Below are 100,800 nucleotides of genomic sequence, written 5' to 3'. Positions count from 1 at the left end.
GTCGAGACCGCCTTCATGCACGTCTGGGATGCCGTCCGCGGGCGGGCCGCCTCCGCCGCTGCCGCGCGCGCTGCCGCGCCCGAAGCGGGGCCGGCCGCGGCTGGAGCCGCTGCGCGACCGCGACCCGATCGGGGTGGCGGTCGTCGGCATCGTGATCCTGCTCGTCCTCGGCACGCTCGCCTACCGCGCCGACCGGCTGCCGCTCGTCGGCGGCGGGACGACCTACAGCGCGTACTTCTCCGAGGCCGCCGGGCTGAACCCCGGCCAGGAGGTCCGCGTCGCCGGGGTGAAGGTCGGCAAGGTCACCGGCGTCTCGCTCAAGGGGAACAAGGTCAAGGTCACGTTCCGGGTGAAGGACACCTGGGTCGGGAACGCGACCCGCGCCACCATCATGATCAAGACGCTGCTGGGGTCGAAGTACCTCCAGCTGGACCCGCTCGGCTACCGCAGGCAGAACCCGAAGGAGCCGATCCCGCTCGACCGGACCGTGGCCCCCTACGACGTCACGACGGCGTTCCAGGACCTCGGCCGGACGTTCGAGCAGCTCGACACGACCAGGCTCGCGCAGAGCCTGGAGACGATCTCCACGACGTTCGAGGACACCCCGGCCGACGTCCGGGTCGCGTTGCACGGCCTGTCGGCGCTGTCCTCCACGATCGCGTCGCGGGATGCCGAGCTGTCCCGCCTGCTCGCCGGGACCAAGCAGCTGTCCGGCACGATCGCCGCGCAGAACTCCCAGTTCGAGACGCTCTTCAAGGACGGCAACCTGCTGCTCGGCGAGCTGCGCCGGCGGCGCGACGCCATCCACGCGCTGCTCGTCGGCACACAGCGGCTCGGCACGGAGCTGGTCAGCCTCGTCGACGACAACCGCCGCACGCTGGGCCCGACGCTCGCGTCCCTGGAGCGGGTCGTCGGCGTCCTCCAACGCAACCAGAAGAACCTGGAGCGCGTGCTGACGACGGCCACGCCCTACATCCGCGTCCTCGGCAACGCGACGGGCAACGGCCGCTGGGTGGACGGCTACCTGTGCGGGACCGTCCCCGAGGAGTACCTGGTGAACGGCAGGTGGCAACCGGAGGACCCGGACCGCTGCAAGCCGCCGCACCTGACGGGAGGACGGTGACATGGCGTCCCCCTCGACGCGCCCGGTGAGGCTGCCGAAACTCGGCTCGCCGATCCGCGACCACCGGACGCGGGTGGTGCAAGCGCTCATCACGGTCTTCGTCCTGCTGGTCGCGATCGCGCTGGTCCCCTTCCTGGGCGGCGGGCCGACGCACCGGATCACCGCGTACTTCGCCACCGCGATCGGCGTCTACCCCGGCTCCGACATCCGCGTCCTCGGCGTGAAGGTCGGCTCGATCGACTCCGTCGAACCACTCGGCGACAAGGTCAGGGTCGAGATGCGGGTGGACGACGACGTCGCCGTCCCCGCCGGCGCCCGCGCCATCGTCATCGCGCCGAACCTGGTGTCGGACCGGTACATCCAGCTCGACCCCGCCTACGACGGCGGCCCGAAGATGGCCGACGGCGCGTCCATCGATGTGAGCAACACCGCGACCCCGCTGGAACTCGACCAGCTCTACGCCGCGGTCCGGAAGATCTCGGGCGACCTCGGCCCGCGGGGGCTGAACGCGCAGGGCGCCCTGTCGGACGTCATCCGGGTCGGCGCCGCCAACCTCGGCGGCAACGGGCAGGCGCTCAACACCATGATCTCCGACCTCGGCAAGGCGTCGCAGACGCTCGCCGACAACAGCGGCGACCTGTACGCGACGGTCGCCAACCTCAACAAGTTCAGCGAGATGCTCCGCGCCAACGACGGGCGGATCCGCCTCGCCGAGAACCAGCTCGCCGAGGTGAGCGGGTTCCTCGCCGCCGACCGCGACGAGCTCGGCGCGGCCCTGCGCAACCTCGCGCTGGCGCTCGCCGAGGTGAAGGGGTTCATCCAGGACAACCGCGCGGCGCTGGCACGGAACGTCGGCAAGCTCTCGGACGTCACCCAGGTCCTGGTCGACCAGCGGGCGTCCCTCGCCGAGCTCATCGACACCGCGCCGCTCGTGACGCAGAACGCCCTGAGCGCCTACGACCCGAAGACCCGGACGCTGATGGCGCGCGGCGACCTCCTGGAGATCACCAAGGCGTTCGGCAGCCTGGACCAGCCGGGCGTCGACCCGATCGCCGCCGACCAGCGGCCGGTGTGCGCCGCGGCGGCGTCCGCCACGCGGACGCTCCGCGAGCAGTGCGACCGGCTGAAGAGGGGCGGGCTGGTCGCGGTGGCGCCGACCCGGGAGACCGGCCTGCCGGCGCTGCCGCTGCCGCCCGCGGGCAAGATCTACGCCGGCACCGGCGGGAAGGCGGACCGCTGATGCGCACGCACAAGCTCGTCGCGGCCCTCGCCGCCGGCGTCGTCCTCACGGCGGGCTGCTCGGTGCGGCTGGAGGACGTCCCGCTGCCCGGCGGCGCCGACCTCGGCGACCACCCCTACACGGTGAAGGTGCGGTTCGAGGACGTGCTGAACCTGGTCCCGCAGGCCGCCGTCCGTGTCAACGACGTCCCGGTCGGGCGGGTGAAGAAGGTGTCGCTGCCGAAGGGGGCGTGGCAGGCGGAGGTGACGCTCGCCGTGAACGGTGACGTGCACCTGCCCGCGAACGCGACCGCCAACCTGGAGCAGTCGAGCCTGCTGGGGGAGAAGTACGTCAGGCTCGCCGCGCCGACGACGGCGCCGTCCCCGCAGCGGCTCGCCGACGGCGCCGTGATCCCGGCGTCCCGGACGACGCGCAACGCCGACACCGAGGAGGTGTTCGGCGCGCTGTCACTGCTGCTGTCGGGCGGCGGGCTCCCGCAGATCCGGACCATCAACCGGGAACTGAACCAGGCGCTCAACGGGCGCGAGGACAAGGTCCGGTCCGCGCTGCGGAACCTCGCCACCTTCACCGGCACGCTCAACCGGAACCGGCAGTCGATCGTGAACGCGCTCGACGGGCTGAACCGGTTGTCGTCCACGGTCAGGGCCCGCAACGGGCAGGTCGGGACCGTCCTGGACGACCTGTCGCCCGGCCTGAAGGTGCTGGAAGAGCAGCGCGGTCTGCTCGTCGAGATGCTGCGCCGGCTGGAGAGGCTCTCGGACGTCGCCGTCAAGACGATCAACGCCAGCAAGGAGGACACGGCCGCGAACCTGCGCTCTCTGGCGGTCGTCCTGCGCAAGCTCGCCGACTCCGGCCGCGACCTGCCGAAGTCCCTGGAGATCCTGCTGACCTACCCGTTCACCGACGAGGCGCTCAAGGCGATCAAGGGCGACTACCTCAACGCCTACGTCACCGTCATCGCCGCCGACGGCTTCGACTGCGTCATGGCGCCGGTGAAGGAGGAGGGGCCGTTCGACGGCCTTGACGACGAGGAGGGGGCGCGCGCCCTCGCCGCGACGCCCACGGTCCCCGGCCCGCAGCCGGCGCCCTGCCCGGACACGGCGGCGGGTCGCGGCTCCGGAGCCGCGGTGTCCGGTGCCGGGACCCCCACCACGGGGACTCCGCCCACCGGGGCCCCCACCCGGGGGACGCCGCAACCGGTGACGCCGAGCCAGGCACCCCGGACCGAGAGCCCGAGCAGCGAGCCGGCCCTTCCGCTGCCGACGCTGGGGGAGGGGAACTGACGTGCTGACCCTGGTCACCCGCATCAAGATCGCCGTGTTCGCCGTCATCGCGATCGTCGTGGTCGCCTACATCGGCGTCAACTACGCCGACGTCGGCCGCTACGTCGGGCTGCGCGGGTACTACACCGTCCGGCTCGACCTGCCCAGCACCGGCGGCCTCTTCGAAGGGTCCGCGGTGTCCTACCGGGGCGTCACCGTCGGCAAGGTCGGCAGGCTCGACCTGACGCGGGACGGCGTCATCGCCGAACTCCGGATCGACGACTCGGCGCCGGACATCCCGCGCGACCTCCAGGCGATCGTCGCGAACCGCTCCGCGGTCGGCGAGCAGTACGTCGACCTGCGGCCCCGCGCCGACACCGGGCCCTATCTGGCCCAGGGCACCACGATCCCGCGCAGCGTCACCACCACCCCGGCGCCGGTCGACGAGACGCTCAAGAGCGTCAACGACTTCACCGCCTCGCTCCCGCTGAACGACACCAGGATCCTCATCGACGAGCTGGGGCTGGCGTTCGCCGGGCAGGGCCCGCACCTCCAGCAGCTCCTCGACACGAGCTCCCGGTTCATCTCGGCGTCCGACGCGGCCTTCCCCGAAACGCGCGCTCTGATCCACAACGGGGAGGCGGTGCTGCGGACGCAGAACGAGATGTCGGGGGCGTTCAAGGCGTTCGCGACCGACTCCAGCCTGCTCGCGCGGCGGCTCCGCGACTCCGACGCCGATCTGCGCGAGCTGATCACGGCCGGGCCCGGCGCGGCGGCGGAACTGTCCGGCCTGCTCCACGACCTGGACCCGAGCCTCGGCGTGCTGCTGGCGAACCTTCTCACGACCGCCCGCGTGGCCGAGCCTCGCCAGGCCGCCATCGAGGAGATGCTGGCCAATCTCCCGCGGGTCGCGGCGATCGGCCCCAGCATCGTGGACGGGGGCAAGCTCCGGATGGGTCTGGTCACCACGTTCTTCAACCCGCAGCCCTGCACCCGCGGTTACGGCAAGACCAGGTACCGCGACGGCCTCACCCTGTCGCCCGCGCCGTTCAACACCGACGCGCACTGCGCGGAGAGCCCGAGCAGCGGCATCAACGTGCGCGGCACCGCCAACGCGCCGCGCAAGGGCGTCCCGGCGCCGGCCAGGCCGGGCGCGCTGGGCGGCCCGGAGGCGACGGGCCTGCTCGCCTCGCTGGGCTTGGCGGGACTGGCGCGGCAGCAGGCGCCGTCCGGCGACCTCGCCGCCCTCCTCGGGCTCGGGGGCGCGCCGTGACCGTCGTGGCGGCCGCGCTGCGCAAGCCGACCTGGATGATCCGCTGGATCCGTCCGGCCGGCTACGCCCTCACGGCCGCCGCCACCGTCCTCCTGCTGCTGTCGTTCTGGTCGCTGTTCCAGTCCGGACGGGGCGCGGACCACGACCTCGCCACCGCGCGGGACGACGTGAGCCGGACCGCCGTCCGCGATCTGGCGCTGATCAACAGCATCGACCCCAAGGTGGCGGAGCTGGACATGACGCACTGGCTGGACGTCGCCACCGGCCCGTTCGCCGACGCACTGAAACGCGACATCCCGGGCGCACGCGCGAGGTTCGCCGGGCAGAAGGCCCCCTCGCACGGACGGGTCACCGCACTCGCCGTCACCGCGCTCGACCGGTCGGCGGGCGAGGCGACCGTCCTCGCCTCCGTCCGGATCTTCACCGAGCCCGCCGGTGGCGCCGCCCAGGGCACCGAGCAGCGCAAACGCTACGAGGTCGGGATGCAGAGGGTCGGTGGCGTGTGGAAGATCAGCTCGCTGAGAGCGCCGGCGCCCGGGGGGAGCGGCCCGTGAGCATCACCGAGGAGCGCCCCGCGCGCCGCGACCCGGCCCCGCGGAAGAGGAAGACCGCCCGGCGCACGCTCGTCTCCGGACTCAGGCGGGCGGCCGGGCTCGGGTGGCCCGTGGCCCTCGCGCTGGCGCTGTGCCTGTCCGCCCTCGCCGTCGACGCCTGGGCCGCCAGGCGGAGCGAGCGGTCACCGGCCGCCAACCGCGCACTCGTCGACAAGGCCCGGACCGGTGCGGTCGTCGCCGACGTCTCGGCGAAGGTCGCGCGGATCTTCACCTACTCCTACACCGACCCGGCGGCCACCGAACGCGCCGCGAACGAGGCCCTCACCGGCCGCGCCGTCGGCGACTACCGCGAACTGTTCGGCCTCGTGAAGCAGAACGCGCCGGTCATGAAGCTCGCCCTCACCACGAAGGTCGCGAAGGCCGGTCTGATCAGACTCTCCCGTGACGGGACGGCGGTCCTGCTGGTCCTGCTCGACCAGCAGGCCACCCGCGGCGGCAGGGCGACCGGTCCGCCGGTCGCGGCCCAGCTCATCGTCACGGCCCGCGACGACCACGGCTGGCGCATCAGCGACCTCCGGGCCGCCTGAAAAGAAGGGGTGGACTCAGGTGTCCGAGACCAGGACCAAGACCGCCGATCCGGCGGCCGACGAGCGCGAGGCGCTGGCGGACGAGCCCGAGACCTCCGCCGGCGAACCGCGCGAACCGGAACCGTCCGCGGACCACGCGGCCGAGACTCCAGAGCCCGCGGGGGAGGGTGCCGCCGAGGACCCGGAGCTGGACCCGGACCCGGAGCCGTCGCCGTCCGAGAAGGAGACCGGTGAGGCGCCGGCCGCGAGGCCGCCGGCGAAGGACGCGGCCGAGCGGCCCCGGCACCGCCTCTCCAAGGATCCGCTGATCCGGATCGCGTCGCTCGTGACGCTGGTCGCGGCCGGTGCCGCCGCGTGGTTCGGCTGGTCGTACCACACGGCGTCCGGCGACGACTCGATGGCCTACGCCGCCGAACGGGATCGGGTGCTCGCCGTGGCCGGCCAGGAGATCGTCAATCTCAACACCCTCGACCACCGGCAGGTCGACGCGGGCCTCAAGGTGTGGCAGGACTCGGCGACCGCGCAACTCTACGACCAGATCGTCCAGGGGCAGGCCCGGCTGAGGACCGAGGTGCAGAAGGCGAAGACGACCAGCACCGCGAAGATCCTCGAATCCGGGCTGACCGAACTCGACTCCCGCGCGGGCAAGGCGGCCGTCATCGCCGCCGTCCGCATCACCATCACCGGTGCCGACGGCAGGCCGGTCGACAACACCCGCCGGTTCGCCGGCCAGCTCACCCGGACCTCGGACGGCTGGAAACTGTCGGCGCTCGGCCAGGCCCCGACCGGTACGCCCTGAGCGGGGAGGAGAAAGCGAAATGGCAGCGATCACTTCGGCCGGACGGTTCGTCCCCGGCACCGCGCGCACCCGCCTGGTCATCCTCCTTGGGGCGCTGACAGTAGCGCTCGGTGGAGTGGCCGCCTGGTCGAACGCCCAGGAGCGCGACCTCACGGGTGCGGCCTCCGCGCAGAACGACGCCCTCAGCGACAATGGCCGCACCGCCGAGGTCAAGGGCCAGGTGACCACGGCCGTCAACACGGTGTTCTCCTACAACTACGCCGACGTGGCCAAGACGGAGAAGGCGGCGCAGGAACTGCTCACCGGAAAGGCCGTCCAGCAGTACAACCAGCTTTTCGCCCTGGTGCGCAAGCAGGCTCCGCAGCAGAAGCAGGTGCTCACCACGGCGGTCACCGACTCGGCGGTGAAATCCCTGGCCGGCGACCGCGCCCGTCTCCTCGTCTTCGCCGACCAGCGCAACACCCGCACCGACACGAACAAGACGAGCTACTCCGCGGCCGTCTTCGCCGTCGACGCCCTGTACGCCGACGGCAAATGGAAGATCTCCGCCATCGACACCCTCGGCGCATGACCCCCGAATCGTCACGAGATTCGAATCCTGTGATAAATCCGGCTTGATCGAAAACTAATCTGATGACAAAACTCGTATGGGTCGGCGGGGTGCTTTAAGGGGAAGTCGAACAGCCTCTTGAGAAGTTCACTACTGGCGGGTATATTCCGATATTAGTACGGCAGGACTGGGTGGTCTTGTGGTGAAGTCGACGAAGTTCGACTTTCGGGGTTCTGCGCTCGTCAACCCGGAGGAGTTGGACCTGTAGAACGCGGTCAGTGTCCCTACGAGAAGAAGAAACCACCCCCCGTGAAGGGAAAGCGGACTGACATGCGAAAGATCTCGAAAATGGCTCTGACCGTCACCGCGGTCACGGCCACCGCCGCCGCTCTCACCGCGACCCCCGCCTGGGCGGCCGGTATCAACGTCACCATGCCCGGCGTGCCCTCGCCCTCCACCCAGGCCGTCACCGGAGAGAACAGCGGCTCCGTCGCGGCCGCCAGCAGTAGTGGCGGGGTCCTGACCTGCGTCGACACCGGCGCTGCGAAGGCCCTGACGGCCACCGGAACGGTGAAGGTCGGCACCGGCGTCGTGGACCCCGTCGGCTCGGTGACCGGTCTGACGTTCAGCAACTGCACGGTCTCCAGCCAGGTCGCCACGGTGACGCCCCAGAACCTGCCGTGGTCCCTCTCCACCACGGGCCTGACCTCTTCGGGCGCCACCCCCGGCCGGCTGAGCGGCGTCAGGATCGTGGTGAACATCCCCAGCATCCCGTGCTCCGCGACGTTCCAGGGATCGACCAGCACCAACGGGTTCATCAACGGTACGCACACCAACCCGACGAGCGCCGGGGCCGCCAGTACCCTCTCGCTGCCGTTCGGGTCCACCAACAACCTCGTCGCGACCAGCGTCTCCGCGACGTGCCCCACCAACATCGTGAAGAACGGCGACACGGCCACGCTCGCCGGCGTGATCAAACTGAGGGGTGTCAACTCCACGGCCAAGGAGGGCCCGACCGTCGTTCGCACGTGACGTGAGAGCACGCCTCTGACCGAAGCCGCACCCGGGCGCTCGCCGCCCGGGTGCGGTTCCCCGTCGATCAAGGATGTGAAATGCATCGGACGTTCCGAGGTGTCGCGCGGATCGCGGCGGTCGCGGGCCTCGCCGTGAGTGGCGGCGCACTGGTGGCGGTCCCGGCGGCGATCGCGGACATCGGCGTCGACATGGGGCTTGTCTGCTCCGGCGAGTCCGGAACGCACGATGTGGCGCTGCGGATCGAAACGACCGTCCCGTCGACAGGGACCGTCGGCCAGCCGGTCCAGCTGGGCACCATCAAGATCGACGTCGGTCTCCCGCCCGAGGTGGTGAAAAGGATGTCGGCGGCTTCCCCCGCCGGGGCGTCGACACCACCGGCGACGAGCGTCGCCCCGTCGCCCACGCCTTCCCCCGCGCTCGGAGGGGTCGCGGAGATCCAGGTCGCGGTCCACGGGCCGGGCGGCGACGGGCGCGCCGGGTGGCCGGCCTTCGCCCTGGCGGCCGCACCGCCACGGGGTGACGGGGCCGTGCACCTGACCGGGAGCGGGGTGGCGCCCCCGGTGGTCCCCGAAGCGCCGGGCGAGCTCTCATGGTCTGCCGGGGCAGTGGGCCTGTCGCTGGTGCCGGGCGACGCGGCGACGGGGAAGGACGCGGCCGAACTGAAGCTGCGCTGTGCGGCGGAGAAGGCGCCGGTACTCGGACGCCTGCGGGTGGGGCGGGGGAACGAGCCGGCGATCCCCGGCGCGTCGAGCGCGGCGCCCCGTCAGCCCACCGCCTCTCCGGAGAAGTTGTGCAAGCTGATCCCTGCCCGGGGGCAGGATCCGCGGTACGCCATCAGCGACGATCCCGAACTGGCGAAGATCTTCGAGTCCCCGGAAAATCCGGACGGCCTGAACGCCGACACCGGTGATGGACTGATGTACTGCCTCAAGGCGACGGGGTTCTTCAACATCAAAAAGGTCGGGAACGCCGCTCCCGTTGCTTTCGAGAACAATGTTCGGGCGCTGACTGAAAGCTATATGGGGAATATTTTCTTCGGGCCGAACTGGACGGATTTCCGCGGATACTTCGTCAACCGCACCTATCCAACCCCCGCCACGATGCTGGGTTTCGGCTTCATGCCGACACGCGCGGTGGCGGAAGCCGTTCAGGTCGGTTCCCCGCGGGCCGGCGGGTCCGGCCCGATCACAGGAAACATGCGGATTCTCCAGCAGCTGTCGACCGAACTCGATATTTCGGGTCCGACCGTCGACCAGCAACAACTCAAAGCCAGTGCATACGTGCGCATCAAAGCGGGCAAGGCCGAGGTCAACGGAGTTCCCCTCGATCTCGGCAACAAATGCATGACAAGCCCCACCGCGCTTTCCGCGACTGGATTCATGGGGACGCTGAGAACGGGGACGACTCAGTACGAAAGCGGGCAGCCGCTGATCGCCCAGAACGTCACGATCCCCTCCTTCTCCGGTTGCGGAGTGACCGAAGATCTCAGCCCGATCCTTACCGCGAGTGTCTCCGGGGCGGGAAACTACGCGGGACTCGAATCGGGACTCTGGTGCGAGGTCACCACTGGTAACCGCTGCGTGGACGGCGCGGGCGCGCTTCCGCAGACCTTTACCGTGGATCCCGGCGGGGTCGTCACCGCGGTCGCGAAACCGTTCACCCTGGGGTACGCCGGGGACAACGCGGAGTTCAGGTGCGAGTCGGCGACCATGCGGCTCGACCTCGAACAGGGGCACTGGCAGTCGCGCTTCAGGCTGGGCAAGGGCGACATGTCCCTCGACGGCTGCGAGGTGGAAGCGTCGGACGGCACCGTCTACCAGGTGGAGGACAAGGTCACGCAGGACGGCTCGCTGTGGCTGAACATGACCATCGACGCGGCGACCGGCCGGCCGGCGATGAAGATCAACGGTGTGCTGCTCGACGCGACCGTGGACACCGGCGGAGGGAGGCGTTGTACGCTGCGGATCTCCCACAACCTGGGGAGAATCTTCCTCCCGGGGCAGCGTGAGGCTCCTGGGCTTCTCGAAGGCTCCTATGACAACGGGACCTTCTCCATGAATTCACATACGTTGATGCCGTCGGGGGACTCGACGTGCGAGATCCCCGGGTTCACGGACTTCCTCAGCGTCTTCAATTCATACAAGGGCGATTTCGTCTTCCGTCCCACTCAGCGGATCACCTCCCCCTGACCGAACCTCCCATCGCCATGGGCCTCTCGTTCCGGCGCGATCTGAATCGCGCCGGAAGTCCCCGGGCCCTCCAGGACTGGCCGCATCGTTGCCTGCACCACCCCGGGCGACGGCAGGGCCAGACCGGCTCGCTGCAGGCCGTCGCCGGCCTGCGGCGAGTACGGTGACTCCTCTGGCTCTCCGCCATATGAAGCAGACGGGACGAACGAGTCCGGGTGAAGGGCCGACGCTCCCGGCGATCTGCGGTCGATGACAATACCGGCCACTCCCGGGCCGCCGTCATTGCTATTCGCTTACAAGGCGAGAAAATCTCCATGCTCGTGCGTCGCGGTGTATTGAACCGGCATTGTTTCAGTATTACTCTCCCATTGGGAATCGAGGATCTTTCTCATCGAGGATCCGCTTCACGGTTCCGCGTCGGCTGGGATCACACTGTGGCTGCCCGGCGCTCTGTGCCCGTTTCTCCCGGCAAGAAGAAAGGACGAACCGGTGAAGTCGATTCGTTTCCGGAGAAGCAGTTCCCGGCTGGCGCTTCCCGCCGTGCTCGGTGCTGCGCTGCTCAGCTTCGGCCTGGCTTCCCCCGCTTCGGCGGCCAACCCGGACCCGATCCCGTCGAGCTTCAGCTTCTCCGACTGCCCGCCCCTCCCGGACGGTGCGTCGCCGGACTACTCGCAGTGCTGGGTGGGTGTGGTCACCAGCGGCACGTTCAAGGTCGGCAACTTCGACCAGAAGATCGAGCAGCCGATCAGGATCACGTGGGCGAACACCTTCAACCCCAGCACCTTCGAGACCAAGACGGTCTTCGGCGCGATCAACGCCCCGAAGATGCTCGTCCAGCCCGGCCTGTTCGGTGACCCGCTCCTGTCGGCCGTGTACGCCAAGGTCGAGTACGCCGGCGTCTTCGAGATGCCGGTCAGCAGCAGCTTCGAGATCAACATCGGGCTGAAGGTCCGGCTCATCAACCCGTTCCTCGGAAGCAACTGCACGGTCGGCACCAACAGCAACCCGATCAGGGTGAGCCTCACCACGGGGACCACCAGCCCTCCGGCCCCCAACACGCCCATCACCGGCGAGGGTCTCTCGATCGCGCGGCCGGACTCGACGCCGCCGGTGCTGCAGGCCAAGCACGTCGGCAACTCGTTCGCGGTGCCCGGCGCCAAGGGGTGCGTGTTCGGCGGCGGCATCGCCGACTGGCTGGTCAACCAGGTGGGTGGATTCCCCTCGGCGGCCGGCAAGAACACGATGATCCAGAACGAGTACCTCGTGTCGAAGAACTACAGCCAGCTCTGAAGCCGAGCCCGTTCGACCGTGCCGTGTCCGCGGCGATCCCGCGGGCACGGCACCGCCGTGACTGCGGTGAGGGACAGTCGTTGCGTCGCGTAATGACGGAATTGTGCCGACAGTTTCGGATGGCGTGCGGATGTGATCGGCGGCCCGGGGGCGGCCGGGCGTCAACGGCCGGGGGTCACTGCCTCTCCGGATTGTCTCCCATTGATCATTCAATCCGGCCATTTTTGTCGGCCAGTGAGTGCCGCGGCCATTCGGACGCGCGATCTCCTCCGTAATGATGTGCGGCGGCCGTGATGTGGGTTACATTTTGTCGAGGCTTTTCTTGAACGGTGCGAGCGGAGGAGCGAATGACGAGGGCCCTCGTTGGGGGAGGGGGGCGTCCCGGAGCTCTCCCGCCACAGGTCATCGCCATTCTGAGTGCCGAGCTGCCCTCGCTGGCCGAGGAGATCCTCGAGGAGGTCCAGCGGTCGGTTCCCGAGTACGCCCGGCAGGGGATGTCGGAACCGTCCGCGTACCGGATCACCGTCGAGCAGGCCATGGCGGCCTTCGTCGACCAGGTCTCAGGCGGCGTCGACGGCTACGAGCGGCGCGACGAGCTGTGCCGGGAACTCGGTCGCAGCGAGGCCTACCAGGGGCGCACGCTGGACGCGCTGCAGGCGGCCTACAGGGTCGGGGTGCAGGTCGCGTGGCGGCGGGTGGCGGCCGTGGCTCGGGCGCGGCGGCTGCCCGCGGAGGTGACGACGCGGCTGGCCGAGGCGCTGTTCGCCTACATCGACGAGCTGGCCTCCCTGTCGGTCGAGGGCTACCTGGAGGTCCGGTCGTCCGCCGACGAGCTGCCCGGCGACCACCGGCGCCTGCTGCGCATGGTGCTCGGGCCCGGCGCGGCGAGCGGCGCGCTCGCCGAGGCCGCCGAGGCCGCCGGCTGGGCGGTGCCCCCCACGGTGACGATGGTCGCGATGCCGGCGCGCGCACGGTGCGTCCGGGAGGCGATGGACCGCGACGTGCTCGTCGACCTCGCGGACGCCGAGCCCCATCTGCTGATCCCCGGCGGATACGGCCCGGAGCGCGCGGCGATGCTGAGCCGCGCCCTGCCCGAGCGCCGCTCCGCGGTGGGGCTGACCGTCCCGCTGGGGGAGGCGGCCGACTCGCTGCGCTGGGCGCGGCGGGCGCTGGCGCTGGTGGAGGCGGGCTGCCTGGAGGACGGCGGCCCCACGCTGTGCGAGCGGCACCTGCTGGAGCTGTGGCTTCTTTCGGACGGGCCGCTGCTCGACCAGCTCGCCCGCCGGGAACTGGGCGCGTTGGCGGAAATGCCGCGCACCCGGCGTATGCGCGTGACCGAAACCCTGTGCGCGTGGCTGGACGCGCAAGGAAACGCGGTGGAGGCGGCGCAGAGGCTCCGGCTGCACCCGCAGACCGTCCGGTACCGGATGCGGCAGATCAGCGCGGAATTCGACCGGCAGCTCGCCGACCCGGCGGCGCGTTTCGCGCTGGACGCGGTGCTGCGCGCGTACCGGTTGCGGGAGCGCGGCTCCGCGCTGAAATGAGACCGGCCCCTATTGGGCGCTGAATGTGACTGCGGTGCCACTGCCTGCTGAATTTACCTTCCCTTTACCTTGCCGGATTTCGTATGATCTAAGTTCGACGTGTTTCAGCTCACAGAATGCAGAGGGTGCGCAGGGTCCCCGCTCGGCCGCCCTCGGTGTTGACGCCATATGGCCGATCATCCGGACGACCGGGTGCCCCGCCCGGAACACCCCTCGTCCGCGATGGCGGTGTCTGGAGGTGTGCCGACCCCATGGCACAGCAGACGTTGACACGGGAGTCGGCGAGTCGCCCGAGCCGGCTGCCGCGCCGGCTCGCCGTGCTGATGCGCCCGGAACTGCCCAGCCTCGCCGGGGAGATCATCGACGAGGTGCGCCGTTCGATCCCCGAGTACGGGCGTCCCCTCAAGGGGCCCTACGTCGAGGCACTGCGCATCGGAGTCGACCGTGCCCTGACGGACTTCGTCGACCGGGTCGCCAACCCGCTGGAACCGAGCGTGCGCCATCAGGAGACCTACCGCAGGCTCGGCCGCTTCGAGGCCCAGGAGGGCCGGACGCTCGACACCCTCCAGGCCGCGCTGCGCATCGGCGTCCAGGTCGCGTGGCGGCGCATCATGAAGGTCGGGCCGCGCCGGCGACTGTCGCCCGAGGTGATGGCCCAGCTCGCCGACGCGCTGTTCGCCTACATCGACGAACTGGCCGCGCTCGCGCTGGAGGGTTACCTGGACGCCCGCCCGGACGGCGAGGCGGAGGCGCACCGCCGCCGCCTGCTGGAGCTCCTGCTCCGCCGCGACGTGTCGTCCCGCGTCCTGGCCGAGGCCGCCGAACGGGCCGGATGGACGCTGCCGGACGAGGCGACCGCCGTCGTGGCCCCGCCCGGCGCCCGGTACGTCCGGGCCCTCCTGGACAAGGACGTCCTCGCCGACCTCACCGCCACCCAGCCGTTCCTGGTCGTTCCCGGAAGGCCGACCCCGGAGCGCCGGCGATCCCTGCTCCGCGTCCTGCCCGACAGGCAGCTCGTCATCGGCCTCACCGTGCCGATCGCGGGCGTCGCCGACTCGCTGCGCTGGGCGCGGTGCGCCCTCGGCCTGGTCGAGACCGGTGTGCTGGAGGACGCCCCGGTGATCGACTGCGAGGAGCACCTCATCACCCTCTGGCTGCTCTCCGACCAGGCCCTCGTCGACCAGCTCGCGCACCGCCACCTCGGTGGGATGGACGGCTTCAGCCCCCGGCAGCGCGACCGCCTGCTGGAGACCCTGCACGCCTGGCTGGTGACCCGCGGCACCGCCAACGACATCGCCAGGGAGCTCGGCATCCACCCGCAGACCGTCCGCTACCGGATGCGGCAGGTCGAAGGAGTCCTGGGCGACCGGCTGACCGACCGCGAGGCGCGCTTCGCGATCGAGGCCGTGCTGCGTGCGACGCGGTTGCGCGCACGCGCCGCCCGGCCGCCCGGCACGAGCGCCGCGTGGGATGGCGTCGCCGCGCGGGAACGAGCACCGGTTGACAATCGCCCAATAGCCGCTCGGCGCGAATTGAGCACCTGAAACGAACCTTGACCTGCGGGGTTGATTCCCCGAATCGCCGCATGCTTCCATCCAATCCAATGCAATTCGGCGGAATAACCGTAATGCGGTGGAGGTGCGTTCGGGGTGCGTTCACGATCGGCTTCGCTCCTGGCCGGATTCGGAGCGGTGACGCTCATCGGCATGGTGGGCGTCCATCCGGTTCTCGCGGACGAGCCGACCCCCACGCCGACCACCACCGTCACCGAAACGCCGAGCGACCCGCCGACGGATCCGCCGACCGACCCGCCGACCGACCCGCCGACGGATCCGCCGACCGACCCGCCCACTGATCCGCCGACGGATCCGCCCACTGATCCGCCGACCGACCCGCCGACGGATCCGCCGACCGACCCGCCGACGAAGCCGCCGACCAATCCCCCCACGAAGCCGCCCACTCATCCGCCGACGAAGCCGCCGACCGGCCCGGGCAAGCCCAAGACGCCGGTGCTGTCCCTGGGGCTGACGGTGTCGGCGGCGACGATGCGGCCCGGCGGCTCGATCACCGCGACCGTGCGGGTGGCGTCGGCGAACGCCACCGCGAACGGGATCGTCCTGCGGATGTCGGCCTCGGGCGCCACGGTCGGTCCCGGGACGCAGTCCCTCGGCAGTGTCGGATCCGGCGGCGCCTCCGCGATCGCGACCGTGCGGGCCCCGTCCGGTGCGAAGCCCGGCGTGATCACCCTGCGTGCGGCCGTCTCGGCGGCCCGTGCCAGGAGCGTGTCCCGCAGCTACAAGCTGATCATCACCTCCGGGTCCGGGGCGCTGCCGCCGGGGATCAGCCCGACGACGCCCGGCGTCCCGCCGCTGACCCCGCCCGACTCCGACCCCCTGGCCGGGATGACCGGACCGCAGGTGGCGCTGCCGCCGATCGTGTCCGCCGAGTCCCCGCAGATCGCGCCCGACTCCGGGCCGCTCGTCCCGGTGTCGAACCTGCACAGGCTGCCCCCGGAGCCGTTCACCATCGAGGAGTTGACCGCGCTCCAGGCGGGGTTCCTCGCCGCGTTGGCGGCCGGGGTGGTGCTCCTGCTGCTCCGGATGCGGCTGATCCGGCGCTCCGACGGCCGTGTCCCGCTCGCCGCGCGCCGCCGCCTGCGCGCCGCCGGGTCGCGGGTCGCGGACAAGCGCCCCACCGCGGCCCGGCTCCGCACGCTCCCGCCGCAGCCCGCCCGCGCCCGGCACCCGCGCCCGCTCCAGCCGGTCCCCCCGATCCGGCTCTCCGTCCGCCGGGTCCACACCGCCCGCCCCTGACCACCGCGTCCGCCGGGACACGGCTTCCGGAGTCCGCCATGGCGCCGGCGGGGGCCCTGCGCCAGGAGGTCAGCGGGCCAGGAGGTCAGCGGGCCAGGCGGATCAGGATCCGGCAGACCTCGTCGATGATCTCGGCCGCCTCCGCCTCGTTCTCCGCGGTGGCGATCTCCCGCCCGGCCTCGCCGATCACCGTCGTGAGCACCAGGCTCAGCACCTGCTCGGGACGTCCGGCGGGCGCGTCGCCGGAGGGGCCGCGCAGCAGCTTGGTGTTCTGCGCGATCCAGTGCTGGGCGCGGCTGCGGCGCATCAGCGACGACCCGGACGGGCCCTCCCCGGCGAGGAACAGCCGGGCGGCCTCGCGCCGCTCCCAGCACACCCGCAGGTAGGCGCGGGCGCCCGCGATGAACAGCGCGATCGGGTCGGACTCGCCGTCCTTGCGGGCGGCGGACACCGCCTGCGCGGCGCTCGCCTCCTGCTCCTCGGTGAGGTCCTCCCACAGCGCCACGTAGAGGCCGGCCTTGCCGCCGTAGTGGTGGTAGAGGCTGCCGACGCTGATGCCGGACCGCTCCACGATCTCGGCGATGCCCGCGTCGGCGTAGCCGCGGTCGGCGAAGACCCGCAGCGCCGCGGTCAGCAGCGCCTGGCGGGTCGCGTCGGCGCGGGCCCACTGGCGGCTCCCGCCGCCCTCGGCCCCGGCGCCCTCACCCGTGCCGTTCGCCCGCTCGTCGCCGGCGCGGCGCGCCCTGCTCGTCCGCATCCCCCCATGGTGCCAGGCCGGGCCGCCCCGGTGGGCTCAGTACCAGTTGTGCGCCTGCCACCAGTCCCAGGCGAGGCACGGGTCCTTGTAGCGCGCCTTGATGTAGCCGAGCCCCCATGCGATCTGGGTGGGGGAGCTCGTGCGCCAGTCGGCGCCCGCGCTGGCCAGCTTGGAGCCGGGCAGGGCCTGGGGGATGCCGTAGGCGCCGCTGGAGGGGTTCTCGGCCCGCTCGTTCCAGCCGCTCTCGTGGTTCCACAGCGTCAGCAGGGACGGCCAGCATCGGCCCCATCCCTTGAGCTCGTTCATCTTCTTGCCGTACGCCTTGTTCTGCCCGGCGCTCGGGTTCGACTTGGCGAGCCGCTCGCGCTCCTGCTCCGCCTTGAGCTTCGCCCGCGCCGCCGCGTCCCGCTTGGCCTTCTCCTTGAGCCGCTTCAGCTCGCGCTGGTGCTCCTTGTAGGCGCGCTCCTTGGCGACGGCGACCGCGTCGGCCGCGACCTTGTCCATGTCGGACGCCGAGGTCAGCTTCGCGAGCATGTCGTTGGTGGACAGCCCCGCGCCCGCGGCCTTGGGCGGCTCGCTGGCGTCGTCGACGAAGCTGCCGAGGTCGACGACCGTCAGCGCACCGCCGATCGCGCCGATCGCCACGATCGTGATGGTGACGTTGCTGGTGAGCACCCGCCGGACGCGGCGCCCGCCCTCGCGCGGCTCCCGGAAGGTCTCCGGCTCCTCGTACGGGCCGCGGGGATCGTCCGGCTCCGACGGATCCGGTCCGTGGGGTCCTCCCGTGCCGCGGGCGTCAGCGGACGCGCGCGGCTCCGGAACGCGCGTGGCGCGCCTCGTACCGGCCCTCCTGGAGCCGCGACGACTCCCCGCGCCCCCCTGAGCGCCTCCGGTTTCCTCGGCGGGACGTCTGCGTGTGCCGTGACTCTGTGGCATAGGAGAAGACTGCCTTATCGCCCGGGTGTGGTGCTCTCGAAGAGCAAGTACGCAGGCCGGACGATACCCGGTTCACCCGGCCCGACGTCCACGGCCGCGTTCCCCGGCGGGGTTCAGCAGTTCCACGTCGCCGGCGGCCAGGCGCGCGGGCTGCAGCGCCTCGAACAGCTCGCGGTGCATCCCGTCGAACGCCGCGAGCGCGCCTCCGGGCGCCTCCAGCGCCATGCTCACCTCGTTGGCCCGCTCCCGTCCCGCCGCGGTGATCTCGACGAGCGTGGCGCGCCGGTCGCGGGGATGCGGGGTCCGGCCGACGAGCCCGGCCGCCTCCAGCTGGTCGACGGTGAGCTTCACCGTCGTCGGGTGCATCATCAGGATCCGGCCGAGCGCGCTCAGCCGGGCCCGCCCGTGGACGGTGAGCGCGAGCGTGGTCAGCAGGAAGTAGCCGGTCCGGGTGAGGTCCAGCCGCTTCAGCTCCACGTCCAGGGCCTTCTTGAGCAGCTGGTTGAGCCGCCCGACCGAACAGATCGCCAGGAACGGCCACGGATCGCCGAGCAGCCCCTGGCCTTCCCAGCGGTCGCGCACGCCCATGACCAGCGGGTCCACGCCGTCGTCCATCTCGTCTTCTACGCCTCGTCGCGCCTCGGTCTGCACCGGCTGATCGTAGCTTCGGACAAAACCAGATGTAAGTACTCGCTTCTTAGACCTTCTTCCAATAGAGTGCCTCAAATCACAGGCGGAGCCCGTGTGCTCTGGAGGGTGCGCGGAGTCGCCTGTGGTACCGGTCTCGGCCGAGACCGCTGTGGCGCGCGAACGAGCATGACGAGGGCGCCCCCGCGGTACCGGCAGGATCCGGTGTTTCGGATGGGCGCCGACGTCCGAGCACGAAGGAGGCTGGAGTGACCCTTCTCAACCCCGCCCCGGGGGAGGGCACCGGCTGATGGCCCTGAGCCTGACCAAGGCCCCGGACCTGGCACGCAGACGCGTCGGGAGAGCACTCGACGAGACCGGACTGCTGTGCGTGACCCTCCTGGAGGGGCTGCGCCGCACCTGGGACCTGCGCCAGTGGTGGGGCGAATTCGTCGAACAGTGCTGGTTCCTCGCACGCGTCACGAGCGTGCCGGTCATGCTCATCGCCGTGCCGCTCGGCGCGACCATCTCGCTCCAGGTGGGCGACATCGCCCGGCAGCTCGGCGCGCAGTCGGGCACCGGCGCGCTGCTCACCGCGGCGATGATCCAGCAGGTGGCGCCGCTGGCCGCGGCCCTGCTGGTCTCCGGCGTGGGCGGATCGGCCATCACCTCCGACATGGGGGCCCGCAACATCCGCGACGAACTCGCGGCGATGGAGGTCATGGGCATCAACCCGATCCACCGCCTGGTCACCCCCAGGCTGTGGGCGGCGAGCACGGTGTCCGGACTGCTCTGCTCGGTGGTGATCCTCGCGGGCGTCATCGGCGGGTACTACTTCAACGTCATCCAGCAGGGCGTCAGCCCCGGCGCGTTCTTCGACGGCGCCACCACCCTGCTGCAGTTCTCGGACCTGATGATCACGCTGTTCAAGGCGTGGGTGTTCGGATTCATCGCCGCCGCGGTCGCCTGCTACATGGGCATGAACTGCGACTACGGCCCCGTCGGCGTCGGCCGCGCGGTGAACCGGGCCGTGGTCGTCACCTCGATCGTGGTGTTCGCGACGAACTACATCCTCACCATGATCTACCAGGTCCTCTTCCCCCCGAGGTTCTGATGGTCGCCATATCCCCCGTCCGCAAGCTGGGCCGCGCCGTCAGGGGCCGCACCGCGGGCCTCGCCGCGTCGGCCGACCTGCCGGTGTTCCTCGGCCGGGTCCTGTACCACCTGCTGTTCGACATCATCATCCGGCGCAAGTACGGCAAGACCCTCGCCAAGCAGGTCAGCGACATCACCGTCGGCGTGGGCGCGCTCGTCATCGGCGGCGGCATGATCTTCGTGATCGCGACGATGTCGCTCGCCACCGGCGCCATGGTCGGCCTCCAGGGCTACCCCGGGCTGGAGCGCATCGGCGCCGAGGCGTTCACCGGCCTGGTCGCGAGCTACTCCAACGTCCGCGAGGTCACCCCGATCATCGCGGGCGTCGCGCTGGTCGCCCAGGTCGGCACCGGGTTCACCGCCGAGATCGGCGCGATGCGGATCTCGGAGGAGATCGACGCGCTGGAGGTCATGGGCATCAACTCGCTGGCCTACCTGGTGTGCACCAGGGTCGCCGCGGGCGTCATCGCGCTGGTGCCGCTGTACCTGGTCTCGCTGTTCATGGCGTTCTTCGCCACGAGGTTCATCACGATCCAGTACTTCGGCCTGTCGCCCGGCATCTACGACTACTACTTCCACCTCTACCTTCCGCCGATCGACGTGTTCTACAGCGTCATCAAGGTCGCGGTGTTCGCCTTCATCATCATGTTCATCCACTGCTACCGCGGCTACTACGCGGCGGGCGGCCCGGTCGGCGTCGGCGTCGCCGCCGGCCGCGCCATCCGGGAGTCGACCATCCTGATGATCCTGATGAACCTGGTCCTGTCGTACATCTTCTGGGGCCACGGCAGCACGGTGAGGCTGACCGGATGAGCGACGAATCAATGTCGAGCCGCTCCCGGACGGTCTTCGGGCTGGTCGGGGCGGGCGTCATCGCGGCGGCCGCGGCGTTCGTCGCGGTCGGCTCCACGCCGTCCCACGCGGGCTCCACCTACTACGACGCGACGTTCGGCCGCGCCGGGCAGGGGCTCGACCCCGGCAAGTCCGACGTGAAGGTCCGCGGGATCGCCGTCGGGGCCGTCGAGGCCGTCAAGCTCGACCGCAACGGCAGGGTCACCGTCCGGCTCCGGGTCGACAAGGGCGTCAAGGTGGCCGACACGGCGGTCGCGACGGTCGAGCCGGTCTCGGTGTTCGGCCCGAAGGACCTCGCCCTCGACCTCGGCGCGCACGAGCTCACCGGCCCCTACCTCAGGGACGGCGGGCGCATCGCGAAGACCAACGACCCGCAGGAGCTGTCGGACACGGCCTGGCCCACCTACCGGCTCACCCGGGCGATCAACCCCGACGACGTGGCGACGATCCTGCAGACGTTCGGCGCCGGGCTCGCCGGACAGGGTCCGGCGCTGCGCCGCACGATCGACAACGGCGCGATCGTCGTCGACGCGACCTACAAGGACCGGGCCGCCATCCAGTCGCTGCTGAGCGACATCAACGGCCTGTCCGGGACGTTCGAGTCGCGCGGCGACACCCTGACCCGGTTCGCCGGGGACTTCAACCGGCTCTCCCAGGTCGTCAACGAGCGGCCCGACAAGGTCACCCAGCTGCTGGACGAGTCGGCGCGGCTCGGCCAGACGGTCGGCACGAACCTGGAGCAGCACGGCCGCAACATCGGCAAGATCATCGACTCGGGCGGGGAGGTCGTGCGCGTGTTCAACGGGCAGCGCCGCAACGTCCCGGTCCTGCTCGACAGCCTGACCGGGTTCTTCGGCCTGCTGGCGCAGATCATCCGCATCCCCGGCCCGGAGGGCACCCTGATCGCCCAGGCGCGCGACGACCTCCCGCTGGACATCTGCCAGATCCTCATCGACGTCTGCCCGGTCAAGCCCAAGACGACCGCGTTCGACGTGCCGCTCCCCGGCGCGGGCGGCAACCAGGGCGGGCAGCGCCGCACGGCGACGGGGACGCGGCCGTGAGCCCGCGGCTGCGCGGCAAGACCGCGCGCGGGCCGGAGTACACCACGATCCTGAAGTTCACGGTGTTCGTGGCGCTGACCGGGCTGCTCACGTTCTACATCGGCCAGCAGATCCTCGGCACGAGCTTCACGTCCCGCTACCGCCTGTCCGCCACGTTCGACGACGTCACCGGCCTGCTGGAGGGCGACGCCGTGAAGGTGGCCGGCACGCCCGTCGGCCAGGTCGAGAGCATCAAGGTGGTGCGCGGCAAGGCCGTGGTGAAGATGGCCGTCGACAAGGAGGTCCGGCTGCCCTCCGACTCCACCGCCGCGATCCGCTGGCGGAACGTGATGGGGCAGCGGGTCGTCTACCTGGAGCCCGGGAAGGAGCGGGGCAGGCTGGGCGACGGCGACCGCGTCCCGCACACCAGGTCGGTGGTGGACCTCGGCGCCATCGTCAACAGCCTCGGCCCGCTCACCCGCAACCTGGACCCGAACCAGCTCAACAAGATCCTGTTCGCCTTCTCCCAGGCGCTGGACGGCAACGAGCAGAACATCTCGCTGCTGACCGACAACCTGGACCTGCTGCTGCAGACGTTCGCGGCCCGGAAGAAGACGATCAAGGGGATGATCGACGACTACGAGACGGTGAGCGACGCCATCGCCACCCGGGACCGGCAGATCGCCGCCAGCGCCGACAACCTGGAGTCGCTGACCCGGGTCTTCGCGAACAACCGCAAGCTGCTGGAGAGCGCGGTCGTGGAGGTCGCGGGCGTCACCACCAACCTCAACCAGGTGCTCGGCGGCAACGACGCGCAGCTCGCCCGCATCATCGCCAACCTCGGCAGGTTCAGCGAGACGTTCCGGCTGAACGTCGACCAGCTGGAGAAGATGGTGCAGCAGCTCCCGCTGACCCTCCGGCAGCTGTTCGCGTCGGCGAACGGCGGCCACTACCTGCGCACCAACGCGCTCTGCCTGAACGTCGTGCAGGGCCCCTGCCCGTTCCCGATGGAGCTGCCGAGATCGCCCGGCGCGGGGCAGCCCAGCAAGGACGACCTCACCAAGCTCAGGAAGATGCTGATGGGGGGTGGCGGCTGATGGCGCTGAAGTCGCTCCGCGACGTCAACCACAAGATCGTCGCGATCGTCACCCTGACCGCGCTCGGCGCGGGCTGCGTGTTCGCGTTCGCCCTCGGCCAGCTGCACCTGCTCGACCGCGGCTACACGATGAGCGGCGAGTTCAGCGACACCGCCGGGCTGAAGAAGGGCCAGGACGTGCGGGTGGCCGGGGTGAAGTCCGGCCGGATCACCTCCGTGGAGCCCGACTTCGCCCACGGCAGGGTCATCGTCTCCTGGCACGTGAACGCCGGCATCGACCTCGGCCCGAAGACCCGCGCCGACATCCAGACGACGACGCTGCTCGGCGGCCGGTACCTGCGGCTGTCCGGCCCGGTCTCCAAGCCCTACCTGGCGGACGTGCCGGAGTCGCGGCGGCGGATCCCGCTGTCGCGCACCAGCGTCCCGTTCACCGTGCCGGAGGCTCTGGAGGGCGCGCAGAACATCGTCGGCAGACTCGATCAGCGCAGCGTCGACAAGCTGCTCACCGAGATCAACAAGATCAAGTCGCCGGGGGCGGTGAAGCTGGGCCGCATCCTGGCCAACATCCAGGAGCTGTCCCGGACGCTGAACGACTCCTATCCGGAGATCCAGCGGCTGATCGAGAACAGCAAGACGATCACCGGGACGCTGGCGAGCAAGGACCAGGAGCTGCGTCAGATCATCGACGCCAGCCAGGTGCTGCTCCAGTCGCTCGTCCGGCGCCGCAACGAGCTGGCCGCGGCGATCGGGCAGGGCAGCCGGACCGTCCGGACGCTGTCCAACGTGATCTCCAGGAACCAGAAGGAGCTCGACACCCTGCTGGACAACCTGCACCTGCTGACGACCCGGCTCGCGCCCAACATGGACGCGCTGAACACCGACTTCTCGCTGCTCGGCCCGACGTTCCAGCAGGTCGCCAACCTCAAGGGCAACGGCCGGTACATCGAGGGCCTGCTCACCGGGCTCGGCCCGCTGCAGCCGGCCGGTCCGATCTCCACGCGGCGACCGCAGGGAGGCAACTGATGAGCGGCGACGGCACGGGGGGACGGCCCCCCGAAGGCCCCGGCTCCGTCCCCGGGCGCGGCCGGCTGCGGGGCGTGGCCGTCGCGCTCGGCCTCGCCCTGACCGCCTCGCTCGGCGGCTGCTCGCTCGCCCCGTCCGCGGGCGGCGAGCGCACGATGGTCGTCTACGTCCCGAAGGCCCGCTCCTTCTACAAGGAGTCGAAGGTCAAGGTGATGGGCGCCGACGTGGGGCTCGTCGACAAGGTCGAGAACCAGGGCGACCGGGTGAAGGTCACGTTCCATCTGCGCCGGGACGTCCCGCTGCCGAAGGGCGTGCAGGCCTCGATCGTCCCGCTGAACCTGATCGGCGAGCGCAACCTCGTCCTGCACCCGGCGTGGAAGCCGGGGGAGGCCAAGGAGACCGCGGACGTCATCCCGATCGAGCGCACGCACGTGCCCGTCGAGGTGGACGACGCGCTCAGCTCGTTCACCAACCTGGCCAACGCGCTCGACCCGACCAAGATGCAGACCGCCCTCGGCACGGCCGCCGACACGGTGAGGGGCAACGGCAGGGAGTTCAACGCGACCCTGGAGCAGAGCGCCCGCCTCGTCGAGAACGTCGCCGGGCAGGACAAGGAGCTCATCGAGGTCGCGCAGAACCTCAGCCGGCTGGCCGGGGTGGTGCGCGGGCGCGAGCAGATCCTCGGCACGATGATCCGCGACTTCGGCACCGCGAGCCAGGTGCTGAGCTCCGAGCGCGGCGAGCTCCAGCAGCTGATCAGCGGCATCCTGGAGCTGGCGAAGAACGGCGACAAGCTGCTGCGCAAGTACAAGGGGAACCTGCCCTACGACCTGGCGGTCCTCACCCGGACGGCCCTGATCCTCAAGGGCAACGCCAGGGAGCTGGCGCAGCTCATCCGCGTGCTGCCCGGCATCAGCGACGCGCTCATCGGCGGCTACAACCCGAAGAACAAGTCGCTGCAGATCCGGTTCGCCACGGACGCGTTCCTGCGGACCTGGCTCAAGGGCCTGATGAACTCCGACGACGTCGACTGCCCGCTGCCCGCACCCAACTCCAACTGTCCCTGGCAGAACGGAGGCAACTGATGGGCAGGTCCCTCCTCACCGGCCGGCTGCTGCTGGTGCTCGTCGCGGTCGCGGCCCTCGCCGTCTCCGGCTGCTCCTACAAGACGGCGGGCGCGCCGAAGGGCGGCCTGACGCTGACCGCCACGTTCGACGACGCGCAGGGCCTCGTCGCCGGGCACAGCGTGAAGATGTCCGACCTCACGATCGGCACCGTCACGAAGGTCGAGCTCGCCGGCTACCGGGCGAAGGCGACGCTGGCCATCGAGGACGACGTCAGGATCCCGCGAGGCACCCGGGCCGAGATCAAGGTGACCTCGCTGCTCGGCGAGAACTACGTGGACCTGCAGATGCCGCCCGGCGCGAGCATGGACCGCGGCCCGTTCCTCGCCACCGGCGCGGCGATCACCGACACCAGCGTCCAGCCGGCGTTCGAGCAGGTCGTCGGGCAGGCCGGGCCGCTGGTCCAGGCCCTGGCCGGGAACGACGTCGCGACGGTCGTGAACGCGGGCGCCACCGCCCTGGACGGCAACGGGCAGAAGCTCAACAAGACGATCGCGCAGGTGAACGCACTGCTGGGGATGTTCGCCGAGCAGCGCCGCGAGCTCGGCGAGTCGGTCGACCGGTTCGCCCGGCTCGGCCGGTCCCTCGCCCGGGGCAGCGACGCCCTGAACGAGACGCCCGCGCAGCTCGAACGCACCACGCGGCTGCTGAACAAGGACAAGTACAAGATCATCGAGATGGTCGACAAGCTCACCAAGACGGCCCACGAGCTGAACGACAAGGTGCTGGAGGGGCGGATCCAGCGGTTCCGCTCGCTGCTGCGCGACCTCGACCCCGTCCTGCAGCAGCTCGGCAGCAACCGCAGGCGGCTCACGGCGCTGGTGGACGGCCTGGTCCAGTTCACCGACAAGCTTCCCCGGGCCACCTACGACGGCCAGCTGCTGCTGTACCCGCTGCTGCGGATCGTCTGGCCGGACGGGACGCCGATCTTCCCGGGCCTCGGCCAGAGCCCCAAGAAGAAGAAGGCCGGGACGCCGGAGATCCCCAAGCAGCTCCAGGGCGCCCTTCCGGACCTCGACAAGATCCTGGAGCCGCGCGGATGAACAGACGGCTGACGATCAACCTGGCGGCGTTCGGCGTGCTCGCCGCGGTGATGGTCGTGTGGGCGTTCAACAACGTCGTCCGCTTCGACTTCATCGACCGGCCGTACCACATCACCGTGGAGTTCGAGTCGTCTCCGGGCCTGCACCCGAACTTCGAGGTCGACTACCTCGGCCTGCGGGTCGGCAAGATCGACTCGGTGCGGCTGGAGAAGGACAAGGTCGTCGTCCGGCTGGACATGGAGCGCGGCGTCAAGATCCCGCAGGGGGTCACCGCCGCCGCGGCGCGCAAGTCCGCGGTGGGCGAGCCGGTGGTCGAGCTGACGCCGGGGCCGGGCAGGTCCGGCGCCCCGCCGATGAAGCCCGGCACCGTCATCCCGGTGTCGCAGACGAAGGTCCCGCCGAAGTACGGCGACCTGTTCGGCGCCGTCATCGACACCCTGAAGGCGATCGACCCCGACGACGCCAAGGTGCTCACCCAGGAGCTGGCCGCCGGATGGGCCGGGCGCGAGGGCTCGCTCCGCCAGATCGTCAACGGGAGCGACGACCTCACCCAGACGTTCGCGCAGAACACCGAGCTGCTGGACGGGCTGACCAACGACCTCGGCCGCATCACCCACGTGCTGAACCAGAACCGCGGTTCGCTCGGCGCCGGGATCGACGACCTGGCCGCGCTCATGGCCGCGCTCAGCCAGGTGCGCGGGCAGATCGCCGAGCTGCGCGACCGCGGCCCCGGCCTGCTCGCCACCGTCAACGACCTGCTCGACCAGACCGGCCCCGACTTCGGCTGCGCCGTGGACATGCTCGGCAACCTCGGCATCGGGAGCTACGACCCCGACTACCTCGACGACCTGCGCAAGACGCTCGCGGTGGCGCCGCAGCTCAAGGTCGTCCTGGACAACGTGATCGGGAGGGACCAGGGCCAGCCGGTCCTGAACGTCGTCTTCCAGGTCACGCTGAAGAGGCTCGCCACGCTGGAGTACAAGTACCCGCGCGCGCAGCCGGCGGTGAACCGGATTCCGACCTGCCCCGGCGGCCGCACCCCCGCGGTGACCAAGCAGAAGCCCTACAAGGCGAAGAACCCGGGCGAGACGATCCCCACCCACGATCCCGCCCTCCAGCGGAACGTGCAGGCCAGGAAGGCCGCGAACGAGAGCGACTCTCCCGGCGGACCGCCGATCTGGCTGGTGTACGTTCCCCCGATCATCGCCCTTCTGGTGCTGATCAGGGTCATGATGGGCTCGGTGCCCGTGGTGTCCCGCCTTTCCCGACTGCGTCGGGGCAAGGACTGACCCCAACCCGAGGAGTATCCGAAGTGACAGCCAAGACCACCAAGGGCGGGTCCGACGAGGTCGAGGCGGTCCCGGCCGAGGAGGCGGCGCCCGAGACGGCCGAGGCCGCGGAGCCGGAGGCCGCCGAGCGGCCCGCCCGGCCCGCCGCCAGGCGCAAGCGCCGGGTGCGGGTCATCGAGGTCATCGACGACGAGGACCTCGACGAGGTTCTGGAGGCGCTCGACGCCGAGGACGAGGAGGCCCCGGACGAGGCTCCGGCCCGTCCGGCCAGGCCGGCGGCGAAGCCCGCGGCCAAGGCCCCCGCCAAGCCCGCCGCCAGGCCCAGGCCGCGCCCGACCCGCCTCGAACCGCCGGAGGACGAGGTCGAGGAGGAGGAGACGCCGAAGAAGGCCCCGGCACGTCCGAGCGCCTCGGCGTCCTCTTCGGACCGGCCGGGCGTCTTCGGTCTCGGCATGGTGCAGGCGGTCGTGGTGGTCGTCCTTGTCGCGCTGCTGGCGAGCCTGGCGATCTGGCAGTGGACGAGCGCGAGCTCCCTGTCGTCGAAGCAGGACGAGCGGGACGCGGTGAGCGAGGTGGCGTCCGCCTACGGCGACGTCGCGCTCAACTACAACGCGCAGAACTACCAGACGCAGATGGACAAGGCCCAGAAGCTCATGGGCGGCGACCTGCTGGAGAGCTTCAAGAACACCACGCTGCCCAGCCTCGGCGAGACGTTCAAGAGCAACCCCGAGCTGTCGCTGACGTCCAAGACGAACCAGGTCTTCGTGGGCAGCGTGGACGGCAGGTTCGCCACGGCCGTCGTCATGGTCGACATCGACGTCCGGACCAAGGACGGCGCGACCGCGGCCCCGGCGACGCTGCTCCGCCTCGCCCTGGCCAAGATCGACGGGAAGTGGAAGGTCACCAAGCAGTACGCGTCGGGCGTCAACGACCAGAACCAGAACCAGCAGAACCAGCTGCCGGCCGTTCCAGGCGGGGGCGCGTCGAAGTCGCCCGCGGCGGAGAAGAGCGGCAAGCCGAAGAACTGAGCCCGCGAGGCCCGAGCGAGCGCCCCGGCACGGAAGCCGTGCGGGGCGCTCGCGCGTTATGCCTGCGACGGTGTCGCGCGGCCGGCGGGCGGCCGGACGGAGACGGGGGCATCATGGCGATCGTGACGGAGCAGGACGGGCAGGGCACGGCCGTCCCGGACGCGCTGGTGCACGAGTTCGGCGCGCTGCTGGGCGCGGCGTCGGTGCTGGAGCGGATCGCCGGCCGGGAGCTGGAGCGCCGCTGCGGCATCCGGCACGCGGTCTTCGAGGTGCTGCTGAGGCTGTCCGGCGAGGGCGGCGACTGCGCGGTGTCGATGGGCGGGCTGGCCGGCGAGCTGATCCTGACCAGCGGCGGCATGACCCGCATCGTCGACCGGATGGAGGAGGCCGGGCTCGTCCGCCGGGAGCCGGCCCCGGACGACCGGCGCCGCCAGAACGTGGCGCTGACCCCGGCCGGCCGGGCGAAGCTGGAAGAGGCCCTGCGGGTGCACGCCGAGACGCTCCGCGCGCACTTCGCGGGCCCTCTCACCGAGGAGCAGCGCCGCGTCCTCGTGGACGCGCTGCGCGTCCTGCGCACCACCGCCCGCGAGGAACTCGGCGACCTGCGCTAGCACGGCGCCGAGCGTCCGCTAGCGGGAGTAGTGCTCGACGACGAGCTGCTCGTCGCAGAGGATCGGGATCTCGGCGCGCTCCGGCAGCCGGGCGAGCCGGGCGGCGAGGGCGTCGTGCCGGACCTCCAGGTAGGGCGGGACCTCGGCGGCGTGACCGCCGGCCGCCGCGACCTGGAACGGGACCATCGCGCGGCTCCGCTCGGCCACCGTGATGACGTCGCCGGGCCGCAGCCGGTAGGACGGGCGGTCCACGCGGCGGCCGTTCACCAGCACGTGGCGGTGCACGACGAACTGGCGGGCCTGGTAGATCGTCCGGGCGAAGCCGGCGCGCAGGACGAGCGCGTCCAGCCGGCGTTCGAGGTCGACGAGCAGGGCCTCGCCGGTCTTGCCGCCCGTCCGGGCGGCCTTGTCGAAGGCGTTGCGGAGCTGCGCCTCCCGGATGTTGTACTGCGCGCGGAGCCGCTGCTTCTCGCGCAGCCGGACCTTGTAGTCGCTCTCCTGCTTGCGGGCGCGGCCGTGCACGCCGGGCGGGTAGGGGCGCGCCTCGAAGTACTTCACGCTCTTCGGCGTCAGCGGGATGCCGAGGGCCCGGGAGAGCCGCACCTTGGGACGGGGGTTGTTCATCACGCTCCTTGATGGTTAGGTAATCCTAAGTTAGGTAAGCCTAACCTGAGACGTCAAGGAGGCACGGTGCCGCGAGCGGAGACCACGCAGGCCACGCACACCATCCAGGGCCCCACGGCGGCGGAGCGCGCGCGGACCCTCGCCTACGGCGTCGCGGACGGCGTGCTCGTCGCGCCGGGCGTGCCCCACGCCCCCGTCCCGGCGCACACCACCGACCGGGACGGCCGGCCGCTGCTGCTCGTCCGGGCGGACGCGCCCATCGCCGCGGCCCTGGCCGGCGAGGACGACGTGCCCGCCACGCTGCGGATCAGCGACGTCGCGCCGGTGCCGCTGCCGGACCGCGTCCGCGGCCGGGCCTGGCTGCACGGCTGGCTGGGCGAGGTGCCGGACGGAGAGCTGCGCGCCGCCGCGCTGCGCCTCTCCCACGCGCACCCGCGTCCCGAACTGCTCGACCTCGGCGCCGGGCGGGACGGCCGCGAATGGACGGTCCTCGCCCTCGACGTCGCCCAGGTGGAGGTCGACGACGCCTGGGGGAGCGCCATCCTGGAGCCGGAGGAGTACGCCGGCGCCGCGCCCGACCCGTTCGTCGCCGTCGAGGCGGGCATCCTGACGCACCTGGACTCCGCCCACCGCGCCGAACTGCCGCGGCTGCTGCCGGAGTCGGTCCCGCCCGGACCCGTCCGGCCGCTCGGGCTCGACCGGTACGGCATGTGGCTGCGCTGCCCGGCGCCGCCGCCGGACGCGCCGTCCTCGCTCGACGTGCGGCTCCCGTTCGCCGAGCCCGTCAGTGATCTCCACGGTCTGCGGAGCGTGTACCGGAGGCTGTTCGCCCGGGCGACCCCGTAGTGCGCGGGGGAGGTCGTACGTACAAACCCCGCCGAATGCCAGTGATCTCCCGGATGGCGGGCGGGCCCCCGCGCGGGCGATGATCGAGTCTCCGGTCGAGGACGCCGCTTCATTCCCCGGCCGGACGGCCTCGACCGCCGGTTCGCCCCTGCGGGGTGGGCGGGCCGGCGGCGAGACGGTACCGGCCGGCCGGGGACGCGGCGCCTTCGGCCGGGCCGGTGGTCCGGCGCGGTGCGAGCACGAGCATGAGCAAGGGGGCGCACCGGGCCACTGGTCGCGATTGGCCGTTTCCGCCGCGCCGATCCCGCCGCACGCTGGGAGCATGACCGCACATCACCCGCAGACCCGAGCCGTGCACCCGCCCGTGATCGTGCCCGAGGGCAGCCGCCCGCTCGGCGTCCCCATCTACCAGGGCCACCTGTTCTCCTTCGACGCCTCCGACGCGCTGGCCGCCGCGTTCCAGGGCCCCGACCAGGCGTTCTTCTACGCCCGGATGGCCAACCCGACCGTCCGCGCCCTGGAGCAGTCGCTCACCGAACTCGAAGGCGGGGCGGGCACGCTCGCCACCGGGTCGGGCATGGGCGCGGTCAACGCGGTGCTGACGGGCCTGCTCCGCAGCGGTGACCACGTCGTCGCGCAGGCCGCCCTCTACGGCGGAACCCACGCGCTGCTCCAGGACCTCGCCGCGCGGTGGGGCGTGGAGGTCACGTTCGTCTCCGGCGACGACCCGGCCGAGGTGCGGGACGCGCTCCGCGACACGACGAGGATCCTCTACCTGGAGACCGTCGCCAACCCCACCACCCACGTGACGGACCTGCCCGCGCTCACCGAGGCCGTCCGCGGGACGGGCGTGCTGACCGTCGTCGACAACACCTTCGTCCCGCTCCTGTGCAGGCCCATCGAGCACGGGGCCGACATCGTCGTCCACTCCACGACGAAGTACCTCGGCGGCCACGGCGACACCATCGGCGGCGCCGCCGTCTTCGCCGACCCGGCCGTCCACCGGCGGGTCTGGGAGCACGCCGTCGAGCTGGGCTCCACCCCCGACCCGTTCGCCGCCTGGCTGACCGTCCGGGGCCTCGCCACGATGCCGCTGCGCGTGGCCCGGCAGAGCGAGTCCGCCCTCGACATCGCCCGGCGCCTGGCCGGCCACCCGTCGGTCGCCCGCGTCCACTACCCGGGGCTGGAGGACCACCCGCAGCACGAGATCGCCCGGCGGCTGCTGCCGGACGGCGCCGGCGGCGTCCTCGCGTTCGAGCTGGCCGGCGGCCGGGACGCGGGCCGGACCTTCTCCGAGGCCGTCGAGCTGGTCTCGCTCGGCCCGTCGCTCGGCGACATCGCGACCCTGGTCATGCACCCGGCCAGCACGTCCCACCGGCAGCTGGACGCCGCGGCCCTCGCCGCCGCCGGCATCGGCGAGGGAACGGTGCGCCTCGCCGTCGGCCTCGAACACCCGGACGACCTCTGGGCCGACATCGAGCAGGCCCTGCGGAAGGCCGCCTAGAAAGGAGACGCCCTAGAGGTAGAAGCCGGTCGCGGTGGCGGGGGCGTCCTGACCCTCGGGACGCTTCTCGCCCTTGCGCAGCGCGGCCAGCTCGGCGAGCGTCGCGCCGTCGGCGCCGATCTCCGCGCCGGGCACGTCCGTGCCGTCCAGCCAGGCGAGCGACTCCGCGCGGGTGAGCCGGCCCACCTCGATCTGGGCGAGGCAGCGGCCGGGACGGACCACCGCCGGGTGCAGCATGGCGAGGTCCTCGTTGGTGGTGATGGCCACCAGCACGTCCCGGCCCTGGCCGAGCATCCCGTCGGTGAGGTTCAGCAGCCGCGACAGGCCCTGGCCCGTCGACTGCTTGGCCTCGCCGCGGATCAGCTCGTCGCAGTCCTCCAGGATGAGCAGCCGCCAGCGGCGGTTCTCGTCCTCGTCGTCGCCGACCGCGACCTCCATCAGGTAGCTGGGCGTGCCGAACAGCGCCTCGGGGTCGAGGACGCAGTCGGACTGGCACCAGTCGTTCCAGGAGCGGGCGAGGGCGCGCAGCGCGGTGGTCTTGCCGGTGCCGGGCGGCCCGTGCAGGAGCAGCAGCCGTCCGGAGACCTCCTCGCGGGTGAGCTTCATCACCGCGTCGAGCGCGTCGGCGACCGGCGCGGTGTAGTTGCGCCGGATGTCGTCCCACGCGTCGGCGGTGATGGCGCGCTCGCTGCGGACGGGGCCGTGCGCCCCCATGTGCCAGAAGCCCATCTCGACGCTGGTCTCGTCCACCTTCGGCGGCTCGGTCGCGTCCTTCACCGACGCCGCGAGCACGGTCTCGGCGAGCTCGTCGGTCACCGCGGACACCGCGACGTAGGCGATGCCGCTCTTCCACCGGTTGCTCAGCAGCGTCCAGCCGTCGCCCTCGGCGAGCACCGACTCCTTGCCCTTCTCGTGCGCGACCCGCACGAGCCTGGCGCCGTCCGGGCGCAGCGGCGCCTCCGTCCGGACGTTCTCCAGCCGCGTCGACCGGGACCAGGGCTGCTCCCCGGACGCGAAGGGGCGCAGCGACAGCACGTCCATCACGTCGGCGGGGGAGTTGTTGTCGGACAGGTTGAAGACCACGGGCAGCGCGGGCTCCGGCGCTTCGGCGCCTTCCCGGGGCTCGATCAGATGCAGGACCTCCTGCGGCTTCTCCTGCGACATGGTCATGACACCGATGATCACGCCCCGCGGCGCGCCGCGTCCACCGATTTAGCCGGACGCGCCGCGCACCGCGGTCGGGCCCGCTCGTCGGGGCGGGGCGGGTCAGGAGCCGCCGCCCTCCCGGGCCTCGCGCTCCGCGTGGGCGGCCTTGCGCGCCTCGGCCTCCTCCAGGTCGAGCTTCTCGGCCTCCTCCGGCGTCGGCGCCGTGCCGCCGAGGTAGGCGGGCTGCCACCACGTCTCGTCCGAGCGCGGGACGTCGGGGTACTCGCGCTGCGCCTTCTCCAGCAGCTCCGCCATCCGGGCGTGCAGATCCCGGGTGACCTGCTCGTAGTCGTCGCCGCGCTTGGGGTGCATGGGCTCGCCGACGATGATCGTCACCGGCACGTTGCGCTGGAACAGCCGGCGCTTGCGGCCCTTGGTCCACAACCGCTGCGGGCCCCAGATCGCGACCGGGACGAGCGGGGTCTTGGACGCCACCGCCATCCGCACCGCGCCGCTCTTGATGTCCTTCACCGTGAACGAGCGGCTGATCGTCGCCTCGGCGAACACCCCGACGATCTCCCCGCCGCGCAGCGCCTTGAGCGCCGCCGCGTAGGAGGAGGCGCCCGCGTCGCGGTCCACCGGGATGTGGTGCATGCCGCGCATCAGCGGGCCGCCGATCCGGTGGTCGAAGATCTCCTTCTTCGCCATGAACCGCACCAGCCGGCCGGCCGGGTGCGCGGCGAGGCCCGCGAAGATGAAGTCCAGGTAGCTGACGTGGTTGCTGACGAGCACCGCACCGCCGGTACTGGGGATCTGGTCGGTCCCCTCCAGACGGATTCTGATGTTCAGGGCCTTGAACACGCCGAGAGCCGTCTTGATCACCGGTGGGTACACGAGTTCGCGCATGTAGGCACCGTACTTGAGCAACTCCTGATCAGCGAGTGCGAGGCGGGGATCGCGATGCATCGCACAACCGGGTCCAACTCTGAGAAGGTGGGTGTGCAACTGATCCGCCGAATGCTGAGGGAGGATGAGCCCCATGGAACCGTTGGACGCGGCGGCGGACGTGCACGCGCTCATCCGCGACGTGCTGCCCGCCCTGGCGCCCAGCGCCTGGTTCGATCACGGCACCTCCGAGGTGGTGCTGCCCGTGGGCCGGTCGGAGGCGCGCGCCTCCAGCTGGACGGTGCTGGAGCGCTGCGCCCGCGAGCCGCGCTCGGCGTGGCCGAAGGTGGTGGACGAGTGGGTCCGCGAGGTCGGCGACCGCGCGTTCCTCGCCGTCGGTGAGATGGAGCTGTTCGGCGACGTCCGGGAGCTGCTGCGCCTGCGCATCGTGCCGAAGCTCGACCCCCGCGACCGCGAGGGCCTCGTCGTCGTCCCCGCCGGCGACCACTTCGACGCCATGGTGATGATCGAGCACCCCCGCTACGGCGGCCCCCTCACCAAGGCCCGCGCGGGCCTGCTCGGCCTGCACAAGCTCGGCTACGTGATGACGAACACCCACGACCGCGAGCTGGCCGACGTGTCCGTGCACGACCAGCCGCTCCTGCCGGGCCGCAACGTCCGCGTCGTCGGCAAGCCCGGCAGCCGCTACGTGTCGGCGCTGCTCAGCGAGGTCCACCAGTTCGTCCCGTGGCCGAACGAGCACGGCGCCCTCGTCGGGGTCCCCTGCCACAGCACGCTGCTGCTGTACCCGATCACCTCCACGGCCGTCCGCGAGGTCCTGCCCGTCTTCGCCGACGTCGTCCGGGAGATGCACGCCAACGCCGACGACCCCTGCGCCCCCGGCGTCTACTGGAGCCACGGCGAGCGCCGCCTCACCCCCCTCTCCCCGGACGCGGCCGAGGGCGCCGGCGAGTTCGCCCTCTTCCTCCGCAAGCTCCCCAAGGAATGAGCTAGGCCCCAGCCACGGGCGCGGGTCGGGTGGCCGGAAGGCGCTCTGGCGCCTGGAGGTCGCACGACCCGCCGAGCCGGGCGACCGCAGCGACACGACACCAACCCGCACGGGCACGGAAACCCGCACCGTGGCGTAAGGATCGCCCGGCTCGTAACGGGGGTCGCCCCCCTGGGGTTACGGCAGCTTCCAGTCGACCGGGGCGGCGCCCTGCTGTTCCAGCAACTGGTTGGCGCGGGAGAAGGGGCGGGAGCCGAAGAAGCCGCGGTCGGCCGACATGGGGCTCGGGTGGGCCGACTCGACGCAGGGGACGCGGCCGAGCAGCGGCTTGAGGTTGCGGGCGTCGCGGCCCCACAGGATGGCGACGAGGGGGCGGTCCCGGGCGGCGAGGGCGCGGATGGCCTGCTCGGTGACCTCCTCCCAGCCCTTGTTGCGGTGCGAGCCCGGCTTGCCCGGCATGACGGTCAGCGACCTGTTGAGCAGGCAGACGCCCTGCCGCGTCCAGGGGGTGAGGTCGCCGTTGGACGGCTGCGGGTGGCCGAGGTCGTCGCCGTACTCGCGGAAGATGTTGACGAGGCTGCCGGGCAGCGGCCGGACGTCCGGGGCGACCGAGAAGCTGAGGCCGACCGGGTGGCCGGGCGTCGGGTAGGGGTCCTGCCCCATGATGAGGACGCGCACGTCGTCGAACGGCTGGGTGAAGGCGCGGAGGATGTGGTTCCCGGCGGGCAGGTAGCGGCGCCCGGCGGCGACCTCGGCGCGCAGCCAGTCGCCCGCGGCGGCGATCGTCCCGGCGACGGGGGCCAGCGCGGCCGCCCATCCCGCCTCGACGATCTCCGAGAGTGGTCGTGCCGTCATGGGGTACGAGCCTACTGGGATGATCTTGGCGCCGGTGAACGATTGCCCGCTTGATCGATGTTGTGAAGTTTTCTGACCACATCAGGTCGGGACACGGGCAAATGTTCTCCAGCGCCGCGAAAAGTGGTCGATGAACTGGGTGAAACGTCCCGTTAAGTCGCTGTTACTTCCTGGCGGCCTTCATTGACCTGCGGACTTCCAGCGCATAACTCCTAGAGAGTAAGCCGGCCCAGGACGAGCGGACGGACGAGAGAGCATGACCCAGCTGACCACGGTGGACGCCACCTTCCTCCATGCCGAGAACGCGACGACCCATGCCCACATCGCCGGGCTCGGCATCGTCGACCCCGGGACCTGCCCCGGCGGCCGGCTCACCGTCCCGCACGTCGCCGAGCTGATCCGCGCCCGCGCGCACCTCGCGGCCCGGCCGCTGCGGCAGCGGCTCGTCCAGGTGCCGCTCGGCCTGGACAACCCGTACTGGGAGGACGACCCCGACTTCGAGCCCGAGCGGCACATCTCCGAGTTCGGGCTGCCGGAGCCCGGCAGCGACCGCCAGCTCGCCAACCTGGTCGCGATGCTCCACGAGCAGCCGCTCGACCGGTCCCGCCCGCTGTGGGAGATGGTCCTCATCCAGGGCCTCGCCGGCGGCCGGACGGCCGTCTACGTGAAGGTGCACCACGCGGCCGTCGACGGCGTGATGGCCGCCGAGACGCTCGCCGCGCTGCTCGACCTGACGCCCGAGCCCCGCGAGCTCCCGGCCGACGAGACCGTCCCGGCCCGCGCGCCCGGCACCGCGAGCATGCTCGGCACGGGGCTGCTGCGGACGGCGCTGCACCCGGTGCGGTCGGCGGTGTCGGCGGTGCGCACGGCCCCGTACCTGGACGAGGTCCCGGGCCTGGCGTCCGTCCCGGGCGTCGGGCTCATGTCGTCGTGGATGCAGGGCGTGCTGGGCCGCCCGGAGCTGCCGAGGGCGCCGCGGATCAGCGCGCCGCCGACGCCGTTCAACCGCCCGATCGGGCGGCGCAGGGCGGTCGCCTGCGGGGAGCTGCCGCTCGCCGACATCAAGGAGATCCGGCGGACCCTCGGCGGCAGCGTCAACGACGTGGTCATGGCGCTGTGCGCGACGGCGCTGCGGCAGTGGCTCGACAAGCGCGGCGACCTGCCCGAGCGCCCGCTGGTCGCGGCCGTCCCGGTGTCGCTGCGGCGCGGCGCGAGCGCGGCCGCGGAGCCGGGCAACCAGGTCTCGATCATGACCACGCCGCTGGCCACGCACCTGCCCGACCCCGCCGACCGGTACTCCGCCGTCCAGCGCGACATGGAGCTGGCCAAGCGGCGGTTCACCGGGACGTCGGGCGGCTGGGTGCGGGAGATGAGCGGGCTGCTCCCGGCGCCCTTCGCCGGGGCGGTCACGCGGCTCGCGCTGCGGGCCGCGCCGGCGGTGTCGCTGCGCGCGGTGAACCTGGTCATCTCCAACGTGCCCGGCCCGCAGTTCCCGCTGTACCTGTGCGGCGCGAAGGTGCTCGCCTACTATCCGATCTCGGTCATCACCGACGTCAGCGGCGGCCTGAACATCACCGTGTTCTCCTACGACGGGAAGGTGGACGTCGGCATCGTCGCCTGCCGCGAGCTCATCCCCGACCCCTCGGAGATCATCGACCACCTGGTGGACGCGCTCGACGAGCTGCGCTCGCTCTGCCGCGAATGAGGCCGCTACAGCCCGAGGGCCGCCCGGTGCCGCCGCGCCAGACCCAGCGCGGCGGCCCCCGCCGGCTGCATCGGCCGGGGAACGGCCCCGTCGAACGGCGCCATCGACACCTCGCCCTCGTCGTTGACCGCGACGAGGCCGCCGAAGAGCTCGCCGAACAGCGCGTCGTCGACGGCGACGACCGTCAGCAGGTCGAGCGCGAGCGTCAACGGGTCCACTCCGAGCCCCAGGAAGTGCGCCCGGAGGCGGCCCCCGTCGCGCGCGGCGGTCATCGCCTGGTGAAAAGGCCAGTCCTCCTGGACGAAGCCGTCGCCGTAGTCCTCGTCGGCGCCGAGAAGCTCCTCGGCGTACTCGCGAACCATGCACTGCCACAGATCAGGCGGCTCGTCACCGAGCGGCTGGAACACCCCGACCGGCATCACCTGGAAGAGCCCGCCGGCGTGCGCCACCTTCGCCGCGTCGCGCCGGTGCAGGACGTACCGCCCGGACGTCGTCACGGTGACCGTGGTGACGGCGGGCAGCGCGGCCCTGCGTGACAGGTCGCACGGGTCGCCGACGCGGTCGCGCAGCGGCAGCCCGTCCACCCCGGCCGCGAGTTCGTGGGCGACCGACTCGCCCACGTTGACGGCGTCGAAGTAGCGGGCGGGGCCGAGCCGGAGCACCGGCGGCTCGGCCGCGACCAGCCGGTAGCTCGGACGGTCCTCGAACACCTTCGGAGGGGCGAGGGCGGCGACGGCCTCCGCGTACGTCCGGTACCCCTCCGGGAGCCCGTCGGCCGGGTCGGCGATCGCGGCCGGGACGGGACGGGCGTCCCACTCCAGCCTGATCTCCTCCAGCGGGATCGGCGCCCCGGGGATCCAGTCGTCGCGGCAGAGCAGCGGGGTCCCCGCGACGCGCGGCACGTCCGGGTACAGCCCGTCCGCGACCTCGCCCAGCCGTCCGCGGCCCGCGTTCAGCTCCGCCCGCGCCCGCCGCCACTCCTCCTCGTCCGCCACACCCCCGAGCCTAGGACGGGTTTCGAGGTGGCCTCGGCCATGAGCGCGAACGCGTGACCTGGCCGGTGGAGCGAAGCCGGAGGCGAGCGGAGCCGGGCAGATCGCGAAGCGATGCCGCGTTCGCCCAGGCACGGTCACGTAGCGAGCCCCTAGGCGAGCGAAGTGGGCCGGGACTTTGCGACACTGACTCCCCGGGCGACCTCCTCCTCGACCAGGTCGGCGTTGATCATCGCGCCGGCCATCGCCCCGGCCGCCGCCGCCATGACGACCTGGCCGGCCGGGACGACGACGTTGCCGGCCGCCCACACGCCGGGCACGCTGGTCCGCCCGGTCGGGTCGGTCTTCACGAAGCCGTCCTTGCCGGTCTCACAGCCGAGGTCGGTCAGCGGCCCGGCCTTGGGGACCCACGTCGGCGCGAGGAACACGGCGTCGCAGCCGAGCACCGAGCCGTCGGCCAGTTCCAGGCCGGTGAGCCGGTCGTCCTCGACGACGACGCGCCGCACCCCGCTCGGCGCGACGGGGACGCCGCGCGCGGCCAGCCGCGCCGCGTCCTCGCCCGCCGGGGGCGCGGCGTCGCCGGGAGCGACGGGGACGAACGTCACGTCGGGCGACCACTGGCGCAGCAGCAGCGCCTGGTGGACGGAGTTCGGGGACGTCCCCAGCACGGCGATCCTCTGGTCGCGGACCTCCCAGCCGTGGCAGTAGGGGCACATCTGCGCCTCGCGGCCCCACCGCTCCCGCAGGCCGGGGACGTCCGGCAGGACGTCGGTCACGCCGGTGGTGACCAGCAGGCGGCGGCCCCGCAACCGGGTGCCGTCGCCGAGGGTGAGGACGAAGCCCTCCTCGGCGCGGGCGACCGTCCCCTCGACGATCTCGGCGCCGTAGCCGCGCACCTCGGTGCGGCCGGTCTCCAGCAGGCGGGCGGGCGGCATCCCGTCCCGGGTGAGGAACCCGTGCATGTGGTCGACCCCGGCGTTGCGCGGCTCGCCCGCGTCGACGACGGTGACGGAGCGGCGGGCGCGGGCGAGGGTGAGGGCGCCGCTCAGCCCGGACGGCCCCCCACCGATGATCAGTACGTCTCGTTCGGTCATGCCCCGAGGGTGCGCGGCGCCTTCCGGATTTGACAAACTTCGTTGCCAATCCTGCAATGAGGGCATGGAGACGACCGAGGAGGTCCTGGCCGGGGTCGGGCCGCGGCTGAGGAGGCTGCGGCAGGAGCGCAACGTCACGCTGGCCGCGCTCGCGGAGGCCACCGGCATCTCGGTCAGCACGCTGTCGCGGCTGGAGTCGGGCAAGCGGCGGCCGAGCCTGGAGCTGCTGCTCCCGCTCGCCCAGGCCCACCAGGTCCCGCTGGACGAGCTGGTCGGCGCCCCCGCCGTCGGCGACCCGCGGATCAGACCGCGGCCGCTGCGGATGCACGACATGGTCGTGCTCCCCCTCACCAGGCGGCCCGGCGGCGTCCAGGCGTTCAAGATGGTCGTGCCCGAGCGGATCCCGCCGCCCGAGCCGCGGACCCACGAGGGCTACGACTGGCTGTACGTGCTGAACGGACGCCTGCGCCTCTTCCTCGCCGGCCGCGAGATGGTGCTGGAGCCGGGGGAGGCGGCCGAGTTCGACACCCGGCTGCCGCACTGGTTCGGCGGGGACGGCGGGCCGGTCGAGGTGCTCAGCCTTTTCGGGCCGCAGGGGGAGCGGATGCACCTGCGCGCGAAGCCCCGCCGGTCATGAGACGGCAAGGGTGACATAAATTTAGTAAACGTGCAGACCGCCCAAACTCCCCAGAAAGCCCCTGCCCGGAAGAAGCCCGCCCGCACGGCGTGGGTGCTGTGGAGCGTCGGCGTCCTCGCCTACGCCGTGGCGGTACTGCACCGGACGTCCTTCGGCGTCGTCGGCCTGGACGCGGCGCACCGCTTCGACGCGTCCGCCGGGATCCTCGCGTCCTTCACCGTCCTGCAGCTGCTCGTATACGCGGGCCTGCAGATCCCTGTCGGGCTCCTGCTCGACCGCGTCGGCCCGCGCTGGATGGTCGCCGGCGGCGCGCTGCTCATGGCCGGCGGCCAGGCGCTCATGGCCGTCTCCACCGGCGTCGGGACGGCCGTCGCCGCCCGCGTGATGGTCGGCGCCGGCGACGCCATGACGTTCATCAGCGTCCTCGGCATCGTCGCGACCTGGTTCCCCGGGCGCTACGTCCCGGTCGTGACCCAGCTCACCGGGCAGCTCGGCCAGCTCGGCCAGGTGCTCAGCGCGATCCCCCTGGTCGCCCTCCTGCACGGCCCCGGCTGGGGCACCGCGTTCGGCTCCGCCGCCGCGCTCGGCGCCCTCATGGCGGTGCTCGCCGTCGCCGTGCTGCGCGACGGCCCCGGGCGCGCGGACGTCCCGTCCCTGCGCGAGACGGGCGCCAACCTGGCCGAGGCGTTCCGCCACCCCGGCACGCGCCTCGGCCTCTGGTCGCACTTCGTCACGCAGTTCTCGTCCAACACCTTCGCGCTGATGTGGGGCTACCCGTACCTGGTGTCCGGGCAGGGCCTGCGCCCCGCGACCGCCTCCACGCTGCTGACGCTTTTCGTGCTGGTCAACGTCGTGTCCGGACCGTTCATCGGACGGCTCGTCGCCCGCTACCCGCTGCGCCGGTCCTGGCTCGTCCTCGGCATCGTCGCGCTCAACGCGGCGGCGTGGGCGGCCGTCCTCGCCGTGCCGCCGCCCGCGCCGCCCTGGCTGCTGGTCCTGCTCGTGCTGTGCGTCGCGCCCGGCGGCCCCGGCTCGATGATCGGCTTCGACTACGCCCGGACGTTCAACCCGCCGGGACGGCAGGGCACCGCGACCGGCATCGTCAACGTCGGCGGCTTCGTCGCCTCCCTCGTCACGATCCTGCTGATCGGGGTGGTCCTGGACGCCCTGTCACCCGGAGGCGAGTTCACGCCCGGAGCGTTCCGGGCGGCCTGGACCGTCCAGATCGGCATCTGGGCGATCGGCGTGACGGGCGTCCTGCGCACCCGCGCCCTGGCCCGCCGCCGCCTCGCCCCGGCCGACTAGGAACGCGGTTCCCCACCGATCAGGAGCGGAGCTCTCCACCGATCAGGAGCGGAGCTCCAGCGTGCAGCACTTCGGCCCGCCGCCCGCCTTGCGCAGCTCCGACAGGTCGACCGGCAGCGGCTCGTACCCGTGCTCCCGCAGCGTCTCGATCAGCCCGACCGCCTCGGCGTTGATGACGACGTTGCGCCCGTCGCAGACGGCGTTGAGCCCGAGGACCGCCGCGTCCGCCTCGCTCGCGAGGATCGCGTCCGGGAACAGCCGCCTGAGCACCGCCCGGCTGCCGGGGGAGAACGCGCCGGGGAAGTACGCGACGTTGTCGCCGCCGAGGGGGAACAGCGCCGTGTCCAGGTGGTAGAAGCGCGGGTCGACGAGCCGGAGCGTCACCACCGGGCGGCGGAGGAACTCCTGCGCCTCCTGGTGCGCGGCGATCTCCGTGCGGAACCCCGTCCCGGCCAGGATGACGTGGTCGAGCGTGAGGAAGTCGCCCTCGCCCTCGTTCGTGTGCTGCGGCTCAAGCAGCTCGGAGAAGCCGTTCTCCAGCATCCACTTCGCGTACGCGGGGCCCTCCGCGTACCGCTCCGGGTGCGTGAACTTCGCCCCGTACACCCGTCCGCCGACCACCAGGGCCCCGTTGGCCGCGAACACCATGTCGGGCAGCCCCTCGATCGGGTCGATGAGGCTCACCTCGTGCCCGAGGGCGAGGTACGCCGCCCGCAGTTCCTCCCACTGCGCCACGGCCTTCGCCGCCTCGGCCCCGGCCGCCGGGTCCATCCACGGGTTGATCGCGTACGTGACGGCGAAGTGGTCCGGACGGCACATCAGGTAGTGCCGCCGCAGCGCGGTCCGGACGGCGGTCGGCTCCATCGCCGGCATGACGGTCATAGGTGTCTCCAGGGACATCCGAAGGGGAAACGACTCAGCGAAAGCCTAGGAACCAGACACGCGCAATCCAATGCGCCGATGTTGCTCTGACCTGGCGGTTCGTTGCGCGTTTCCGTCTCATTCGCGCTATTCGTTGCGTACGTCGGCGCCCTCGCGACGGTCTCGGGCCGCCGATCCCCGGCCCTCCAGGACCTGCACCCACCACACCGTTGTGCCGCCGCCCGGACCCGGATCGACCGGCATGAGAAAGGCGAGGTCCTCCCGGCCGACTGGGCGGCTCACGGTTCACGCGCGCATGGCGCGCGGTGGCCGCGTCCGGCCTGCATGAAGGCCTCCTCCAGCAGGGGGAACTCTCCGACAATGGGGAAATGGGTTCGCGTCCCTTAGTCGTGGTGTCGCTGGTGTTCGGCCTGGCCGCGCTGACGGCGTGCGGCGGCTCACCGCACAAAGGACCAAGGGCCGACCCCGTGACGCTCGCCCCCTCAGCGACGGGGGCGGCGACCGGGGCGGCGACCGACCAGCCGACCGGCGGCACGACCGGGCCGCCGTCGGTGGGTCCGTCGCCGCGCGCCTGGACGACGCCGCGGGTGAGCACCGGCAGTGGAGCGTCCCTCCAGAACCGGACACCGGACGCGCTGTGCCAGATGGTCTGGAGCCCTTACCCCGTGCGGATCGAGGGCTTCACGGCCGCGCAGTCGGGCGAGCCCGTGCAGATCGCCGACAGCGGCATGTCCGACGATGTTCTGGCGCGGTCCCGGTTCGGGACCGTCACCTACGAGACGGCTCCGAGCTGCACGGGCGCCGCGGGGGTGGGCATCCAGGCGCGCAAGCCCTGTGCACCGGACACGGTGGTCGCGCCCACGGACCCGTGCGCGATCACCCCCGTGTACACCGACCGGCCAGAGATTCCACGACCCGCCCGCTATACGGTGCTGGTCACGTGGCGGCTCTCGAAGCTGTGCACGGACTCCTCCGGGCCGTGCGGTGGTCTCGGGGCGACCGGCGACCGTCCGGTGCGCGCGACCTGGCAGACGACGCTGACGCTGAACGCCTGCACCAAGTGGACGCCCTTCCCCGAGGCGCCGAACGGAGGCGAGGGCAATCTCGGCCAGTGCTAGGAGCCGATCCGAACGGCTGGCGAGGGCGCGCAGGCCTCTCCCTCCGGAGCCCGATCCCGGACCGGCGCCGGACTGGACGCAGCGACTCTCCGCACTCGGCACCTTCGGCCCGCCGACGTCGCTCGTCGCGGCCGTCCTGATCTGGTACGGCTATGTCGCCACGCTCCAGCGGTTCCGCTACTTCGGCGTTGATCTGCAACTCACCGACCTCGGGAACCAGACACTCCTGCTCTACGGCGTGGAGGTGGCGTACCCGGCGGCAGTGCTCCTCCTCCTGATCGTGCTCGCGAGTCTCGGCGGACATGCGGTCGTGCGCGGCGTGGTGCTCCCGGACCGGGTGCGCGCCGCCCGGCGGATCGCGCTGGCCGTGGCGCTGGCCGGGCTCGCGCTGACCGGCAGGGCGCTGGTCGGAGTCCTGTCGGCGAAGGTCGCCGCGAACGAGACACCCGGCGTGACGCCGCTCTGCCTGACGGCCGGCGTACCTTCGCTGGTCTACGCGTTCTGGCTGTTCCGCCAAGCGGGGGACGGCGGTTGGCGAGAACGTCCGGCTCTGACCGACGTGGAGCGCGGCGGACGGTACGTGGCGTTCGCGGTGGTCGCGATGGGCCTGTTCTGGGCGGCCAACAGCCTTGCCGGGGAGGTCGGTGTCGCCCGCGCCTACGACGACGCCCGCGACTTCGCCGAGCTTCCCGAGGTCGTCCTCTACACCAAGGAGCCGCTGAGCGACGCTCCGCCCGAAACGCTGCACGCCGATTTCGGCAGATCGGTCACCTACCGCCACCGCTACCAGAACCTGCGACTTCTTCTGGCCTCGGGCGGGCGCCTCTTCCTCGTCCCGTTGACCTGGAGACCCGACGCTCGCACGGCCCGGATCTCAACGTTCGTCGTCGCGTATGACGGCGACATCCGCCTTCAGCTCATCCCGCAGAAGACCGACTGACCGGGCCCGGTGCTGCATACCGCGCTCGCCAGGGACCTCGCGGCCGGCGGAGGTTCTGCCGCCGGCCGCGCTCTCAGCGTGGATGCCGTGGCCCGCCGGTCAGGCGCGCTTGGCGGCCGTGCGGTCGAGCCCCTCGCGGATCTGCCGGGCGAGGGTGACGGGGTCACCGACGCGGTACATGTGCGAGAAGTACAGCTGCGGGTGCTCGTCGGTCTCCTGGTTGTAGAGGCAGCCCACCTCCCAGCGATGGCGGCGCATGACCGTGATGACCGGCTGCGTCTCCTTCGCCGTCATCGAGAAGTCCGGAACGACGGCCGCCCGGCCCTTCCTGAGCGGCTGGAACTGGATGCTGGTCGACACCCCGAGGTCCGGGTCGACGACCACGCCGCCGAGCCTGATCCTGTCGGTGCGCTGCACGGTCACCGTGACGATCCCGTTCTCCCCGACCGTCGCGTCCCCGCCGAGGATCCTCTCCAGCTTCCGCACGGGAAGCGGGGTCGTGGGATGCGGCGGCGAGTGCTGCGGCAGCGGCGTGGACGTCTTGGCGATGGCGGCGCGTGCGGCGCCGGCGAGCCGGAGCGGGTTGCCGATCGCGCGGAAGTGCAGGAACCACACCATCGGCCGCAGGTCGTACAGGTGCTGGTGCTGCGCCTGGAACGTGAGCCCGTGCGCGATGAACGAGTCGATGACCGGCTGGATCTCCTGGGGCCGCAGCGCCAGGTCGCCGTTGAGGATCGCCTTTCCGTGCCCGAGCGACTGGAAGAACAGCTCGTGCTGGATCTGGAAGCCGTCCTTGAATCTCACCGGGGGATTGCCCCCGATGACATGGAGGTCCGTGCGGTCGATGTCGACTTCGAGAACCCCGCTTTTGCTGACGTGGCCGTCGGCCTGCAGAATCTTCTCGATCGCCTTGACCGGAAGCCGGCCGTTCTCGGTTCTGGTCTGGGACGTCGCCGCCCGTGGACTCGCCGGGTCCGGGGCCGCCGCCGTGGCGGCGCCGGCGGGCGCCGCCACCCCGGTCGCGACCAGGCCCGCGAGAAGCGCGGCGGCGCCGCAGAACCGGCCGAGGGCCCTGCGTCGCGTCGTTTCCGATGAACTGATTATGATCATGAATTTTCCCCCCGTTCGTTCCAAGCTCTCCCCTGACGCGGGCAAGCGTGAACGCGAGCGAAGATCATGGAATCGCTACAGGGAGGAATGGCGATCCGCGAGACTCGGTGAAGTCGAGCGTCCCGTGGTCGACCTTTGTGCCGGAGAAATTCTTCTCCCCCATGTCGGGGAATATCGCCTTATCCCAGGCGGGCGAGTCCGATGCCGGCGGTTCCATGCTGATCGTCAGTGCTCGTTCGGCTCTGGCCGCTCGGCGTGCCGGAGGCGCCGGGGCGCGATCTGGTGGAGGCGTGCGGGGCGATCGTTCAGAATCGTGGCATGCGAAGGTCGGATCGGATCGCATGGTGGACGTTCGGCATCGGCATCGTCGTGATCTTCGGTGGTATCGGCGTGGTCGGCATGCTGGCCGATCCGCCTCCCCCGGAGCCGCCCTCCCCGGACACCGTGAACCTGTTCTGCCCCCGGGAACCGGTCGGCAAGGCGCGGGGCGACACGTATTTCAAAGAGGTCGCCGAACCTTACCGGGGCAACGGCCCGCACGCCGTGAGGCTGCTGTACGTGAACGCCAACACCGGTGAGGACGCCGACGAGCTTCCCGCCCGCTGGACGGCGGACGACGGGGGGAGCGACGCCGGCGCGAAGCCCAAGGTCCAGCTCGTCGCCTGTGGCTACCAGGACACGGGACGGGAGACCCGGGTCTGCGAGTACGTCCCCGAAGCCGTTGCGCGGCTGGACTGGCAGCTGTCGGAGCGCACCGGGGCGCTGGGCACGACCAAGATCTCGCTCCTGAAGGCCTCCTACGTCTTCGAGATCTACGAGGCGAAGACCGCCAGGCCGCTGGGCCGCTTCACGGTGCCCGGCGACGCGGCGTGCCCAGGGAGCGTCAAGCTCGACGACCGGGCCTCCATCGGGCAGCCGCCGGACGCGGCCAAGCTGCGCAAGGCCTTGCGCCCCTACGCGGAACGCGCCGTCGGCTGAGGAACGGCGGGCGCCGCGGGCTATGGCCGAACTCCCAGGGCGGCGAGTTGGAGGCGGAGGGCCAGGCGGGTCTGGGGCCTCGTGAGGTCGAGCGGGGTTGTCTCGGTCATGCGGCGCAGGCGGTGGCGGAGGGTGTTGGGGTGGACGGCCAGGGCCTGGGCCGTGCCTTTGGTGTCGCCGTAGTGGTCCAGCCACGCGGCGAGGGTCGGGAGGTAGGACGTTCCGTGCTTCTCGTCGTGGGTGCGGAGGGCGGGGAGGGGGCCGCCCAGGAGGTCGGCGCCGACCGCCTTGCGGGCGCGTTCGACGACCACCTCGTCCCAGGCGTCCTCCAGGAGGACGGCCCCGGGGGCGAGGCCGCCGGAGCCGACCAGGGCCGCGAGTTCGGACGCCTCGGCGCGGGAGCGGGGGAGGTCGGCGGAGGAGTGGGCGAGGCCGCCCGCCGCAGCGTACAGAGTGCGGTCGTGGGCGCGGACGCGGGTGAGGACGTGGCGCAGCCAGGGCGTCGTCCCGGATTCGGCGGTGTCGCGGCCGGGCTCGCTCAGGACCGCGAAGATCGTGCCGGCGAGGTCGGTGAGGAGGGGGCGGCGCCAGCCGTAGCGGCGGGTGATCGCGTCCCAGAGGTCGAGGCGGCGGCGGACGTCGTCGGTCCCGGCCTGGTCGCCGAGCGCGACCACGCGCCAGGGCGGGGGAGCCGGGACGGGCCGGGAGCCGTCCTGGAGCGCGGCGCGCACCTCGTCCGCCGTGACGCGGCGCGCGACGCCGGCCTCGGCTCGGAGGCGGAGCAGGTGCAGGGCCAGGACGGAGGCCAGGTCGGCCAGGCGCCGGACCCGGTCGGGGGGAACCGCCGTGCGCGCCACCACCCAGATCGAGCCGAGCCATTCGCCGCCGGCGCGGACCGGGATGACGAGGCGGGGCAGCATTCCGTCCGGGCCCGCGGGGACGAGGACCGGGTCGCTCGACCGGGCCAGCTTGCGGAACACTCCCGAGGCCCGCAGGTGGGCGATGACCTGCGGTGGGACGCGGCGGCCGACGATCGTGGAGACGCGGGCCGGGTCGGTGCTGTCCTGGCGGCCCGAGTAGGCGAGGACGCGGGAGCGCGCGTCCTCCAGCGTCACCGGGGCGTCGGCGATCTCCGCCGCCGTGTCGGCCAGGGCGAACAGGTCGTCCTGCGGGCCGGACGGCCCGGGGAGCGGGGCGTGGGCGCGGTCGACGGCGCCGCGGACCAGCCAGATGACGTGCGTCCAGGACGCGTCCCGCTGGAGTTCGACGAGGGCCGGGGCCAGGCGGCGCGCGGCGGCGGCCACCTCGGCGGCCCCGGCGAGGGGCGACTTGAGCACCACGCCGCTCGCCCCCGCCGCGTCGGCGCGTTCCAGGAGCGCGACGGCGCCGGCCGGGCCGGTCACGCCGGCGCCGAGGACGATCTCTCCCGGCTGCCCGGCGGCCTCGCCGGGCTCGGCCAGGACGACGTCGTGCACCTGCGCGTCCCGGCCGGGGGCGACCAGGCGCAGCAGCCCCGGGCCCAGCGCGTCGACCAGGCCGCTCACGCTGATCATTCGATCTGCCTCCTTCCCTCCATTGTGCGCTTCGCACCATGGTGGGCCTCCTGATTGGCCGAACTCGACAGGGGCATCGGCTCGCGGACGCCTCACCATCGAGGTGACACGTTTCACGAGGAGAGGAGAGGCCATGGCGCGCCGAGTCGCCGTCGTGGGGGCCGGGATGGTCGGTCTGTCCACGGCATGGTTCCTGCAGGAGCACGGCGACGACGTCACCGTCTTCGACCGGCGGGACGTCGCGGCCGGAGCGTCCTGGGGCAACGCCGGGTGGCTGACCCCCGGGCTGGCGACCCCGCTGCCCGAACCGGCCGTCCTCTCCTACGGCGTGCACGCGGTGCTCAGCCCGTCCTCGCCGGTCTACGTCCCGCCGAGCGCGAACCCGCGCCTGCTGCGGTTCCTCGCGGGCTTCGCCCGCAACAGCACGGCCGCGCGGTGGCGGCGCGCGATGGAGGCGCTGGTGCCGATCAACGGCCGGGCGCTGCCGAGCTTCGACGCCCTGCTGGACGGCGGCGTCCGCGCGGAGACGAGCGAGGCCGGGTCGTTCCTCGCCGCGTACCGGACGGAGGGGGAGCGGCGCGTCCTGCTGGAGGAGATCGAGCACATCCGCGCCGCCGGGCAGGAGCTGGAGTTCGAGGTCCTGACCGGCGACGAGGCGCGCGGGGTGGAGCCCGCCCTCTCCGACGAGATCGGCGCGGCGATCCTGCTGCGCGGCCAGCGGTTCATCAACCCGGGCGTGTTCGTGCACGCGCTCGCCGACTCCGTCCGCGACCGCGGCGGCAAGATCCGTGCGGGTGCGGACGTGACGGACGTCCGCGACGAGCCGGGCGGCGTGGCGGTCCGCACGGGCGGCAGCGACTTCGAGACGTTCGACGCGGTGGTGCTGGCGAGCGGCGTGTGGCTCGGCGACCTCGCCCGGCGGTTCGGCGTCGGCGCGCTCGTCCAGGCGGGTCGCGGGTACAGCTTCAGCGTGCCGATGGAGCGGGTCCCCGACGCGCCGGTGTACTTCCCCGCGCAGCGGGTCGCCTGCACACCGCTCGGCGACCGGCTCCGCGTCGCCGGGATGATGGAGTTCCGCCGTCCCGAGGCGCCGCTCGACCCGCGCCGGATCCGGGCGATCGTCGAGGCCGCGCGCCCGCTGCTGCGCGGCGCCGACCTCGGCGCCCGGCAGGACGAGTGGGTCGGGTCGCGCCCCTGCACCCGCGACGGCCTCCCGCTGATCGGCGCCACCCGGTCGCCGCGGGTCTTCGCCGCGGGCGGCCACGGCATGTGGGGCATCACGCTCGGACCGGCCACCGGGAGCCTCCTCGCGGAGATGATCGCCACCGGGCGCCGTCCGGGCGAGCTGGACCCGTTCGACCCGCTCCGCTGACGATCCGCGCTCTCCGCCCCGGGCCGTCGCCTCTCGCCGTCACCTTTCCTCCGGCCGCTCCGTCAGTGCGGTGAAGAAGGAGGAGCGATGAGCGAATATGACTGGACCCTGATGTACGTCATGCACGACGCGCTGAGGAGGGAGCTGGAGCACCTCGCCGAGGTGACCGCGCGCGAGGACGACGACCCCCGCCGCCTGCTGGCCGCGGCGGCGGGGTGGGAGCTGTTCAAACTGTCCCTGCACGCCCACCACACCGCCGAGGACGAGGCGCTCTGGCCGGTCGTCCGGGAGACCCTCGCCGGCCGCGCCGACGACCTGGCGCTGCTGGACGCGATGGAGGCCGAGCACGCCGCCGTCGACCCCCTCATCGAGGCCGTCGACACCGGCGCCGAGCCCGTCGGTGAGATCGTCGACGCCCTCGCCACCGCCCTCACCGCTCACCTCGCGCACGAGGAGAAGGAGGCGATCCCGCTGATCGACGCCACCCTGAAGGCGGAGCAGTTCCAGAACTTCGGCCAGGTCCACGGCCGCCACGTCGGCCCGAACGCGCCGCGCGTGCTGCCGTGGCTCCTCGACGGAGTGGACGACGCGACGGCCGCGGCCACGCTGTCCGTCCTGCCGGAGCCCGCCCGCACCGCGTTCGAGACGCAGTGGCAGCCCGCCTACCGGGCGCTGCAGCGCTGGCCGGCGGCCTGACCGGCGGAGACGGCGAGGCCGCCGCCACGGACGGACCGTGGCGGCGGCCTCGTGCCGTCCCGCGGATCAGAGGTTGATCATGTGCCCGGCCAGGCCGTGCACGGCCTCCTTCATGGCCTCGCCCAGGGAGGGGTGGGCGTGCACGTTGCGCGCGACCTCGTTGACGGTGAGGTCCCACTGCTGCGCCAGGGTCAGCTCGGGCAGCAGCTCGGTCACCTCGGGGCCGATCATGTGCGCGCCGAGGATCTCCCCGTACTTCGCGTCGCTGATCACCTTGACGAAGCCGTCGCCCTCGCCGAGGCCGAGCGCCTTGCCGTTGGCGCTGAACGGGAACTTCGCGGTCTTGACCTCGAAGCCCTGCTCCTTCGCCTGCGCCTCCGTCCAGCCGAACGAGGCGACCTGCGGCTGGCAGTAGGTGGCGCGGGGGATCATCACGTAGTCGAGCTCCATCGTCTCGGCGTCGCCGATGGTCTCGGCCGCGACGATGCCCATGGCCTCGGCGGCGTGCGCGAGCATCAGCTTCGCGGTGACGTCGCCGATGGCGTAGATGTGCGGGACGGACGTGCGGCAGCGGCCGTCCACGTCGATCGCGCCGCGGTCGGTCAGCGCGACGCCGGTCTTCTCCAGCCCGTAGCCCTCGACGTTCGGCTGGAACCCGATCGCCTGGAGCACCTTGTCGGCCTCCAGCACCTGCTGTGCGCCGTCCTTGCCGGTGACGGTGACCTTGACCTTCTCGCCGGAGTCGTCGATCGCGTCGACCCGGGTCGAGGTGAGGACGTCCACGCCGAGCTTGCGGTAGCGCTTGGCCAGCTCCTTCGACACGTCGGCGTCCTCGTTCGGGACCATCCGGTCGAGGAACTCGACGATCGTGACCTTCACCCCGTAGTTGTGCAGCACGTAGGCGAACTCGACGCCGATCGCGCCGGCGCCCGCGATGACGATGCTGTCCGGCAGCTCGGAGCTGAGGATCTGCTCCTCGTAGGTGACCACGCGCTCCGACAGCGACGTGCCCGGCAGCAGCTTGGTGTGCGCCCCGGCCGCGATGATGCAGTTGTCGAACGTGACCGTCTCGCTCGACCCGTCCTGCCTGGCCACCTGGAGGGTGTTCGGGTCGGTGAACGTGCCCCGCCCGTCGTAGGACGTGATCTTGTTCTTCTTCATCAGGAACTGGACGCCCTTGACGAGCTTGTCCGACACCTGGCGGCTGCGCTCGTAGGCGACGCCGTAGTCGAAGGACACGCTGCCCTCGACGTTGATCCCGAACGTCTTCTGCTCGTGGGTGAAGATGTGCGCCAGCTCGGCGTTGCGCAGCAGCGCCTTCGAGGGGATGCAGCCGACGTTGAGGCACACCCCGCCCCAGTACCTCTCCTCGATGATCGCCGTCTTCAGCCCAAGCTGCGCCGCCCGGATCGCGGCGACATATCCACCCGGGCCCGCGCCCAGGACCACGACGTCAAAGTGTTCGCTCATATCCAAGGACGATATTCGCCACGGCCATGTGTTCGCATCCTGGCGGAGCGCACGCGGGGCGCCGGGTCGGACGCGGCCGTCACGTCCTGTTAGGGTTTCGGCAAGGTCTCCCTCCGATCACGATCCGTGGGAGCCCGTCGACTGACAGGGCGGCGCGCAGGGGCGCGAGCCCGGAGCCGTCCCGGCCGCGGAGCCCGGCGGCGTCCCCTGGAACGGCGGAGCCGCGGCGCTGGAACATCACGCCTCGGCCCGGTCGTTGTCCCCGTTCCGAGCCGAGTGGAGGAGAAGGCGAGTGAGGATCCCCAAGCGCGTCAACACCGTCCTGGACTGGGTGGAAGAGCACCTGCTCGCGCTCGCGGTGGTCGTCGCGCTGGTCGTCGTCGCGCTGGTCGCCACGCTCGCGCCGTCGGCCGTCGGCCTGCCCGTCGCCGGGTTCGTCCTCGGCGCCGCCGCCGGGGGCCTCGTCGTGCACCTGCGGATGAGCCGCCGCGTCGCCCGCGCCCGCTCCGACATCGACAACCTGCTCCGCGAGAACGGTGCGCTGCGGCACCGCAACACCGTCCTCGCCAGCGGAGTGATCACGCGCGGTGCGCAGGAGACGCAGGCGCTCGTCTCCATCCCCGAGGACGACCTGCTGGACGCGCCGGACGACCCGCAGGCCACCGTGTCCCTCGACGAGCTGCTGGACGGCGACCCGCTGAGCACCAACGAGCTGCCGGACGACCCGCAGGCCGCCGAAGACCCCGAGAACGCCGAAGCCCCTGAGGTCACCGGCGACCCCCTGTCCACCGATGAGCTTTCCGGACGGGACGAGACCCCGCCCCCCGCCGCCGGTCCCCTGGACGGCGACCCGCTGCGCACCACCGTCCTGCCCGCGCTGCCGGACGACGTCCTCGGCGGCGCCGACGAGGACGAGGACACCGCGCGGACGCCCCGCCGGCGGTCCCGCAAGGCCTGACCGGGGCTCGTCCAGGGGCCTGAGCAGGCCTCCTGCCGCAGAGTCATCGGAGCCCCAACCCCCCGTTACTTTTGCTGATCTTCGGGCAGGGGCATGCCGTGGACGACTCGACGAACGCGCGGCGGGGAGCGGATCCGGGACGCGGCGGCGAGGGCGCGGGACCGCCCGAGGGCGCCGGGCCCGGCGAGGGCGCCGTCCGCAAGGCCGTGATTGCCTCGGCGATGGGCAACTGCATCGAGTGGTTCGACTTCGGCGTGTTCAGCGCCGGCGTGATGACCTCGATCATCGGCACGGTGTTCTTCCCCGAGGACGCGGGCGGCAGCGCCACGCTGCGCTCGTTCGCGCTGGTCGCGGCGGCGTTCCTCGCCCGCCCGTTCGGCGGCATGTTCTTCGGTCCGATGGGGGACCGGCTCGGCCGCAAGCGGATCCTGGCCGCCACCATCATCCTGATGTCGGGCTCGACGTTCGTGATCGGCGTCCTGCCCGGCTACGCCACGATCGGGATCGCCGCGCCGCTGCTGCTGCTCGGCGTCCGGCTCGTCCAGGGCTTCTCGACGGGCGGCGAGTACGGCGGCGCCGCCACGATGATCGCCGAGTACGCGCCCACGAACCGGCGCGGGTTCTACGGGGCGTTCCTGGAGTTCGGCACCCTCGGCGGCTACATCCTGGGCGCCGGGCTCGTGCTGCTCATCGACCTGTCCCTCAGCGAGAGCGCGGTGCAGGGGTGGGGCTGGCGCATCCCGTTCCTGATCGCGCTGCCGCTCGGCGCCGTCGGGCTCTACGTCCGGACGCGGATCGAGGACACCCCGACGTTCCAGCACATGGAGGCGGAGGGCCGGAAGGCGCGGTCGCCGCTCAAGGAGACCGTGGAGTACCACTGGCGCACCATCCTGAGGCTCATCGGGATCGTGATCCTGCTGAACGTCGCGGTCTACACGCTGCTGACGTTCATGCCGTCCTACCTGGTCGACTTCCTGGACATGAACGACACCACGTCGCAGCTCACCACGATCGGCGTGGAGGCGGCGATGATGACGGTGATCCTGCCGCTCGGCGCGCTGTCGGACCGGATCGGCCGCAAGCCGCTGCTGATCGCCACCGCGGTCGGGTTCCTCGTGCTGTCCTGGCCGGCGTTCGCGCTCATGCAGACCCACGACCCGGCCGGGGTCGCGGTCGGCTACGCGGTCATCGGCGGGCTGCTGGTGCTGATGCTGGCGGTGATCGGCGCGACGTTCCCGGCGATGTTCCCGACGAAGGTGCGGTACGGGGCCTTCGCGATCGGCTACAACATCTCGACGTCCCTGTTCGGCGGGACGGCGGCCGTGCTCGTGGGCTCGCTGATCGACGCCACGGGCTCCAACTTCGTCCCGGCCTACTACCTGATGATCGTCGCCCTGGTCGCGCTGCTGCCGATCATCAAGATCCCGGAGACGGCCGGGGTGCCGATCGACCGGGCCGGGGAGGAGAACGCCCCGGAACCGGTGGGCTCCGGGGCGCGGCGCGGCTGAGTGATCTGCCCCACGCCCTCCGGCTGAGCAGCCGATATCGCGCCCGGGTGCGAGTTGTGTGGCGCGAGGGCAAATCAGAGGTGCTGCCAATGGCTCCTTGCGACCGTCTCATTACCGTCTGTAGCGTCACGGGTGGCCAAAGGCCGCAACTTCCCCGCAAGACCACGACGAATCGGTGGTGTGGACGTGACGGAACAGCAGCTTCAGGAACAGCAGCAACAGGACCACCAGCACAGCCTGAGCACCGCGGCCGCGCGGAACCTGGCGACCACGACCAAGACCGTCCCGCAGATGCAGGGCATCACGTCGCGGTGGCTGCTGAAGCTGCTTCCCTGGGTGCAGGCGTCCGGCGGCACCTACCGCGTCAACCGGCGGCTCACCTACACGCTGGGCGACGGCCGGGTCACGTTCGTGACGACCGGCGCCGACGTCCGCGTCATCCCGCGCGAGCTCGGCGAGCTGGCCCCGCTGCGCGGCTACGACGACGACCTGACCCTGGACGCCATCGCGGGGCGCTTCACCCAGCAGGAGTACGCGCCCGGCGACGTCGTCGTCGAGCGGGGCCGCCCCGTCGACCGCGTCGTCCTCGTCGCGCACGGCAAGCTCAGCAGGATCGGCGCGGGCGAGTACGGCTCCGACGCCGTCCTCGGGACGCTCGCCAACGGCGACTTCTTCGGCGAGCAGGCCCTCCTCGGGACCGAGGAGGGACAGGAGCCGCCGACGTGGGAGCACACCGTCAAGGCGGTGACCACCTGCACGATCCTCAGCATGAGCCAGGCCGACTTCCAGGAGACGCTCGGCCAGTCCTCCTCCCTCCAGGCCCACCTGGAGGAGTACCGGGCGAGCCCGCGCCGCGCGCACAACGCGCACGGCGAGGCGGCGATCGAGGTGGTGTCCGGGCACGCCGGGGAACCCGTCCTGCCGAGCACGTTCGTCGACTACGAGGCGTCCCCCCGCGAGTACGAGCTGAGCGTCGCGCAGACCGTGCTGCGCGTCCACACCCGCGTCGCCGACCTCTACAACCAGCCGATGGACCAGATCGAGCAGCAGCTCAGGCTGACCATCGAGGCGCTGCGCGAGCGCCAGGAGCAGGAGATCGTCAACAACCGCGACTTCGGCCTGCTGCACAACACCGACCTGTCGCAGCGCATCCACACCCGCTCCGGCCCGCCCACGCCCGACGACATGGACGATCTGCTCACCCTCGTCTGGAAGGACCCGGCGTTCTTCCTCGCGCACCCGAAGGCGATCGCCGCGTTCGGCCGCGAGTGCAGCGCCCGCGGCATCTACCCCGACAGCGTCGACGTCGGCGGCCACAAGGTGCCCGGCTGGCGCGGCGTGCCCATCTTCCCGTGCAACAAGATCCCGGTCTCGCCGACGCTGACCAGCTCGATCCTGCTGATGCGGACCGGCGAGGCGGCGCAGGGCGTCGTCGGGCTCCACCAGGTCGGCCTGCCGGACGAGTACCAGCCGGGGCTGTCGGTCCGGTACATGGGCATCGACGACAAGGCGCTCCTCAACTACCTGGTCAGCGCGTACTACTCGGCGGCCGTCCTGGTGCCCGACGCGCTCGGCATGCTGGAGTCGGTCGAGGTCGCGCACGGCGGTGCCGGCGCGTGACGGAGGAACGGCTGGCCCTCTCCACCCGCGCCGCACGCAACCTCGCCTCGACGACCAAGACCGTTCCGCAGACGCAGGGCATCACCCCGCGGTGGCTGCTGTCGCGGCTGCCGTGGGTGGAGGCCGCCGGCGGCGCCTACCGGGTGAACCGCCGGCTCACCTACCGGCTCGGCGACGGGCTCGTGACGTTCGTCAACGACGGCGCGGCGATCCGGGTCGTCCCGCCCGAACTCGCCGAGCTGCCGCCGCTGCGCGGCCTGTCCGACCCCGAGATCCTCGACGCCCTCGCCGCGCGGTTCGAGCAGCGCGAGTACCGGCCCGGCGAGGTGATCGCGGAGTCGGGCGGGCCCCTCGACGCGGTCCACCTGATCGCCCACGGCAAGGTCGAGGAGAGCGTCCCCGGCGCCTATGACGCCGCCGGCCGGGTCGGCGTCCGCGACGGCGGCGGGTTCTTCGGCGCCGAGGCCCTTCTCGGCGAGCCGGCGGAGTGGGCGCACACGTTCCGCGCGCTCACCCCCGTGATCGTCCTGTCGCTGCCGCGGCAGGCGGTCGAGGAGCTGACCGAGCGGTCCGAGGCGCTGCGCGCGCACCTGGAGGAGTACCGGGCCGCGCCCGCCCCGCCGCGGACCAGGCACGGCGAGGCGGCGATCGAGGTGGCGTCCGGGCACGGCGGCGAACCCGTCCTGCCGAGCACGTTCGTCGACTACGAGGCCTCGCCCCGCGAGTACGAGCTGGCCGTCACCCAGACGGTCCTGCGCGTCCACTCCCGGGTCGCCGACCTCTACAGCGATCCGATGGACCAGGTCGAGCAGCAGCTCAGGCTGACGATCGAGGAGATCAGGGAGCGCCAGGAGCACGAACTGGTCAACAACCGCGACTTCGGCCTGCTGCACAATGCCGACCTGCGCCAGCGCATCCAGACCCTCGGGGGCCCGCCGACCCCCGCCGACATGGACGAGCTGCTGGCGCGGCGCCGCAAGACCCGGTTCTTCCTCGCCCACCCGAAGACGATCGCGGCGATCGGCCGGGAGTGCACGCGGCGCGGCGTGTACCCCGCGCCCGTCGAGGTCGAGGGCCGCCGCGCGCACGCCTGGCGCGGCGTCCCGATCCTCCCCTGCGACAAGATCCCGATCTCCCCGACCGGGACCAGCTCGATCCTCGCGCTGCGCACCGGCGAGGACGACCAGGGCGTCGTCGGCCTGCACCGCACCGGGCTGGAGGGCGAGGTCCGGCCGGGCCTCACGGTCCGTTTCACCGGCATCGACGACAAGGGGCTGCTGACCTACCTCGTCAGCGCCTACCACTCGGCCGCCGTGCTGGTCCCCGACGCCCTCGGCGTCCTGGAGAACGTCGAGATCGCCCGCTGACGAGAGGGGACCCGCCATGCCCGCCTGGAGTGACGACCCGGCCGTGGTCGGCTGCGACCATCGGACGGAGCCGCGGCTCCGCCCCCGGACGGCGGCGGAGGTGCTCACCTGGAGCCGCCGCCTGCTCGACCCCGCGCTGCGCCACGTGGTCGAGGCCATGCCGGAGGCGTCGCGCTCCACCGCGGGCTTCCACTTCGGCTGGCGCGACGAGCGCGGCCGCCCTGCCGCCGGGGCGGGCGGCAAGGCGATCCGGCCCGCGCTGACGCTGCTGGCCGCGGAGGCGGTCGGCGGGACGGTCCAGGCCGCCCTGCCGGCCGCCGTGGCGGTCGAGCTCGCGCACAACTTCTCCCTCATGCACGACGACGTGATGGACGGCGACCTCACCCGCCGGCACCGCCCCACCGCGTGGGCGGTCTTCGGCGCGAACGCCGCCATCCTTTCCGGGGACGCCCTCCTCGCCGCCGCCTACGAGCTCCTCGCCGAGGAGCCCTCCGCGGTGGTCGCCCGCGGCGTGCGCATCCTCGCCCGGGCCGTGCTGGAACTGGTCGAGGGCCAGCGCGCCGACCTGGCCTTCGAGGAGCGCGCCGACGTCACGCTCGACGAGTGCCTGGCCATGGCCGCCGGCAAGACCGGCGCGCTGCTCGGCGCGTCGTGCGCGCTCGGCGCCGTGTACGGCGGCGGCACCGCCGGGCAGGTCTCCCGGCTGCGCGTCTTCGGCGAGCGCCTCGGCCTGGCCTTCCAGCTCGTCGACGACCTGCTCGGCATCTGGGGCGAGCCGGCGGTCACCGGCAAGCCCGTCCACGCCGACCTGCGCCGCCGGAAGAAGTCGCTGCCCGTCGTCGCGGCCCTCACCTCGGGCAGCGCCGCCGGCGGCGACCTCGCCGCCCTCTACCTGCGCGAGGAGCCGCTCACCGACGAGGAGGCGGTCCTCGCCGCCGGTCTCGTCGACGCGGCGGGCGGGCGCGCCTGGGCCGCCGCCCGCGCCGACGAACTCCTCACCGACGCCCTCGCCGACCTCGACGCCGCCGGAGTCGCCCCGGCCGCCGACGCCGAACTGCGGGCGCTCGCCCGCCTGATGACCCACCGCGACCGCTGACCCCCACCGGGGCCCTTCTGGATCGATCATATGTTCGAGTAGGGTGTGGAGTCGTGCAGGCTCCCGAACACGTCCCGTTCCTGTGCCCGGCCGGGCACCGGCTCGACCCGGGCCGGGTCATCGTCGGCTGGTCGCCGTGCGTCTGCCCGCCGTGCGACAGGCGGGGCCGCGGCCTGCGCGGCCACCGCACCTACCTGTGCCTCGACTGCAAGGACGAGCACGTCACGACCAAGTGCTACCTGCCCCACCACGTCCCGTCCGCAGGCGCGGAGTACCGCTGGCCCTGACGTGCGGCCGGCGGTCAGTACGGGTCCCCTGGTCAGGCGCGGGTCAGCCCTTGATCTGCGTCCAGGCCTGCGCCCAGCGGGAGTAGTCCACGCATTTGCTGCCGCGGTCGTCCCCGCATTCCTTCACGGGGGTCTTCCAGAACGCCAGTCGCTTGTAGAACTCCGGGTCGCCGACGTGGTAGGTCGAGCAGAAGCCCTTGGCGGTGTACTTGCACGCCTTGGGGTTGGCGGGCGCCTCGCCGAACCACTGCGCGACCTCCGCCTGCACCTTGGGCATGGTGATCCAGTTCATCCACTTGTACATGCAGGTCGGATGCTGGGCCTTGGAGGAGATCATCCAGGTGTCGGACCAGCCGGTCGCCCCCTCGTCGGGGATCGTCGTGGCGACCGGCGCCTTCTCGGCCATGGCCAGGTTCGCGGTCACCTGCCAGGCGGTGCCGGCGTAGTTGTAGCCGCTCTTGAACGACTGGAGTTCGTCCAGGTAGTTCGCCCAGTACTGGTTCACGTTCGGGCGCTGCTGCTTGAGCAGGTTCACCGCGGCGTCGAACTGCTTCTCGTCCAGCTCGTAGACGTCGTTGATCTTCAGTTCGGGGCGGTGCGTCTTCAGGTACAGCGCGGCGTCCGCGATGTAGATGGGGGAGTCGTAGGCGACGACGTGCCCGGCGGCGGGGGACTCCTTGTCCCACACCACGCTCCACGACGTCGGACGCTGCGTGATCTTGTCCGTACGATACATCAGCATGTTGGCGCCGTAGCCGTGCGGGACGCCGTACATCCGCCCGGCGGCGGAGTTGTACGGCTGGTTCTTCAGGTACTTGGCGATGTCGTCCCAGCTGCTGATCAGGCCGGTGTTGACGGGTGCGACCGTCCCGCCGTAGATGAGCCGCAGGCTCGCGTCGCCGGACGCCGACACGCCGTCGTACCGCCCCGTCTTCATGAGCGCGACCATCGAGTCGGAGGTGTCGGCGACCTTCGTGTACACCTTGCAGCCGGTCGCCTTCGTGAACGGCTTGACCCAGTCGACCTTCGGGTCGTTCGAGCCGTTCTCGGCGTATCCGGCCCAGGCGACGAGGTCGAGCCGGCCTTCCGGGGTGCCGAGTTCCTGCAGCATCGGGACGTCTGGCGGCGCGGCGGTCCCGCCGGAGTCGCCGCTGCAGGCGCCGGTCAGCACCGCCGCGACCAGCGCCCCCGTGGCGAGCAGGGTCCGGCGGACGCGGGCGGGTGAGCGCACGGTCGTCGTCGCTTCTGGGGTACGAGCCATCACGCTGAGGCATCGTAGGGGTATTTTGGGCTGTCCGCCGCCACAAAACGTGATGAACTGGAAACTGTCGACACATGGCGGCGGACCGCCCTAGGCTCTCCTGCGTTCCGCGTGAGCCGCTCCGCACGCAATCGATGCCAGCCGTCCAGACCAGTCGATGTCAGTCGTCCGATCGAGTGAAGGTTCTGCCGCAGTGCCAATTCGAGGCCGCACAACGGACTCGTCCGCCGGACACCGGCGGGCTCCCAAGGCCGCGCGTTTCCGCTCCATCCGCTTCAAGGTCGTCCTGATGGTCACCGTCTCGGTGGTCTCCCTGGGCGTCCTGTGGGCGTTCGCCGCGAGCATCGCGCTCGGCGAGGGGCTCAACCTCCGCCACGTCAAGACCGTCCAGGACCACTACGGCTACCCGTCGGGCGCGCTCGGCAGCGCCCTGCAGGCCGAACGCCGGCTGTCGATGGTGTACCTCGGCGGCCGCGCGGAGGGCGACCGCGCCGCCATGGAGTCCGGCCGCCTGGTCACCGACCGGCAGGCCGACCTGTTCCGCAAGCTCGCCGAGGCCGAGGCCGTCGACGGCGCCGCGCCGGAGGACGCCCAGCGCATCGCGGGCAAGATCCTCACCGAGCTGGACGGCCTGGCGGACCGGCGCCGCGCCATCGACGCCGGCCGCCTGGACCGGGCCCGCGCGTTCGCCGACTACACGGCCCTGCTCGGCGACGTCGGCGCGCTCCAGGGCTCCCTCGCGACGCTGGACAACTCCGAGGTCGCCAAGGACGCCCGCAACGAGGCGTCGCTGACCCGGGCCCGCGAGGTCCTCGCGCAGGAGGACGCGCTGCTGGCGGGCGCCCTCGCCGCCGGCAGGATCACGCCCGGCGAGCACGCCCAGTACGTCAAGCTCGTCGGCACCCAGCGCACCCTCTACACCTACACGGCGGCCGAGCTGCGCTCGCCCGACCAGTCCTACTACGAGCGCATCGTCGGCATGCCCGAGTACGGCCGGCTCCGCGCGCTGGAGGACCGCTTCGTCGCCTCCCCCCGGCTGGTCAACGCCACCGGCGCCGCGGGGGCGCTGTGGAAGACCACCGCCGACTCCAACCTCACCCGGCTCCGCGGGCTCGAACTGTCGGTGTCGGCGGGCGCCGAGAAGCGCGCCCAGCCGATCTCCGAGGGCATCATCACCCGCGTCGTCCTCGCGGGCGCGCTCGGACTGGTCGCGGTCGTCGCCACCCTCGTCCTCGCGGTCTGGGTCGCCCGGTCCATCATCCGCGAGCTGCGCGGGCTGCGCCGCGAGGCGATCGACCTGGCCGACGTCCGGCTGCCCGGCGTGATCCGCCGGCTGCGCCTCGGCGAGGAGGTCGACGTGGCCGCCGAGGCGCCGCCGCTGGCGTTCGGCACCCGCGAGATCGACCAGGTCGGCGAGGCGTTCAACGCCGCCCGCCGCACCGCGATCCAGAGCGCCGTCGAGGAGGCGACGCTGCGCCGCAACGTCAGCGACGTGTTCGTCAACCTCGCCCGCCGCAGCCAGACGCTGCTGCACCGCCAGCTCAAGCTGCTGGACTCGATGGAGCGGCGCATCGAGACCCCCGACGACCTGGAGGACCTGTTCCGGGTCGACCACCTCGCCACCCGCATGCGCCGGCACGCCGAGGGCCTGATCATCCTGTCCGGGCAGGCGCCCGGCCGCGGCTGGCGCAGCCCCGTCGCGATCGTGGACGTCGCCCGCGCCGCCGCGTCCGAGGTCGAGGACTACACCCGCGTCAACGTCGCCCCGATGACCCGCGCCGCCATCGTCGGCCCGGCCGTCGCCGACGTCATCCACCTGCTCGCCGAGCTGATCGAGAACGCCGCGACGTTCTCGCCGCCGCACACGACCGTCCAGGTGCACGGGCAGGCCGTCTCGCACGGCTTCACGCTGGAGGTCGAGGACCGCGGCCTCAGCATGGACGAGCCCAGCCTCGCCGCCGCCAACGAGCGGCTCGCCACCGCCGCCGAGTTCGACCTGTCCGACAGCGCGCAGCTCGGCCTGTTCGTCGTCGGCCGGCTGGCCCGCCGGCACAACATCAAGGTCACCCTGCGGACGTCCCCCTACGGCGGCATGACCGCGATCGTGCTGCTGCCCGAGGAGCTCGTCGTCCCCGACGAGGGCGCGCCGGTGCACAGCGCACCCGCTCTGACCACCCGCCGCGCCGAGGACGCCCTCGTCCCCGTCGGCACGGTCGTGAACGGCGGCGCGAGCGTCCGCAGCGGCCCCCAGCCGGTCCTGGGCGAGGGCGGCTCCGTGCTGCACCTGCCGTCCGGACGGCACGCCGCCCCGTCCGCGGCCCCGTCCCCGGCGCCCCCTCCGCCGCGGGAGCCGCTCGCCCAGCCCGCCCGCCCGTTCATCCCCCCGGCCACCCCCGTGCCCGCGCCCGGGGAGCCGCTCGCGGAGGCGGACGCGCTGACCGGGCCCCTCCCGGTGTTCGAGGAGCCGATCCAGGGCCCGGCGCCGACGCCCCGGGCGGCCCCGTCGCCGTGGGGCGACCCGCCGCCCGAGGCCGAGCCCGCGCCGTCGCCGCCCCCGCCGAGCGTGCCGCGCTCGCCCCGCGAGGTGCGGCGCCGGCCCCCGGGCAAGTCGCCCGGCGCCGACCGGCCCTCGCTGCCGAAGCGGGTCAGGCAGGAGAACATGGCCTCGCAGCTGCGGGAGGAGAACTCCGCGCCGGCCGATCCCGCGCCCTCCGCCCGCGCCGACCGGTCGCCCGAGCAGCTGCGGTCGATGATGTCGTCCATCCAGCAGGGCACCCGGCGCGGCCGCGCCGAGTCCCTCGACACCGAGGAATCGTGACGGACCATGACCGGTCCTGGCAGCGAATGGCTCGATGACGAGGCCGGCCCGATCGTGCGGTCGTACGCGCTCACCCGCGGGCGCGCCAGGCCCGCGACCGGCGAGGCCTTCGACATGATCACGATAATCTCGACCGCGGCGCGGCCGCGGTCGGGCTCACCCGGCATCGGTCCCGAGCATCTCGACATTCTGGAGATGTGCCTGCAACCGCTGCCGGTGGCCGAGGTCGCGGCGCGGGTCGGGCTGCCGCTCGTCGTCGTGCGGGTGCTGCTCGGCGATCTGCTCCACCACAGACTGATCACCGCCACCCGTCCCCAACAGGAGAGCGCGCTCTCCAAGGAACGTCTGCTGAGGGAAGTGCTCCATGGTCTTCAAGCCCTCTGAGAACGCCGGTGCGGCCGCCGGAGGGAGCGCGGGGCCGTCCCCGGAGGGGGTCGGCCCGGCGACCCCGGTCGCGGTGAAGATCCTCGTCGCCGGGGGCTTCGGCGTCGGCAAGACGACGCTCGTCGGCTCCGTCAGCGAGATCCGTCCGCTGCAGACCGAGGAGCTGCTCACCGACCGGGGCGTCGGCGTCGACGACACCGAGGGCGTCGAGCAGAAGACCACCACCACGGTCGCGATGGACTTCGGCCGCATCACGATCCGCGACGGCCTCGTGCTCTACCTGTTCGGCACGCCCGGCCAGGACCGGTTCTGGTTCATGTGGGACGAGCTGTCCTTCGGGGCGCTCGGCGCGGTCGTGCTCGCCGACACCCGCCGCCTCTCGGACTGCTTCCCCGCCGTCGACTACTTCGAGAACCGGGGCCTGCCGTTCGTCATCGCGGTGAACCGCTTCGACGACGGCTACGACTACACGCCCGACGAGATCCGGGAGGCGCTCGACCTCAGCGAGGGGACCCCGGTCGTGATGTGCGACGTACGGGAGCGCACGTCCGGCAAGGAGGTGCTGACGGCGCTGGTCAAGTACCTGCTGACGGTGCACGAGAAGACGACGCGGGCGGACGCCCCGGCGCTGTAGGCTGCCGGACGAGATGAACCGGACACGCGCGCGGCTCTCGGACGGCCGCGAGATCGTCTACTACGACGAGGCCCCCGGCCGGGCCCCCGTCGCGGACCCGCGCGGCCTGCCGCCGGTCGAGCCGGTGTGCGAGGTCCGCCGCGACCCGCTGACCGGCGACCACGTCACGATCACCAGGCACCGCAACACGCGGACGTTCCTGCCGCCCGCCGACCAGTGCCCGCTGTGCCCCGGCGGCCCGGCCTCGGAGATCCCCGACCCGTCCTACGACGTCGCCGTGTTCGAGAACCGCTTCCCGTCCTTCGACGTCCGCACCCCGCCGGTGCCGGGCTCGGTCGACGGCGCGGGCTCGATCGACGGGGTGGAACGGTCCCGCGGCGCCGGGCGCTGCGAGGTCGTGTGCTTCACCGACGACCACTCCGCCTCGATGGCGCAGCTGCCCGTCTCCCGCGTCCGGACGGTCGTCGACGCGTGGGCCGACCGCACCGCCGAGCTGTCGGCGATCCCCGGCGTCGCGCAGGTCTTCGCGTTCGAGAACCGCGGCGTCGAGATCGGCGTGACCCTGCACCACCCGCACGGCCAGATCTACGCCTACCCGTTCCTCACCCCCCGCACCGAGCGGATGCTGGCGTCCGCGTCCGCGAACCCCGACCTGTTCGGCGACGTCCTGAAGGCCGAGCGCGCCGGCGGCCGCGTCGTGCTGGCCGGCGAGCACTGGACGGCCTACGTCCCCGCCGCCGCCCGATGGCCGGTCGAGGTGCACCTGACGCCGCACCGCCACGTCCCCGACATGGCCGCCCTCGACGCAGGGGAGCGCGACGAGCTGGCCGTCCTCTACCGCGACCTGCTGCGCCGCTGCGACGCCCTCTACGAGGCCCCCCTGCCCTACGTCGCGGGCTGGCACCAGGCGCCCGTCGGCGAGGGCCGCGAGCTGCTCCGCCTGCACCTGGAGCTGTTCTCGATCCGGCGCGCCGCCGACAAGATCAAATACCTGGCGGGCTCGGAGTCGGGCATGGCCGCCTGGATCAACGACGTCCCGCCGGAGGACGTCGCCGCGCGCCTGCGCGCCCTCGGCTGACGCGCGCCCGCCGTCCACTCCCGCCCGGTTGACTCGGGCTTGACCCTCCCGATTTCGCGACTGTCTGGAACGATCTCCGCCGCGTGGCCTACGCTCCGACGCATGCCGGAAAGCGTGCTGGCGGACCCGTTGGCGCGGGGGTCCTTCGACGGCGTCGCCGCCACCGCCGAGCGCCCGTCGCTCGCGTTCGCCTCCCGCGTCGGGCAGGGAGTGAACATCGGCCAGGCGTGGGACCTGGCGGCCGGCGCGCCGCTCGGCCCGCCGATCCCCGACTTCCCGGCCGACCGGGCCGACTGGGCGTTCGGGCTCCCCGCCGGGTCCCCGACCGTCGCCTGGACGCACCGCGACCGCCTCCACGTCCACGACCTCGGCACGGGCCGCGAACTCACCCTGGACGCCCAGCCCGACCTGGTCGGCCTCACCGTCCACCACGGCCGCGGCGCCGTCGTGGCCGTCTTCGGCCCCGCGAACGACGCCGAGGTCGCCGTGTGGGACGCGCTCACGGGCGACCGCCTCGCGAGCTTCCACCTCTGGCTCGGCCACCGCAGCGCGATCGGCCGCCGGCTCCTGCACGCGACGCCCGCCACGGGTCCCATCACCGGCCTGACCGGCGACTCCGCGGTCACGCTCCTCGACCTCGAACGCGGCGAGGAGATCGCCACGGCCCCGTCGCGCGCCCCGTCCGCGTCCCTGCCCCCCGCCACGGCCCTCACCCCGTCCCCGGACGGCCTCGTGCTCCTCTATCCGGCCCCTGAGAGCCTGGGCGTGCACGGCCTCGACGGCGACCGCCTCGCGACCCTGTCCACTCCGGCCCCCTGCGACCATGTGGCCGCGGCCCTGGTCGACGGACACCTCCTGGTGGCCGCCGCTCTCCAGGACGCTCCCGACACCCTCCTCGCCTGGAACGCCGCCTCCCCGGCCCCGTCCCACCGTGTCAGGCTCCCCGCCCCCGCCAACGACCTGTCCCTGGCCCCCGACGGCACCCTCCTGGCCGCCACGGACACCGCCCTCTACACGGCCTGCCTCCGCACATGAAAAGGCACCGCCGGCGCCCGTAGGACGCCGGCGGTGGGGGTGGGAGGTCAGCGGTTGGCGAACTTGTACTGGATGGCCGCTTCCTTCGGGGTGAGGGGGCGGTCGAGGAACATCAGGCCGTCCATGCGGCAGTTGCAGGGGTTCTTCTCCGCGGTGTTCTGCGGGTAGCTGCCGCCGATCTTGATGCCGCGGGGGTCCGTGGCGGACGTGACGTCGGGCTCGGGGGCGCCTTCGAGCCCCCACGGGTCCCCGGCCGTGGTGTAGAAGCCGTCCAGTGGCCGCCCGTCCTTGTAGAGCGCCATCTCGCCGGTGTCGTAGTCGAACGTCGCGGCGAGGTGCACCCAGGTGTTCTGGGGGAGGATGCTCTGCCAGTCCTCGCTCGCCGCGAACGTCTGCGACTTCGAGCCGTCCACGCGGCGGCCCAGCGCGACGACGTGGAGCTTGCCGGAGACCTCGATGATCTCCAGCAGGGCGCGCACGGCGTGGCCGTCGGAGTCGCCGGTGAGCAGGCCCGACAGGCCGACCGCGTTGTAGACGTCGCTCGGGTTGGACGTCTCGGTGTTGGGGCTCGGGTTCGTCCCGGTCATCTTGAACCAGCCCGCGAGGGTCGCGCCCTTGGCGGAGCTGAACGCGTGCAGGGACGGGACGCCGGACGCGGAGTAGAGCCCCGCCTTCCAGTCGTCGTTGCCCTTCGCGGACGGGTTGACCTGCCCGAGCTGGATGGCGTGCCGGCGCTCGCCGTCCCGCACCCGCATGGCCGCGCCGCCGTTGATGAGGTTGATCGTCGTTCCGGAGCGTCCGCTGTCGGCCTCGCGGGACGGGTCGCCCGGGACGGGGTGCTCGAAGTCGTAGTAGGAGATCAGGTTCTGCCGGAGCGGCGGGAAGACGCCGCCGGTCGAGGCGTCGGCCGGGGCTGCGGCGACGCACAGCGACGCGCCCAGCAGTGCGGTGGTGAGTGCGGCGGTGCCGCGGCGAATCATCATGTCGACTCCTTGGGGCCCTCCGGGCGGGCGCAGGCTCGCGGCGCCCGCCCGGAGGAGGCCGTTACTGCGCCGGGGTTCCGCGGACCGTCAGGTCGCGGAGCCGGCCGATGTTGTCGAACGAGCCGAAGCCCACCCGGCCGGAGCCGAGGGTCTTGTCGAGGGCCGTGAAGACGGGCTTGGACGCCCCGTCCACGTACACGGCGATCTCACCGGTGTCCGCCCGGCGGTCCACCCGGACGCGGTGCCACGCCTCGTCGGTGATGGCCGGCGGGGCGCCGTGCGACCGGGTGGCGTTCCACTGCTGGTCGATGCGCAGCCGGTCGGCGCCGTTCACCAGGAAGATCCCGTTGTGCGGGTAGATGGTGTTGTCGCTGGACAGGTGGGCGTAGTAGAAGTGCGTGTCGTCCTGGTAGCCGAAGACGACGATCACGTCCCGGTTGCTGACCGACACCGGAGTGTCCAGCCGCACCTCCGCGTCGATCCGCGCCGAGGTGAGGGCGGGGCCCTTGTTCAGCACCGCGTACTCGAACGGGCGGCGCGGACCCGGGCGCTGCACCCCGGCCTCGGCCAGGACCACCTGGTCGCCAGGGAACTGCCACTTGGACGGCGTGACGGGCGTCCAGTTCTCGGCGCCCATCGCGTTCCCGACGCGGACCGGACCGGCCGCGCCGGCCGCGACCCGCTTCGTCCCGACGACCTTCCAGATCTTGCCGTTGGCCTTGGCGAGCAGGTACGGCTCGCCCTTGCCGTCCGAGCCGTACCGCAGGTCGACGCGCTGGTCGCCGGCCAGCTGCTGCATCGTGACGGGCTTGCCGGAGGTGTCGAAGGCCGCCAGGTCGTAGATCTGGGCGCGGTTGGTGCCGGTCGAGTCGTGCTTCATCTCCGACTCTTCGGTGTACATGAGCCGGCCGCTCACGATGTCGGTGAACAGGTACTTGCCGCGCAGTGCGGGCAGCTTCGCACCGCGGTACACGTAGCCGCCGGAGATGGCGCGGCCGACGTCGCTGGAGCAGTTCCAGTCGGCGGGCGGGTCGTGGTCGTAGGCCGCGAGCGGGTACTCGTAGTCGTACTTGGCGTCGTCGGCCGGCAGCGGGTAGAGGTGGCAGCGGTCGTCCTTGCGGAACGTGAACGCGCCCTCCCGCTCGCTCCACCCGATGTTCGCGCCGGGGTAGAGCTCGTGGATCGACTCGATCTCGTGCTCGCCGATGTGCGCGAGGAACAGCCGGTGGGTGCCGCCGGTGTCCCAGCTGAACCGGTGCGGGTCGCGCATGCCGTAGGCGTAGATCTCGCCGAGCTTGCCCGCCTGCCCGGCGAACGGGTTGTCGGCCGGAACGCCGTACTTGCCGTTGGCACTGTTCTTCCCGGCGGGGTCGATCCGCAGGATCTTGCCCTGCGGCACGCCGAGGTTCTGCGGGTCGCCGCCGTTGTCGCCGACGTTGCCGTTGCCGCCGTCGCCGACCGACAGGTAGAGCTTGCCGTAGTCGGCGTCGCCGGGACGGGCGTTCGGGTTGAAGTCGATCTGCTGGAGGTTGTGGATGCGCCCGGCGAACCCGATGCGCAGGATCTCGCGGTGCGTCCCGGAGAAGGTGCCGGCCTTCGGGTCCTTGGCCGTCCACTCGTCGACGACGCCGTGGTAGCCGGTCTTCGGCTGCGCGGTGAGGTCGGGCGTCTTGGTCTTGAGCGCCTCGCCCGCCTCGACGTGCGTGGTGTAGAACTTCCCGTTCTTCCGGAAGTCAGGGTGGAACGCGACGAAGCCGAAGCCCTGCCCGAGTCCGGCCTGGGAGAAGAAGTCGGGCGCGAACGTGGCGGCGACGTCCAGGTAGACGTGGGGGGTGCGGGTCTTCTTGTCGAGCATGTACAGGTTGCCGTTCAGGTCCGGCACGTACAGGCGCCCCGAGTTGTCGGGGACCTCGCCGACGTAGTTGATGCGGTTCCACCGCAGCAGCCGCGGGTCGGTGGGGGTGCCCGTCGGGGTCGACTTCGGCAGCTGCGCGACCTCCTGGAGGACGAGGCCGAGGCCGGACGGTGCGGGGTCTTCGGGGATCGGGTCGAGGATCGGGGCGTCGTCCCGGGCCAGCGCCGCGGGCGGCACGCTGAGCAGCGGCAGCATCAGCGCCGCGATCGCGAGGAGACACCAGGTGAGCTTACTTCGCATTCCAGCCGTCCTAGGGTGGGGATCGGTGGCAGGAAAGCGCTTTCTGGAAGCGCTTTCCAGAAGGTACGACTGGGCTCGGCCGACGTCAAGGACGAATTTCGGACGAGCCGGATGTGGTCATCTCGTCGCGACCGCTCCGGGGGAACCACGCGTGGACCAGCGTCGCGGCCGTGGAGACGACGAGACCGACGGGGGCGGCGGCCGCGTGCCCGGCCAGGGTCAGCCCCACGGCCACCGCCGCACCGGGCGCCCAGATCCACGTCGCCACGGGCCGTCCCGCGCGCCCGCGCCGCCTCCGCCCGAACTCCGCCGCCATCGGCGGAACGAGCGCCGGCAGCGCCGCCGCGAGCACCGTCAGCCATTCGAGCAGCATCCGGTCGACCCGCAGCGCCGCGAGCACGGCCCCGGGCACCGCGATCGCCAGCACCGCCGCGACCCGCCGCCCCTCCACCCGCGGCCGGAACCGGCCGAGCGTCCTCCTGTCCCCCGAACCCGCATCCTCTCGCGGGACGGTGGGGCGGGGGAGGAAGCGGTCGACGGCGAGGGCGCCGGAGTGGACGGCGGCGAGGGTCGGGGCGATGACCGACGCGGCGACGAACAGGTTCGCGGCCGGCAGCCCGCCGGGCCCGGCGAGGACCGCGACCACGTCGGTGGAGCCGCTGGCCGCCGCGACCCCGGCCCCGACGACGGAGGCCGCCAGGGCGGGGACGACCAGCAGCGCGACGCAGGCCGCGAGGTCGCGGCGGCCGCGCAGTCCGACGGTGAAGTCGGGGGCCCGCACGGCGAACACCGACACGTACCCGATGTACCCGGCGAGGTCCGCGGCGAGGACGCCCGGCGGCCCGTCGCGGGAGAGCGAGACCGGCGACGCGGGCGGCGCGAGCCTCACCGCGACGATGCCGATCAGCGCGACCGCGGTGAGGGTGGTGGCGACCGCGACCGCGTTCCACCGCCCGCCGCCCGCCACCAGCACCGCGACCGTCGGGACGGTCAGCGCCGCGACCCCGGCCGCGTCCGGGACTCCGCCGAGCGCCGCGGCGGCCGCCCCGCCGAGGCCGACGTTGAACCCGAACCAGCCGGCCATCGCGACCGCGAGCAGGGCGGTGAAGGCGCGCTCGGCGACCGGGGGGAGGTAGCGGGGCGCGAGGTCGGCCATGGCGGCGTTCTCGCCGGCCGGCTCCCGCAGGCCGAGACGTCCCTGCGCGGCGAGCAGCGCGGCCATGACCGCCCCGCCGACCACCAGGACCGGGACGGGCAGCGCGCCGCCGTGCCGCCCGCCGACCTGCGCCCCGAGGACGAGCGCGCCCGGCGCCGTCCCGATCCCGAGCCACGCCCCGGCCGCCGCCCGCCACGTCCGCCCCCCGCCGGGGCCGGACGCGCGCGGGCGCGCCGGAGCGGACGTCACGCCCCGTCTTCCTTGAGGACGTGTTCCTCGTAACGTGCCATCGTCAGGGCGAGGGCCTCGGGGCCCGGCATGGCCCACAGCGCGTCGTTGAAGATCTCCACCTCGATCGGGCCGGTGTAGCCGGTGGCGTCCACCGCCTCGCGGAAGCGGCGCAGCTCGATGCGCCCGTCACCGAGCATGCCGCGCCCGGTGAGGACGCCCTCGGGCAGCGGCGTCACCCAGTCGGCGACCTGGAACAGCGAGATCCGGCCCTCGGCGCCCGCGCGGGCGATACCGTCCCACACCGCCGGGTCCCACCACAGGTGATAGGTGTCGACCATGACGCCCACCTGGGAGGACGGGAAGGGCGCCGCGAGGTCGAGCGCCTGCCCGAGGGTGGAGACGACGCAGCGGTCCGAGCAGAACATCGGGTGCAGGGGCTCGATCGCGAGCTGGACGCCGTGCTCGCCCGCGTAGGGCGCGAGCTCGGCCAGGACGTCGGCGACGCGCGAGCGCGCCCCGTCCAGGTCGCGGGACCCGTCCGGAAGGCCGCCGCTGACCAGGCACAGGGAGGGCGCGCCCAGCTCGGCCGCCTCCTCGACGGCGCGGCGGTTGTTCTCCAGCGCGTCCGGCTCCTGGAAGAAGCCGCCCCGGCACAGGGACGTGACCGCCAGCCCGTGGTCGCGCATGAGCGCGCCGGTGCGGGCCAGGCCGTACTCGGCGACGGGCTCGCGCCACAGCCCGACACCCGTCACCCCGGCGGACGCGCAGCCGGCGGCCAGCTCCTCCAGGGGCCAGTGCCTGGTCGTCCACTGGTTCAGGCTGAACCTCTTCACGCGCCCGCCCCCATCACGCGGCTCCCTGGACGGTCAGCCAGGCGCGCATCCGGTGCGCCGCGAGGTCGGGGTCGGGGAAGAGGCCGGCGGCGTCGGCCAGCCGGAAGAGGCCGGCCATGTGCGTCACCGAACGCGCGGTCTCCAGCCCGCCGACCATCCGGAAATGCCGCTGGTGGCCGGTCAGCCAGGCCAGGAACACCACTCCCGTCTTGTAGTAGTAGGTGGGCGTCTCGAAGAGGTGCCGGGCCAGCGGCACCGTGGGGGCGAAGATCTCCTCGTAGGACGCGGTGTCGCCGCCGTCCAGCGCGTGCAGGGCGGCCGCGGCGGCGGGCGCGATGGGGTCGAAGACGCCGAGCAGCGCGTCGCTGTGCCCCTCGGAGTCGCCCCGGATCAGCTCCGGATAGTTGAAGTCGTCGCCGGTGTAGAGCCGGACCCCGGCCGGCAGCCGGCGGCGCAGGTCGATCTCCCGCGCCGCGTCCAGCAGCGAGATCTTCACCCCGTCGATCCTGGACGCGTGCTCGCCGATCAGCGCGAGCAGCGCGCCGGACGCCACGTCCAGGTCGGCCGAGCCCCAGTAGCCCTCCAGCGCCGGGTCGAACATCGGGCCCAGCCAGTGCAGCACGACCGGCCGCCTGACCTGGGCCAGCAGCCGCCCGTACACGGCGGCGTAGTCCTCCGGGCCGCTCGCCGCGGCGGCCAGGTGCCGGCTCGCCATCAGCACCGGCACCGCGCCGACGGACTCGATGACGGCGAGCTGCTCCTCGTAGGCGGCGGCGATCTGCTCCAGCGACGCGGGCCCCGCGGGCAGCTGGTCGGTGCCCGCCCCGCAGACGATCCGGCCCCCTGCTGAAAGCGCTTCCTCACCGCTCCGCACGATGAGCTCGCGGGTCGTCGCCCAGTCCAGGCCCATGCCGCGCTGGGCGGTGTCCATCGCCTCGGCGACGCCCAGCCCGTAGGACCACAGGTGCCGGCGGAACGCCAGCGTCGCGTCCCAGTCCAGGCCCGCGTCGCCCGCCGCCCCGTCCCCGGCCACCACGTGCGCGGCCGCGTACGCGACGCGCGACGCGGCGGGTCCCGCGGGCGGCTTGTAGGTGCGCGGCTCGCTCATCACGTGGCCGGGCGCCCCGGGCAGGTCGATCCTCATCGGGTCAGCTCCGGGACGTCGAGGCGGCGGCCCTCCCGCCACGCCCGCAGGCCCAGCTCGGCGAGCTGGACGCCGCGCGCTCCGGCGTAGAAGTCCCAGGGGAAGGGGCCGTCGTCGGCGACGTGGCGCAGGAACATCTCCCACTGGGTCTTGAAGCCGTTGTCGAACTCGGTGTTGTCGGGGATCTCCTGCCACTGCGAGCGGAAGTCCTCGGTGGCGGGCAGGTCGGGGTTCCACACCGGCTTCGGCGTCATCGACCGGTGCTGGACGCGGCACCGCCGCAGCCCCGCGACGGCCGACCCCTCCGTGCCGTCGACCTGGAACTCGACCAGCTCGTCGCGGAACACCCGGGTGGCCCACGAGGAGTTGATCTGGGCGACGATCCCGCCCTCCAGTTCGAAGATCCCGTAGGCGGCGTCGTCGGCGGTGGCCTCGTAGGGCTTGCCGTGCTCGTCCACCCGCTCGCCGATGTGGGTCGCGCCCAGCGCCTGCACCGACCGGACCGGCGCGATCACCCCGTCCAGCACGTACCGCCAGTGGCAGAACATGTCCAGGATGATGCCGCCGCCGTCCTCGGCGCGGTAGTTCCAGCTGGGCCGCTGGGCCTCCTGCCAGTCGCCCTCGAACACCCAGTACCCGAACTCGCCGCGCACCGACAGGATCCGGCCGAAGAACCCGCCGTCCACCAGCCGCTTGAGCTTGAGCAACCCCGGCAGGAACAGCTTGTCCTGCACCACGCCGTGCTTGATGCCGGCCTCGTCGGCCAGGCGCGCCAGGGCGAGCGCCTCGTCGAGATCCTCCGAGATGGGCTTCTCGGTGTAGACGTGCTTGCCGGCGGCCACCGCCGCGCGGATCGCCTCGACCCGCGCGGAGGTGACCTGGGCGTCGAAGTAGACGTCGGTGTCCGGACGCGCCAGCGCCTCGGCCAGGTCGGTCGTCCACGCCGTCAGCCCGTGCCGTTCGGCCAGTTCGCGCAGCTTGGTCTCGCTGCGTCCCACCAGCACCGGCTCCGGCCACAGCACGGTGCCCTCGGCCGTGCGGACCCCGCCCTGCTCCCTGATCGCGAGGATCGAGCGCAGAAGATGCTGGCGGTACCCCATCCGGCCGGTGACGCCGTTCATGACGATCCCGATGGACCTGCGTGCCATCCCGTTCCTTCCTAGCCTGTCGTGTGTCCAGTGCGGCGCGCCCTCCGGCGTGCCGAGCAGGGCGCGCCGGTCGGTGGCGCGCCCGGTCGGTCGGCGCCGGTCAGTCCGCCGCGGCGCCCGCGCCGAGAAGTCCCCGGACGCGGTTGGTGACGCGGGCGAACTCCGGGCGGGCCATCGTGGCGGCGTAGTCGCGCTCCGCGGGCAGGTCGACGTCGATGATCTCGGCGATCGACCCGGGCCTGTCGGTCATTACCACGACGCGGTTGGCCAGGTAGGCGGCCTCCGCGATGGAGTGCGTGACCAGCAGGACGGTGGTGCCCGTCTCCCGCCAGATCCGGTTCATCTCGATGTTGAGCTGCTCGCGGGTGAGGGCGTCGAGCGCGCCGAACGGCTCGTCCATCAGCAGGACGCGCGGCTCGTGCAGCAGCGCCCGGCACAGCGCGACCCGCTGCTGCATGCCGCCCGACAGCTCGTGCGGCAGCGCGTCCTCGAAGCCCTTCAGGCCGGTCATCTCGATCAGCTCGGCGGTCCGCTTGCGGGCCTGCTCGGCCGGCATCTTGCGCATCTCCGCCTGGAGCAGGATGTTCTTGCGGGCGCTGCGCCACTCCAGCAGCGCGGCCCGCTGGAACACGTAGCCGATGTCCGGGCGCGGCGCCGTGACCTTGTCGCCGCGCAGCCGCACGTCCCCGGTCGAGGGCTTCAGCAGCCCCGCGACCAGCTTCAGCATCGTGGACTTGCCGCAGCCGGACGGACCGACGATCGCGACGAACTCGCCCATCGGGACTTCCAGCGACACCTCGCGCAGGGCGGTGACGTCGCGCTTGCGGGTGCGGAACCGGACGGCGACCTCATTGAGGCTGACGGCGTTCTCCCGGCCCGTCTCCCGGCCGGTGTCCGGCTTCGCGGTGGATTTCTCGCTCATGATCCTCATCGCTCGTCCCGTCACGTCTGCGGAGCGGCCGACGCCTGCCAGTACTCCGACGGCGCCTGCGCCTTGCCGATGACCCCGGCCTGCTGGAAGGTGGCGATCGTCTGCTTCCAGTCGTCCTCGGAGTTGACGCCGGGCGCCTTGCCCTGCGTCGCGGGGGTGTGCAGCAGCGTCAGCGTGGTCTTGAACTGCTCGGTGAGCACCTTCTCGGGCGGCAGCTGCTCGGACGCGCCCGCCATGCTCGCGACGGCGCCCGCCTGGTCGCCCTCCGCGGCCGTCCACGACTCGCTCGTCGCCGCGACCATCTCCTTGACGAGCTTGGCGTCGCTCTTCAGCTTCCGCTCGCCGGCCAGCAGGCCGTTGGAGAAGAAGTTCAGCCCGAAGTCGGAGTACCGCAGGTACGAGACCTCCTTGCCGGACTTGGCGGCCATCGTCGGGCCCTGGTCGTTCGCGAAGCCCATGAGGCCCTCGGTCTTGCCGGCCAGCACCGCGGCCATCTTCCCGGCCGGGTCGGTGTTCTGGACGGGGACGTCGCTCGCGCTCATCCCGTTCTTCTGCAGGAAGACGGGGAAGGTGCGCGCCAGCGCGTCCCCGGCCGTTCCGGCGATCTTCTTGCCCTTCAGGTCGGCGGGCTTCTTGATCCCGGCCGAGGTGAACGACTGCACGGACGCGGGCGTCGTCTGCAGGAACACGCCGATGCTCTTGACCGGCATGCCCTTGTCGACGGCGGCGAGCAGCGCGGGCGTGTCGGCCCAGCCGAAGTCGGTCTGCCCGGCGCCGGTGGCCTGGACGGTCTTCTGCGAGCCCTGGCCCGCCTTGATCTCCAGGTCGATGCCGTGCTTCTCGAAGATGCCCTTCTTCTTGCCGTAGTAGAACGGCGCGTGCTCGCCGTAGGGGTACCAGTTCAGGGTCAGGGTGACCTTGGTCAGCTTCTTGCCCGAGGCGCTCGTGCTGTCGCCCGAGTCACCGCCGCAGGCGGTGCCGGCGAGTGCGAGGGCCGGCGCCATGACGGCGATGGCGAGGGTGCGGAGTTTCATTGGACGGCTCTCCGTAGATGGGGTGGGTCGTGCTCGGCCGTTGGACTGTCGGGACGTCCCGTCCGGCGGATTCCGGGCGGGCGGTTCGGGTGGCGGGGGGCGCGCCGGCGCACCGCCGGGCGGCGCCGTCAGTACGTCGTGGTGACGGCGTCGCCGCGGCGGCTCGCGTGCCACGGCAGCAGCAGCTTCTCCGCGACCTCGACGACGACGAACAGCACCACGCCGATGGCCGACATGACCAGCAGCCCGGCGAACAGCATCGGGGTGTCGAGATTGCCGTTGGCCTGCAGGATCACGTAGCCGAGCCCCTCGTTCGCGCCGACGAACTCGCCGACCACGGCGCCGGTGACGGCCAGGGTGACCGCGACCTTCAGGCCGGAGAACAGGTGCGGGAGCGACGCCGGCAGCCGGATCTTGGAGAACGTGGCCATCGGGCTCGCGCCCATCGTGGCCGACAGCTGCAGCATCTCCGGATCCACCGCCTTCAGCCCGGCGACCATCGAGATCACCACCGGGAAGAAGGCGATCAGCACCGCCACGACGATCTTGGGACCGATGCCGAAGCCGAGCCACACCACGAACAGCGGGGCGATCGCGATCTTCGGGACGACCTGCGCGAACAGCAGGATCGGATAGAGGGTGCGCTCGACCGTCGACGAGTACACCATGATCACCGCGGACGCGACGCCGATGAGCACCGCGAGCGCGAAGCCGATCAGGGTCTCGTACGTGGTGACCCACGTGTGGTGCCAGATGTAGCCCCACTTGTCGCCCATCAGCCGCAGCGTCGCGCCGGGCGAGGGGACGAGGTAGGCCTCGACCAGCTTGAAGGCGCTGATCGCCCACCACGCGGCGAAGCAGGCCACCAGCAGGGCGACGGGCCGCCACGACCGTTCCAGGCCGTCGCGGATCCGTTCGCCCGCGCCGGGCCTGGCGCGTTCCACGACGCCCGCCGCGTCCGCCGAGGGCGGGGCGGCCGTCGTACCCTGACTCACCATGGGTTCCTCCGGACGGGGTGGTTTGGAAAGCGCGTTCAGAAAGCGCTTTCTGATGTACCGTAAGAAGCGGCGCGCGCCGCGGTCAAGAGGGTCTTCGCCAGGAACCCGCCGCGAGGGCCCGTGCCGGCCGAGGGGGCGGTGATGACGGAAGCGGCCGAAGGGGAGCGCACCGGCGACCGGGCGTACGTGACCCTGCAGGACGTCGCGAAGGAGGCGAGCGTCTCGCTGGCGACCGCGTCCCGCGTCCTGAACGGCACCTCGCAGGTGCGCGCCGACCTGCGGGAACGCGTCCTGGCCGCGGCGGCCGAGCTGAGCTACACCCCGAACGCGCACGCCCAGGCGCTCGCCAGCTCCTCCAGCAAGTCCGTCGGGGTGGTCTGCCACGACGTCAGCGACCCCTACTTCGCCGCCATCGCCCGCGGCGTCATGCGCACCGCCGCCGAGCACGGGATGCTGGTGATGCTCGCCAGCACCTTCCGCGACCCGGCGCGCGAGGTCGAGTACGTGGCGATGCTGCGCGCCCAGCGCGCCCGCGCGATCCTGCTCATCGGCTCCGGCTTCGAGGACCGCGACTGGGAGCGGGCGATGGCCGCCGAGCTCGACCCCTACCAGCGCACCGGCGGCCGCGTCGCCGTCCTCAGCCGGCACCGCAGCCTCAAGGTCGACGCCATCCTGCCGCAGAACCGGGAGGGCGCCGCCGCCCTGGCCCGCGCCCTGCTCGACCTCGGCCACCGCAGCTTCGGCGTGCTGACCGGCCCCCGCGCCCTGACGACCGTCCACGACCGGCTCGGCGGATTCACCGAGGCGCTCGCCGAGGCGGGCGTCCGGGTCGCGCCCGAGCACATCGTCGAGGCCCCCTTCACACGCGACGGCGGCTACCGGGCGGCGACCGAGCTGCTCCGCCGCGAGAACCGTCCGACCTGCGTGTTCGCCGTCACGGACGTGATGGCGGTCGGCGCGCTCGCCGCGCTGCGCGACAACGGCGTGTTAGTGCCGGAGGAGATGTCGCTCGCCGGATTCGACGACATCTCGATCGTCCGCGACCTGACCCCGGCCCTCACCACCGTCGCGCTGCCGCTGAACGCGATGGGGGAGCGCGTCATGGGCCTGGCCCTGCGCGAGCCCGCCACCCGCCGCAGCCGCATCGAGCGCGTCGCGGGCGAGGTGGTGCTGCGCGGCAGCACCGCACCGCCCGGCTGACCCGCGGGCGCCCGCTTCCCGGAGGCGTGAATGAAGATCGAGAAAATCGAGACGTTCTGCGTCGCGCTGCCCACCCGGCGCTCGTTCGGGGTGTCCGGCGGCGCGGTCGCCGTCGCCGGGCGGCCCAGCCTGCGCGTCCTGGTGAAGGTCAGCGCCGAGGGCGCGCACGGCTGGGGAGAGGCGACCCCCATCCCGGCCTGGACGTACGAGACCGCCGAGTCCATCGTCACCACGATCGACCGGTACCTCGCGCCCGCGATCACCGGCCGTCCCGCCTGGGACCTCGACGGCGTGACGACCGCCTTCGACCGCGCGATCAACCGGGGCTTCAGCATCGGCGCGCCCCTGGCCAAGTCGGCCGTGGACGTCGCCCTCCACGACCTCCTCGGCCGCGCCGCCGGGGTCCCGCTGGGCGTCCTGTGGGGCCGGCGCCGCCGCGAGACGATCGACCTCGGGTGGATCGTCTCCGGCCGGACCTCCGCCGAGGTCGCCGACAGCGTCGCCGAGGGCCGCGACCTCGGCTACCGGGCGTTCAAGGTGAAGGTCGGCCTCGGCCCCGAGGACGCCGACGTCGTGGAGGCCGTCCGCCTGCACGCGGGCGACGCCGCGGCGCTCTGGGTGGACGCGAACCAGGGCTACACCGTCCGCTCGGCCCTCACGCTGGCGCGCCGCCTGGAGGACCTCGGCGTGACCGCGTTCGAGCAGCCCCTCCCGGCCAACGACATCGCGGGCCTGCGCCGCCTCCGCGACGCCTGCCCGATCCCGGTCGCCCTCGACGAGAGCCTCCGCCACCCGTCCGACCTGGCGACCTTCGTCCGCCTGGACGCGGTCGACGTCGCCATCGCGAAGGTCCAGCGCACCGGCGGGCTGACCCTGTCGCGCCGCCTGTGCTCCCTCGCCGAGGACTGCGGCGTCGCGCTCATGGGCTCCGGCCTCACCGACTCCGACCTCGGCCTCGCCGCGTCCCTGCACCTCTTCTCGGCCTTCGGCGTCGACACCCCGGTCGACCTCAACGGACGCCAGTTCATCGAGTCCCCGTACGCGGGGCCGACCGTCGAGATCCGCGACGGCACCGCCCACGTCCCCGACGCCCCCGGCCTCGGCGTCGAGGTGGACGAGCGGACCGTCCGCGAACTGGCGGTCAACGTCCTCTGACCGCCCGAGCCGACCGACGGGCGGCTCCGGCGCGGCGCCCGGGGCCGGACGCGAAGAACCCGCCCGGGGGCCGGGCGGGTTCTCATCTATCGGCCGGAGGGCCGTCAGTGCGCGGCGAGCTCGTCCTCGGACACATCGGCCTCCGCGGGGCGCTCGGAGTCCGGTTCCGCGGGCCGCCATTCGGGCCACGCGTCGATCTTGGTCCGCCGGGGGTTCGCCAGGGCGTTGTCCATTGTTACCGCAGTCCTCCTGTTCAAGGCCGGGCCGGATCAATAGATGGTCCCGGCGAGATGCCGGGTCCGCAAAATGGTCTAGACCGCGGTTCCCACCCAGGGCCGCGGCAAACCTCACAACAACGCCAATCGATCATCCATTCCCGGCGGAAACCGGATGGACCGCGGCGGCCGTCCCTGGCACGCTCTCGGTCATGGACGTCGCCGAGCTGACCCGCCTCCAGGAGCAGGGCACGCACCTGAGGCTCCTGTTCTTCTGGGGCCACCAGACCCCAGGTCGCGGCTACCTCAGCCAGTGGTGGCCGTCCCCCTTCGCCGTCGGCGGAGTCACGTACGCGACCGCCGAGCACTACATGATGGCGGAAAAGGCCCGCCTCTTCGGCGACGAGGAAACGGCCGCCGCCGTCATCGCCGCGTCCCATCCCCGACGCGCGAAAGACCTCGGCCGCCGCGTCCGCGACTTCGACGAGCAGACGTGGCGCGACAATCGTGTGACCATTGTCACAAAGGGCAATGAGGCCAAGTTCGCCCAGAACAAAGATCTCCGCGACTATCTTGCCGGCACCCGCGACCGCATCCTCGTGGAAGCGAGCCCGCTGGACCGCGTCTGGGGCATCGGCATGACCGCCGACGACCCCCGGGCCGAGCACCCCGCCTCCTGGCAGGGCGAGAACCTCCTGGGCTTCGCCCTGATGACCGTCCGCGAAACGCTCTCCTCCTGACCGCCCTCCTCGGCGTCGGTCTCCCACCGGAAGCCGCGCCGGGGTACCGGGGCCGAGGGCTCGAACATCGGACCGCTTGAGACGGGCGGAGATAGCACGGGCCGCCGTGGGCAAGCCGGCGCGTTCAGGGCGCCTGCGTCTGGCGGGGACGCGGTCTGGCGCGGATGTGGATGCGCTCTCCCTGACGGCCGAAGAGGCTGAGGACCTCGACCGGACCCTCGCCGGTCGTGCCGAACCAGTGCGGCAGCCGGGTGTCGAACTCGGCCACCTCGCCCGGGCCCAGTACCAGGTCGTGATCGGCCAGCACGAGGCGCAGACGTCCCGACAGCACGTAAAGCCACTCGTAGCCCTCATGGGTGCACAGGTCGGGCACGCGCCGGGCCGCGGGGAGCACCATCTTGTACGACTGGATCGGGCCGGGCTGGCGCGTCAGGGGGAGGACGGTGTTGCCGTTCACGCGCCGTGGAGTCAGCCGGACGCGGGGGTCGCCGACCTCGGGGGCGCCCACCAGCTCGTCCAGCGGAACCTGGTGGGCCTGCGAGATGGGCAGCAGCAGCTCCAGGCTGGGGCGGCGCTGGCCGGACTCCAGGCGCGACAGCGTGCTCTTGGAGATCCCGGTGGCCTCGGAGAGCTCGGACAGGGTCACGTTGCGCTCGTTGCGGAGCCGCTTGAGGCGCGGGCCGACCTCGGCGAGCGCGTCGGCGATCGCGGTTGCGTGCTGCATACCCCCATTCCACTGCGGACGTCCCGGAAATGGCAACAAGGTTTGCCGTACGGCCGCCGGGGAGGGCACCGTCCGCGGCGGAGGTGATCGCGATGAGCGATGCGGAGTACGACGTCGTGGTGGTCGGTGCGGGGGCCGCGGGGCCGAACGCCGCGCTGGTGATGGCGCGGGCGGAAGGCGCCGGGGGTGGGGGGCGATGAGTGTCGAGACCGCTTCGCGGCGGGTGGGTTCTTCTGGGAGGCGGCTGCCGCTCGGGGTCTACCTGCTGGCGTTCAGCCTGTTCGCGATGGGCAGCGCGGAGTTCCTGCTGGCCGGGGTCCTGCCGGAGATCGCCGACGACCTCGGGATCAGCCTGTCCTCCGCGGGTGCGCTGATCTCGGCGTTCGCCGTCGGGGTGGTCGTCGGCGGGCCTCCCTTCGCCGTCCTGACGCTGCGCTGGCCGCGGCGTACCACGCTGGTGGCCACGCAGGTCGTCTTCGCGGTCTCGGTGGCGGTCGGCCTTCTGGCCGACGGTTACGCCGTGCTGGTGGCGACCCGCTTCCTGTGCGGGCTGGCCTACGCGGGTTACTGGGCCGTCGCGGCGGTCACCGCGATCGGTCTCGTCACGTCCGACCGCACCGCGCGGGCCTCCGGAGTGGTCGTCAGCGGCCTCGGCCTGGCGATGATCGCCGGTGGTCCGGCGGGCGCGCTGCTCAGCTACTTCACCGGGTGGCGGGGCGGGTTCTGGGGCGTGGTGGCCCTGACCGCGGCGGGCGCGGTCCTGAGCCTGGTCGCGATCCCCGCGACCGGCGCGGACGCGGAGCCGAGCGTGCGGCGGGAGCTGCGCACGATGAGGCGGCCGCAGCTCTGGGTCGTCTACGCCGCGACCATTTTGAGCACCGCCGCCTACATGATCTCGTTCAACTACCTCGCGGCGCTGCTGACCGACGTCACCGGCGTTCCGGGCGTGTGGGTCCCCGCGATCCTCGCGCTGTTCGGGGTCGGCGCCTTCATCGGCCTGTCCGCCGGGGGCAGGATCGCCGACCGGCGGCCCACGCACGCGCTCCTGGCGGGGGCCCTGGGGATCTCGGCCTGTTCCGTGCTGCTCGCGGTCCTGGCCGGGCACGCGGCGGCCGTCGTCCCGCTCGTCCTGCTGCTCGGGATCGCCGGATTCGTGCTGAATCCGGCCATCTACGGGCGGGTGTTCGCGATCGCGTCGGAGGCGCCGACGCTCGCCGGGGCCGCCACCGTCTCGGCGTTCCAGCTCGGCATCAGCCTCGTGCCGGCGCTCGCCGGCGCCGCCATGAACGCCGGCGCGGGTCTGACCTCCGTCGCCTGGATCGGCGCCGTCCTGGCGGCGGCCGTCGTGCCGGCCGTCCTCCTCGACCGGGCGCTCTCCCGTCGCGGACGGGGATGACCGGTCCGTGAGGAAGCGGACCGCCCCGGTCGGGGCGGTCCGCCGCCGCTCACCCGGTCGGGGTCGGCGAGGGGACGCCGGGAGGCGCCGAGGGCGGCTGGCCGCTCGCCTGCTCGGTGGGCCCGGGGCCCACGAAAAGGAGGACCTGGTTCTTGGCCCAGGGAACCGCGTCGTGGACGTACCACGTGGGCGGGACCTGGCCGGGCTTCAGCGCCTTGCTGACGTTGCCCTCCATGGCGCGGTACTCCGGCACCGTGACCTGCCGCTCGCGCAGGGCGGCCAGCACCTCGCCCACGCGGTGCCTGCGGTAGGTCATGCCGTGCATGACCTCGCCCGGAGCCGAGGCGGGCGCGGTGCTGTCGTACTGCTCGCCCGGGCGGGCGTCCCGCCCGAAGACGATCTGGGCGGTGCCCTTGTAGCCGGTGCGGATCCGGACGCCGACCGGGCAGACGTCGCCTCCGCCGCCGGTCACGCACTCGCCCTTGGCGGTGATCGTGGTGACGTCGCGCTCGCCGGTGTTCTCGCTGGTCTCCATCATGACGACGGTGCCGACGATGGACGGGGACGCCGGGACCATCGACAGCGTGACGTCGAGGCCGTGGGCGGCGAACTCCTCCTTGTAGCGCTTCGGGTCGGCCAGCGGGTCGCGGACGCGGACGTCGATGTAGCCGCCCCTGCGGGTGAACGACAGCGCCGAGACCAGCGAGACGCGCGGGCTCGTCGCGGTGACGCCCGGGGTGGCGCCCGGGGCGTCGCCGGGGCCGCCGTCGCGGGTCGCGACGACCGCCGTGACGGCCGCGCAGGCGACACCCGCCGCGGCCAGCGGGAGGCCGATGCGCATGACCGGCGAGCGCCGCCGGTGCGGGGCGGGTGACCCGTCCACCGTCGAGAGGGACGCGGTCGCGGTGATGCGGTCGGCGAGGGCGGCGGCCGCGTCCTCGGGCAGCAGGCCCGCGGCCTGCCGGTCGGTGACGGAGGCGAGCCCTCCGATCAGCGGGTCGATGTCGCGCTTCATGTGGGGTCTCCGTTCGGGATCCGCCGCCCCGTGGCGGGCAGGGACGCGGCGTGCAGGGAAGTGGCGGGTCCCGGGCCGGCGGGCGCCGGGGCGGCGGGGGTGTCCGTGTCCACGCGGGCCAGGGCGCGGGCGAAGCGGCGGCGGGCGCGGTGCAGGCGGATCCGCACCGCGTTGCGGGAGCAGCCCAGGACGGTCGCGATCTCGCCGTGGCCGAGGCCCTCCCAGCCGACGAGGGCCAGCAGCTCGCGGTCGGATTCGGGCAGGCCGCGGAACGCGGCGCCGACGCCGGTCAGGTCGCCGCCGGGCGGGTCCTGGACGGCCAGGCCGTCACGCAGCCGGGACCCGAGGTCGGCGGCCAGCGCGGACCTGCGGCGCTCGCCGCGGTGGTGGTTGGCCAGGACGCGCCGGGCCACCCCGTACAGCCACAGCCGGGTCTGGTCGCCGGGCGGGACGTCGTCGAGCCGCCGCCAGGCGGTGAGGAACGTCTCGGCCAGGACGTCGGCGGCGTCCTGCGGGTCGTTCGTGCGGCGCAGCGCGTATCCGAGGATCGGGGCGCGGTTGGCCGCGTAGACGTCCTCGAAGCGGCGCCGCCGGTCGTCGGGCGGGCGGGGTTCCCGCGGGTGCAGTGGTCGCGATGGGGATGGCAAGCCCTCTCCTCTCGTCGCGGTGTTCTCACCGGACGCAGGGCACATGTCCGCACATCGCAGAGCATTTCAGCTGAGCGCCGTCCAGCTTCGCGCCTTGCCCCCCAGACCGCCGCCCCGGTGCGGGGAGCCGGGGCGGCGACCTGAGGAGGGCGCCGCTCAGCGGGCGGCGCGCGCGAAGAGGCGGAAGGCCGACGTTCCCAGGCCGGCGGGCTCGGGAAGCCGGAAGACGGGCTCGCGCTCGTCGTAGCGGTCGGTCTCGCGGTGCCACCTGAGGATGCCGGCCATCCAGTCGCGCAGTTCCCCGACGTACGAGGAGACGGCGGCCCGGGCGGCGTCGTCCAGGCCGAGGTGGTCGCAGAGGGCGGGGAGCTCGCCGCCGGCGAGGTGCTCGAACTGGCGGCGGCGGGAGGCGATGAGGTCGCCCACGATGGGCAGCGCCTCGTCGCGGCCGCAGCCGAAGAAGTTCTCGACGGCGAGGACGCCGTTGTTCAGCTCGCCCTCGTACTCGATCTCCTTCTGGTAGGAGTAGCAGTCGTTGAGCAGGCACGCGACGTCCATCGCGGAGGCTTCGAGCTCGCGGAGGGTGCGGGTCTCGAAGACGTGCGGAGGGACCTCGTCCGCGCGCCCGATGCGCGCCAGGCTCATCGTCAGCTCGGAGCCGAACGTGCGGCGGCGCATCTCGACGTAGTCGACGGGGTCGGGGACGCGCGACTGGAGGTGGTTGTTCAGCTCCCACACCCAGCTCTCGACCATGTGCTCGACGGCCGCGCGGAACTCGCGGCGGCCCCGGTCGTCCATCGGCCCGGCGGTGCGGGGCCACAGGTCCGCCAGCCCGGCCTCGAACGGGTTCTCCGGGGCGGGGACGGGACCGCAGTCCAGCGGCATGAACCGGGGGACGCGGGCGTTGAACGCCTTCGCTCCCGCCATGTCGCGGTCGCGGTTGAAGACGGCCGGGAAGAAGTCGTCGCCGAAGGTGCCGCACCCCAGCCACTGGACGGCGAGGTCGAGCGCGTCCGGGTCGGCGTCGGGGGCGAGGGACGCGCCGCAGACCTCCAGTGCCATCCCGGTGAGCCGGTCGGCGCTCCACACGGGGACGGGCGTGCGGGGGTGGGGGGAGAGCATGCCCATCTCCCGCGCCCAGGCGAGCAGGTTGCGCCCCGCGCGCTCGCAGTGCGGGTTGACGCGCGCCGTGTACGGGATGTCGAACGCGGGCAGCGGCGTCGGCCCCACTTTCTGGAACGGGACGTGGGGGAGGCTGATCCGCGCCGACTTCAGCAGGGCGGGGATGCGGGCGGCGGACATGCCGAGCGACCTGTCGTTCATGTACCTGCTGGACCGCAGGTGCCATTCGTGGCCGCCGGACTGCCAGTCCTGGAGGGCCTTGACGTAGGCCGCGACGCTCGCCCGCTCCGCCGGGTCGAGGGCGTGGTCCTCGAAGACGTGCGGCAGCTCGGTCACCGCGGTGTTCTCGAACTGGCGGAGCCGCGAGGTGAGCAGGTCGTTGACGGTGTCGGCGGCGACCTGCGGCGCGACCGACAGGAACCGCTCCATCACCAGCACCGAGTTGTTGACCTCGCCCTCGGACTCGGTCTCGCGCTGGTAGGAGAAGATGTCGTTGCGCAGGTGGACGGCGTCGGAGAAGGTGTCCTTCAGGACGCGCAGCGGCCGCGTCGCCACCACGCGTTCGGGGATCTCGACGCCCGCGGCGTGCTCGGCGAGGTCGGCCGACCACGGCGCCCCGCCGACCTTGCGGCGCATCTCGATGTACTCGACCGGGTTCGGGATCCGCCCGGTGCTGATGTTGGACAGCTCCCACAGCGATTCGCGCAGCAGGTTCAGGGTGCTCACCGAGAAGCGGCGCCGCCAGGCGTCCGACCGCGCCGGGACGGTCCGCGCCCACAGGTCGGCGAGCCCGCGCTCGACGGCGTTCACCGGGTCGGGCGGGTCCAGCGACATGAACAGCGGCAGCCGGTCGAGGTAGGACCGTGCGCCCTCCTGGTCCTGCGGCTTCTTGAAGACCTCCAGGAAGTGGTCGTCGAAGTAGAAGACCCAGACGTACCAGTCGGTGACGAGGTCGAGTTCGGGGGCGGCGCAGTCGGGGTGCGTGTAGGCGCACAGGAGGGCGTAGTCCATCGCTTCGAGCGCGCGCTCGTCCCAGATGTCGGGGGTCCCGGGGTCCCGGTCGGCGTCCAGCATCTTCATCTCGCGCGCCCACGCCATGGTGTGCCGCCGCGCGCCCTCCAGGTTCGGGTTGAGCCGCGCGGGATACGGGACGTAGAAGTCGGGCAGCTCGAAGGGTTGCATGAACCGGCCTTCCTGTCGGGTCCGGTTCGGCAACCTACAGCACAGGAGATGTCACGGAAAGTGACACATTGCTTGCCGGAATCTCCGGTCAAACTGCGGGTAAGCCGAGGTCATGTCGAAGTCGCGCGAACCCGCCGCGGCCAACGACCCGCTGGAGCAGAACCTCGTGCTCGCCCGGCGTGTGGTCGAGGCGGCGCAGCAGGAGATGATCGATAAGGCCCGGCAGCGCATCCCGGCGCTGCGCCTGGGGGCCGTGGCCGGGGCGTTCGGGGTCATGGCGACCGCCGCCACCTACCGCATGAACGTGCTGCTGCTGGAGCGGAAGCTCCCTCCCGAGCTGGCGTCGTTCATCACCGCCGCCGTGTACGGGGGAGGGGCGGGGGCCGCGGCGATGGCCGCGTCCCGCAAGTGGAAGGGGCTTCCGCCGCCGCTGCCGACCGACACGGCCCGGCAGGTCGTGGAGATCCTCACCGACAACGACTGAGGCGAGGGCCGGGGAAGAGCCCCGACGCGGCCGCCGAGGTTCGGTGACCGACGGAAGATCCGGGGTAGGCACCCCGGCATGGACAGCGAAGCCACGCCCGTACACGCCGACGTCACCCTCGTCGTGAACGGGACAGAGCACCGGCTCAACGTCGACACCCGAGCGTCCCTGCTGGACGTCCTGCGTGAGGATCTCGGCCTGACCGGGTCGAAGAAGGGCTGCGACCACGGCCAGTGCGGAGCCTGCACCGTCCTCCTCGACGGGCGCAGGGCGAACGGGTGCCTGGCCTTGGCCGTCGCCCATGACGGAGCGGACGTCGTCACGGTCGAAGGGCTGGCGCGGGACGGAGAGCTCAGTCCCGTCCAGCAGGCGTTCATCGAGAACGACGCCTTCCAGTGCGGGTACTGCACGCCCGGCCAGCTCTGCTCCGCCACCGGGATGCTGGACGAGGCCGAACGCGGCTGGCCCAGCGCGGTCACCGGCGACCTGGGGGCCGATCCCGTTCTGGACGACGACGAGATACGCGAGCGGATGAGCGGCAACCTGTGCCGCTGCGGCGCCTACGTCGGCATCGTCGCGGCCCTCAAGCAGGCTGCGCAGCGCAGGGAGGGGGCAGAGGCATGAGACCCTTCGCGTACGAGCGCGCCACCAGCGCCGAGGACGCCCTCCAGCGCCACCAGGACGGAGCCGTCTACCTGGGCGGCGGAACCAACCTCGTCGACCTGATGCGGCTCGGGGTGGAGGAGCCGAGCAGGCTCGTCGACGTCGCGCATCTCCCCTACGACCAGATCGAGCTGCGACCGGACGGAAGCCTCGCCATCGGGTCGGCGGTGACCAACAGCGCCGTCGCCGCCGACCGGACCGTGCGCGAGGGCCACTCCCTCCTGGCGCAGGCCGTCCTCGCGGGGGCGTCCGGCCAGATCCGCAACCTCGCCACCGTCGGCGGCAACCTGCTCCAGCGGACCCGCTGCTCCTACTTCCAGGACACCTCCAAGCCCTGCAACAAGCGCACTCCGGGCAGCGGGTGCCCGGCGCGGGAGGGCGAGCACCACAACCTGGCGATCCTGGGCCATTCCGACGCCTGCGTGGCGACGCACCCGTCGGACATGGCCGTGGCGCTGGCCGCCCTGGACGCGTCCGTGCGCGTGCGGGGGCGCGGCGGAGAGAGGACCGTCCCCATCGAGGACCTGTACAGGCTCCCCGGGGACGAGCCCCAGCGCGACACCACCCTCGAACCGGGCGACCTGATCACCGCCGTGGAGGTCCCCGCGCTGGGCGTCCCGTCCCGCTACCGCAAGGTCCGCGAGCGCGCGTCGTTCGCGTTCGCGCTGGTCTCCATAGCGGCGGCGCTGGACGTCGCCGACGGCCGGGTGCGGGACGTCCGGCTGGCCCTCGGCGGCGTCGCCCACAAGCCGTGGCGGGCGCGCCGCGCCGAGGAGGCCCTGCGCGGCGCGGAGGCGACGGAGGAGTCCTTCCTGCGCGCCGCCGAGGCCGAGATGGAGGCCGCCGAGCCGCTGCGCGACAACGCCTACAAGGTGCCGATGGCGCGCAACCTGATCGTCCGGACGCTGACCGAGCTGGGGGAGGAGTCATGACCGACCGGCTGGAGGGCCGCGAGAAGGTCACCGGGACGGCGCGCTACGCGTTCGAGTACCCCGTGGAGGGCGCCGCCTACGCCGCGGCCGTCCAGGCGAGCGTGGGCAAGGGCCGGATCGCGTCGGTCGGGACCGAGGCCGCGCTGCGGCTGCCCGGGGTGCTCGCCGTCCTGTCCTGCGAGAACGCCCCCGAGCTCGACGACACCTCGGACGGCGAGCTGGCCCTGTTCCAGTCGCGGACGGTCTCCTACCGTGGCCAGTTCGTGGCCGCCGTGGTCGCGGAGACCCTGGAGACCGCCCGGGAGGCGGCCCGCCTGCTGCGCGTCGAGTACGCCGAGGAGGCGCCGGACGTGCGTCTGCGCGCCGACCATCCGGGCCTCTACAAGCCGGACAAGGTGAACCCGGTGTTCCCCGCGGACACCGGGCAGGGCGAGCCCGAGAAGGCGTTCGCCGACTCGGCCGTGCGGGTGGACGCCGTCTACACGACCCCGGCCGAGCACAACAACCCGATGGAGCCGCACGCCACGATCGCCCGGTGGGACGACGACGGCACTCTCACGCTGTACGACTCCAACCAGGGCGCGTCGACCGTCCAGTCCACGATCGCGAAGGTCTTCGGGCTCGACCCCTCCCGGGTGCGCGTCGTGTCGCCGCACGTCGGCGGCGGGTTCGGCTCCAAGGGCACGCCCCGGCCGAACGTCGTGCTCGCCGCGATGGCCGCCCGCGTCGCGGGACGTCCCGTGAAGTTCGCCGTCCCGCGCCAGCAGATGTTCGCCACCACCGGCTACCGGACCCCGACAGTCCAGCGCCTGCGCCTCGGCGCCGGCGAGGACGGGCGGCTGAACGCGATCCTGCACGAGGTGGCCGAGCAGACCTCGACCGTCAAGGAGTTCGCCGAGCAGACCGCGACGCCCACGCGCATGATGTACCGGGCCCCGCACCGCCTCACCTCGCACCGGGTGGTGCCGCTCGACGTCCCCACGCCGTCCTGGATGCGCGCCCCGGGCGAGACGCCCGGCATGTACGCGCTCGAATCGGCGATGGACGAGCTGGCCGTCGCCACGGGCATCGACCCGATCGAGCTCCGCGTGCGCAACGACACCGATCACGAGCCGGAGAGCGGGCTTCCGTTCAGCTCGCGGAACCTGGTCGCCTGCCTCCGCGAGGGCGCCGAACGCTTCGGGTGGGCCGGGCGCGACCCCCGTCCCGGCGTCCGCAGGGAGGGCCGCAAGCTCGTGGGCACGGGCGTCGCCGCGTCCACCTATCCCGCCTACCAGCGGCCCAACCAGGCCTCGGCCCGGGCCGAGCCCGACGGGACGTTCACCATCCGGATCGCCGCCGCCGACATCGGCACCGGCGCCCGCACCGCCCTCGCCCTGATCGCGGCCGAGACGCTCAAGGAGGACCTCGCCGACATCCGGATGGAGATCGGCGACAGCTCGTTCCCCCGGGCGTCGGTGGCGGGCGGATCCGGAGGGACGGCCGGCTGGGGGACGGCCGTCGTGCGCGCCTGCGAGGCCCTGCGCGGGAAGCTGAACGGCGCCGTCCCGCCGGAGGGCGTGGAGGCGTCGGCCGACACCGGCGAGGAGCTCAAGGCCCGCGCCGAGTACGCCCGGCACGCGTTCGGCGCGCAGTTCGCCGAGGTGGAGGTGGACGCCGACACCGGCGAGGTCCGCGTCCGCCGGATGCTCGGCGTGTTCGCCGCCGGGCGGATCATCAACCCCACGACGGCCCGGTCCCAGTTCATCGGCGGGATGACGATGGGCGTCGGGATGGCGCTGATGGAGCAGAGCGTCATGGACCGGGAGTTCGGCGACTACCTGAACCGCGACCTCGCCCAGTACCACGTCCCGGCCTGCGCCGACATCCGCGACGTCGACGCCGCGTGGGTGGAGGAGTCCGACCCGCACCTGAACCCGATGGGAGCCAAGGGCATCGGCGAGATCGGCATCGTCGGCGCGGCGGCGGCCGTCGGCAACGCCGTCCACCACGCCACCGGGATCCGCGTTCGCGACCTGCCCATCACCCCGGCCCGGCTCCTCCGGGAGCTCTGACCGGTTGAAAAGTTCACTATCAAGGTGATCTCCGTCACCGGGCCGGGTAGGGATGACGTACTCGGGGGCGACCACTACCCCACGAGGTGATCGCCGTGTACCAGCAGGTCCTCGATCCCGTCGCCGACTCGCTCGGCTGGAGCTCCCTGGTCGCCGCGCTGCCGCTGGCCGTGCTGTTCGTCCTGCTCGGCGGCGTCCGCATGCGCGCGTGGCTCGCGTCCCTGATCGCGCTGGCGGTCGCGCTGGCCGTCGCGGTCTGGACGTACGGGATGCCCGCCGACCAGGCGCTCCTCGCCGGCTCCGAGGGCGCGGCGTTCGGCTTCTACCCGATCCTGTGGATCGTCATCAACGCCCTCTGGGTCTACAACATCACTGTCGCCACCGGGCACTTCGACGTGCTGCGCCGGTCGTTCGCGCGGGTCAGCGACGACAGCAGGCTCCAGGCGGTGCTGATCGCGTTCTCGTTCGGCGCGCTGCTGGAGGCCCTGGCCGGATTCGGCACGCCGGTCGCGGTCACCTCCGTCATGCTGATCGCGCTCGGCTTCCCGCCGCTCAAGGCCGCCGTCCTCGCCCTCACCGCCAACACCGCGCCCGTCGCGTTCGGCGCGATGGCGACGCCGATCCTCACGCTCGGCAAGGTCACCGGCGAATCCAGCGACACGCTCGGCGCCATGGTGGGGCGGCAGACCCCGATCCTCGCCGTGTTCGTCCCGCTCGTCCTCGTCGCCATCGTGGACGGGCGGCGCGGGCTGCGCGAGACCTGGCCCGTCGCCCTGCTGTGCGGCGCCGCGTTCGGGGCCGCGCAGTACGTCACCGCGAACTTCGTCTCGGTGCCGCTCGCCGACGTCGTTGCGTCGCTGGTCTCCGCGGCGGCCGTCGTCCTGGCCGTCCGGGTGCGCCCGTCGGCGGCGCCGGCGAAGCCCGCCCCGGTCGCCGGCGGCGCGGCGGACGAGCCGACCCCGGAGTTCGCCGCCCGCGTCGAGGGCCGGGACGCCGAGGGCCGGGACGGGGGACGGGCCGGGGACTCCCGCGCCGAGGTCGCCCGCGCCTACGCGCCTTACGCGATCATCATCGCGGTCTTCGTCGTCTGCCAGATCGGGCCGGTCAAGGACCTCCTGGACCGGGCGACCCGGACGTTCTCCTGGCCGGGGCTGCACCTCACGGGCCCCACGGGCAAGCCGCTGGCCCTGCCGACCTTCACCTTCAACTACCTGACCACGCCCGGCACGCAGATGCTCGCCGCCGGGCTGATCACCATGGCCGCCCTCGGCGTCGGCGCCGGCCGGGCCCTGCGCGCCTACGGGACGACGCTCGTCCAGCTCAGGTGGGCGATCATCACGGTGATGGCCGTCCTGGCGCTGGCGTTCGTGATGAACGCGTCGGGGCAGACCGTGACGCTCGGGACGTGGATGGCGGGGGCGGGCGGCGCGTTCGCGCTGCTGTCGCCGATCCTCGGCTGGCTCGGCACCGCGGTCACCGGATCGGACACCTCGTCCAACTCGCTGTTCGGCTCCCTGCAGGTCACCGCCGCGAACAAGGCCGACCTGTCGACGGTCCTGATGGCCGCGACCAACAGCTCCGGCGGCGTCCTCGGCAAGATGGTGTCGCCGCAGAACCTCGCCATCGCCGCCGCGGCCGTCGGCCTGGACGGGCGCGAGGGCGACATCTTCCGCCGCGTGGTGCTGTGGAGCCTGCTGTTCCTGGCCGGGATGTGCGTGCTGTCCGGCCTGCAGTCCACCGCGGTGCTCGGCTGGATGGTCCCGTGAGGGGCCGGCCGCGAGGGGGCTACTGCCAGTAGCCCTCCACCTCGCCGGCGGGACGGACCTGGGCGTCTTCCGGGTTCTGTCCCGCCGAGAGGCGGGCCCTCCGCTGCCGCAGCAGATCCCAGCACTGGTCGAGCGCCACCTCCAGGTCCCGCAGCCGCGTCTGGACCTCGGCGTTGGATGCCTCGGCCCGCTCGTGCGCCTGCCGGAGAGAGTGCTCCTCCTCGATGAAATCGTTGATACGTTCCAGGATCGCCTTCTCGTCCATGAAATGGCTTCCGATCGTGGTTTTCCGCTCTGGTGGGGTCCAGAAGGTCCCGACAGGTGAGAGCCTTGCATATACGGGGCCGCGCACGGTAGCGGCGGCGCCCCGTTGAGGGTGAGGAGCAGATGACGGTCTGGCGGATCACCGGCGGCGAGGGCGCCCCCGACCCGGGTGCGCGGGAGGCTCCCCGCTACGACATCGTCGAGCACGACTCCGCGCTGCTGCGCATCACGGCCGCGTCGGGCGTGCCCCGGGTCCTGCTCGCGGGGGAGGTCGACGTCTCCAACACCGCCGCGGTCGCGCGCGCCCTGCGCGCCGTCCAGGACCGCGTGTCCGGCGACCTGCACGCCGACCTGTCGGGGGTGGAGTTCATGGACGTCGCGGGCCTGCGCGCCTTCAGCGAGGCCGCCCGCGCCCTGCACGAGCGCGACTGCCTCCTCGTCCTGCACGGGGTCCCCCCGCACATCGAGCGGCTGTTCACGCTGATCGGCTGGAACGCCACCCCCGGCCTGGAGATCCACTGCCCGCCGCGGCCGCTCGGCCGCTGAGCCACCGGAGCCGCTGAGCCATCGGATCACCATGCCCGCGTCAGCGTGCGGCAAAGGGTGCCGGGTGCAAACGCGAACCTCTTCAGGAAACCGTCATATGCCGTTTGACCTGGTTGAACACGGTTAGGAGGGGTTTACAGCTCTCCGATTCAGAGGGGGATCTCATGGCAAGGCGTAGAGAGCACCAATCCGCGCCGATGCCCGGCGAGCACACGGGACAGGCGATGCCCGCGGAGGGCACGGCCACCCCGGCGCACGGCGCGGCCGCACCGGCACAGGGCGCGGCGATGGCGCCCCCGAGGGGCGCGGACCAGGCCGGCGAGCACGCGCTCTGGGAGGACCGCACCCGCGTCTTCCTGCAGCCGATCGCGGCGCCGTCGATCCTCGGGCTGTTCGGGCTCGCCGCCGCGGCCATGATGGTGGGCGCGTGGCAGGCCGGCTGGTACGGCGGCGTCGGCACCCCGCTCATCCTGTGGCCCTTCGTGCTGACCTTCGGCGGCATCGCGCAGCTGCTGGCCGGCCTGTGGGGCTACCGGGCGCGGGACGGCGTGGCCACCGCCATGCACGGCATGTGGGGCACGTTCTTCATCGGCTGGGGGCTGCTGTTCCTGCTGGTGAGCATCGGCGCGGCGCCGGTGGCACTGGCGCCGGTCCTCGGCACGGCCTATCAGGGATTCGCGTTCTGGTTCATCCCGCTCGCGGTGATCACCGGACTGGGCGCGCTCGCCGCGCTCGGCGAGAACCTGATGACGTCCCTGGTCTGGGCCTGCCTGGCGGTCGGCGCGGGCTTCACGGCCGCCGGATTCTGGGTGGGGACGACCTGGGCGCTGGACGTCGGCGGCTGGCTGTTCGTCGCCGCCTCGGTGGTCGCCCTGTACGCGGCCGCCGCGATGATGTTCGCGAACAGCTTCGGGCGGACGATCCTGCCCACCGGCATGATGCGCCGGGGCGCCAACGTGCCCGGCGGCCGGGGGGTCCGGCCCCTGGAGTACCGGCAGGGCGAACCGGGCCTGAAGATCGGGCAGTGATCTCCGGCGTTTCGCCTTGACATTCCCGTTACCCTATGCTGAGCCCAAGAGCACCGAACCGGGCTCGGAGGGGGAGCGGGAATGTCATCGGCGGTCCGGAGGACGTGGCGACGCCTCGTCCAGTCCTACAACCTGCTGTGCGCGCGCGAGGACGCGTCGGCGCGCGGCGTCACGATACCCAGCGGAGTCTGGGCCTGCGACCGCTGCCACGCGCCGCACCTTGAGCTGGCGACCCTCAAGCACCACCTCCGCACCGAGCACGCCTGACGCGTCCCGGGCCCGGAGAAGGAGATCCGGGCGGGGCTCACAGGATCCGGGCCATGGCCTGTTCCAGACGGTGGACGGAGAGCGACTCTCCGGCCAGCCCCCGGGTGACGTCGACGAGCTCCTTCAGCCCGCCGGGGTAGTCCAGGCACGTGGTGAGGATGGCGAAGCAGTCCATCCGGGCGCCCGCGTGACGGGTGACCGCGGCGGCGACGTCGCGGCGGAGGGCGCCGACCACCTGGTCGCGGCCCTGCGGGGACGACAGCAGCGGCACCTCCAGCATGCGGTCGACCAGTTCGAAGACCGCCGGCCGGTCCGGCGCGTCCGGCGGCGGCGCGAAGACCGAGGGCCGCGGTGAGACCGCGGTGGCCGGGTTCCGGTGCGCGTCCGGGCGGCCGGCGTCCGCGCCCGGCAGCCTGATCCACGCCGAGGCGTCGGTCTCCTTGACCGCCACGTCGATCCGCCGGTAGTCCTCCGGGATGATCCTCCCCCTGGCGTGCCGGACGACGTCGGAATGGACGCGCTCGGAGACGACCAGCCCGAACCACGCCCCGGACGCGCCGAGCGCCTCCTTGAAGGCGGGGGCGTCGAGGATGCGGAACGTGTGGTTCACGGCCGTTCCCACCAGCCCGTGGCCGTCGAACACGGCCTCCCCGGTGTGCACCGCCATCCGCAGACGGATCCGGGCGATCTCGGAGGCGACCCGGTTGTGGCGGCCCAGTTCGGCCCGCAGCGTGTCGGCGACGTCCACCAGGACCGGCTCCACCTCCAGATGGGGCCGCAGGGCGATCATCGCTCCGTCGCCGCGGTCCTCCCAGTAGCAGTCGGCCAGGAGGACCCCCGCGGCGGCGAGGCTCACGTCCAGATGCCGGTACAGCGCGTCGCGCATGTGCCGTCGCACGTCGTCGGTCCGGGTCGCGTCGCCGAAACCCGCGATGTCGCAGCCGACGATGACGCAGGGCCCCGAGGGGCGCCAGAGAGGGCCGGTGGCGTCGAAATCGGGAAGCATGTCCGCTGCCCCTCCTCAGTTCCGTGCGCCGAGCCCCGTTCCATCCGGCTCAGAGCGAGGTCGGCGCGATGTCGCAGTCGAGTAGACGTCCCTCCCCGGCCTGCCTCACGTCGGGGTGCCCGTCCCCGAGGACGTCCGCCAGGGCGCCGACGGGGTCGCCGGCCGGGCCTTCCAGGCCGAGCGCGTCGCAGATCACCCGGTGGTTGTGGGCGCACGCGAGCGTGTAGACGTGGTCCGGGCCGTACCGGCCGCCGAACCGCTCCCAGGTCTCGTTGGAGCGGATGCGGGCCGCCTCCAGCCTGCCCATGTGGAACAGGTCGTGGACGAGCCCGACCGAGCAGCAGAGCGAGAAGTAGTGGTCGGCGCCCAGCGCGGCGCGCAGTTCCCGGACGGACGTGTCGTCGAGGACGCGCGCCGCCTCGTGGTCGCCCAGGCCCCGCAGCGCCATGGCGAGGTCCGCGGCGCAGGCGTGGGAGAACGGATGGTCCATGCCCATGACCCGGCGGTGCTCGGCGAGGGCCGCCTCTCCGAGCGCGCGGGCCCTCCCGGCGTCGCCGGCCGCCAGGCAGGCCGCCACCAGCACGCGCCGGGCGGCGAGGGTGTCGGGATGCCGCTCGCCGTAGCGTTGCGTGTGGAGCCGCAGCGTCGCCTCCGCCCGCGCCATCGCCTCGCCGTGGCGGCCCAGCTTCCGCAGGGTGACGGCGTGGCTCATCTCCGTGTGCAGCACGAACGCGTGCTCGGACACGGGCGTCTCCCGCATGGTCGTCAGGACCTCCCGCTGCAGCGCGGCGGCCTCGCGGTAGTCGCCCAGCCCGTGCAGGTCGCGGGCGAGCTGGCTGATGGCCAGCAGGGTGTTGCGGTGGCGCGGGCCGAGGCTCGCGCGGAGCTGCTCGACCGAGCCGGCGTCGATCGCCCGCGCCCGCTCGAACTCGCCCAGCAGGCGCAGGTCGATGCCGACGTTGTTGGCGACGACGAGCGTCTCGACGTGGCCGTTGCCGAACAGCCGGACCGTGCGGCGCAGCGTGTCCTGGTCGAGGGCGAGGGCGGCCCGGAAGTCGCCCTTCAGCCGCAGGTCGGCGGCGACGTTGCGGGCGGCGCGCATGGTGAGCGAGTGGCCGGGCCCGAAGCGCTCGGTCGTCCGCCGGTGGATGTCGGCGTTCTGCCGGTTCGCCGCGGCCACCTCCCCGAGCGCGCGCAGCACGGTGCCGAGCTCGCGGCCCGCGATGAGCACCGACTCGTCGTAGGGGCCGAGCTCCCGCTGCCACCGCTCCAGCGCGAGCTCGGCGAGGACGCGGCTGCCCTCGAAGTCGCCGAGCAGGTAGAGGTAGCGCATCTGGTCGAGCGCGACCGCGCGGACCTCGGTGGACGCGCCGCCGATGACGCCCGACGGCACCACGTGCGGGGCGATCTCCGCTCGGATCCCCCAGGTGGTCTCGTCCTCCGGCGTCGCCTGCGGCGTCGCGGCGGCGAGGATCCGGTGCACCCGGTCCCGCACGGTCCGGCGGTCGGTCTCGGAGAGCCTGGTCTGCAGCATCGTCCGCACGAGCCGGTGGACCTGGAGGCTGCACGGATCCGGGTCGAACCGGCCGAGGGCGTAGCGGCTGATGTCGGCCATCGCCGTCCGGAGCAGGCCGGCGTCTCCCAGCGTCTCCGCCAGTTCCGGGGGGAGGCCGTCCGCGGCGCCCGCCGACAGCAGGTTCCGGGTGACGGGCTCGGGGCCGAAGAAGGCCCACAGCTCCAGCAGCCGCCCCGCGGCGGGCGCGTCCTCCAGCAGCCGCTCGAACGCCAGGGTCAGCGTCGCGGCCAGCTCGGCCGGATAGTCCGGCGGGAGGGACGGCCGGGCCTTCTCGCGGAGCCGGCGGTCGAGGAGCCGCAGGTACTCCGCGGTCGTCCGGCCGGTCACGGCGTGCCACGCCGCGGCCTGCTCGACCGCCAGCGGCAGGTCGCCGATCCGCCGGGCGAGCCGGTCGGCGTCGGCGGGCGTGAGGCCGGGCACGCGGCGGCACAGCAGCGCGATGCTCTCCGCGCGCTCGAACACCCCCACCTCCTTGCCGGCGGTGAGCTCCGTCCAGCGGTGGTCCCGGGAGGTGACCAGGACGTGCCCTCCCGGGACGGCGGTCGTCAGCCGCCCGCCGGGCTCCCCCCGGCGCACCGGCATCAGCGGGACGATCTCGTCGGGGTCGGCGGCGTTGTCGTAGATGAGCAGCCAGCGCCGGCGCCCCGGGCCCGCGCGCAGCGCGTCCAGGAGGTGCTCGACGGTCCGGTTGACCTCGTCGCTGAGCGGCGTGCCGAGCCGCCGGGCCAGCTCGGCGAGCGACGACCTGGCGAGCGTGGTCCGCTCGGCGGGCACCCACCAGACGAGGTCGTAGTCGCCCGCGTGGCGGTGGGCGTACTCGACGGCGAGCTGCGACTTGCCCTGCCCGCCGAGCCGCCGCGGGTCCGCGGGCAGCAGGGAGGTCACCGCGCCGGACAGTTCCGCCCGGATGTCGCGGAGCAGGGCGTCGCGGCCGGTGAAGTCGGGGTTGCGCGCCGGGAGCCCGCCGCCCAGCAGCGGCGCCCGCGCGTCCCGCTCCTCCCGCGCGGGGCCCTCGCCGGGCGCGGGTCCGGCGTCGTCCGGGACGGCGGCGCCGGGACCGTCTGCGGCGCTCTGCGCCAGGCGCTCCGCGATCTGCGCGTACCGCCCGCCGAGCCGGGCGAGCACGCGCGCCGCGACCTGCGCGAACGGCGGATCCTGCCGCAGGTCCTCGGCGCCCTGCTGGATGGCCCGCAGCAGCGCGGGGAAGTCCTGCGTGGACCCCCACCGCCCGCGCACGACGTCCCAGACGTTGCGCAGGACGCCCATCGCCTCCGTGCGGCCGAGACCGCCGAGCAGGACGTCGCGGACCCCGTCGTGGAACTCGTACTCGACGCCCGCCGGGTCCGAGGCGCGGCGGGCGCGCCGCAGCAGGCCGCCCAGGAACACCTCGGCCAGGTGCGCCGACGTGGCCTCCGGGAGCATGGCCCTCTGGACGAGCGACATGACCTCCAGCCGCAGCGGGGCCGCCGCGAGGTAGGCCGCCAGCCGGAACGCCGTCGGCGAGGAGACCGCCCGGAAGCGCGTCACCCGCTCGGCGGGCGACAGGTCGCCTCCGTCCTCCTCCCGGGCGTCCCGGGGGGCCTCGGCGGCCGGCGCGCCGGTGAACACGGCCATCGCCGCGATCCGCTCCGCCCCGCAGCCGACGAGTTCGGCCCAGGGGCGCAGCCAGCGGGGCTCCAGCTCCATCACGGGAACGGCGACGCCGGGCGGCACGGCGGACTCCTCGCGCGGCCGCACCGCGAGCCGGGCGTTCGGCGCCCCGGCCCGCTGCGCCCCGAGCCACACCGGCTCGACCGCCGTCGCGCACCGCCACCACAGCCGCTGGGGGAGCGGCTGGAGGATCGCGACCGGGGCGGACCGCGCCCAGCGTTCGACGACCGCGGCGGCGCGCCCGTCGCCCCAGGCCGGCCCGATGCAGTCGCTGAAGACCAGGACCACGCGGCGGTGCGTCGGGTCGATCAGCTCGTCCGGGCTGCGGCCCGGCCCGGCCGGCGAGCTGCCGGTGCGCAGGACGAGCGCGCCGCCGTCGGCGTCGAGCCGCCACACCCGCACGTCGCGGAAGGCGCCCAGCCGTTCCATCAGGGTCCGCAGCTCGGCGGCGAGCCGGGTCCAGACGACCATGGAGGGGCCGCCGTCCACCACGAGGGCGAGGTCGAGCCGCCGTTCCGGCGCGGGCTCCATGACCGGCTCCCAGATGCCGGTCTCCGCGATCCGCTGCGCCGTCGCCTCCTCGACGAGGTTCTCCACCGTCCGGGACGAGACCCTGCCCCGCAGCGGCCGCAGCGCGCGGGCGAGGCTCAGCGCGTGCGGGAGCGCGGGCGCCGCCGGGGCGCGCCCGGCGTCGCCCGGCGCGGACCCCGGCGCGGGGAGGTGCAGTCCCGCCTGCGCGGCCGACGGCGCGGGACGGACCGGGCGGCGGGGCGCGGACGGTTCGGCGACCGCGGGCTCGGCCGCGACGGGCTCCGCGGGCGGTTCCGGCTCCGCCTCAGGGCCGGGCGCCGGCGGGTCCTGACCGCCGGGCGCCGCGGCCCCCGGCAGGGAGAGCGCCAGCCACAGGGCGTCGGCGACCTCCTCCGCGGTGGGCCGGGGGGAGAGCGCCTCCAGCGCCCCGATCAGCCGGGGGATCATCCCGGGCCGGCGGCGCCCAGCGGGCGCAGGATCGCCCTGACCATGTCATGGAGCGTGGCCTCCGAGGGCCGGGAGCCGGTCGTGCTCAGGTAGACCGCGTTGAGGAGCTGGTCGGTGGCCAGGTCGCCCTGCTCGCGGCGGTCCAGGAACTCCCGGATGAGGTCCGCGCTCGCCGCGCTCGCCGCGGGGCCGAGGTGCGCCTCGACGATCTCGGCGAGCTCCTCGGGGCTCGGCGGCTCGATCACCAGCCGGACGCAGCGGCGCAGGAACGCCGGGGGGAACTCCCGCTCGCCGTTGCTGGTGATGACGACCAGCGGGAACGCGGTGCACTGGACCCGGCCGCGGCCGACCGGCACCCGGTCCGGGCCCTTGGCCGGCATGACGTGCACGACCGGCTGGTCCTCCGGGAGGCGTTCGAGCTCCGGGATCGTGAAGCCGCCCTCCTCGAACACGTTGAGCAGGTCGTTGGGCAGGTCGATGTCGCTCTTGTCCAGCTCGTCGATCAGCAGCACGCGGGGGCGCGGCTGCGGCAGCAGCGCCGTCCCGAGCGGCCCGAGCCGGATGTAGCGGCCGATGTCGGGGGCCTCGGTGTCGGCCCCGGGGGCCACGGCCCGCCGCAGGCTCGTCTCGTGCAGGCGGCCGATGGCGTCGTAGCGGTACAGCCCTTCCTGGAGCGTGACCCGGCTGGTGATCGGCCAGTCCAGCACGGGACCGAGGCCCAGCTCGTGCGCCACGTTGTAGGCGAGCGTCGACTTGCCCGTCCCGGGCTTGCCGGTGACCAGCAGGGGCCGCCGCAGGCGCAGGGCCACGTTCACCATGGTGACGACGTTCGGTTTCGGACGGTACGCCAGGGCGCGCTCCAGACCGCCGCCCGGCAGCCGGGCGGCGCCGTCGGCCGTGTCGCCGGCCGCGTCGAACCGCCTCCAGGGCGGCGGATCGGGCAGCCGCGCCAGGCCGTCGTGCGGCCGGGCGTCACCCCGGTAGATCTCCCAGCCCTCGGACTCTTCGCCCGCGGTCGTCTCCGTCTTCGCCACAGGTACCTCCCAGGGGGCTCAGGCCGGGGCGTTCAGCCGCACGTAGGGTTCGGGCAGCCGGTCCGCGTCGTCGAACACCAGCGTCAGGTCGAGACCGAGATGGACGCCGCCGCCGTCTCCGTCGAGCGCCCGGAGCGCCTGCCGGCGCAGCGCCAGCACGGCGTCGGGCAGGTCCATCGCCCCCGCGCCCAGCAGTTCCCGGAACTCCCGGGCGAACCGCTCCGGATCGCGGCCGCGGCGGCACCAGGTGACGATCGGCGCCCCCGCCTGGAGCGCGGCGCGCAGCTCCGCGGAGTCCGGCCCGTCCGTGCGCGGGGGGAAGGCCATGGCCATGCACACCGACGACGGTTCGGACAGCAGCATGCTGTAGAGGCTTTCACCGCCGTACTGCCCGGGCTGTGTCACCCAGCACACCTCGGCGCCGTGGGGGTTGTCGCGCAGCCACCGCCACTTGCGGCGCCAGTGGTGGTGGTACGCCCGCCTGCGCATCCGGTCGAGGCTGCGGACGACCACCGGATGCTCGATGCCGAGGCGCCGCTCCAGCCCGTCCACCGTGATCCGCAGCTGGTCGACCGGCGTGCCGAGCAGGTCGACCGGCAGCACGAACTCCAGCGTCAGCTCCGGCGTCGGCCGGTTGACGACGTGCTGGTCCTCGCACAGCAGCTCCTTGACGAGTCCGGGCAGCCGGTCGAGGGGGACGGGTTCGTCGTCGCAGCGCAGCATGAGCCCGTGCCCGCCGTCCACCTGGAGCCACGCGGAGGCCAGGTAGCGGTCCGGGACGGCTCCGTCCCCGCGCAGCTCGATGACCAGGTAGCTCCGCGCCGCGGCCTCCCGCGCCCCGGCGTCGCGCGCCGCGGGCACCTCGCGCCGCCGCGCCGGGGGGAGGCCGCGCGCCGCCCCCAGCCGGTGCGGAAGCCGGTTCCGCTGGATGGGCCT

At 72.6% G+C, this 100,800-nt stretch carries 91 protein-coding genes; 58 read left to right on the top strand and 33 right to left on the bottom strand.

What is annotated here, in order from left to right; translation table 11 throughout:
• From ABD944_RS30925 to ABD944_RS30860, 14 genes are all read left to right on the top strand, one after another.
• A partial coding sequence (locus ABD944_RS30925) for an MCE family protein (RefSeq protein WP_345182783.1) occupies positions 1–1,123 on the top strand: 1,123 nt, incomplete at its 5' end.
• A gap of 1 nt (position 1,124) precedes the next feature.
• The gene (locus ABD944_RS30920; protein ID WP_345182781.1) at positions 1,125–2,363 is read left to right on the top strand and encodes an MCE family protein; all 1,239 of its coding nucleotides are present in this window, start codon (positions 1,125–1,127) and stop codon (positions 2,361–2,363) included.
• Complete coding sequence (locus tag ABD944_RS30915) at positions 2,363–3,646, top strand: MCE family protein (RefSeq protein WP_345182780.1); 1,284 nt, start codon at positions 2,363–2,365, stop codon at positions 3,644–3,646. The genes ABD944_RS30920 and ABD944_RS30915 overlap by 1 nt, the downstream gene beginning before the upstream one ends.
• Position 3,647: 1 nt before the next feature.
• Positions 3,648–4,898, top strand: a complete 1,251-nt coding sequence (locus ABD944_RS30910) for an MCE family protein (protein WP_345182779.1) — start codon at positions 3,648–3,650, stop codon at positions 4,896–4,898.
• Entirely contained in the window at positions 4,895–5,452 is a 558-nt protein-coding gene (locus tag ABD944_RS30905; RefSeq protein ID WP_345182778.1) for a hypothetical protein, read from the top strand. Before ABD944_RS30910 ends, ABD944_RS30905 begins: the two co-directional genes overlap by 4 nt.
• Positions 5,449–6,039: a hypothetical protein gene (locus ABD944_RS30900; RefSeq protein WP_345182777.1), complete on the top strand. Its 591-nt coding sequence runs from the start codon at positions 5,449–5,451 to the stop codon at positions 6,037–6,039. Before ABD944_RS30905 ends, ABD944_RS30900 begins: the two co-directional genes overlap by 4 nt.
• Positions 6,040–6,058: 19 nt before the next feature.
• Positions 6,059–6,838 (top strand): hypothetical protein, encoded by a 780-nt coding sequence (locus tag ABD944_RS30895; RefSeq protein ID WP_345182776.1) that lies wholly within the window; start codon positions 6,059–6,061, stop codon positions 6,836–6,838.
• Positions 6,839–6,857: 19 nt separating this feature from the next.
• Positions 6,858–7,409, top strand: coding sequence for a hypothetical protein (locus ABD944_RS30890; protein ID WP_345182775.1), 552 nt, complete (start codon positions 6,858–6,860; stop codon positions 7,407–7,409).
• 327 nt (positions 7,410–7,736) lie between these two features.
• Complete coding sequence (locus ABD944_RS30885) at positions 7,737–8,420, top strand: hypothetical protein (protein ID WP_345182774.1); 684 nt, start codon at positions 7,737–7,739, stop codon at positions 8,418–8,420.
• A gap of 80 nt (positions 8,421–8,500) precedes the next feature.
• Positions 8,501–10,612 (top strand): hypothetical protein, encoded by a 2,112-nt coding sequence (locus ABD944_RS30880; RefSeq protein WP_345182773.1) that lies wholly within the window; start codon positions 8,501–8,503, stop codon positions 10,610–10,612.
• A 489-nt stretch (positions 10,613–11,101) separates the two neighbouring features.
• Complete coding sequence (locus ABD944_RS30875; RefSeq protein ID WP_345182772.1) at positions 11,102–11,902, top strand: hypothetical protein; 801 nt, start codon at positions 11,102–11,104, stop codon at positions 11,900–11,902.
• Positions 11,903–12,249: 347 nt separating this feature from the next.
• The gene (locus tag ABD944_RS30870) at positions 12,250–13,446 is read left to right on the top strand and encodes a PucR-like N-terminal domain-containing protein (RefSeq protein ID WP_345182770.1); all 1,197 of its coding nucleotides are present in this window, start codon (positions 12,250–12,252) and stop codon (positions 13,444–13,446) included.
• 251 nt (positions 13,447–13,697) lie between these two features.
• Positions 13,698–14,990 (top strand): PucR-like N-terminal domain-containing protein, encoded by a 1,293-nt coding sequence (locus ABD944_RS30865; protein WP_345182769.1) that lies wholly within the window; start codon positions 13,698–13,700, stop codon positions 14,988–14,990.
• Positions 14,991–15,095: 105 nt separating this feature from the next.
• Positions 15,096–16,259 (top strand): hypothetical protein, encoded by a 1,164-nt coding sequence (locus tag ABD944_RS30860; RefSeq protein ID WP_345182768.1) that lies wholly within the window; start codon positions 15,096–15,098, stop codon positions 16,257–16,259.
• Positions 16,260–16,344: 85 nt separating this feature from the next.
• Here the strand turns inward: ABD944_RS30860 and ABD944_RS30855 are convergent, their stop codons facing one another.
• The 3 genes from ABD944_RS30855 to ABD944_RS30845 all read right to left on the bottom strand — a co-directional run bounded on the left by ABD944_RS30855 (position 16,345) and on the right by ABD944_RS30845 (position 18,603).
• Positions 16,345–17,016 (bottom strand): TetR/AcrR family transcriptional regulator, encoded by a 672-nt coding sequence (locus ABD944_RS30855; protein WP_345182767.1) that lies wholly within the window; start codon positions 17,014–17,016, stop codon positions 16,345–16,347.
• Between the two features lie 36 nt (positions 17,017–17,052).
• A complete protein-coding gene (locus ABD944_RS30850; protein WP_345182766.1) occupies positions 17,053–17,691 on the bottom strand; it encodes an aggregation-promoting factor C-terminal-like domain-containing protein in 639 nt (212 codons plus the stop codon).
• A gap of 333 nt (positions 17,692–18,024) precedes the next feature.
• Complete coding sequence (locus tag ABD944_RS30845; RefSeq protein ID WP_345182765.1) at positions 18,025–18,603, bottom strand: MarR family winged helix-turn-helix transcriptional regulator; 579 nt, start codon at positions 18,601–18,603, stop codon at positions 18,025–18,027.
• Between the two features lie 286 nt (positions 18,604–18,889).
• Here ABD944_RS30845 and ABD944_RS30840 point away from each other — a divergent pair, with 286 nt between their 5' ends.
• The 10 genes from ABD944_RS30840 (at position 18,890) to ABD944_RS30795 (ending at position 28,840) form a co-directional block, all read left to right on the top strand.
• On the top strand, positions 18,890–19,693 hold the full coding sequence (locus ABD944_RS30840) for an ABC transporter permease (RefSeq protein ID WP_173392013.1): 804 nt from the start codon (positions 18,890–18,892) through the stop codon (positions 19,691–19,693).
• Positions 19,693–20,547, top strand: coding sequence for an ABC transporter permease (locus ABD944_RS30835; protein WP_179846536.1), 855 nt, complete (start codon positions 19,693–19,695; stop codon positions 20,545–20,547). Before ABD944_RS30840 ends, ABD944_RS30835 begins: the two co-directional genes overlap by 1 nt.
• Positions 20,544–21,647 (top strand): MlaD family protein, encoded by a 1,104-nt coding sequence (locus tag ABD944_RS30830; protein ID WP_345182764.1) that lies wholly within the window; start codon positions 20,544–20,546, stop codon positions 21,645–21,647. The genes ABD944_RS30835 and ABD944_RS30830 overlap by 4 nt, the downstream gene beginning before the upstream one ends.
• Positions 21,644–22,723: an MlaD family protein gene (locus ABD944_RS30825; RefSeq protein WP_345182762.1), complete on the top strand. Its 1,080-nt coding sequence runs from the start codon at positions 21,644–21,646 to the stop codon at positions 22,721–22,723. The genes ABD944_RS30830 and ABD944_RS30825 overlap by 4 nt, the downstream gene beginning before the upstream one ends.
• Complete coding sequence (locus tag ABD944_RS30820; protein ID WP_345182761.1) at positions 22,723–23,745, top strand: MCE family protein; 1,023 nt, start codon at positions 22,723–22,725, stop codon at positions 23,743–23,745. The genes ABD944_RS30825 and ABD944_RS30820 overlap by 1 nt, the downstream gene beginning before the upstream one ends.
• Positions 23,745–24,830: an MCE family protein gene (locus ABD944_RS30815; protein WP_345182760.1), complete on the top strand. Its 1,086-nt coding sequence runs from the start codon at positions 23,745–23,747 to the stop codon at positions 24,828–24,830. Before ABD944_RS30820 ends, ABD944_RS30815 begins: the two co-directional genes overlap by 1 nt.
• On the top strand, positions 24,830–25,912 hold the full coding sequence (locus ABD944_RS30810) for an MCE family protein (protein WP_345182759.1): 1,083 nt from the start codon (positions 24,830–24,832) through the stop codon (positions 25,910–25,912). Before ABD944_RS30815 ends, ABD944_RS30810 begins: the two co-directional genes overlap by 1 nt.
• A complete protein-coding gene (locus tag ABD944_RS30805; protein WP_345182758.1) occupies positions 25,909–27,201 on the top strand; it encodes an MCE family protein in 1,293 nt (430 codons plus the stop codon). Before ABD944_RS30810 ends, ABD944_RS30805 begins: the two co-directional genes overlap by 4 nt.
• 23 nt (positions 27,202–27,224) lie before the next feature.
• Positions 27,225–28,229, top strand: a complete 1,005-nt coding sequence (locus tag ABD944_RS30800; protein WP_345182757.1) for a hypothetical protein — start codon at positions 27,225–27,227, stop codon at positions 28,227–28,229.
• A 113-nt stretch (positions 28,230–28,342) separates the two neighbouring features.
• Positions 28,343–28,840, top strand: a complete 498-nt coding sequence (locus tag ABD944_RS30795; protein WP_345182756.1) for a MarR family winged helix-turn-helix transcriptional regulator — start codon at positions 28,343–28,345, stop codon at positions 28,838–28,840.
• 18 nt (positions 28,841–28,858) lie between these two features.
• On the opposite strand, the gene rpsD is transcribed toward ABD944_RS30795, so the two are convergent.
• Positions 28,859–29,464: a 30S ribosomal protein S4 gene (gene rpsD / locus ABD944_RS30790; RefSeq protein ID WP_345182755.1), complete on the bottom strand. Its 606-nt coding sequence runs from the start codon at positions 29,462–29,464 to the stop codon at positions 28,859–28,861.
• Positions 29,465–29,530: 66 nt separating this feature from the next.
• On the opposite strand from rpsD, the gene ABD944_RS30785 reads away from it, so the two are divergent.
• Positions 29,531–30,310, top strand: a complete 780-nt coding sequence (locus ABD944_RS30785; protein ID WP_345182754.1) for a DUF2470 domain-containing protein — start codon at positions 29,531–29,533, stop codon at positions 30,308–30,310.
• Positions 30,311–30,632: 322 nt separating this feature from the next.
• Positions 30,633–31,814: a trans-sulfuration enzyme family protein gene (locus tag ABD944_RS30780; RefSeq protein ID WP_345182753.1), complete on the top strand. Its 1,182-nt coding sequence runs from the start codon at positions 30,633–30,635 to the stop codon at positions 31,812–31,814.
• Positions 31,815–31,826: 12 nt separating this feature from the next.
• Here ABD944_RS30780 and ABD944_RS30775 read toward each other — a convergent pair whose 3' ends face one another.
• Positions 31,827–32,984, bottom strand: coding sequence for a DUF5925 domain-containing protein (locus ABD944_RS30775; protein WP_345182752.1), 1,158 nt, complete (start codon positions 32,982–32,984; stop codon positions 31,827–31,829).
• 96 nt (positions 32,985–33,080) lie between these two features.
• Entirely contained in the window at positions 33,081–33,866 is a 786-nt protein-coding gene (locus tag ABD944_RS30770; RefSeq protein ID WP_345182751.1) for a lysophospholipid acyltransferase family protein, read from the bottom strand.
• 133 nt (positions 33,867–33,999) lie between these two features.
• On the opposite strand from ABD944_RS30770, the gene ABD944_RS30765 reads away from it, so the two are divergent.
• Complete coding sequence (locus ABD944_RS30765; RefSeq protein ID WP_345182750.1) at positions 34,000–34,854, top strand: hypothetical protein; 855 nt, start codon at positions 34,000–34,002, stop codon at positions 34,852–34,854.
• A 177-nt stretch (positions 34,855–35,031) separates the two neighbouring features.
• Here the strand turns inward: ABD944_RS30765 and ABD944_RS30760 are convergent, their stop codons facing one another.
• Positions 35,032–35,709 carry a uracil-DNA glycosylase gene (locus tag ABD944_RS30760; protein WP_345182749.1) on the bottom strand — a complete coding sequence of 226 codons (678 nt, stop codon included), beginning with the start codon at positions 35,707–35,709 and terminating at the stop codon, positions 35,032–35,034.
• 256 nt (positions 35,710–35,965) lie between these two features.
• On the opposite strand from ABD944_RS30760, the gene ABD944_RS30755 reads away from it, so the two are divergent.
• Complete coding sequence (locus tag ABD944_RS30755) at positions 35,966–37,414, top strand: WS/DGAT/MGAT family O-acyltransferase (protein WP_345182747.1); 1,449 nt, start codon at positions 35,966–35,968, stop codon at positions 37,412–37,414.
• Between the two features lie 5 nt (positions 37,415–37,419).
• On the opposite strand, the gene ABD944_RS30750 is transcribed toward ABD944_RS30755, so the two are convergent.
• Together ABD944_RS30750 and ABD944_RS30745 are read right to left on the bottom strand one after the other, a co-directional pair.
• Positions 37,420–38,409 carry a hypothetical protein gene (locus ABD944_RS30750; RefSeq protein WP_345182746.1) on the bottom strand — a complete coding sequence of 330 codons (990 nt, stop codon included), beginning with the start codon at positions 38,407–38,409 and terminating at the stop codon, positions 37,420–37,422.
• 149 nt (positions 38,410–38,558) lie between these two features.
• The gene (locus ABD944_RS30745; protein ID WP_345182745.1) at positions 38,559–39,500 is read right to left on the bottom strand and encodes an NAD(P)/FAD-dependent oxidoreductase; all 942 of its coding nucleotides are present in this window, start codon (positions 39,498–39,500) and stop codon (positions 38,559–38,561) included.
• A 64-nt stretch (positions 39,501–39,564) separates the two neighbouring features.
• Here ABD944_RS30745 and ABD944_RS30740 point away from each other — a divergent pair, with 64 nt between their 5' ends.
• Both ABD944_RS30740 and ABD944_RS30735 read left to right on the top strand, forming a co-directional pair.
• Complete coding sequence (locus ABD944_RS30740; RefSeq protein ID WP_345182744.1) at positions 39,565–40,137, top strand: helix-turn-helix domain-containing protein; 573 nt, start codon at positions 39,565–39,567, stop codon at positions 40,135–40,137.
• Positions 40,138–40,167: 30 nt separating this feature from the next.
• On the top strand, positions 40,168–41,442 hold the full coding sequence (locus ABD944_RS30735) for an MFS transporter (RefSeq protein ID WP_345182743.1): 1,275 nt from the start codon (positions 40,168–40,170) through the stop codon (positions 41,440–41,442).
• Between the two features lie 42 nt (positions 41,443–41,484).
• Here ABD944_RS30735 and ddaH read toward each other — a convergent pair whose 3' ends face one another.
• On the bottom strand, positions 41,485–42,324 hold the full coding sequence (gene ddaH / locus ABD944_RS30730) for a dimethylargininase (RefSeq protein ID WP_345182742.1): 840 nt from the start codon (positions 42,322–42,324) through the stop codon (positions 41,485–41,487).
• A 368-nt stretch (positions 42,325–42,692) separates the two neighbouring features.
• Here ddaH and ABD944_RS30725 point away from each other — a divergent pair, with 368 nt between their 5' ends.
• Positions 42,693–43,442: a hypothetical protein gene (locus ABD944_RS30725; protein ID WP_345182741.1), complete on the top strand. Its 750-nt coding sequence runs from the start codon at positions 42,693–42,695 to the stop codon at positions 43,440–43,442.
• Between the two features lie 262 nt (positions 43,443–43,704).
• The gene (locus ABD944_RS30720; protein ID WP_345182739.1) at positions 43,705–44,382 is read left to right on the top strand and encodes a hypothetical protein; all 678 of its coding nucleotides are present in this window, start codon (positions 43,705–43,707) and stop codon (positions 44,380–44,382) included.
• 99 nt (positions 44,383–44,481) lie between these two features.
• Here ABD944_RS30720 and ABD944_RS30715 read toward each other — a convergent pair whose 3' ends face one another.
• Positions 44,482–45,492 (bottom strand): DUF1259 domain-containing protein, encoded by a 1,011-nt coding sequence (locus ABD944_RS30715; RefSeq protein ID WP_345182738.1) that lies wholly within the window; start codon positions 45,490–45,492, stop codon positions 44,482–44,484.
• A gap of 318 nt (positions 45,493–45,810) precedes the next feature.
• On the opposite strand from ABD944_RS30715, the gene ABD944_RS30710 reads away from it, so the two are divergent.
• On the top strand, positions 45,811–46,470 hold the full coding sequence (locus tag ABD944_RS30710; protein ID WP_345182737.1) for a hypothetical protein: 660 nt from the start codon (positions 45,811–45,813) through the stop codon (positions 46,468–46,470).
• A gap of 20 nt (positions 46,471–46,490) precedes the next feature.
• Here the strand turns inward: ABD944_RS30710 and ABD944_RS30705 are convergent, their stop codons facing one another.
• Complete coding sequence (locus ABD944_RS30705) at positions 46,491–48,023, bottom strand: PucR family transcriptional regulator (protein ID WP_345182736.1); 1,533 nt, start codon at positions 48,021–48,023, stop codon at positions 46,491–46,493.
• Positions 48,024–48,156: 133 nt separating this feature from the next.
• On the opposite strand from ABD944_RS30705, the gene ABD944_RS30700 reads away from it, so the two are divergent.
• Both ABD944_RS30700 and ABD944_RS30695 read left to right on the top strand, forming a co-directional pair.
• The gene (locus tag ABD944_RS30700) at positions 48,157–49,395 is read left to right on the top strand and encodes an NAD(P)/FAD-dependent oxidoreductase (RefSeq protein WP_345182735.1); all 1,239 of its coding nucleotides are present in this window, start codon (positions 48,157–48,159) and stop codon (positions 49,393–49,395) included.
• A gap of 87 nt (positions 49,396–49,482) precedes the next feature.
• A complete protein-coding gene (locus ABD944_RS30695) occupies positions 49,483–50,091 on the top strand; it encodes a hemerythrin domain-containing protein (RefSeq protein WP_345182733.1) in 609 nt (202 codons plus the stop codon).
• A gap of 66 nt (positions 50,092–50,157) precedes the next feature.
• On the opposite strand, the gene lpdA is transcribed toward ABD944_RS30695, so the two are convergent.
• Complete coding sequence (lpdA, locus tag ABD944_RS30690; RefSeq protein ID WP_345182732.1) at positions 50,158–51,561, bottom strand: dihydrolipoyl dehydrogenase; 1,404 nt, start codon at positions 51,559–51,561, stop codon at positions 50,158–50,160.
• A gap of 292 nt (positions 51,562–51,853) precedes the next feature.
• Between lpdA and ABD944_RS30685 the strand changes: the two genes are divergently transcribed.
• The 6 genes from ABD944_RS30685 (at position 51,854) to ABD944_RS30660 (ending at position 58,397) form a co-directional block, all read left to right on the top strand.
• The gene (locus tag ABD944_RS30685) at positions 51,854–52,519 is read left to right on the top strand and encodes a hypothetical protein (protein ID WP_345182731.1); all 666 of its coding nucleotides are present in this window, start codon (positions 51,854–51,856) and stop codon (positions 52,517–52,519) included.
• A 98-nt stretch (positions 52,520–52,617) separates the two neighbouring features.
• On the top strand, positions 52,618–54,027 hold the full coding sequence (locus ABD944_RS30680) for an MFS transporter (protein WP_345182729.1): 1,410 nt from the start codon (positions 52,618–52,620) through the stop codon (positions 54,025–54,027).
• A 186-nt stretch (positions 54,028–54,213) separates the two neighbouring features.
• Positions 54,214–55,647 carry a family 2B encapsulin nanocompartment shell protein gene (locus ABD944_RS30675; protein WP_345182728.1) on the top strand — a complete coding sequence of 478 codons (1,434 nt, stop codon included), beginning with the start codon at positions 54,214–54,216 and terminating at the stop codon, positions 55,645–55,647.
• Positions 55,644–57,014 carry a family 2B encapsulin nanocompartment shell protein gene (locus tag ABD944_RS30670; protein ID WP_345182727.1) on the top strand — a complete coding sequence of 457 codons (1,371 nt, stop codon included), beginning with the start codon at positions 55,644–55,646 and terminating at the stop codon, positions 57,012–57,014. Before ABD944_RS30675 ends, ABD944_RS30670 begins: the two co-directional genes overlap by 4 nt.
• Positions 57,015–57,030: 16 nt before the next feature.
• Positions 57,031–58,110 carry a family 2 encapsulin nanocompartment cargo protein polyprenyl transferase gene (locus ABD944_RS30665; RefSeq protein WP_345182726.1) on the top strand — a complete coding sequence of 360 codons (1,080 nt, stop codon included), beginning with the start codon at positions 57,031–57,033 and terminating at the stop codon, positions 58,108–58,110.
• 53 nt (positions 58,111–58,163) lie between these two features.
• A complete protein-coding gene (locus ABD944_RS30660) occupies positions 58,164–58,397 on the top strand; it encodes a hypothetical protein (RefSeq protein ID WP_185027349.1) in 234 nt (77 codons plus the stop codon).
• Between the two features lie 43 nt (positions 58,398–58,440).
• Here ABD944_RS30660 and ABD944_RS30655 read toward each other — a convergent pair whose 3' ends face one another.
• Positions 58,441–59,658, bottom strand: coding sequence for an ABC transporter substrate-binding protein (locus ABD944_RS30655; RefSeq protein ID WP_345182785.1), 1,218 nt, complete (start codon positions 59,656–59,658; stop codon positions 58,441–58,443).
• A 289-nt stretch (positions 59,659–59,947) separates the two neighbouring features.
• Here ABD944_RS30655 and ABD944_RS30650 point away from each other — a divergent pair, with 289 nt between their 5' ends.
• The 5 genes from ABD944_RS30650 (at position 59,948) to ABD944_RS30630 (ending at position 65,607) form a co-directional block, all read left to right on the top strand.
• On the top strand, positions 59,948–62,476 hold the full coding sequence (locus ABD944_RS30650) for a sensor histidine kinase (protein ID WP_345182725.1): 2,529 nt from the start codon (positions 59,948–59,950) through the stop codon (positions 62,474–62,476).
• Between the two features lie 6 nt (positions 62,477–62,482).
• Entirely contained in the window at positions 62,483–62,860 is a 378-nt protein-coding gene (locus ABD944_RS30645) for a DUF742 domain-containing protein (RefSeq protein WP_185027345.1), read from the top strand.
• The gene (locus ABD944_RS30640) at positions 62,841–63,494 is read left to right on the top strand and encodes a GTP-binding protein (protein WP_345182723.1); all 654 of its coding nucleotides are present in this window, start codon (positions 62,841–62,843) and stop codon (positions 63,492–63,494) included. Before ABD944_RS30645 ends, ABD944_RS30640 begins: the two co-directional genes overlap by 20 nt.
• Positions 63,495–63,507: 13 nt before the next feature.
• Positions 63,508–64,572 (top strand): galactose-1-phosphate uridylyltransferase, encoded by a 1,065-nt coding sequence (gene galT, locus ABD944_RS30635; protein ID WP_345182722.1) that lies wholly within the window; start codon positions 63,508–63,510, stop codon positions 64,570–64,572.
• Positions 64,573–64,674: 102 nt separating this feature from the next.
• On the top strand, positions 64,675–65,607 hold the full coding sequence (locus tag ABD944_RS30630) for a WD40 repeat domain-containing protein (protein ID WP_345182721.1): 933 nt from the start codon (positions 64,675–64,677) through the stop codon (positions 65,605–65,607).
• A gap of 47 nt (positions 65,608–65,654) precedes the next feature.
• On the opposite strand, the gene ABD944_RS30625 is transcribed toward ABD944_RS30630, so the two are convergent.
• The 9 genes from ABD944_RS30625 to ABD944_RS30585 all read right to left on the bottom strand — a co-directional run bounded on the left by ABD944_RS30625 (position 65,655) and on the right by ABD944_RS30585 (position 76,220).
• Positions 65,655–66,590, bottom strand: a complete 936-nt coding sequence (locus ABD944_RS30625) for a LamG-like jellyroll fold domain-containing protein (RefSeq protein ID WP_345182720.1) — start codon at positions 66,588–66,590, stop codon at positions 65,655–65,657.
• A 61-nt stretch (positions 66,591–66,651) separates the two neighbouring features.
• Positions 66,652–68,745: a PQQ-dependent sugar dehydrogenase gene (locus ABD944_RS30620; RefSeq protein WP_345182719.1), complete on the bottom strand. Its 2,094-nt coding sequence runs from the start codon at positions 68,743–68,745 to the stop codon at positions 66,652–66,654.
• An 85-nt stretch (positions 68,746–68,830) separates the two neighbouring features.
• Complete coding sequence (locus tag ABD944_RS30615; protein ID WP_345182718.1) at positions 68,831–70,150, bottom strand: SLC5/6 family protein; 1,320 nt, start codon at positions 70,148–70,150, stop codon at positions 68,831–68,833.
• Positions 70,147–70,965: a sugar phosphate isomerase/epimerase family protein gene (locus ABD944_RS30610; protein ID WP_345182717.1), complete on the bottom strand. Its 819-nt coding sequence runs from the start codon at positions 70,963–70,965 to the stop codon at positions 70,147–70,149. The genes ABD944_RS30615 and ABD944_RS30610 overlap by 4 nt, the downstream gene beginning before the upstream one ends.
• 13 nt (positions 70,966–70,978) lie before the next feature.
• Positions 70,979–72,109, bottom strand: a complete 1,131-nt coding sequence (locus ABD944_RS30605; protein WP_378190408.1) for a dihydrodipicolinate synthase family protein — start codon at positions 72,107–72,109, stop codon at positions 70,979–70,981.
• Positions 72,106–73,257, bottom strand: a complete 1,152-nt coding sequence (locus ABD944_RS30600) for a Gfo/Idh/MocA family protein (protein ID WP_345182715.1) — start codon at positions 73,255–73,257, stop codon at positions 72,106–72,108. The genes ABD944_RS30605 and ABD944_RS30600 overlap by 4 nt, the downstream gene beginning before the upstream one ends.
• A gap of 100 nt (positions 73,258–73,357) precedes the next feature.
• A complete protein-coding gene (locus ABD944_RS30595) occupies positions 73,358–74,179 on the bottom strand; it encodes an ABC transporter ATP-binding protein (protein ID WP_345182714.1) in 822 nt (273 codons plus the stop codon).
• Positions 74,180–74,199: 20 nt separating this feature from the next.
• Positions 74,200–75,222: an ABC transporter substrate-binding protein gene (locus ABD944_RS30590; protein ID WP_345182713.1), complete on the bottom strand. Its 1,023-nt coding sequence runs from the start codon at positions 75,220–75,222 to the stop codon at positions 74,200–74,202.
• 128 nt (positions 75,223–75,350) lie between these two features.
• Entirely contained in the window at positions 75,351–76,220 is an 870-nt protein-coding gene (locus ABD944_RS30585) for an ABC transporter permease (RefSeq protein ID WP_345182712.1), read from the bottom strand.
• A 141-nt stretch (positions 76,221–76,361) separates the two neighbouring features.
• Here ABD944_RS30585 and ABD944_RS30580 point away from each other — a divergent pair, with 141 nt between their 5' ends.
• Positions 76,362–77,420 (top strand): LacI family DNA-binding transcriptional regulator, encoded by a 1,059-nt coding sequence (locus tag ABD944_RS30580; RefSeq protein WP_345182711.1) that lies wholly within the window; start codon positions 76,362–76,364, stop codon positions 77,418–77,420.
• 30 nt (positions 77,421–77,450) lie between these two features.
• Positions 77,451–78,575: a mandelate racemase/muconate lactonizing enzyme family protein gene (locus ABD944_RS30575; protein WP_345182710.1), complete on the top strand. Its 1,125-nt coding sequence runs from the start codon at positions 77,451–77,453 to the stop codon at positions 78,573–78,575.
• 104 nt (positions 78,576–78,679) lie between these two features.
• Here ABD944_RS30575 and ABD944_RS30570 read toward each other — a convergent pair whose 3' ends face one another.
• Entirely contained in the window at positions 78,680–78,808 is a 129-nt protein-coding gene (locus ABD944_RS30570) for a hypothetical protein (protein WP_268247751.1), read from the bottom strand.
• A gap of 194 nt (positions 78,809–79,002) precedes the next feature.
• Here ABD944_RS30570 and ybiA point away from each other — a divergent pair, with 194 nt between their 5' ends.
• Positions 79,003–79,530: a riboflavin biosynthesis intermediates N-glycosidase gene (ybiA, locus tag ABD944_RS30565; protein ID WP_345182708.1), complete on the top strand. Its 528-nt coding sequence runs from the start codon at positions 79,003–79,005 to the stop codon at positions 79,528–79,530.
• A gap of 124 nt (positions 79,531–79,654) precedes the next feature.
• Here the strand turns inward: ybiA and ABD944_RS30560 are convergent, their stop codons facing one another.
• The gene (locus tag ABD944_RS30560; RefSeq protein ID WP_345182707.1) at positions 79,655–80,254 is read right to left on the bottom strand and encodes a helix-turn-helix domain-containing protein; all 600 of its coding nucleotides are present in this window, start codon (positions 80,252–80,254) and stop codon (positions 79,655–79,657) included.
• Positions 80,255–80,450: 196 nt separating this feature from the next.
• Here ABD944_RS30560 and ABD944_RS30555 point away from each other — a divergent pair, with 196 nt between their 5' ends.
• Complete coding sequence (locus ABD944_RS30555) at positions 80,451–81,650, top strand: MFS transporter (protein ID WP_345182706.1); 1,200 nt, start codon at positions 80,451–80,453, stop codon at positions 81,648–81,650.
• A 49-nt stretch (positions 81,651–81,699) separates the two neighbouring features.
• Here ABD944_RS30555 and ABD944_RS30550 read toward each other — a convergent pair whose 3' ends face one another.
• The 3 genes from ABD944_RS30550 to ABD944_RS30540 form a co-directional block, all read right to left on the bottom strand.
• The gene (locus ABD944_RS30550) at positions 81,700–82,665 is read right to left on the bottom strand and encodes a hypothetical protein (RefSeq protein WP_345182705.1); all 966 of its coding nucleotides are present in this window, start codon (positions 82,663–82,665) and stop codon (positions 81,700–81,702) included.
• Positions 82,662–83,312 carry an RNA polymerase sigma factor gene (locus ABD944_RS30545; protein ID WP_345182703.1) on the bottom strand — a complete coding sequence of 217 codons (651 nt, stop codon included), beginning with the start codon at positions 83,310–83,312 and terminating at the stop codon, positions 82,662–82,664. Before ABD944_RS30545 ends, ABD944_RS30550 begins: the two co-directional genes overlap by 4 nt.
• Positions 83,313–83,468: 156 nt before the next feature.
• Positions 83,469–85,616, bottom strand: coding sequence for a terpene synthase family protein (locus ABD944_RS30540; protein WP_345182702.1), 2,148 nt, complete (start codon positions 85,614–85,616; stop codon positions 83,469–83,471).
• 112 nt (positions 85,617–85,728) lie between these two features.
• Here ABD944_RS30540 and ABD944_RS30535 point away from each other — a divergent pair, with 112 nt between their 5' ends.
• The 5 genes from ABD944_RS30535 (at position 85,729) to ABD944_RS30515 (ending at position 91,515) form a co-directional block, all read left to right on the top strand.
• Entirely contained in the window at positions 85,729–86,100 is a 372-nt protein-coding gene (locus tag ABD944_RS30535) for a phage holin family protein (RefSeq protein ID WP_345182701.1), read from the top strand.
• A 78-nt stretch (positions 86,101–86,178) separates the two neighbouring features.
• A complete protein-coding gene (locus tag ABD944_RS30530; protein WP_345182700.1) occupies positions 86,179–86,724 on the top strand; it encodes a (2Fe-2S)-binding protein in 546 nt (181 codons plus the stop codon).
• Entirely contained in the window at positions 86,721–87,695 is a 975-nt protein-coding gene (locus tag ABD944_RS30525; protein ID WP_345182699.1) for an FAD binding domain-containing protein, read from the top strand. The genes ABD944_RS30530 and ABD944_RS30525 overlap by 4 nt, the downstream gene beginning before the upstream one ends.
• On the top strand, positions 87,692–89,749 hold the full coding sequence (locus ABD944_RS30520; protein WP_345182698.1) for a xanthine dehydrogenase family protein molybdopterin-binding subunit: 2,058 nt from the start codon (positions 87,692–87,694) through the stop codon (positions 89,747–89,749). The genes ABD944_RS30525 and ABD944_RS30520 overlap by 4 nt, the downstream gene beginning before the upstream one ends.
• Before the next feature lie 95 nt (positions 89,750–89,844).
• Positions 89,845–91,515, top strand: a complete 1,671-nt coding sequence (locus ABD944_RS30515; RefSeq protein WP_345182697.1) for an L-lactate permease — start codon at positions 89,845–89,847, stop codon at positions 91,513–91,515.
• Positions 91,516–91,534: 19 nt separating this feature from the next.
• Here ABD944_RS30515 and ABD944_RS30510 read toward each other — a convergent pair whose 3' ends face one another.
• Entirely contained in the window at positions 91,535–91,780 is a 246-nt protein-coding gene (locus tag ABD944_RS30510; protein WP_345182696.1) for a DUF2630 family protein, read from the bottom strand.
• Between the two features lie 122 nt (positions 91,781–91,902).
• Here ABD944_RS30510 and ABD944_RS30505 point away from each other — a divergent pair, with 122 nt between their 5' ends.
• The 3 genes from ABD944_RS30505 (at position 91,903) to ABD944_RS30495 (ending at position 93,620) form a co-directional block, all read left to right on the top strand.
• On the top strand, positions 91,903–92,325 hold the full coding sequence (locus tag ABD944_RS30505; protein ID WP_345182695.1) for an STAS domain-containing protein: 423 nt from the start codon (positions 91,903–91,905) through the stop codon (positions 92,323–92,325).
• A 164-nt stretch (positions 92,326–92,489) separates the two neighbouring features.
• Positions 92,490–93,353: an acetate uptake transporter family protein gene (locus ABD944_RS30500; RefSeq protein ID WP_345182693.1), complete on the top strand. Its 864-nt coding sequence runs from the start codon at positions 92,490–92,492 to the stop codon at positions 93,351–93,353.
• An 81-nt stretch (positions 93,354–93,434) separates the two neighbouring features.
• Positions 93,435–93,620: a hypothetical protein gene (locus ABD944_RS30495; RefSeq protein ID WP_345182692.1), complete on the top strand. Its 186-nt coding sequence runs from the start codon at positions 93,435–93,437 to the stop codon at positions 93,618–93,620.
• Positions 93,621–93,657: 37 nt separating this feature from the next.
• Here the strand turns inward: ABD944_RS30495 and ABD944_RS30490 are convergent, their stop codons facing one another.
• The 4 genes from ABD944_RS30490 to ABD944_RS30475 form a co-directional block, all read right to left on the bottom strand.
• The gene (locus ABD944_RS30490; protein WP_345182691.1) at positions 93,658–94,626 is read right to left on the bottom strand and encodes an effector-associated domain 2-containing protein; all 969 of its coding nucleotides are present in this window, start codon (positions 94,624–94,626) and stop codon (positions 93,658–93,660) included.
• A gap of 49 nt (positions 94,627–94,675) precedes the next feature.
• The gene (gene fxsT, locus ABD944_RS30485; protein WP_345182690.1) at positions 94,676–98,830 is read right to left on the bottom strand and encodes an FxSxx-COOH system tetratricopeptide repeat protein; all 4,155 of its coding nucleotides are present in this window, start codon (positions 98,828–98,830) and stop codon (positions 94,676–94,678) included.
• Complete coding sequence (locus ABD944_RS30480) at positions 98,827–99,864, bottom strand: AAA family ATPase (protein ID WP_345182689.1); 1,038 nt, start codon at positions 99,862–99,864, stop codon at positions 98,827–98,829. The genes fxsT and ABD944_RS30480 overlap by 4 nt, the downstream gene beginning before the upstream one ends.
• An 18-nt stretch (positions 99,865–99,882) precedes the next feature.
• Positions 99,883–100,800, bottom strand: a 918-nt coding sequence (locus tag ABD944_RS30475) for a VMAP-C domain-containing protein (protein WP_345182688.1), incomplete at its 5' end; no start/stop codon positions are given.

It is taken from the genome of Actinomadura verrucosospora (genome assembly GCF_039540335.1).
GTDB classification, from domain to species: domain Bacteria; phylum Actinomycetota; class Actinomycetes; order Streptosporangiales; family Streptosporangiaceae; genus Spirillospora; species Spirillospora verrucosospora.
Note: the sequence above shows the minus strand (reverse complement) of the source record. Positions and strands in the feature narration are given on the sequence as shown.

Coding starts and splice junctions, on each gene's coding strand:
- ABD944_RS30710 (WP_345182737.1), top strand. CDS start 45,811: ATGCGAAGGTCGGATCGGATCGCATGGTGGACGTTCGGCATCGGCATC.
- ABD944_RS30605 (WP_378190408.1), bottom strand. CDS start 72,109: ATGAGGATCGACCTGCCCGGGGCGCCCGGCCACGTGATGAGCGAGCCG.
- ABD944_RS30765 (WP_345182750.1), top strand. CDS start 34,000: ATGGAACCGTTGGACGCGGCGGCGGACGTGCACGCGCTCATCCGCGAC.
- ABD944_RS30770 (WP_345182751.1), bottom strand. CDS start 33,866: ATGCGCGAACTCGTGTACCCACCGGTGATCAAGACGGCTCTCGGCGTG.
- ybiA (WP_345182708.1), top strand. CDS start 79,003: ATGGACGTCGCCGAGCTGACCCGCCTCCAGGAGCAGGGCACGCACCTG.
- ABD944_RS30700 (WP_345182735.1), top strand. CDS start 48,157: ATGGCGCGCCGAGTCGCCGTCGTGGGGGCCGGGATGGTCGGTCTGTCC.
- ABD944_RS30640 (WP_345182723.1), top strand. CDS start 62,841: ATGGTCTTCAAGCCCTCTGAGAACGCCGGTGCGGCCGCCGGAGGGAGC.
- ABD944_RS30500 (WP_345182693.1), top strand. CDS start 92,490: ATGGCAAGGCGTAGAGAGCACCAATCCGCGCCGATGCCCGGCGAGCAC.
- ABD944_RS30805 (WP_345182758.1), top strand. CDS start 25,909: ATGAACAGACGGCTGACGATCAACCTGGCGGCGTTCGGCGTGCTCGCC.
- ABD944_RS30580 (WP_345182711.1), top strand. CDS start 76,362: ATGACGGAAGCGGCCGAAGGGGAGCGCACCGGCGACCGGGCGTACGTG.
- ABD944_RS30575 (WP_345182710.1), top strand. CDS start 77,451: ATGAAGATCGAGAAAATCGAGACGTTCTGCGTCGCGCTGCCCACCCGG.
- ABD944_RS30490 (WP_345182691.1), bottom strand. CDS start 94,626: ATGCTTCCCGATTTCGACGCCACCGGCCCTCTCTGGCGCCCCTCGGGG.
- ABD944_RS30520 (WP_345182698.1), top strand. CDS start 87,692: ATGACCGACCGGCTGGAGGGCCGCGAGAAGGTCACCGGGACGGCGCGC.
- ABD944_RS30525 (WP_345182699.1), top strand. CDS start 86,721: ATGAGACCCTTCGCGTACGAGCGCGCCACCAGCGCCGAGGACGCCCTC.
- ABD944_RS30540 (WP_345182702.1), bottom strand. CDS start 85,616: ATGCAACCCTTCGAGCTGCCCGACTTCTACGTCCCGTATCCCGCGCGG.
- ABD944_RS30915 (WP_345182780.1), top strand. CDS start 2,363: ATGCGCACGCACAAGCTCGTCGCGGCCCTCGCCGCCGGCGTCGTCCTC.
- ABD944_RS30505 (WP_345182695.1), top strand. CDS start 91,903: ATGACGGTCTGGCGGATCACCGGCGGCGAGGGCGCCCCCGACCCGGGT.
- ABD944_RS30585 (WP_345182712.1), bottom strand. CDS start 76,220: ATGGTGAGTCAGGGTACGACGGCCGCCCCGCCCTCGGCGGACGCGGCG.
- ABD944_RS30890 (WP_345182775.1), top strand. CDS start 6,858: ATGGCAGCGATCACTTCGGCCGGACGGTTCGTCCCCGGCACCGCGCGC.
- ABD944_RS30740 (WP_345182744.1), top strand. CDS start 39,565: ATGGAGACGACCGAGGAGGTCCTGGCCGGGGTCGGGCCGCGGCTGAGG.
- ABD944_RS30590 (WP_345182713.1), bottom strand. CDS start 75,222: ATGAAACTCCGCACCCTCGCCATCGCCGTCATGGCGCCGGCCCTCGCA.
- ABD944_RS30820 (WP_345182761.1), top strand. CDS start 22,723: ATGGCGCTGAAGTCGCTCCGCGACGTCAACCACAAGATCGTCGCGATC.
- ABD944_RS30595 (WP_345182714.1), bottom strand. CDS start 74,179: ATGAGCGAGAAATCCACCGCGAAGCCGGACACCGGCCGGGAGACGGGC.
- ABD944_RS30755 (WP_345182747.1), top strand. CDS start 35,966: ATGACCCAGCTGACCACGGTGGACGCCACCTTCCTCCATGCCGAGAAC.
- ABD944_RS30695 (WP_345182733.1), top strand. CDS start 49,483: ATGAGCGAATATGACTGGACCCTGATGTACGTCATGCACGACGCGCTG.
- ABD944_RS30810 (WP_345182759.1), top strand. CDS start 24,830: ATGGGCAGGTCCCTCCTCACCGGCCGGCTGCTGCTGGTGCTCGTCGCG.
- ddaH (WP_345182742.1), bottom strand. CDS start 42,324: ATGACCGTCATGCCGGCGATGGAGCCGACCGCCGTCCGGACCGCGCTG.
- ABD944_RS30760 (WP_345182749.1), bottom strand. CDS start 35,709: ATGACGGCACGACCACTCTCGGAGATCGTCGAGGCGGGATGGGCGGCC.
- ABD944_RS30880 (WP_345182773.1), top strand. CDS start 8,501: ATGCATCGGACGTTCCGAGGTGTCGCGCGGATCGCGGCGGTCGCGGGC.
- ABD944_RS30645 (WP_185027345.1), top strand. CDS start 62,483: ATGACCGGTCCTGGCAGCGAATGGCTCGATGACGAGGCCGGCCCGATC.
- ABD944_RS30855 (WP_345182767.1), bottom strand. CDS start 17,016: ATGCGGACGAGCAGGGCGCGCCGCGCCGGCGACGAGCGGGCGAACGGC.
- ABD944_RS30665 (WP_345182726.1), top strand. CDS start 57,031: ATGCCCGCCTGGAGTGACGACCCGGCCGTGGTCGGCTGCGACCATCGG.
- ABD944_RS30745 (WP_345182745.1), bottom strand. CDS start 39,500: ATGACCGAACGAGACGTACTGATCATCGGTGGGGGGCCGTCCGGGCTG.
- ABD944_RS30620 (WP_345182719.1), bottom strand. CDS start 68,745: ATGCGAAGTAAGCTCACCTGGTGTCTCCTCGCGATCGCGGCGCTGATG.
- ABD944_RS30795 (WP_345182756.1), top strand. CDS start 28,343: ATGGCGATCGTGACGGAGCAGGACGGGCAGGGCACGGCCGTCCCGGAC.
- ABD944_RS30570 (WP_268247751.1), bottom strand. CDS start 78,808: ATGGACAACGCCCTGGCGAACCCCCGGCGGACCAAGATCGACGCGTGG.
- ABD944_RS30920 (WP_345182781.1), top strand. CDS start 1,125: ATGGCGTCCCCCTCGACGCGCCCGGTGAGGCTGCCGAAACTCGGCTCG.
- galT (WP_345182722.1), top strand. CDS start 63,508: ATGAACCGGACACGCGCGCGGCTCTCGGACGGCCGCGAGATCGTCTAC.
- ABD944_RS30625 (WP_345182720.1), bottom strand. CDS start 66,590: ATGATGATTCGCCGCGGCACCGCCGCACTCACCACCGCACTGCTGGGC.
- ABD944_RS30715 (WP_345182738.1), bottom strand. CDS start 45,492: ATGATCATAATCAGTTCATCGGAAACGACGCGACGCAGGGCCCTCGGC.
- ABD944_RS30870 (WP_345182770.1), top strand. CDS start 12,250: ATGACGAGGGCCCTCGTTGGGGGAGGGGGGCGTCCCGGAGCTCTCCCG.
- ABD944_RS30885 (WP_345182774.1), top strand. CDS start 7,737: ATGGCTCTGACCGTCACCGCGGTCACGGCCACCGCCGCCGCTCTCACC.
- rpsD (WP_345182755.1), bottom strand. CDS start 29,464: ATGAACAACCCCCGTCCCAAGGTGCGGCTCTCCCGGGCCCTCGGCATC.
- ABD944_RS30630 (WP_345182721.1), top strand. CDS start 64,675: ATGCCGGAAAGCGTGCTGGCGGACCCGTTGGCGCGGGGGTCCTTCGAC.
- ABD944_RS30655 (WP_345182785.1), bottom strand. CDS start 59,658: ATGGCTCGTACCCCAGAAGCGACGACGACCGTGCGCTCACCCGCCCGC.
- ABD944_RS30650 (WP_345182725.1), top strand. CDS start 59,948: ATGGTCACCGTCTCGGTGGTCTCCCTGGGCGTCCTGTGGGCGTTCGCC.
- ABD944_RS30495 (WP_345182692.1), top strand. CDS start 93,435: ATGTCATCGGCGGTCCGGAGGACGTGGCGACGCCTCGTCCAGTCCTAC.
- ABD944_RS30555 (WP_345182706.1), top strand. CDS start 80,451: ATGAGTGTCGAGACCGCTTCGCGGCGGGTGGGTTCTTCTGGGAGGCGG.
- ABD944_RS30840 (WP_173392013.1), top strand. CDS start 18,890: ATGGCCCTGAGCCTGACCAAGGCCCCGGACCTGGCACGCAGACGCGTC.
- ABD944_RS30705 (WP_345182736.1), bottom strand. CDS start 48,023: ATGATCAGCGTGAGCGGCCTGGTCGACGCGCTGGGCCCGGGGCTGCTG.
- ABD944_RS30815 (WP_345182760.1), top strand. CDS start 23,745: ATGAGCGGCGACGGCACGGGGGGACGGCCCCCCGAAGGCCCCGGCTCC.
- ABD944_RS30775 (WP_345182752.1), bottom strand. CDS start 32,984: ATGACCATGTCGCAGGAGAAGCCGCAGGAGGTCCTGCATCTGATCGAG.
- ABD944_RS30600 (WP_345182715.1), bottom strand. CDS start 73,257: ATGGCACGCAGGTCCATCGGGATCGTCATGAACGGCGTCACCGGCCGG.
- ABD944_RS30550 (WP_345182705.1), bottom strand. CDS start 82,665: ATGAAGCGCGACATCGACCCGCTGATCGGAGGGCTCGCCTCCGTCACC.
- ABD944_RS30865 (WP_345182769.1), top strand. CDS start 13,698: ATGGCACAGCAGACGTTGACACGGGAGTCGGCGAGTCGCCCGAGCCGG.
- ABD944_RS30530 (WP_345182700.1), top strand. CDS start 86,179: ATGGACAGCGAAGCCACGCCCGTACACGCCGACGTCACCCTCGTCGTG.
- ABD944_RS30725 (WP_345182741.1), top strand. CDS start 42,693: ATGGGTTCGCGTCCCTTAGTCGTGGTGTCGCTGGTGTTCGGCCTGGCC.
- ABD944_RS30535 (WP_345182701.1), top strand. CDS start 85,729: ATGTCGAAGTCGCGCGAACCCGCCGCGGCCAACGACCCGCTGGAGCAG.
- ABD944_RS30835 (WP_179846536.1), top strand. CDS start 19,693: ATGGTCGCCATATCCCCCGTCCGCAAGCTGGGCCGCGCCGTCAGGGGC.
- ABD944_RS30780 (WP_345182753.1), top strand. CDS start 30,633: ATGACCGCACATCACCCGCAGACCCGAGCCGTGCACCCGCCCGTGATC.
- ABD944_RS30510 (WP_345182696.1), bottom strand. CDS start 91,780: ATGGACGAGAAGGCGATCCTGGAACGTATCAACGATTTCATCGAGGAG.
- lpdA (WP_345182732.1), bottom strand. CDS start 51,561: ATGAGCGAACACTTTGACGTCGTGGTCCTGGGCGCGGGCCCGGGTGGA.
- ABD944_RS30830 (WP_345182764.1), top strand. CDS start 20,544: ATGAGCGACGAATCAATGTCGAGCCGCTCCCGGACGGTCTTCGGGCTG.
- ABD944_RS30560 (WP_345182707.1), bottom strand. CDS start 80,254: ATGCAGCACGCAACCGCGATCGCCGACGCGCTCGCCGAGGTCGGCCCG.
- fxsT (WP_345182690.1), bottom strand. CDS start 98,830: ATGATCCCCCGGCTGATCGGGGCGCTGGAGGCGCTCTCCCCCCGGCCC.